The 110,418-nt window shown below is 71.0% G+C and carries 119 protein-coding genes, 4 tRNA genes and 1 pseudogene (2 of these 124 cut by a window edge); 92 read left to right on the top strand and 32 right to left on the bottom strand.

Annotated features, from left to right (window positions below):
• From QQX13_RS03820 to QQX13_RS03830, 3 genes are all read right to left on the bottom strand, one after another.
• Positions 1–262, bottom strand: partial view of a phosphoadenylyl-sulfate reductase gene (locus tag QQX13_RS03820; RefSeq protein ID WP_301119484.1) — the 5' end (the start) only. 473 nt of this gene lie to the left of the window's left edge; 262 of the gene's 735 nt are visible here — the first part of the coding sequence; its start codon is at positions 260–262; its stop codon lies beyond the left edge, outside the window.
• Positions 259–2,034, bottom strand: a complete 1,776-nt coding sequence (locus QQX13_RS03825) for a nitrite/sulfite reductase (protein ID WP_301119486.1) — start codon at positions 2,032–2,034, stop codon at positions 259–261. Before QQX13_RS03825 ends, QQX13_RS03820 begins: the two co-directional genes overlap by 4 nt.
• A gap of 276 nt (positions 2,035–2,310) precedes the next feature.
• Positions 2,311–3,372 carry a phospholipase D-like domain-containing protein gene (locus QQX13_RS03830; protein ID WP_301119488.1) on the bottom strand — a complete coding sequence of 354 codons (1,062 nt, stop codon included), beginning with the start codon at positions 3,370–3,372 and terminating at the stop codon, positions 2,311–2,313.
• 174 nt (positions 3,373–3,546) lie between these two features.
• On the opposite strand from QQX13_RS03830, the gene QQX13_RS03835 reads away from it, so the two are divergent.
• The 5 genes from QQX13_RS03835 to QQX13_RS03855 all read left to right on the top strand — a co-directional run bounded on the left by QQX13_RS03835 (position 3,547) and on the right by QQX13_RS03855 (position 9,372).
• Positions 3,547–5,484, top strand: coding sequence for a DUF4037 domain-containing protein (locus tag QQX13_RS03835; RefSeq protein ID WP_301119490.1), 1,938 nt, complete (start codon positions 3,547–3,549; stop codon positions 5,482–5,484).
• Between the two features lie 12 nt (positions 5,485–5,496).
• Complete coding sequence (locus tag QQX13_RS03840; protein ID WP_301119492.1) at positions 5,497–6,141, top strand: DUF4125 family protein; 645 nt, start codon at positions 5,497–5,499, stop codon at positions 6,139–6,141.
• A 208-nt stretch (positions 6,142–6,349) separates the two neighbouring features.
• The gene (locus QQX13_RS03845) at positions 6,350–7,765 is read left to right on the top strand and encodes an FAD-dependent oxidoreductase (RefSeq protein ID WP_301119494.1); all 1,416 of its coding nucleotides are present in this window, start codon (positions 6,350–6,352) and stop codon (positions 7,763–7,765) included.
• 116 nt (positions 7,766–7,881) lie between these two features.
• A complete protein-coding gene (htpX, locus tag QQX13_RS03850) occupies positions 7,882–8,757 on the top strand; it encodes a zinc metalloprotease HtpX (RefSeq protein WP_301119496.1) in 876 nt (291 codons plus the stop codon).
• Positions 8,758–8,820: 63 nt separating this feature from the next.
• Positions 8,821–9,372, top strand: a complete 552-nt coding sequence (locus QQX13_RS03855; protein WP_301152568.1) for a cysteine hydrolase family protein — start codon at positions 8,821–8,823, stop codon at positions 9,370–9,372.
• Between the two features lie 22 nt (positions 9,373–9,394).
• On the opposite strand, the gene QQX13_RS03860 is transcribed toward QQX13_RS03855, so the two are convergent.
• Positions 9,395–10,042, bottom strand: a complete 648-nt coding sequence (locus QQX13_RS03860) for a dihydrofolate reductase family protein (RefSeq protein WP_301152569.1) — start codon at positions 10,040–10,042, stop codon at positions 9,395–9,397.
• Between the two features lie 95 nt (positions 10,043–10,137).
• Here QQX13_RS03860 and QQX13_RS03865 point away from each other — a divergent pair, with 95 nt between their 5' ends.
• Both QQX13_RS03865 and QQX13_RS03870 read left to right on the top strand, forming a co-directional pair.
• The gene (locus tag QQX13_RS03865; RefSeq protein ID WP_301152570.1) at positions 10,138–11,025 is read left to right on the top strand and encodes an oxygenase MpaB family protein; all 888 of its coding nucleotides are present in this window, start codon (positions 10,138–10,140) and stop codon (positions 11,023–11,025) included.
• Positions 11,026–11,075: 50 nt separating this feature from the next.
• Positions 11,076–12,449 carry an HNH endonuclease signature motif containing protein gene (locus tag QQX13_RS03870; RefSeq protein ID WP_301152571.1) on the top strand — a complete coding sequence of 458 codons (1,374 nt, stop codon included), beginning with the start codon at positions 11,076–11,078 and terminating at the stop codon, positions 12,447–12,449.
• Here QQX13_RS03870 and QQX13_RS03875 read toward each other — a convergent pair whose 3' ends face one another.
• Positions 12,450–12,941 carry a YajQ family cyclic di-GMP-binding protein gene (locus QQX13_RS03875; protein ID WP_301119506.1) on the bottom strand — a complete coding sequence of 164 codons (492 nt, stop codon included), beginning with the start codon at positions 12,939–12,941 and terminating at the stop codon, positions 12,450–12,452. It lies immediately after the preceding gene.
• A 116-nt stretch (positions 12,942–13,057) separates the two neighbouring features.
• Here QQX13_RS03875 and QQX13_RS03880 point away from each other — a divergent pair.
• A tRNA-Tyr gene (locus QQX13_RS03880) sits at positions 13,058–13,138 on the top strand.
• Positions 13,139–13,208: 70 nt separating this feature from the next.
• Here the strand turns inward: QQX13_RS03880 and QQX13_RS03885 are convergent.
• The 3 genes and pseudogenes from QQX13_RS03885 to QQX13_RS03895 form a co-directional block, all read right to left on the bottom strand.
• The gene (locus QQX13_RS03885) at positions 13,209–14,651 is read right to left on the bottom strand and encodes a sugar porter family MFS transporter (protein WP_301119508.1); all 1,443 of its coding nucleotides are present in this window, start codon (positions 14,649–14,651) and stop codon (positions 13,209–13,211) included.
• A 79-nt stretch (positions 14,652–14,730) separates the two neighbouring features.
• Positions 14,731–15,348 carry an NAD(P)/FAD-dependent oxidoreductase gene (locus QQX13_RS03890; protein ID WP_301152572.1) on the bottom strand — a complete coding sequence of 206 codons (618 nt, stop codon included), beginning with the start codon at positions 15,346–15,348 and terminating at the stop codon, positions 14,731–14,733.
• A 77-nt stretch (positions 15,349–15,425) separates the two neighbouring features.
• Positions 15,426–16,199 (bottom strand): annotated as a pseudogene (locus QQX13_RS03895) (NAD(P)/FAD-dependent oxidoreductase); the annotation flags it as partial.
• Positions 16,200–16,337: 138 nt separating this feature from the next.
• Between QQX13_RS03895 and QQX13_RS03900 the strand changes: the two are divergent.
• The 4 genes from QQX13_RS03900 to QQX13_RS03915 are packed head-to-tail and all read left to right on the top strand — an operon-like array spanning position 16,338 to position 20,346.
• On the top strand, positions 16,338–17,522 hold the full coding sequence (locus QQX13_RS03900; RefSeq protein WP_301152573.1) for a polyamine ABC transporter substrate-binding protein: 1,185 nt from the start codon (positions 16,338–16,340) through the stop codon (positions 17,520–17,522).
• The gene (locus tag QQX13_RS03905) at positions 17,509–18,657 is read left to right on the top strand and encodes an ABC transporter ATP-binding protein (RefSeq protein WP_301119511.1); all 1,149 of its coding nucleotides are present in this window, start codon (positions 17,509–17,511) and stop codon (positions 18,655–18,657) included. Before QQX13_RS03900 ends, QQX13_RS03905 begins: the two co-directional genes overlap by 14 nt.
• A gap of 1 nt (position 18,658) precedes the next feature.
• On the top strand, positions 18,659–19,522 hold the full coding sequence (locus QQX13_RS03910) for an ABC transporter permease (RefSeq protein WP_301119512.1): 864 nt from the start codon (positions 18,659–18,661) through the stop codon (positions 19,520–19,522).
• The gene (locus QQX13_RS03915; RefSeq protein WP_301119513.1) at positions 19,522–20,346 is read left to right on the top strand and encodes an ABC transporter permease; all 825 of its coding nucleotides are present in this window, start codon (positions 19,522–19,524) and stop codon (positions 20,344–20,346) included. Before QQX13_RS03910 ends, QQX13_RS03915 begins: the two co-directional genes overlap by 1 nt.
• A 79-nt stretch (positions 20,347–20,425) precedes the next feature.
• Here QQX13_RS03915 and QQX13_RS03920 read toward each other — a convergent pair whose 3' ends face one another.
• Together QQX13_RS03920 and QQX13_RS03925 are read right to left on the bottom strand one after the other, a co-directional pair.
• Entirely contained in the window at positions 20,426–21,817 is a 1,392-nt protein-coding gene (locus QQX13_RS03920; protein ID WP_301152575.1) for an aspartate aminotransferase family protein, read from the bottom strand.
• An 80-nt stretch (positions 21,818–21,897) separates the two neighbouring features.
• Complete coding sequence (locus QQX13_RS03925; RefSeq protein ID WP_301152577.1) at positions 21,898–23,157, bottom strand: winged helix-turn-helix domain-containing protein; 1,260 nt, start codon at positions 23,155–23,157, stop codon at positions 21,898–21,900.
• Positions 23,158–23,274: 117 nt separating this feature from the next.
• Between QQX13_RS03925 and QQX13_RS03930 the strand changes: the two genes are divergently transcribed.
• The 6 genes from QQX13_RS03930 to QQX13_RS03955 all read left to right on the top strand — a co-directional run bounded on the left by QQX13_RS03930 (position 23,275) and on the right by QQX13_RS03955 (position 25,317).
• Positions 23,275–23,350: transfer RNA gene (locus QQX13_RS03930), tRNA-Thr, on the top strand.
• Between the two features lie 32 nt (positions 23,351–23,382).
• Positions 23,383–23,456: transfer RNA gene (locus tag QQX13_RS03935), tRNA-Met, on the top strand.
• Between the two features lie 67 nt (positions 23,457–23,523).
• Positions 23,524–23,688: a 50S ribosomal protein L33 gene (gene rpmG, locus QQX13_RS03940; protein ID WP_301119518.1), complete on the top strand. Its 165-nt coding sequence runs from the start codon at positions 23,524–23,526 to the stop codon at positions 23,686–23,688.
• A 131-nt stretch (positions 23,689–23,819) separates the two neighbouring features.
• Positions 23,820–24,389, top strand: a complete 570-nt coding sequence (locus QQX13_RS03945) for a hypothetical protein (protein WP_301152578.1) — start codon at positions 23,820–23,822, stop codon at positions 24,387–24,389.
• Between the two features lie 50 nt (positions 24,390–24,439).
• Positions 24,440–24,886, top strand: coding sequence for an FAS1-like dehydratase domain-containing protein (locus tag QQX13_RS03950; protein ID WP_301119522.1), 447 nt, complete (start codon positions 24,440–24,442; stop codon positions 24,884–24,886).
• Positions 24,886–25,317: a MaoC/PaaZ C-terminal domain-containing protein gene (locus QQX13_RS03955; RefSeq protein WP_301119524.1), complete on the top strand. Its 432-nt coding sequence runs from the start codon at positions 24,886–24,888 to the stop codon at positions 25,315–25,317. The genes QQX13_RS03950 and QQX13_RS03955 overlap by 1 nt, the downstream gene beginning before the upstream one ends.
• A gap of 37 nt (positions 25,318–25,354) precedes the next feature.
• Here the strand turns inward: QQX13_RS03955 and QQX13_RS03960 are convergent, their stop codons facing one another.
• Positions 25,355–26,419, bottom strand: a complete 1,065-nt coding sequence (locus QQX13_RS03960) for a LacI family DNA-binding transcriptional regulator (protein WP_301152579.1) — start codon at positions 26,417–26,419, stop codon at positions 25,355–25,357.
• Between the two features lie 109 nt (positions 26,420–26,528).
• Between QQX13_RS03960 and QQX13_RS03965 the strand changes: the two genes are divergently transcribed.
• Both QQX13_RS03965 and QQX13_RS03970 read left to right on the top strand, forming a co-directional pair.
• Positions 26,529–27,776: an MFS transporter gene (locus tag QQX13_RS03965; protein WP_301152580.1), complete on the top strand. Its 1,248-nt coding sequence runs from the start codon at positions 26,529–26,531 to the stop codon at positions 27,774–27,776.
• A complete protein-coding gene (locus QQX13_RS03970; RefSeq protein WP_301152581.1) occupies positions 27,773–28,822 on the top strand; it encodes a UDP-N-acetylmuramate dehydrogenase in 1,050 nt (349 codons plus the stop codon). Before QQX13_RS03965 ends, QQX13_RS03970 begins: the two co-directional genes overlap by 4 nt.
• A gap of 23 nt (positions 28,823–28,845) precedes the next feature.
• Here QQX13_RS03970 and QQX13_RS03975 read toward each other — a convergent pair whose 3' ends face one another.
• From QQX13_RS03975 to QQX13_RS04025, 11 genes are all read right to left on the bottom strand, one after another.
• Positions 28,846–31,380 (bottom strand): ABC transporter permease, encoded by a 2,535-nt coding sequence (locus QQX13_RS03975; RefSeq protein ID WP_301152583.1) that lies wholly within the window; start codon positions 31,378–31,380, stop codon positions 28,846–28,848.
• Entirely contained in the window at positions 31,380–32,114 is a 735-nt protein-coding gene (locus tag QQX13_RS03980) for an ABC transporter ATP-binding protein (RefSeq protein ID WP_301119534.1), read from the bottom strand. Before QQX13_RS03980 ends, QQX13_RS03975 begins: the two co-directional genes overlap by 1 nt.
• Before the next feature lie 133 nt (positions 32,115–32,247).
• The gene (locus tag QQX13_RS03985; RefSeq protein ID WP_301119536.1) at positions 32,248–32,919 is read right to left on the bottom strand and encodes a response regulator; all 672 of its coding nucleotides are present in this window, start codon (positions 32,917–32,919) and stop codon (positions 32,248–32,250) included.
• Positions 32,916–34,169 (bottom strand): sensor histidine kinase, encoded by a 1,254-nt coding sequence (locus QQX13_RS03990; RefSeq protein WP_301119538.1) that lies wholly within the window; start codon positions 34,167–34,169, stop codon positions 32,916–32,918. The genes QQX13_RS03985 and QQX13_RS03990 overlap by 4 nt, the downstream gene beginning before the upstream one ends.
• A 68-nt stretch (positions 34,170–34,237) precedes the next feature.
• On the bottom strand, positions 34,238–34,891 hold the full coding sequence (locus QQX13_RS03995; RefSeq protein WP_301119539.1) for a response regulator transcription factor: 654 nt from the start codon (positions 34,889–34,891) through the stop codon (positions 34,238–34,240).
• Between the two features lie 2 nt (positions 34,892–34,893).
• Positions 34,894–36,297 (bottom strand): sensor histidine kinase, encoded by a 1,404-nt coding sequence (locus QQX13_RS04000; RefSeq protein WP_301152585.1) that lies wholly within the window; start codon positions 36,295–36,297, stop codon positions 34,894–34,896.
• A 29-nt stretch (positions 36,298–36,326) separates the two neighbouring features.
• Complete coding sequence (locus QQX13_RS04005; protein ID WP_301119541.1) at positions 36,327–36,818, bottom strand: hypothetical protein; 492 nt, start codon at positions 36,816–36,818, stop codon at positions 36,327–36,329.
• Between the two features lie 46 nt (positions 36,819–36,864).
• Positions 36,865–37,284: a hypothetical protein gene (locus tag QQX13_RS04010; protein WP_301119542.1), complete on the bottom strand. Its 420-nt coding sequence runs from the start codon at positions 37,282–37,284 to the stop codon at positions 36,865–36,867.
• A gap of 57 nt (positions 37,285–37,341) precedes the next feature.
• A complete protein-coding gene (locus QQX13_RS04015) occupies positions 37,342–38,172 on the bottom strand; it encodes an ABC transporter permease (RefSeq protein ID WP_301119543.1) in 831 nt (276 codons plus the stop codon).
• Positions 38,169–39,044 (bottom strand): ABC transporter ATP-binding protein, encoded by an 876-nt coding sequence (locus QQX13_RS04020; protein ID WP_301119545.1) that lies wholly within the window; start codon positions 39,042–39,044, stop codon positions 38,169–38,171. Before QQX13_RS04020 ends, QQX13_RS04015 begins: the two co-directional genes overlap by 4 nt.
• Before the next feature lie 115 nt (positions 39,045–39,159).
• Positions 39,160–40,362 carry a pyridoxal phosphate-dependent aminotransferase gene (locus tag QQX13_RS04025; RefSeq protein ID WP_301119546.1) on the bottom strand — a complete coding sequence of 401 codons (1,203 nt, stop codon included), beginning with the start codon at positions 40,360–40,362 and terminating at the stop codon, positions 39,160–39,162.
• Positions 40,363–40,556: 194 nt separating this feature from the next.
• Between QQX13_RS04025 and QQX13_RS04030 the strand changes: the two genes are divergently transcribed.
• From QQX13_RS04030 to QQX13_RS04100, 15 genes are all read left to right on the top strand, one after another.
• Positions 40,557–40,629 (top strand) — tRNA-Trp (locus QQX13_RS04030).
• 67 nt (positions 40,630–40,696) lie between these two features.
• Positions 40,697–40,939 (top strand): preprotein translocase subunit SecE, encoded by a 243-nt coding sequence (secE, locus tag QQX13_RS04035; RefSeq protein WP_436968561.1) that lies wholly within the window; start codon positions 40,697–40,699, stop codon positions 40,937–40,939.
• Positions 40,936–41,673 (top strand): transcription termination/antitermination protein NusG, encoded by a 738-nt coding sequence (gene nusG / locus QQX13_RS04040; protein ID WP_436968562.1) that lies wholly within the window; start codon positions 40,936–40,938, stop codon positions 41,671–41,673. Before secE ends, nusG begins: the two co-directional genes overlap by 4 nt.
• Positions 41,674–41,733: 60 nt before the next feature.
• On the top strand, positions 41,734–42,162 hold the full coding sequence (rplK, locus tag QQX13_RS04045) for a 50S ribosomal protein L11 (protein WP_301119548.1): 429 nt from the start codon (positions 41,734–41,736) through the stop codon (positions 42,160–42,162).
• Between the two features lie 67 nt (positions 42,163–42,229).
• The gene (gene rplA / locus QQX13_RS04050; protein ID WP_301119549.1) at positions 42,230–42,928 is read left to right on the top strand and encodes a 50S ribosomal protein L1; all 699 of its coding nucleotides are present in this window, start codon (positions 42,230–42,232) and stop codon (positions 42,926–42,928) included.
• A 541-nt stretch (positions 42,929–43,469) separates the two neighbouring features.
• Entirely contained in the window at positions 43,470–43,991 is a 522-nt protein-coding gene (gene rplJ, locus QQX13_RS04055; RefSeq protein ID WP_301119551.1) for a 50S ribosomal protein L10, read from the top strand.
• A gap of 57 nt (positions 43,992–44,048) precedes the next feature.
• Positions 44,049–44,435, top strand: a complete 387-nt coding sequence (gene rplL, locus QQX13_RS04060; protein ID WP_301119553.1) for a 50S ribosomal protein L7/L12 — start codon at positions 44,049–44,051, stop codon at positions 44,433–44,435.
• Positions 44,436–44,568: 133 nt separating this feature from the next.
• Positions 44,569–46,653 carry an acyltransferase family protein gene (locus QQX13_RS04065; protein ID WP_301119555.1) on the top strand — a complete coding sequence of 695 codons (2,085 nt, stop codon included), beginning with the start codon at positions 44,569–44,571 and terminating at the stop codon, positions 46,651–46,653.
• A gap of 230 nt (positions 46,654–46,883) precedes the next feature.
• Entirely contained in the window at positions 46,884–50,354 is a 3,471-nt protein-coding gene (gene rpoB, locus QQX13_RS04070) for a DNA-directed RNA polymerase subunit beta (protein ID WP_301119557.1), read from the top strand.
• 72 nt (positions 50,355–50,426) lie between these two features.
• On the top strand, positions 50,427–54,299 hold the full coding sequence (locus tag QQX13_RS04075) for a DNA-directed RNA polymerase subunit beta' (protein WP_301119559.1): 3,873 nt from the start codon (positions 50,427–50,429) through the stop codon (positions 54,297–54,299).
• A 208-nt stretch (positions 54,300–54,507) separates the two neighbouring features.
• Positions 54,508–54,885, top strand: coding sequence for a 30S ribosomal protein S12 (gene rpsL, locus QQX13_RS04080; RefSeq protein WP_301119561.1), 378 nt, complete (start codon positions 54,508–54,510; stop codon positions 54,883–54,885).
• Positions 54,885–55,355 (top strand): 30S ribosomal protein S7, encoded by a 471-nt coding sequence (rpsG, locus tag QQX13_RS04085; protein ID WP_301119563.1) that lies wholly within the window; start codon positions 54,885–54,887, stop codon positions 55,353–55,355. The genes rpsL and rpsG overlap by 1 nt, the downstream gene beginning before the upstream one ends.
• A gap of 47 nt (positions 55,356–55,402) precedes the next feature.
• The gene (gene fusA / locus QQX13_RS04090) at positions 55,403–57,517 is read left to right on the top strand and encodes an elongation factor G (protein ID WP_301119564.1); all 2,115 of its coding nucleotides are present in this window, start codon (positions 55,403–55,405) and stop codon (positions 57,515–57,517) included.
• Between the two features lie 118 nt (positions 57,518–57,635).
• On the top strand, positions 57,636–58,826 hold the full coding sequence (tuf, locus tag QQX13_RS04095; RefSeq protein ID WP_301119566.1) for an elongation factor Tu: 1,191 nt from the start codon (positions 57,636–57,638) through the stop codon (positions 58,824–58,826).
• Positions 58,827–58,941: 115 nt separating this feature from the next.
• Positions 58,942–59,889, top strand: a complete 948-nt coding sequence (locus QQX13_RS04100) for a hypothetical protein (RefSeq protein WP_301119568.1) — start codon at positions 58,942–58,944, stop codon at positions 59,887–59,889.
• 10 nt (positions 59,890–59,899) lie between these two features.
• Here the strand turns inward: QQX13_RS04100 and QQX13_RS04105 are convergent, their stop codons facing one another.
• Positions 59,900–60,454, bottom strand: a complete 555-nt coding sequence (locus QQX13_RS04105) for a hypothetical protein (protein ID WP_301119571.1) — start codon at positions 60,452–60,454, stop codon at positions 59,900–59,902.
• A 200-nt stretch (positions 60,455–60,654) separates the two neighbouring features.
• On the opposite strand from QQX13_RS04105, the gene QQX13_RS04110 reads away from it, so the two are divergent.
• The 41 genes from QQX13_RS04110 (at position 60,655) to QQX13_RS04310 (ending at position 86,024) form a co-directional block, all read left to right on the top strand.
• Entirely contained in the window at positions 60,655–61,959 is a 1,305-nt protein-coding gene (locus QQX13_RS04110; RefSeq protein ID WP_301119573.1) for a DUF3500 domain-containing protein, read from the top strand.
• Positions 61,956–63,329, top strand: coding sequence for a HupE/UreJ family protein (locus QQX13_RS04115; RefSeq protein ID WP_301119575.1), 1,374 nt, complete (start codon positions 61,956–61,958; stop codon positions 63,327–63,329). The genes QQX13_RS04110 and QQX13_RS04115 overlap by 4 nt, the downstream gene beginning before the upstream one ends.
• A 209-nt stretch (positions 63,330–63,538) precedes the next feature.
• Positions 63,539–63,847 (top strand): 30S ribosomal protein S10, encoded by a 309-nt coding sequence (gene rpsJ, locus QQX13_RS04120; protein ID WP_042213186.1) that lies wholly within the window; start codon positions 63,539–63,541, stop codon positions 63,845–63,847.
• A gap of 32 nt (positions 63,848–63,879) precedes the next feature.
• On the top strand, positions 63,880–64,542 hold the full coding sequence (rplC, locus tag QQX13_RS04125) for a 50S ribosomal protein L3 (RefSeq protein ID WP_301119581.1): 663 nt from the start codon (positions 63,880–63,882) through the stop codon (positions 64,540–64,542).
• Positions 64,543–64,547: 5 nt separating this feature from the next.
• Positions 64,548–65,195 carry a 50S ribosomal protein L4 gene (rplD, locus tag QQX13_RS04130; RefSeq protein ID WP_301119584.1) on the top strand — a complete coding sequence of 216 codons (648 nt, stop codon included), beginning with the start codon at positions 64,548–64,550 and terminating at the stop codon, positions 65,193–65,195.
• Between the two features lies 1 nt (position 65,196).
• Complete coding sequence (gene rplW / locus QQX13_RS04135) at positions 65,197–65,502, top strand: 50S ribosomal protein L23 (protein ID WP_301119586.1); 306 nt, start codon at positions 65,197–65,199, stop codon at positions 65,500–65,502.
• Positions 65,503–65,520: 18 nt separating this feature from the next.
• The gene (gene rplB, locus QQX13_RS04140; RefSeq protein WP_301119587.1) at positions 65,521–66,360 is read left to right on the top strand and encodes a 50S ribosomal protein L2; all 840 of its coding nucleotides are present in this window, start codon (positions 65,521–65,523) and stop codon (positions 66,358–66,360) included.
• Positions 66,361–66,372: 12 nt separating this feature from the next.
• Complete coding sequence (gene rpsS, locus QQX13_RS04145) at positions 66,373–66,651, top strand: 30S ribosomal protein S19 (protein ID WP_301119589.1); 279 nt, start codon at positions 66,373–66,375, stop codon at positions 66,649–66,651.
• A 32-nt stretch (positions 66,652–66,683) separates the two neighbouring features.
• Positions 66,684–67,055, top strand: coding sequence for a 50S ribosomal protein L22 (gene rplV / locus QQX13_RS04150; protein WP_301144548.1), 372 nt, complete (start codon positions 66,684–66,686; stop codon positions 67,053–67,055).
• Complete coding sequence (gene rpsC / locus QQX13_RS04155) at positions 67,055–67,855, top strand: 30S ribosomal protein S3 (protein ID WP_301119592.1); 801 nt, start codon at positions 67,055–67,057, stop codon at positions 67,853–67,855. The genes rplV and rpsC overlap by 1 nt, the downstream gene beginning before the upstream one ends.
• A 2-nt stretch (positions 67,856–67,857) precedes the next feature.
• The gene (gene rplP, locus QQX13_RS04160) at positions 67,858–68,277 is read left to right on the top strand and encodes a 50S ribosomal protein L16 (protein ID WP_062293962.1); all 420 of its coding nucleotides are present in this window, start codon (positions 67,858–67,860) and stop codon (positions 68,275–68,277) included.
• Entirely contained in the window at positions 68,277–68,516 is a 240-nt protein-coding gene (rpmC, locus tag QQX13_RS04165; protein ID WP_062293959.1) for a 50S ribosomal protein L29, read from the top strand. Before rplP ends, rpmC begins: the two co-directional genes overlap by 1 nt.
• 11 nt (positions 68,517–68,527) lie before the next feature.
• On the top strand, positions 68,528–68,815 hold the full coding sequence (gene rpsQ, locus QQX13_RS04170) for a 30S ribosomal protein S17 (RefSeq protein ID WP_062293957.1): 288 nt from the start codon (positions 68,528–68,530) through the stop codon (positions 68,813–68,815).
• 58 nt (positions 68,816–68,873) lie between these two features.
• Positions 68,874–69,245 (top strand): 50S ribosomal protein L14, encoded by a 372-nt coding sequence (gene rplN, locus QQX13_RS04175; RefSeq protein ID WP_301119597.1) that lies wholly within the window; start codon positions 68,874–68,876, stop codon positions 69,243–69,245.
• Positions 69,245–69,583 carry a 50S ribosomal protein L24 gene (gene rplX / locus QQX13_RS04180; RefSeq protein ID WP_301119598.1) on the top strand — a complete coding sequence of 113 codons (339 nt, stop codon included), beginning with the start codon at positions 69,245–69,247 and terminating at the stop codon, positions 69,581–69,583. The genes rplN and rplX overlap by 1 nt, the downstream gene beginning before the upstream one ends.
• Positions 69,583–70,146 carry a 50S ribosomal protein L5 gene (rplE, locus tag QQX13_RS04185; RefSeq protein ID WP_301119600.1) on the top strand — a complete coding sequence of 188 codons (564 nt, stop codon included), beginning with the start codon at positions 69,583–69,585 and terminating at the stop codon, positions 70,144–70,146. The genes rplX and rplE overlap by 1 nt, the downstream gene beginning before the upstream one ends.
• Before the next feature lie 3 nt (positions 70,147–70,149).
• Complete coding sequence (locus QQX13_RS04190; protein WP_042213145.1) at positions 70,150–70,335, top strand: type Z 30S ribosomal protein S14; 186 nt, start codon at positions 70,150–70,152, stop codon at positions 70,333–70,335.
• A gap of 57 nt (positions 70,336–70,392) precedes the next feature.
• On the top strand, positions 70,393–70,791 hold the full coding sequence (rpsH, locus tag QQX13_RS04195; RefSeq protein ID WP_301119603.1) for a 30S ribosomal protein S8: 399 nt from the start codon (positions 70,393–70,395) through the stop codon (positions 70,789–70,791).
• 21 nt (positions 70,792–70,812) lie between these two features.
• The gene (gene rplF, locus QQX13_RS04200; protein ID WP_301119610.1) at positions 70,813–71,349 is read left to right on the top strand and encodes a 50S ribosomal protein L6; all 537 of its coding nucleotides are present in this window, start codon (positions 70,813–70,815) and stop codon (positions 71,347–71,349) included.
• Between the two features lie 3 nt (positions 71,350–71,352).
• A complete protein-coding gene (gene rplR, locus QQX13_RS04205) occupies positions 71,353–71,724 on the top strand; it encodes a 50S ribosomal protein L18 (RefSeq protein ID WP_301119612.1) in 372 nt (123 codons plus the stop codon).
• A 26-nt stretch (positions 71,725–71,750) separates the two neighbouring features.
• Positions 71,751–72,320: a 30S ribosomal protein S5 gene (rpsE, locus tag QQX13_RS04210; protein ID WP_042213137.1), complete on the top strand. Its 570-nt coding sequence runs from the start codon at positions 71,751–71,753 to the stop codon at positions 72,318–72,320.
• Between the two features lie 2 nt (positions 72,321–72,322).
• Entirely contained in the window at positions 72,323–72,505 is a 183-nt protein-coding gene (gene rpmD / locus QQX13_RS04215; RefSeq protein ID WP_301119615.1) for a 50S ribosomal protein L30, read from the top strand.
• Positions 72,505–73,188, top strand: coding sequence for a 50S ribosomal protein L15 (gene rplO, locus QQX13_RS04220; protein ID WP_301119617.1), 684 nt, complete (start codon positions 72,505–72,507; stop codon positions 73,186–73,188). The genes rpmD and rplO overlap by 1 nt, the downstream gene beginning before the upstream one ends.
• A 76-nt stretch (positions 73,189–73,264) precedes the next feature.
• Positions 73,265–74,563: a preprotein translocase subunit SecY gene (secY, locus tag QQX13_RS04225; RefSeq protein ID WP_301119619.1), complete on the top strand. Its 1,299-nt coding sequence runs from the start codon at positions 73,265–73,267 to the stop codon at positions 74,561–74,563.
• A complete protein-coding gene (locus tag QQX13_RS04230; protein WP_301119621.1) occupies positions 74,563–75,126 on the top strand; it encodes an adenylate kinase in 564 nt (187 codons plus the stop codon). The genes secY and QQX13_RS04230 overlap by 1 nt, the downstream gene beginning before the upstream one ends.
• Positions 75,127–75,129: 3 nt before the next feature.
• Positions 75,130–75,939 carry a type I methionyl aminopeptidase gene (gene map / locus QQX13_RS04235; RefSeq protein WP_301119623.1) on the top strand — a complete coding sequence of 270 codons (810 nt, stop codon included), beginning with the start codon at positions 75,130–75,132 and terminating at the stop codon, positions 75,937–75,939.
• A gap of 135 nt (positions 75,940–76,074) precedes the next feature.
• Entirely contained in the window at positions 76,075–76,680 is a 606-nt protein-coding gene (locus tag QQX13_RS04240; protein WP_301119625.1) for a hypothetical protein, read from the top strand.
• A gap of 103 nt (positions 76,681–76,783) precedes the next feature.
• Positions 76,784–77,386 (top strand): hypothetical protein, encoded by a 603-nt coding sequence (locus QQX13_RS04245; protein ID WP_301119627.1) that lies wholly within the window; start codon positions 76,784–76,786, stop codon positions 77,384–77,386.
• A 126-nt stretch (positions 77,387–77,512) separates the two neighbouring features.
• Complete coding sequence (locus tag QQX13_RS04250) at positions 77,513–77,818, top strand: hypothetical protein (RefSeq protein ID WP_301119629.1); 306 nt, start codon at positions 77,513–77,515, stop codon at positions 77,816–77,818.
• Between the two features lie 144 nt (positions 77,819–77,962).
• A complete protein-coding gene (gene infA / locus QQX13_RS04255; protein ID WP_042213122.1) occupies positions 77,963–78,184 on the top strand; it encodes a translation initiation factor IF-1 in 222 nt (73 codons plus the stop codon).
• A 48-nt stretch (positions 78,185–78,232) separates the two neighbouring features.
• Entirely contained in the window at positions 78,233–78,346 is a 114-nt protein-coding gene (gene rpmJ, locus QQX13_RS04260) for a 50S ribosomal protein L36 (RefSeq protein WP_062069916.1), read from the top strand.
• Positions 78,347–78,472: 126 nt separating this feature from the next.
• On the top strand, positions 78,473–78,841 hold the full coding sequence (gene rpsM / locus QQX13_RS04265) for a 30S ribosomal protein S13 (RefSeq protein ID WP_301119633.1): 369 nt from the start codon (positions 78,473–78,475) through the stop codon (positions 78,839–78,841).
• 3 nt (positions 78,842–78,844) lie between these two features.
• Positions 78,845–79,234: a 30S ribosomal protein S11 gene (gene rpsK, locus QQX13_RS04270; RefSeq protein ID WP_062303331.1), complete on the top strand. Its 390-nt coding sequence runs from the start codon at positions 78,845–78,847 to the stop codon at positions 79,232–79,234.
• A gap of 161 nt (positions 79,235–79,395) precedes the next feature.
• On the top strand, positions 79,396–80,382 hold the full coding sequence (locus QQX13_RS04275) for a DNA-directed RNA polymerase subunit alpha (RefSeq protein ID WP_301119637.1): 987 nt from the start codon (positions 79,396–79,398) through the stop codon (positions 80,380–80,382).
• Positions 80,383–80,400: 18 nt separating this feature from the next.
• Entirely contained in the window at positions 80,401–80,916 is a 516-nt protein-coding gene (rplQ, locus tag QQX13_RS04280) for a 50S ribosomal protein L17 (protein ID WP_301119638.1), read from the top strand.
• A gap of 41 nt (positions 80,917–80,957) precedes the next feature.
• A complete protein-coding gene (gene truA, locus QQX13_RS04285; RefSeq protein WP_301152587.1) occupies positions 80,958–81,812 on the top strand; it encodes a tRNA pseudouridine(38-40) synthase TruA in 855 nt (284 codons plus the stop codon).
• A gap of 183 nt (positions 81,813–81,995) precedes the next feature.
• The gene (gene rplM, locus QQX13_RS04290) at positions 81,996–82,439 is read left to right on the top strand and encodes a 50S ribosomal protein L13 (RefSeq protein WP_301119640.1); all 444 of its coding nucleotides are present in this window, start codon (positions 81,996–81,998) and stop codon (positions 82,437–82,439) included.
• Positions 82,440–82,461: 22 nt separating this feature from the next.
• Complete coding sequence (gene rpsI / locus QQX13_RS04295; RefSeq protein WP_301119641.1) at positions 82,462–82,947, top strand: 30S ribosomal protein S9; 486 nt, start codon at positions 82,462–82,464, stop codon at positions 82,945–82,947.
• Between the two features lie 10 nt (positions 82,948–82,957).
• The gene (glmM, locus tag QQX13_RS04300; protein WP_301119646.1) at positions 82,958–84,319 is read left to right on the top strand and encodes a phosphoglucosamine mutase; all 1,362 of its coding nucleotides are present in this window, start codon (positions 82,958–82,960) and stop codon (positions 84,317–84,319) included.
• 74 nt (positions 84,320–84,393) lie between these two features.
• Entirely contained in the window at positions 84,394–85,140 is a 747-nt protein-coding gene (locus QQX13_RS04305) for a DedA family protein (RefSeq protein ID WP_301119648.1), read from the top strand.
• Positions 85,137–86,024 carry a class I SAM-dependent methyltransferase gene (locus tag QQX13_RS04310; protein WP_301152588.1) on the top strand — a complete coding sequence of 296 codons (888 nt, stop codon included), beginning with the start codon at positions 85,137–85,139 and terminating at the stop codon, positions 86,022–86,024. The genes QQX13_RS04305 and QQX13_RS04310 overlap by 4 nt, the downstream gene beginning before the upstream one ends.
• A 6-nt stretch (positions 86,025–86,030) precedes the next feature.
• Here the strand turns inward: QQX13_RS04310 and coaA are convergent, their stop codons facing one another.
• Entirely contained in the window at positions 86,031–87,005 is a 975-nt protein-coding gene (gene coaA / locus QQX13_RS04315; protein WP_301119652.1) for a type I pantothenate kinase, read from the bottom strand.
• Between the two features lie 47 nt (positions 87,006–87,052).
• Here coaA and glmS point away from each other — a divergent pair, with 47 nt between their 5' ends.
• The 6 genes from glmS to rimI are packed head-to-tail and all read left to right on the top strand — an operon-like array spanning position 87,053 to position 91,954.
• On the top strand, positions 87,053–88,918 hold the full coding sequence (gene glmS, locus QQX13_RS04320) for a glutamine--fructose-6-phosphate transaminase (isomerizing) (protein WP_301119654.1): 1,866 nt from the start codon (positions 87,053–87,055) through the stop codon (positions 88,916–88,918).
• A gap of 5 nt (positions 88,919–88,923) precedes the next feature.
• The gene (locus QQX13_RS04325) at positions 88,924–89,277 is read left to right on the top strand and encodes a holo-ACP synthase (RefSeq protein WP_301119656.1); all 354 of its coding nucleotides are present in this window, start codon (positions 88,924–88,926) and stop codon (positions 89,275–89,277) included.
• Positions 89,277–90,383 carry an alanine racemase gene (alr, locus tag QQX13_RS04330; protein ID WP_301119658.1) on the top strand — a complete coding sequence of 369 codons (1,107 nt, stop codon included), beginning with the start codon at positions 89,277–89,279 and terminating at the stop codon, positions 90,381–90,383. Before QQX13_RS04325 ends, alr begins: the two co-directional genes overlap by 1 nt.
• Entirely contained in the window at positions 90,380–90,883 is a 504-nt protein-coding gene (gene tsaE / locus QQX13_RS04335) for a tRNA (adenosine(37)-N6)-threonylcarbamoyltransferase complex ATPase subunit type 1 TsaE (RefSeq protein WP_301119660.1), read from the top strand. Before alr ends, tsaE begins: the two co-directional genes overlap by 4 nt.
• 4 nt (positions 90,884–90,887) lie before the next feature.
• Positions 90,888–91,493 carry a tRNA (adenosine(37)-N6)-threonylcarbamoyltransferase complex dimerization subunit type 1 TsaB gene (gene tsaB / locus QQX13_RS04340; RefSeq protein ID WP_301152590.1) on the top strand — a complete coding sequence of 202 codons (606 nt, stop codon included), beginning with the start codon at positions 90,888–90,890 and terminating at the stop codon, positions 91,491–91,493.
• On the top strand, positions 91,490–91,954 hold the full coding sequence (rimI, locus tag QQX13_RS04345; protein ID WP_301152591.1) for a ribosomal protein S18-alanine N-acetyltransferase: 465 nt from the start codon (positions 91,490–91,492) through the stop codon (positions 91,952–91,954). Before tsaB ends, rimI begins: the two co-directional genes overlap by 4 nt.
• A 243-nt stretch (positions 91,955–92,197) precedes the next feature.
• Here rimI and QQX13_RS04350 read toward each other — a convergent pair whose 3' ends face one another.
• Complete coding sequence (locus QQX13_RS04350; protein WP_301119666.1) at positions 92,198–92,824, bottom strand: malonic semialdehyde reductase; 627 nt, start codon at positions 92,822–92,824, stop codon at positions 92,198–92,200.
• A 59-nt stretch (positions 92,825–92,883) separates the two neighbouring features.
• On the opposite strand from QQX13_RS04350, the gene tsaD reads away from it, so the two are divergent.
• From tsaD to QQX13_RS04365, 3 genes are read left to right on the top strand one after another with little or no spacing between them, the layout of a single operon-like run.
• Positions 92,884–93,921 carry a tRNA (adenosine(37)-N6)-threonylcarbamoyltransferase complex transferase subunit TsaD gene (gene tsaD, locus QQX13_RS04355; RefSeq protein ID WP_301119667.1) on the top strand — a complete coding sequence of 346 codons (1,038 nt, stop codon included), beginning with the start codon at positions 92,884–92,886 and terminating at the stop codon, positions 93,919–93,921.
• On the top strand, positions 93,921–95,534 hold the full coding sequence (locus QQX13_RS04360; RefSeq protein ID WP_301152593.1) for a glycoside hydrolase family 3 N-terminal domain-containing protein: 1,614 nt from the start codon (positions 93,921–93,923) through the stop codon (positions 95,532–95,534). The genes tsaD and QQX13_RS04360 overlap by 1 nt, the downstream gene beginning before the upstream one ends.
• Complete coding sequence (locus QQX13_RS04365) at positions 95,531–96,178, top strand: LysE/ArgO family amino acid transporter (RefSeq protein WP_301152594.1); 648 nt, start codon at positions 95,531–95,533, stop codon at positions 96,176–96,178. The genes QQX13_RS04360 and QQX13_RS04365 overlap by 4 nt, the downstream gene beginning before the upstream one ends.
• A 5-nt stretch (positions 96,179–96,183) precedes the next feature.
• Here the strand turns inward: QQX13_RS04365 and QQX13_RS04370 are convergent, their stop codons facing one another.
• Positions 96,184–97,362 carry a THUMP-like domain-containing protein gene (locus tag QQX13_RS04370; RefSeq protein WP_301152595.1) on the bottom strand — a complete coding sequence of 393 codons (1,179 nt, stop codon included), beginning with the start codon at positions 97,360–97,362 and terminating at the stop codon, positions 96,184–96,186.
• A gap of 168 nt (positions 97,363–97,530) precedes the next feature.
• On the opposite strand from QQX13_RS04370, the gene groES reads away from it, so the two are divergent.
• Complete coding sequence (gene groES, locus QQX13_RS04375; RefSeq protein ID WP_301119977.1) at positions 97,531–97,824, top strand: co-chaperone GroES; 294 nt, start codon at positions 97,531–97,533, stop codon at positions 97,822–97,824.
• Between the two features lie 60 nt (positions 97,825–97,884).
• On the opposite strand, the gene QQX13_RS04380 is transcribed toward groES, so the two are convergent.
• Entirely contained in the window at positions 97,885–98,175 is a 291-nt protein-coding gene (locus QQX13_RS04380; RefSeq protein WP_301119672.1) for a WhiB family transcriptional regulator, read from the bottom strand.
• Between the two features lie 212 nt (positions 98,176–98,387).
• Here QQX13_RS04380 and guaB point away from each other — a divergent pair, with 212 nt between their 5' ends.
• Both guaB and QQX13_RS04390 read left to right on the top strand, forming a co-directional pair.
• Positions 98,388–99,899, top strand: coding sequence for an IMP dehydrogenase (gene guaB, locus QQX13_RS04385; protein ID WP_301152597.1), 1,512 nt, complete (start codon positions 98,388–98,390; stop codon positions 99,897–99,899).
• Positions 99,900–100,649, top strand: coding sequence for a TSUP family transporter (locus QQX13_RS04390; RefSeq protein WP_301119675.1), 750 nt, complete (start codon positions 99,900–99,902; stop codon positions 100,647–100,649).
• 47 nt (positions 100,650–100,696) lie between these two features.
• On the opposite strand, the gene QQX13_RS04395 is transcribed toward QQX13_RS04390, so the two are convergent.
• Together QQX13_RS04395 and QQX13_RS04400 are read right to left on the bottom strand one after the other, a co-directional pair.
• Positions 100,697–101,974 carry a Glu/Leu/Phe/Val family dehydrogenase gene (locus tag QQX13_RS04395; protein ID WP_301119676.1) on the bottom strand — a complete coding sequence of 426 codons (1,278 nt, stop codon included), beginning with the start codon at positions 101,972–101,974 and terminating at the stop codon, positions 100,697–100,699.
• A 147-nt stretch (positions 101,975–102,121) separates the two neighbouring features.
• Positions 102,122–102,874 (bottom strand): exonuclease domain-containing protein, encoded by a 753-nt coding sequence (locus QQX13_RS04400; protein ID WP_301152599.1) that lies wholly within the window; start codon positions 102,872–102,874, stop codon positions 102,122–102,124.
• Between the two features lie 106 nt (positions 102,875–102,980).
• Between QQX13_RS04400 and QQX13_RS04405 the strand changes: the two genes are divergently transcribed.
• The 3 genes from QQX13_RS04405 to QQX13_RS04415 all read left to right on the top strand — a co-directional run bounded on the left by QQX13_RS04405 (position 102,981) and on the right by QQX13_RS04415 (position 106,690).
• Entirely contained in the window at positions 102,981–104,111 is a 1,131-nt protein-coding gene (locus tag QQX13_RS04405; protein ID WP_301152601.1) for a GuaB3 family IMP dehydrogenase-related protein, read from the top strand.
• 214 nt (positions 104,112–104,325) lie between these two features.
• A complete protein-coding gene (locus QQX13_RS04410) occupies positions 104,326–105,426 on the top strand; it encodes an NAD(P)-dependent alcohol dehydrogenase (RefSeq protein ID WP_301152602.1) in 1,101 nt (366 codons plus the stop codon).
• A 163-nt stretch (positions 105,427–105,589) separates the two neighbouring features.
• Positions 105,590–106,690, top strand: a complete 1,101-nt coding sequence (locus tag QQX13_RS04415; protein WP_301119683.1) for an NAD(P)-dependent alcohol dehydrogenase — start codon at positions 105,590–105,592, stop codon at positions 106,688–106,690.
• 57 nt (positions 106,691–106,747) lie between these two features.
• Here QQX13_RS04415 and QQX13_RS04420 read toward each other — a convergent pair whose 3' ends face one another.
• From QQX13_RS04420 to QQX13_RS04430, 3 genes are read right to left on the bottom strand one after another with little or no spacing between them, the layout of a single operon-like run.
• A complete protein-coding gene (locus QQX13_RS04420) occupies positions 106,748–107,203 on the bottom strand; it encodes an ACT domain-containing protein (RefSeq protein WP_301152604.1) in 456 nt (151 codons plus the stop codon).
• On the bottom strand, positions 107,200–108,270 hold the full coding sequence (locus QQX13_RS04425; protein WP_301152605.1) for a lactate/malate family dehydrogenase: 1,071 nt from the start codon (positions 108,268–108,270) through the stop codon (positions 107,200–107,202). The genes QQX13_RS04420 and QQX13_RS04425 overlap by 4 nt, the downstream gene beginning before the upstream one ends.
• Before the next feature lie 42 nt (positions 108,271–108,312).
• Positions 108,313–110,112 carry an ABC-F family ATP-binding cassette domain-containing protein gene (locus QQX13_RS04430; protein ID WP_301119687.1) on the bottom strand — a complete coding sequence of 600 codons (1,800 nt, stop codon included), beginning with the start codon at positions 110,110–110,112 and terminating at the stop codon, positions 108,313–108,315.
• Between the two features lie 108 nt (positions 110,113–110,220).
• On the opposite strand from QQX13_RS04430, the gene QQX13_RS04435 reads away from it, so the two are divergent.
• A protein-coding gene (locus tag QQX13_RS04435; protein WP_301152606.1) for a DUF3054 domain-containing protein crosses the window boundary here: on the top strand, positions 110,221–110,418 show its 5' portion. It continues 189 nt past the right edge of the window; the window shows 198 of its 387 coding nt (coding positions 1–198); its start codon is at positions 110,221–110,223; the stop codon falls past the right edge of the window.

Here is a 110,418-nt window from a genome sequence, read left to right on the forward strand (position 1 = left end):
GCGTCTCGGGGAAGTGGTAGCCGGTCTCGAGGAAGAGGACGTCCACCCCGGGGATCCGGGTCCCGAACAGGTGGGGGAGGATCGTGTCCTGCATGGACGCCGCGACGGCCAGGCGCCGCCCGAAGGTGGCGGCGGCCCAGTCGGCGATGTGCGCGGCCGAGGCGCTCAGCAGGCGCTCGTTGACCTGCGCGCAGGTCTCGGCGTTCCACTCGCTCGGGTTGAGCAACGTGAGCGACGATGCGCCGAGCGGCGGCGCGTTCATCGGATCAGCTCCTCGTCGACCCGGAAGGCCCAGTCCGCGAAGGGCTCGCCGTCGGCGCGGGTCTCCAGGTAGTTGCGGGTCACGCGCTCGACGTAGTCGGGCATGCCGTCCGCCTTCACCTTGTGGGCACGGATCTTGCGGCCGAAGTCGTTGTCCTCGCCCCGGCCGAGGCGGCCACCCAGGTGGACCTGGAAGCCGGGCACCTGCTCGCCGGTCTCGTCGTCCAGCACCAGCTGGCCCTTGAAGCCGATGTCGGCGACCTGGATGCGAGCGCAGGAGTTCGGGCAGCCGTTGACGTGCACGGAGATCGGGGTGTCGAGCGTCGGGAACGTCTCATCGAGCCGCAGCACCACCTCGCGAGCGGTGGCCTTGGTCTCGACGATCGCGAGCTTGCAGTACTCGATGCCGGTGCAGGCCATCACGTTGCGGTGGAACTCGCCGGGCTCGGCCTCGAGCTCGAGCGCGCGGAGGCCGTTGACCACGTCGTTGACGCGGTCCTCCGGGATGTCGAGCAGCACGATCTTCTGCAGCGGCGTGAGCCGGATGCGGTCCGAGCCCGCCGCCTCGGCGATGTCCGCGATCGCTGCCAGCTTGGTGCCCGAGATGCGACCCGCGACCGGGGCGACGCCGACGTACCAGCGGCCGTCCCGCTGACGGTGGATGCCGACGTGGTCGCCTCGATCGCCGGGACCCGCCTCCTGCGGCGCGGGGCCGTCGGGGAGCCTCCAACCGAGGTAGTCGTTCTCGAGCACCTCGCGGAACTTCTCGGCGCCCCACGCCTTCACCACGAACTTCAGGCGGGCGCGGGTCCTGAGCCGGCGGTAGCCATGGTCCCGGAAGATCCCGATCACCCCGGCCCAGACGTCGGCGACCTTGTCCGGCTCCACGAAGGCGCCCAGGCGCACGCCCAGGTGCGGGTTGATGGACAGCCCGCCGCCCACCCAGAGGTCGTAGCCGACGCCGAGCTCGGGGTGCTCGACGGCGACGAACGCGATGTCGTTGATCTCGTGGACGATGTCCGGGATCCGCATGCCGGAGATCGCGGACTTGAACTTGCGCGGCAGGTTGGAGAACTCGGGGTTGCCGATGCCGCGCTCGATGATCGCCTGGATCTGCGGCGTCGGATCGATCAGCTCGTCCTGGGCGACGCCCGCGAGCGGCGAGCCGAGGATGACGCGCGGGGAGTCGCCGCAGGCCTCGGTGGTGAACAGGCCGACCGACTCGACGCGGCGGAAGATCTCGGGTGCGTCCTCGATGCGGATCCAGTGGAGCTGGATGTTCTGGCGATCGGAGACGTCGGCGGTGTCGCGGCCCATCTCCGTCGAGATCGCCGCGATCTCGCGGGCCTGCGCGACGCTCAGCTGGCCGCCGTCGGAGCGGATGCGGAGCATGAAGTACTCGTCGTCGAGCTGATGGGGCTCGAGCACCGCGGTGCGACCGCCGTCGATCCCCGGGCGGCGCTGCGTGTACAGGCCCCACCACCGGAACCGCCCACGCAGGTCGCTCGGGGGGATCGACCAGAAGCCCCACTTCGAGTAGAGGGTCTCGATGCGGTGGCGCACTTCGAGCGGGTCCGCGGTCGCCTTGAACTCCTCGTTCGGGTTGAGCGGCGTGCGGTCGCCGGCGGCCCACTGGCCGTCCTTGGACGCGGTGTTCTTGCGGGCGGCGGCCTCGCGGGTGCGGATGAGGCGTGCCTCCTCGCGGTGGCGTCGGCGCTCCTCGGCCTCGGTCAGCGCCTGCGGGGTGCGGGTCGTGTCGTCGGTGGTGCTCACCGGTTCTCCAGTGTGTCGGGGGAGCTGCGGCGTGGCGAGATCGCGCTCGTCAGGCCGAGCGCCCAGGAAGGGGGACAGGTTCCGTGGGCGATCAGGCCGACAGACACATGGCGCAGCGAACGCAGCACATGTGTGCACGCAGGTTCGCGGGGATGGCCATGGCGGGAATGATGACACATCCACGTGACCCTTGGGAACCCCCGGGGCGACGATGCGGGGCGTTCCTGGGAGGACGACTACCAGGGCATATGCCCCCGGGGGTGTGCGATCAGAGTGTCACGCGGTGTCGCCGCGCCGGTGCACCTCGGTGTCGATGAAGCCGGCGATCGCGTCCACGCTGTCCTGGTGCCGCGTCAGCAGCGCGATCTCCCGCGTGCCGTACTCGACGCCGCGCCACACGAAGTTGTGCGATCCCGTGATCGCGGTCCGCGACCCGTCCGGCATGTGCGCGAGGATCACCTTCGCGTGCAGGTAGTCCGGGTGGGCGTACGACGTCGAGGTGCGCGTCGCGAGCATGGACGAGGCGATGAGCGCCCGGTTGAGCAGGGAGGCCTGACCGGGGCGGTTGAAGAAGATCCGGTGGGGACGCTCCTTGATCGCGCGCCCCAGCTCGCCCGTCGGGCAGTACTGCGAGACCAGGGTCACCTCGACCGCGTCCTCGACCACCTCGAGCGCCCGGCGGTAGATGATCGAGTCGCCGGCGCCGCCCCCGTCGATCAGCACCTCGCCGTGCTCGTGCGGCAGCGCGACGGATGCGGGCCGGGTCGACCGGTTCACCGTGCGGATCTCCGCGTGCACGTCGGCGAGCGCGTCGGCCAGGGCAGGGTCGTCGAACCGCAGCATGAAGTCCACGTTGGTCACGCCCCGGTCGTCGAGGTTGACCCCGCCGAACGCGTAGACGGAGTCGTCGACCACGGTGAGCTTGGTGTGCGTGCGCCCCTTGAACAGGGGGCCGCGCTCGTGGCCGAGCCAGGTGAACGTGCCGCCCGCGGAGCGGATGCGCCAGGCGAGGGTGCGGGCGTCGCTCCGTGCGCGCGTCGGGACCCGTCCCGGCAGCAGCGAGGCCGCGGTGTCGCGGAAGGTGAAGGTGTCCGCCTGCACGCACACCTCGACACCGCGCCGCGCGGCGTCGACGAGCGCGTCGACGAGCGCGCCCGTGAGGAAGCCGTCCGAGAGCGTCAGGGTCGTGAGGCGGACGCGACGGCGCGCGCGGTGCACGCGGCCGACGAGGTCGGCGAGGTAGTCCAGCGCGGGCAGCAGCGTAGGAGTCGCGAGCGCGACGTCGACCGGCGCGGGCTCCAGGGCGCGCACGGGGGCGGACGAACCGACGGGGTGCATACCCCCTAGGGTTCCAGAGTTATGTCAGGTTGGGAAGGGGGTCGCCGCGATCCGCAGCAAACTCCGAGCAACGGCCACGTCTCTCCCGCGGGGTCCCGGGTCGTTCGCCCTAGACTCGAGGCGCGGCGTGGTCCCCGTCCTCGCGCCGCCCGACGAAGGGTCGAGAGCGACGCGATGACCTCTGGCGCAGATGGGTCCGCCCGGTACGACGTCGCGGGCTTCCTCCGCGAGCTCGACGCCGCCTTCGCGGCGCAGGCGGGTCCGGACGCGGCGGAGCGGCTGGTCGCCGACGCCGTGGAGGGCTCCCGCGCCGCGGGGGACCTGGCGGCGGAGCTCACGGTGCTCAACGAGGCGATGGGCCTCCACCGGTCGATCGGCAGGCACCGGGAGGCGGTGTCCGAGGCGCGCGAGGCGCTCGCCCTCGTCGGCCGGCTCGGGCTCGAGGGGACCGAGGCGCACGCGACCACGCTCATCAACGCCGCGACCGCGATGCGCGCGGCCGGGCGGAGGGACGATGCGCGGTCCGCCTACGCGGAGGCGCTCGCCGTCGCCGCGCCGCTGTTCGGGTCGCGCGACCGCCGGCTCGCGGCGCTCCACAACAACCTCTCGATCCTCGACAGCGACAGCGGCGACCACGCCTCCGCCCACGCCCACCTCGAGCAGGCGCTGGCGATCCTGGCGTCCTCTTCGGCCGACCCCGCGACCGACATCGACGTCGCCGCGACCCGCACGAACCTCGCGCTCGTGTCCTTCGCGCTCGGGCGCGAGGACCAGGCGCAGGACCATGCTGCTGCCGCGATGGAGATCTTCCGCCGCGGGGGGAGCGAAGGGGACGCGCACTACGCCGCGGCGCTCGCCGGGCATGCGGAGGCGAGCTTCCGGCTCGGTCGGCTCGCGGATGCCGTCGACGGGTACGAGAGGGCGCTCGCGATCATCGCGCGGGCGTACGGCGAGGGCTCCGACGCCCACGCCGTGACCTCCGAGAACCTCCGCGCCGCCCGGGCCGCGCTCGCGGCCGCTCCCGACCGGTCGCCGGCCGTGGACCCGCCGCCCGCGGAGAGCGCCGCATCGTCCCCCGACCCCGACCCCGCGCCATCGCCGGACCCGCTGACCGGCCTCGCGCTGGCGCGCTCCTACTGGGAGGAGGTGGGCCGGCCGATGATGCGCGAGCGTCACGCGGACCTGCTGCGGCGGGCGGCCGTCGGCCTCGTGGGGCACGGCTCGGACGCCCTCGGGTTCGACGACGCGCTGTCGCGCGACCACGACTTCGGCCCCGGATTCTGCGTCTGGCTGTCCGCCGAGGATTTCGCGGCGCACGGCGCCGCGCTCCAGGCCGACTACGAGGCGCTCCCGCCGACCCATCGCGGTCACGGTCCGCGCGTGGCCACCCCGCGCGCGACCGGCGGCGCGCGGCGCGTCGGCGTGTTCGAGATCGGCGACTTCTTCGAGGGCCTGACCGGGTATGCCGCCGCGCCCGCAGCGGACCGCCCCCACGAGTGGCTCGGGCTCGATGAGGCGACGCTGGCGGCGGCGACCGGCGGGCAGGTGTTCCAGGATCCGCACGGCGCGTTCTCGGCGGCGCGGAACGGGTTCCGCCGCATGCCGGAGGACGTCCGGCTGGCGCTGGTCTCGCGGCGGCTCGGGATGATGGCGCAGGCGGGCCAGTACAACGTGCCGAGGATGCTCGACCGCGGAGACGGTGAGGCGGCGTGGCTGGCTGTCGGCGAGTTCGTGAACGCGGCGGCCTCCGCGGTGTTCCTGCTCAACGGCCCCGCCTCGGCCGGCTACCTGCCGTACTACAAGTGGCGCTTCGCAGCGCTGCGCGCGCTCGCGGATCGGATGGGCTCGCGGCTGCCGGGCGTCCATCCGCGGCTGTCCGACGCGCTGAGGCTGGCCTCGGCGGCCTGCTTCGGGGGAGCGGGCTTCGGCGAGGGGGGCAAGGGTGCGGGCCCCGCGCGCGCCGGCCTCGAGGCCGCGATCGAGGACGTGTGCGCGCAGGTGGCGGCCGAGCTGCGCGCGCAGGGGCTCTCGGGCTCTGACGCGGGCTTCCTCGAGCATCACCGCGGCGAGCTCGCCGCGCGCATCGGCGACGACTGGCTCAAGGGTCTGTGAGAGGGGTCCGGCATGCGGGAGACCATGGAGCAGCGGCTGGCGCGCATGGAGCGCGCGCGGGAGATCGTCGCGCATGAGTGGGAGCAGTTCCAGCAGGTGCGCGGCGAGGGCGGGCGGGCGTCCTGCCAGGACAACCCCGAGGAGTTCGAGGTCCAGCGGCTGGGTCAGTTCCTCACGTGGCCCATGGACCTGCTCGACTCCTACGCATCCGACCTCGACGCCGCCGACGCGGCCGGACGCAACCTCCTGACCGAGAAGTACGCGCGCATGATGGAGTCCACCGAGCCGGAGAGGTACGCCCGCGAGCTCGCGCCGCACCTGCCCGCGCTCTCGCCCGACCGGGTCGAGGAGCAGGAGCAGATCATCGCGATCCAGGTGGTCTGGGCGCGCGAGTTCCACGCCGGGTACCCGGCGCTCGGCGCCGGCATGCGGGTGCTCACCACCGCCGAGGACACGCTCGAGGCGACGTCCTTCGAGACCTATCTGCGCGGCGAGCTCGGCACCTACTCCGACCGCACGCTGGCGCTGTACCGCGCCCTGGTCGACGACCTGATCGCGGCGGGCGAGAACCTCACCTGGCGCACCGTCGCGTACACGGTGATCCTCGCCGGATACGAGGACCTGGACGCCGCCGAGGAGGCGCACGCGGTCGGCTGACGCGCGCCGCGCATCGTCGCACCGCCCGCCGGCCGGATACCCCGCCGGGCATCTACCAGGGCGGATGCCCCCCGGGGTGTCGACGGCCCCGAGTTGGCGGGTGGCCCGTTCGCCGTGTCTATACTCTGGTGCCATTCGCCCGGTGCGGCGCGTCCGCAGCCGCAGCATCGGGCCGGACGCCGCCCAGCCCCCACCCCGAGGACTCACCGTGACCACCGAACGCCCGCTCCGGGTCGCCATCATCGGCGCCGGACCCGCCGGCACGTACGCCGCCGACATCCTGTCCAAGTCCGACCTGTCCGTGTCGATCGACATCATCGAGCGCCTGCCCGCGCCCTTCGGCCTGGTCCGTTACGGCGTCGCGCCCGATCACCCGCGCATCAAGCAGATCATCGTCGCGCTGGCGAACGTTCTCGGCCGCGGCGACATCCGCCTGCTCGCGAACGTGAACGTGGGCACCGACCTCACGCTGCAGGAGCTGCGCGAGCACTACGACGCCGTGATCTTCGCGACCGGATCCTTCAAGGACGCGGACCTCGACATCCCTGGCATCGACCTCGACGGCTCCTTCGGCGCGGCCGACTTCGTGTCCTGGTACGACGGTCATCCGGACGTGCCCCGCACGTGGCCGCTCGACGCCAAGGAGGTCGCGGTGCTGGGGGTCGGCAACGTCGCGCTCGACGTCGCCCGCGTGCTGAGCAAGCACGTGCCCGACCTCATGCCGACCGAGGTGCCCGCGAACGTGGTCGAGGCGCTCCAGGACTCGCCCGTCACCGACGTGCACGTGTTCGGCCGGCGCGGCCCCGCGCAGGTCAAGTTCTCGCCGCTCGAGCTCCGCGAGCTCGGTCATGTCCCCGACGTCGACATCGTCGTCTACCCGGAGACCGACTACGAGTTCGACGAGGCCTCGATGGAGGTGGCCGAGAACAACAAGCAGCAGAAGCAGGTGGTCAAGACCCTCACCGACTACGCGCTCAAGGAGCCCGGCAACGCGTCCCGACGCATCCACCTGCACTTCCTCCAGTCGCCGCACGAGGTCCTGGGCGAGGACGGCAAGGTGGTCGGCATCCGGATGGAGCGCACCGCCCTCCAGGGCGACGGGTCGGTCAAGGGCACCGGAGAGTTCATCGACTACCCGGTTCAGGCCGTGTACCGCGCGGTCGGCTACTGGGGCACCGAGATCGAGGGCGTCCCGTTCGACGACCGCAAGGGCGTCATCCGCAACGTCGCCGGCCGCGTGGTCGACGAGTCGGGCGAGCCCGTCCCCGGGCTGTACACCACCGGTTGGATCAAGCGGGGGCCGGTCGGCCTGATCGGCCACACCAAGTCCGACGCCTCGGAGACCATAGCGAACCTGGTCGAGGACGCGGATGGGCTGTACGCCGGCACCCAGGCGACGCCGCAGCAGCTCAGCCCCGACAACGTCCTCCGGCTCCTCAGGGAGCGCGAGGTCCCCGTGGTGCTCTGGAAGGACTGGGAGGTGCTCGACGCCCACGAGCGTGCGCTCGGCGAGGCGCAGGGGCGCGAGCGCATCAAGGTGGTCCCCCGCGACGAGATGACGGACATCGCGCTCGGTCGGGTCGCCTCCGCGGCCGACGAGGACGGGCACGCCTACTCGATCTGACCTCGCGCCTCCGTCGCGTCCGCGGTCGCGGGCGTGCTCGCGGGCGTGCGACGATGCGCGGGGAACCGGCATAGGGTGACATCCGTTCTTCCTGGCGAGGGAACTACGGAGGACCGGTGGGAAAGAAGCACTTCAACGGGCTCAAGACGACGGGCCTGTTCGTGGCCCTGTGGGCCGTCATGCTCACGCTCGGCGTGTTCGTCGGCAACGGCAGCTACCTGTGGCTGTTCGCGCTGCTCTCGGTGATCGGCACGTTCGTCGGCTACTGGAACTCGGACACCCTGGCGATCCGCGCGATGCATGCGCGGCCCGTCACCGAGGTCGAGCAGCCTGCCATGTACCGGATCGTCCGCGAGCTGAGCCGCGAGGCCGCCCAGCCCATGCCGCGCCTGTACATCTCACCCACGGCGGCGCCCAACGCCTTCGCCACCGGGCGGAACCCGCAGAACGCGGCCGTCTGCTGCACCGAGGGGATCCTCGAGCTGCTCGACGAGCGCGAGCTGCGCGGAGTGCTCGGTCACGAGCTCATGCACGTCTACAACCGCGACATCCTCATCGGCTCGGTGGCGGCGGCGTTCGCCGGCATGATCACCGCGGTCGCGCAGATGATGTTCTTCTTCGGCGGCGGCGGCAACAACCGCGACAACCCGTTCGGCGCGATCGGGATGCTCGCCATGCTGCTGCTCGCGCCGCTCGCCGCGACCCTGATCCGCATGTCGATCTCCCGCACCCGCGAGTACGACGCCGACGAGGACGGTGCGGCCCTCACGGGCGATCCGCTCGCGCTGGCGTCCGCGCTGCGCAAGCTCGAGGCCGGGGTGAAGGCACGGCCCCTGCGCGACGACCCGAAGCTCGAGAACGTGTCGCACATGATGATCGCCAACCCCTTCCGCGGGGCCGGCCTGTCGAACCTGTTCGCGACGCACCCGCCGATGGACCAGCGCATCGCGCGTCTCGAGCAGATGGCGCAGGGCCGCGGCTTCCTGCGCTGAGCCTCGGGGCTCGCAAGTGTCGGACCCGGCGCGTAGCGTGGCCGGAGACACGGAGGAGGTCCCATGACGACTCTCGAGGGACGGCCGGCTACGGCGCTGCTGGTGATCGACATGCAGCACGACGTCGTGGTCGCGGCTCACGACCGCGACGGTGTGATCGCACGCATCGCCGCCATGGTGAAGCGCGCGCGCAAGGCGGGTGCACCCGTGATCTGGGTGCAGCACTCGGACGCGGGCATGCCTGAGGGCTCCGAGGGGTGGCGCTACGTGCCCGAGCTCACCATGAAGGCGGGCGAGCCCGTGATCCACAAGCGGTACGGGGACGCCTTCGAGGGCACCGGGCTGGAGGCCGAGCTGGCGAACGCCGCGGTCGGGCACCTCGTGGTCTGCGGCGCGCAGACCGACATGTGCATCCGGTCGACCATCCACGGCGCGTTCACGCGGGGCTACGACGTCACGCTGGTCGGGGACTCGCACACGACCGAGGACCTGACGGAGCTGGGCGCCCCGCCCATGGCGGACGTGATCGCGCACACCAACCTCTACTGGGAGTCCCAGCGGGCACCGGGCCGGACCGCGGCGGTCGTGCCGGCCGCCGAGGTGTTCGCCTCGTAGGTCGTCGGAACCGGCGCCGCCGCTACTCGCGGGGACGCCGCGTGAACGTCACGTGCGTGACACCGCTCGGCGTGGTGACGGACTCGCTCACGAAGCGGTCCTCGATCCCGTCCAGACCGGTCCACGGGCTGGTCCCGCGCCCCAGCACCACCGGCACCACCGCGACGTGGAGCAGGTCGATCAGGTCGGCGGCGAGGAACTCGCGCACCGTGGTCGGCCCGCCGCCGATGCGCACATCGAGGCCGTCCGCCATCGTGCGGGCGGCCTCGAGCGCGTCCCGGGGGAGCGTGTCGAGGAAGTGGAAGGTGGTCCCGCCGAGCGTCAGCGCCGGCCGCGGGCGATGCGTGAGCACCACCACGGGCGAGTGGAACGGGGGCTCCTCGCCCCACCACCCCTGCCACGACGCATCGTCCTCCCAGCCTGGCGGGCCGAACTTGCCCGCCCCCATGATCTCGGCGCCGATGCCCTGGTCCCAGCGCGCGGCGAAGGCGTCGTCAGGAGTCGGGTCGCCGGGGTCCTCGCCGACGTTCCGTCGGAAGGTGGCGGTGTCGTGGAACCACTGCATGAGGCGCATGCCCGCATGGCCGAACGGCGACTCGAGGCTCTGGTCGACGCCGGTCGCGAAGCCGTCGAGGGAGACGGCGAGGTTGTGGACGCGCACCAGGGACATGGGTGCAGTCTCGCACCACGGAGGCTCGCCCGCACGGCGTCCGAGAAAGTGACTCGCCATTCACTTCGGCGCCCGGATGGCGTAGTTTGCGTGGCATGAGACGCGACCACTGGCGGCGGGTCAACGCGGCGCTCGACCCCGAGCGCGACTTCGTCGAGATCTACCGCAACGTCGTCATGCACGAGTTCCCGTGGGACATGAACCAGTCGCTGAGCTTCGCGCTGTTCCGCACCTACGCGGTGCCCGGGATCGGCGGGCTGCTCGACCGCACGGGCGAGTTCACGGCGCGCACCCAGAAGCGCTACGACGACACGGCGCTGCTGCTCGAGGTCCCCACCCGTGCCGGCTTCGCGGCGCCGGAGGCGCGCAGCGCGATCCGCCGCATCAACCAGATGCATCGTGCCTACGACATCCCCGACCACGAGTTCCGCTACGTGCTGTCGACCTTCGTCGTCGTGCCCAAGCGGTGGCTCGACGCGTACGGCAAGCGTGCCCTCACGGACGCCGAGCTCGACGCCTCCGTGCGGTACTACCGGGAGCTCGGGCGGCACATGAACATCACGGACTTGCCCGAGACCTACGAGGGCTTCGCCGAGCTCATGGACGGCTACGAGGCCGAGCATTTCGCGTTCGACGAGGGCGCCCGTCGCGTCGCGGACGCGACCCTCGCGCTGCTGCTGACGTTCCGCCCGTACGTGCCCAAGCGCGCCATGGAGGCGGTGAGCCGGGCCCTGATGGACGATGCGCTGCTGGACGCGCTCGGCTACGCGCACCCGCCGCGCGTGGTGGTGATCGGGTCGCGAGTCGCGGTGCGGTTGCGAGGGGTGATCGCGGGGCTGCTGCCTGCGCGTGCCAAGCCGACCCGGGTCGAGGATCTGCCGTGGATCCGGAGCTACCCGGACGGGTTCCGCGTCGAGGAGCTCGGGACGTTCCCCGGCGGGTGCCCGGTCCCGCACGCGCCCACGGGAGGCGGGGATCCCTGAGCGTCCTTTTTGTCCGTTTCGATGTCGGACCCCTCCTGTTGACTTGAGGCATGACCTCGACCGCCGCATCCGCAGGGCCCGACCCGCTGGACGCGCTGCGCGCCCGCGTCGAGACCGCCGGCGCCCTCACGGACTGGGATCTGGTGGCGCTCATCTCGGACAGCGTGGCAAGGCGCCGCGAATCCGACCTGATCCTGGCAGCAGCGGTCGCCGAGGCCGGCCGGAGGTCGGGCCCGGGAGCGGGTGGGCTCGCGCGGCGGCGAGGGTTCAGCGGCGTCGATCAGCTCGTCGCCGGGATCACCGGTGGCACGGTCGCCGAGGCTGAGCGTCTGCGCATCCTCGGTTCCTCCCTCGATGGACGCGCGGACGACTCGCCGTCGGGCGCCTCGGTCCTGCCGTACCTGGCGGTGACGGCGCGCGAGGGCCGGATCAGTCCCGATGCCTTCGTGCTGATCCGCGGGGTGCTGATGCAGCACCCCGACGCCCGCGACGCGGACGGGCTCCCGGTGGACGCGGCCGTGCGGGAGACCCCGCTGGGGTCGCTGCCGCTGGAGCGGGTCGAGCGGATGGTCGTGGACAAGGCCGTGACCATCCCGCTGCGGTCGGTTCGCTCGCTGGTCAGGCGGATCGAGGCGGGGCTCACGCCGCCGCGGGTGGCGGAGGACCGGTACGACGAGCTGCACGCGCTGCGGCAGGCGTCGATCCGCGAGGAGTCGAACGGCATGATCCGCCTCAGCGCTCTGCTCGACCCGCTGACCGCCGCACCCCTGATGGCAGCGGTCGACGGGTACATGAAGCACGCCTACCGCGCCGCGGTCGAGCATGACGCGGTGGACGGGCGCACCCCCGGGCAGCTGCGCGCCGACGCGCTGGGCTGGCTCGGCCGGCATGCCAACGGCTGCGAGCGTCCGCACGATGCGGTGAAGACCACCGTCGTGGTCCGGCTGAGCCTCACGGACCTCGAGTCGGGCCAGGGCTACGGCGCGATCGACGGGATCGACCGTCCGATCCCGATCGGCGTGCTCCGGAGGCAGGCCGCCGACGCGGAGATCATCCCGACCGTGCTGGGCACCCGCTCCGAGGTGCTCGACCAGGGTGCCGCGAAGCGGTTCTTCACCCCGGGACAGCGCCGCGCGATCGCGGAGCGCGACCGAGGCTGCGCGAAGTGCGGGCTCCCGCCCGCGTACTGCGACACCCACCACGTGCGCGAATGGCAGCACGGGGGCAGGACCGATGTCGATGACGGCATCATGCTGTGCGTCCGCCATCACCACATGATTCACCGCGAACGCTGGAGGATCCGGCGCCGGGGCAAGGGCTGGCAGTTCATCCCGCCGGCATCGGTCGACCCCCGACAGGAGCCGATCCCCGGCCACCTCGAGCGGACCACGATCGATCCGGGGGAGCTCCGCGAGACCGGGTGACTACCGGAAGTTCACGAACTGCAGCGCGGCGTCGACGTCCGCGCCCTTCAGCAGGGCGATGGTCGCCTGCAGGTCGTCGCGGGACTTCGAGGTGACGCGGAGCTCGTCGCCCTGGATGAGGGCCTTGACGGACTTCGGACCCTCGTCGCGCACCAGCTTCGTCAACTTCTTGGCGACGTCCTGGGCGATGCCCTCCTTGACCTTCGCGACCAGGCGGAACTCCTTGCCCGACGGCACCGGCTCGCCCCACTCGAGCGCCTTCATCTCGATCTGGCGCTTGGCGAGCTTCGAGATGAACACGTCCAGGATCGCCTTGACGCGCTCGGGGCTGTTGGCCTTCATGAGGACGTCCTCGCCGGCGAACTCGATCGAGGCGCCCACGCCCTTGAAGTCGTAGCGCTGCGCGATCTCCTTCGCGGCCTGGTTGAGAGCATTGTCCACCTCCTGGCGGTCGACCTTGCTCACCACGTCGAAGCTGTTGTCCCCGGCCATCCGGCACCTCCTCGCGCGGCCTCCCGCGCATCGTTCCCTGCCGACCGGGACCATGCGAGTAACAAGCCCGGCGGATTCCTTGCTATCCTTCCATGCGCGCCGGTTGACGGCGCACCGGCAGGTTGCCCGAGCGGCCAAAGGGAGCTGACTGTAAATCAGCCGCGCAAGCTTCGGGGGTTCGAATCCCTCACCTGCCACCCACGGGAAGCGCCCCGCCTGATCTCAGGCGGGGCGCTTCCCCGTTCGCGGGAGGGACGATGCGCGGGTTCAGATCCCCGCGGCGGCGTCCTCCTTCGTGTGGGCGTCCGCGTCGTCGCGCATGTCCTCCAGCTCGACGCCGCGCGTCTCCGGCACGCGGGTCATGACGAAGAAGAAGGACAGCAGCGCCATGGTCGCGTAGAAGCCGTACGCGACGGCGAGCGACATGTTCGCGAGCGACGGGAACGTCACGGTGATGAGGAAGTTCGCGATCCACTGCGCAGCGGCGGCGACCGCGAGCGCGGTCGCGCGGAAGCGGTTGGGGAACATCTCTCCCAGGAGGACCCAGACCACGGGTCCCCACGAGGCGCCGAAGAAGACCACGAACGCGTTCGCCGCGATCAGCGCCGCCATCGCCCAGCCGCCCGTCAGGGACGCGTCCCCGCCCGCGTCGACCGTCGCGGTGGAGAACGCGACCGCCATGATCCCGAGCGACACGGTCATGCCCGCGGAGCCGATGAGCAGCAGCAGCCGGCGCCCGATCTTGTCCACGAGCGCGATCGCGATGATGGTGACGACGATGTTGGTGACGGAGGTGATGGTCGAGGTGAGGAAGGCGTCGTCCTCGGTGAACCCGACGGACTTCCACAAGGTGGTCGAGTAGTAGAAGATCACGTTGATGCCGACGAACTGCTGGAACACCGAGAGCAGGATGCCGGTCCACACGATCGGATGGAGACCGAACGCCCGCCCCTTGAGGTCGCGCAGCGACCTCTTGTCGTCCTTGCCGAGCGAGAACCGGATCTGGGCGACCTTGTGCGCGGGCTCCTCCTCGCCGGTGAAGTCGACCAGGACCCGTGAGGCCTCGTCGTCACGGTGCTGCGCCACCAGGAACCGCGGCGACTCCGGCAGCCGCAGCGCGGCGATGCCGTAGACGAGCGCCGGGATGATCGCCATCAGGAACATCCAGCGCCAGGCCTCGAGGCCGAACCACAGCTCCTGATCCGCGCCGCCGGCGGACGTGGCGAGCACCTGATCGCTGAGCAGCGCCGCGAAGATTCCGAGCACGATCGCCATCTGCTGGAGCGAACCGAGCCGTCCTCGGAACGTCGCGGGCGCGACCTCGGCGATGTACGCGGGCGCGATCACGGAGGCCGCGCCGATCGCGAGGCCGCCCGCGACCCGCCAGCCGATGAGGTCCCAGATGCCGAAGGCGAAGCCCGAGCCGATCGCGGAGGCGAGGAACACGATCGCCGAGATGACCATCACGCGGATCCGCCCGTAGCGGTTGCCGAGCGAGCCCGCGAACCACGCTCCCACCGCGCAGCCCAGCAGCGCCGAGGCGACGGCGAAGCCGGTGAAGGTCTCGGTGAGCTCGAACTGCCCCTGGATGGAGTCCACGGCGCCGTTGATGACCGACGAGTCGAAGCCGAACAGGAAGCCGCCGAGCGCGGCTCCGATGCTGATCGCCACGACGCGCCCGTGCAGTCGCGGCTTGTGCTGGTCCGTCACGGCGTCGCCTCCGTTCGCACCCCGATGGTGCCCCTGGGTCCGACGCTAGCCCCTGAGGGGCCGATCCGCCCGGCGGCGCTCAGTGCCCGCCCATCAGCGGTGACATCGCTCGTGCGACAAGGCTCTCGCGGCCCGTGATCCGCTCCTCACGGTCGGCGATCGCCATGGCCCGGAGCCCCGCGTTGGCCCCCGCCCAGCGCAGCGGCTCCGGCTCCCAGCGACGCGACCGGTGCCCCACCCACGGCAGCGTCGTGAGCGCGGTGTCCTCGCCCAGGATGAGGTCCCTGAGGGTGCGTCCGGCCAGGTTCGTGGTGGTGACGCCGTCGCCGACGTACCCGCCGGCCCAGCCGATCCCGGTCCGAGCGTCGAACCCGACCGACGCATGCCAGTCGCGGGCGATCCCCAGCGCGCCGCCCCACGCGTACGGGAACGGCACCCCCTCGAGGGCCGGCAGCATCTCGGCGACCGTCGCGCGCAGCGCCGCGTGCACGCGGTCGGCCGCGCGCTGCCGGAGCGCCGTCGACGAGCCCCAGCGGTACGGGGCGCCCCGGCCGCCGAAGACCAGGCGGTCGTCGGCGGTGCGCTGCCCGTAGACGATGAGGTGGCGATGGTCGGAGAAGGTCTCGCGTCCGGCGAGGCCGATGCGCTCCCACACCTCCGCGGGGAGCGGCTCGGTGGCGAGCACCAGCGACTGCACGGGATCACCGCGCGACGCGAGCCCGGCAGGCCCGGCGTGTAGCCCTCGGTCGCGCGGACGATGTGCCGCGCGCGGACCGTCCCACGCGGGGTCGTCACGCGGCGCGGGGCGATCGCGGTGACCGCGGTCGCCTCGTGAACCCGGACCCCGCGGCGACGCACCGCGGCGAGGAGGCCGCGCACCAGGCGGCCGGGGTGGATGGCGGCGCAGTCCGGCGTGTACGTCGCGCCGAGCGTGCCGGCGCCGTCCAGCCGGGCCCGCGCATCGTCCTCGCCCAGCAGGACGAGGTCGTCCTCGGCTCGGCCCCACCGCCGCGCCTCCTCGACCTCCGCGCGTGCCCGCGCGAGCTGCACGGGCGTACGCGCCAGGACGATGGTGCCGCCCTTGGCGGCGCCCGCGTCGATGCCCTCCTCGGCGGCGACGCGGAGGAGCTCGTCGACGGAGGCGCGCATGGCGGCGTGCTGGCGCATCGCGGCCTCGGGCCCGTGCTCCCGCGCCAGCGTCGAGAAGGAGCTCGGGAACAGGGCGGACGCCCAGCCGCCGTTGCGTCCCGAGGCTCCGAATCCGGCGTGGTAGCGCTCGAGCACGACGATGCGCAGGTCGGGTCGTGCGCGGGCCAGGTACAAGGCGGTCCACAGCCCGGTGAAGCCCGCCCCGACGATCGCGACGTCGGCCTCGGTGTCCCCCGTCAGCGGATCCGAGGGAGCGAGGGGCTCGTCGAGCGTGGCCAGCCAGAGCGAGCGGCGAGGGTGCGAGGGCGCGAGCGTACCCGCGGCGTCCGAGGGCGTCACCGAAACAGTCTCGGTTCCTCGAAATCGGGCGGCAATATTGCGGGGATATTGTCCGGACATCTCGTTTCGTGCGCCGCGCACAGCCGGGCAGAACGCCCGGGGGCATACGAGTTTCGTTGTGCGGGCACGTGGCGTGATGCAACCATCTGCTCACTCCCTGTTGGTCGACCGGGTGCGCCCGGAGTGAAGGAGGTCGACGTGTCTGAGGTCACGCCGCCGGAGGAAGGCAACAAGAAGGGCATCTCCCGCCGAGGTCTGATGATCGGCGGCGCCGCCGGCGCAGCGGGCATCGCGGCGGTCTACTTCATGGGTCGTGGAGGCGGCGGTGGCAGCAGCGCCACGGACTGCATCACGACCGACCTCTCCGACACCGAGGCGAAGCTGAACGTCTCGAACTGGCCGGAGTACATCGACGAGGACGACGGCGACTACCTCTCGACTCTCACCGAGTTCCAGCAGACCTCGGGCATCGAGGTGGCGTACACGCCCGACGTGAACGACAACGTCGAGTTCTTCGCCAAGGTGCGCAACCAGCTGGGCGCGTGCCAGCCGACCGGGCGCGACCTGTTCGTGCTCACCGACTGGATGGCCGCGCGCATGATCGACGCCGGCTGGATCCAGCAGCTGGACAAGGCCAACGTGCCGAACCTCGACAAGAACCTCATCTCCTCCCTGCAGGGTCCCGGCTGGGACCCCAACCGCGACTACTCGGCGCCGTGGCAGTCCGGCTTCACCGGCATCGCCTACAACAAGTCGCTCGTCGGCGAGGTCGGCTCGGTCAGCGAGCTGCTCACGCGGTCGGACCTCAAGGGCAAGGTGACCATGCTCACCGAGATGCGCGACACCATGGGCCTGCTCCTGCTGGCCGAGGGCGCCGACCCGTCGAACTTCACCGACGACCAGTGGGGGAACGCCCTCGACAAGCTCGCGAAGGCGCGCACCGACGGTCAGATCCGTGCCTTCACCGGCAACGAGTACATCAACGACCTCGCGGCGGGCAACATCGCCGCGTGCGTCGCGTGGTCGGGCGACGTCGCCGCCGCCGAGGACGAGAACCTCGTCTTCCTGCCGCCGGAGGAGGGCCTGATGATCTGGTCCGACAACATGCTCGTGCCGGTCCAGGGCACCCACAAGGCCAACGCGGAGAAGTGGATCGACTACTACTACGACCCCGCGGTCGCCGCGAAGCTCGCCGCCTACGTGTGGTACGTCTGCCCCGTCGAGGGCGCCCGCGAGGAGATGGAGAAGATCGATCCGTCGCTCGTCGACAACCCGCTCATCTTCCCGACTGCGGACTACCTCGCCCAGACGCACGGCTTCATGGCGCTGGACGAGGCGAAGGCCTCGCAGTACGAGAAGGACTTCGCGGATGTCACCGGCTGAGCAGGCTCACGGCGATCTGAAGCTGTCGGGTCTCCACAAGCGGTACCCGAACGGCTTCACCGCGGTGAAGTCGCTCGACCTGGTCATCCCCCAGGGCTCCTTCTTCGCCTTGCTCGGTCCCTCGGGGTGCGGCAAGACCACCACCCTGCGCATGGTCGCCGGCCTCGAGACGCCCACCGCGGGCACCATCGAGATCGGCGCCAACGACATCACCCACGAGAAGCCGTACAAGCGTCCCGTGAACACGGTGTTCCAGAACTACGCGCTGTTCCCGCACCTCACGATCGCGGAGAACGTCGAGTTCGGGCCCAAGCGTCGGGGCGTCAAGGACACGCGGTCTCAGGTCAAGGAGATCCTCGAGCTCACCGAGCTCACCGAGCAGGCGGCCAAGAAGCCGGCGCAGCTCTCGGGCGGCCAGCAGCAGCGTGTCGCCCTCGCTCGTGCGCTGATCAACCGGCCCGAGGTGCTCCTGCTCGACGAGCCGCTCGGCGCGCTCGACCTCAAGCTGCGCCGCGCCATGCAGATGGAGCTCAAGCGCATCCAGGAGGAGGTCGGGCTCACGTTCGTCCACGTCACCCACGACCAGGAGGAGGCCATGACCATGGCCGACACGGTCGCGGTCATGAACGAGGGTCGGATCGAGCAGCTCGGCACCCCCTACGACCTGTACACGAACCCGCGCACGACGTTCGTCGCGAACTTCCTCGGGCGCTCGAACCTGGTCAAGGGCACCGTCCTGGGCCGTGAGGGCTCGGGGGACGACGAGGTGGTGAAGGTCGACATGCACGGCACGGTGGTGTCGATCAAGGCCGGCCGGGTCCACACGGACTCGTCCGAGGGGTGGATCGGCATCCGTCCCGAGAAGGTCCTGATCCAGCCGGCGGGCACGCCCGTCGACGCGCCGGGCGGGTACTTCGCCGGCGCGGTGGTCACCGAGGCGAGCTACATGGGCACCTCGACCGAGTACCGGCTGCGGATGCCCTGGGGCCAGGAGCTGATCTGCTTCGAGCAGAACACCGGCCGCCGCGGCGGCCTGGTGCCGGTCGGCACGCAGGTCGACGTCTCCTGGCGGCCCGAGTTCGCGTTCCTCCTGGACTCCTCGCAGGATGCCGAGGCCGGGCTCGAGGAGGACTGACGTGGCCTCGCTGCAACGGGTGTTCGGCAAGAACGCCGCCTACCTGCTCATCGGGCCCGCGGCCATCTGGCTCGCGCTGTTCTTCCTGTTCCCGATGCTGTCGCTGCTCACCACGTCGCTGTCGGACCCCGCGGGCAACCCGATCACCGGCTACGACCTGACCTGGCGGATCCAGAACTACCTCGAGGCGCTGGGCGACTACTGGCCCTACCTGCTGCGGTCGCTGCTCTACGCGGGCATCGCCACCGTGCTGTGCCTGGTGCTCGGCTACGTCCTGGCCTACGCGATCGCGTTCAAGGCGGGGAGGTGGAAGACCGTCATGCTGGTGCTGGTGATCGCGCCGTTCTTCACGTCGTTCCTGGTCCGGACCCTGTCGTGGAAGCTGATCCTCGCGGACAACGGCTGGCTGGTGGAGACGCTCAAGGCGCTGTGGATCCTGCCCGAGGACGGTCGCCTGCTCGCGACGCCGATCGCGGTGGTCGCGGGTCTGACGTACAACTTCCTGCCGTTCATGATCCTGCCGCTGTACACGAGCCTCGAGAAGATCGACCCGAAGCTCAACGAGGCGGCGGCGGACCTGTACGCCAGCCCGTTCCAGCGCTTCGCCAAGGTGATCTGGCCGCTGTCGCTGCCGGGAGTCGTCGGCGGCACGCTGCTCACGTTCATCCCGGCGACCGGCGACTACATCAACGCGGAGCTGCTGGGCAGCCCGAACACGCAGATGGTCGGCAACAAGATCCAGGCGCTGTTCACGACGGCGAGCGACTACCCGCACGCCTCGGCGCTGTCGGTGATCCTCATGGTGATGATCGTGGCGATGGTCCTGTACTACGTGCGGAAGGCCGGAACGGAGGACCTGCTGTGATGACGCGCCTCGGCCGCTGGGTCGGCAAGCACCTGATGATCACGCTGGGCCTGCTGGTCCTGCTGTACATGTACATCCCCAACTTCATCGTCGCGCTCATGTCGTTCAACGACGCGTCGCAGTCGCGGAACCTGTACCAGTTCCAGGGGTTCACCTGGGACAACTGGCTGAACCCGTGCGACCCGCTCGGCATGTGCGAGTCGCTGCGTGTGTCGATCAGCATCGGCCTCGCGGCCACGCTGGTCTCCACCATCATCGGCACGCTCGCGGCGTTCGCCCTCGTCCGGCATCGCTTCGAGGGCCGGTCGACCATGAACCTGGTGCTGTTCCTGCCGATGGCGACCCCTGAGATCGTGATGGGCTCGTCGCTGCTCGCGCTGTTCGTCGCGGCGGGCTTCGGCGGCCAGCTGGGCTTCTGGACCATCCTCATCGCGCACATCATGTTCTGCATCTCGTTCGTGGTGGTGACCGTCCGGTCGCGCCTCGGCGGTCTGGACTCGAACCTCGAGAAGGCCGCCATGGACCTCTACGCGGACGAGTGGCAGACCTTCTGGCGCATCACGTTCCCGCTGGTCTTCCCGGGAATCCTGGCGGCGGCGCTGCTGGCGTTCTCGCTGTCCTTCGACGACTTCATCATCACGAACTTCACGTCGGGCCAGACGGTGACGTTCCCGATGTTCGTGTGGGGAGCCGCGCAGCGCGGCGTCCCGATGCAGGTCAACGTGATCGGCACGCTCATGTTCCTGGTGGCGCTCGGCGCCGTCATCGGCGGCGAGGTCATGTCGCGCCGCCGGGCACGGGGCCGGGTGCGCGCCGCGTCCTGAGCGAGGCGCACGACGACGGGGGACGATGCGGTGACCACCGCATCGTCCCCCGTCCGCGTCTCCCCCGTGCCGCGGGAGGTCAGAGCATCGCGGATGCGCGCGTCAGGACGTCGCGCAGGATCGACTCCATCTCGTCGAACTCCGCCTGGCCGATGATCAGCGGCGGGGAGAGCTGGATGACCGGGTCCCCACGGTCGTCGGCGCGGCAGTAGAGGCCGGCCTCCCACAGCGCGGGGGAGAGGAAGCCGTAGAGGATGCGCTCGCACTGCTCGTCGGTGAGGGTGGCCCGCGTCGCCTGGTCCGTCACCAGCTCGATCCCGTAGAAGTAGCCGTCGCCGCGCACATCGCCCACGATCGGGATGTCGAGCAGGCGCTCGAGCGTCGCGCGGAACGCGTCCCGGTTGTCGCGCACGTGCTCCAGCACCCCCTCGGTCTCGAACAGCTCGAGGTTCTTGAGCGCGACGGCGGCGCCCATCGGGTGGCCGCCCCAGGTGTACCCGTGCGCGAACATCGCGCCCGGCTCCTGGAACGGCTCCATCAGCCGTGCGGACGCGATCATCGCGCCCATGGGGGCGTAGCCCGACGTGAGCCCCTTCGCCGACGTGATGATGTCGGGCTGGTAGCCGAAGCGCGTCGAGCCGTACATCTCACCCAGGCGGCCGTAGGCGCAGATCACCTCGTCCGACACCAGCAGCACGTCGTACCGGTCGCAGATCTCCCTGACCCGCTGCCAGTAGCCGGGCGGTGGCGGGAAGCACCCGCCCGCGTTCTGGACGGGCTCGAGGAAGACCGCGGCGACGGTGTCCGGACCCTCGTTCTCGATCGCGATCGCGATCTGGTCGGCCGCCCAGATGCCGAAGGCCTCCGGGTCGGAGCCGTCGAGGTAGCCGCTGGTGATCTCCGATGCGCGGTAGAGGTTCGTGTTCGGCACCCGGAAGGTGGACGGCACGAGCGGCTCGAACTGCTGCTTGAGGCCGGGCAGGCCGGTGATGGACAGGGCGCCCTGGGTGGTGCCGTGGTAGGCGACGGCGCGGCTGATGACCTTGTGCTTCATCGGTCGGCCCGTGAGCTTGAAGTAGTTCTTCGCGAGCTTCCACGCCGACTCGACGGCCTCGCCTCCGCCCGACGTGAAGAACACGCGGTCGAGGTCCCCCGGCGCGTACCCGGCCAGCTTCTCCGCGAGCTCGATCGCCGGGACGTTGGCGTACGACCACAGCGGGTGGAACGCGAGCTCGCGGGCCTGCGCGGCCGCCGCGTCGGCGAGCTCGGTGCGACCGTGGCCGAGCTGGTTCACGAACAGGCCGGCGAGCCCGTCGAGGTAGCGCTTGCCGTGCTGGTCGTAGAGGTACGCGCCCTCGCCCCTGACCACGATCGGCACCTCGGCGTCCGCGTAGCGCGCATGCTGCGTGAAGTGCATCCAGAGGTGGTCCTTGGCGGACTGCTGAAGACGTGCGTGATCCATGCGATCCATGCTCGCGCGGCCGCGTGTCCCGGGGCAAGCGACGGCCTGACGGGGATTCGGGCCGCGCGGCACGGTCTGTCCGGATCGGGTCAGCCTGCCCCGACGGCCCGGTCGAGCGCCGACGCGAGCGTGCCGCGCGGCGCGACCTCGATGTCCGGGAGGCCGAGCCACCCGGACATCAGCCGGAGCTCGGACGCCAACGCGGCGGCGACCTCCGCGTCCTCCCGCCTGCGCGCGCCCGGCGCGCGACCCGGCTCGCGCCACGCTGCCTCGACGCCGAGCACGCCGTCCTTGCGCCGCGCCTTGAGGTCGACGCGGGCCTCGAAGCGGTCGCCCAGGAGGAACAGGAGGCAGTAGTAGCCGAACTCCCGCTTGTCCGCGGGGGTGTAGATCTCGATGCGGTAGTCGACGCCGAACATCCGCAGCAGCCGCGGCCGGAACCAGCACACCGGGTCGAACGGGCTCAGCAGCGCGCTCGCGGTCGCGCGGCCGGGATCCCCTGCACCTGTCGCCAGCAGCGCCGGCTCGCGCCAGCCGTCCACGTCGACCCAGGAGGCCAGCCCGCGCTCGACCGCAGACGTCGCCCATGCGGCGCCGCGCGGCCCGGAGCCGGAGGTCGCGGGCGACGTGAGCCGGAAGTGGTCCGCGAGGTCGCGCACCGTGCCGACGCCGGTCGCGGCGAGGGCGCGGTCGAACAGCGCCTGCTGCGCGGCGTCGGGGTCCATGGCCCACGCGTCGCCATCGTGCGCGCCCACATGCCCCCAGGCGCGCTCGGGGGCGTCGTAGGTGCGCCGGAAGTGGTCCGCGCGGCTCGCGGCGACCTCGCCCGTCATGAACAGGTACTCGAGCGCCGTCTTCACGTGGCTCTCGTCCCACCAGGGGCCGCGCCGGCTCTCGCGCGGCGCGAGGTGCTCGAGGTCGGCTGCCGTCACCGGACCGTGCACCTGGACCGCCGCGCGGACCTGGTCGAGCAGCCCCGGACGCTCGGCCTCGAGGCGGTCCAGGGTGCGGGCCTTCCACGAGCTCGAGCGGCGCATGCGGTGGTGCAGCTCCGGCAGCAGGTCGCGGGGCATCACCGACGCCTCGTGCCCCCAGTGCTCGAAGTTCTCGCCCGAACCCCAGAGCCACCGGTCGAAGCGGTCGCGGTCGTACGGTCCGTACCGCGAGTAGATGGGCAGATGGTGGGCGCGCGCGAGCACGTTGACCGAGTCGAGCTGCAGCACGCCCTGGCGCTCGACGTAGTCGCGGAAACGCGCGGGTCCGGGGCGTCCGGCGGGGCGTCGGCGCGCGAGCGACTGCGCCGCGAGGTGGATCCGCCGCGCCTCGGCGGGGCTCAGGGAGGCCGTCACGCCTGCCACTCTAGGGGCGGCCTCCGACATCCCGACGGGGCGCCCGACGGACCCCGGGAACGGAGCCGGCGGCCGATTTCACTTTTGGGTCGCGCGGCGTGTAACCTATTCCGGCTGGCCCCGATAGCTCAGTCGGCAGAGCGTTTCCATGGTAAGGAAAAGGTCCAGGGTTCGATTCCCTGTCGGGGCTCCAAGTCCGCCGTCACTCACGTGGCGTCGGCACGCGGCGGGGTAGCTCAGCTGGTTAGAGCGCACGACTCATAATCGTGAGGTCGCGGGTTCGAGCCCCGCCCTCGCTACGGAACAGGCGATCCGCCTGACCATGCGCCTTCGCGAGGCGCGTCCCTACAAGGCTGGGAGAGAACCATGGCCAAGAACGACGTCCGTCCGAAGATCACGCTCGCGTGCACCGAGTGCAAGGACCGCAACTACATCACGCGCAAGAACCGCCGCAACAACCCTGACCGTGTCGAGCTCTCCAAGTTCTGCCGGAGGTGCGGCAAGCACACCGCGCACCGCGAGACGCGCTGATCGCAGCAGATCGATCCGAACCCCCGTCGCCCCTCAGGGCGGCGGGGGTTCGTCGTCTCTGCGCGCCTCCCGCGGCGCGCGTCGGACGACGGCCATACTGGCCCCGAGGGAACGCTTGAGGGAGCGCCGCCATGTCCGAGGGGCAGCATCTGCTGCTCCGGATCCGTCCGGAGCGCATCGAGAGGGACGATCGCCTGGAGGCGTATCGCTTCCTCCACTACTGCGTGTCCGCGCTGGTCGAGGTCTACGTCGGAGCGGTCGGGCCCGAGCGGGTCGGCGTGCTGTCGGCGGCCGGCGTCGAGGGCGACGTCGACACCCTCGAGGAGGCGCTCCGCGAGCTCCACCACCGGCGCACCAGCATCGTCACCCCCGCGCCGCTCCTGGTCGTGGTGCCGACCCTGCTCCACCTGCTCCACGAGGAGGGCGACGCCATCGCCGCGCAGCGGCGCCGGCGGGTGGCGGTCGACCTGGTCTCGCGCGGGCCGCAGCATCGGATGCACCTGGTCACGGGGCTGACCGTCGAGCCGCCGGGGCTCGAGCAGCGCGCGCGGGCCGCCGCGCCCGCATCGATCCTCTCCGCGGTCGAGACCATCGACCTCGAGGGCGGCGCCGATCTGCGACCGGTCTTCGCGCTGCTCGCGGCCTTCACCGGGCTCGCCCCTCGGCCGGAGGAGATCTCACGCGCCCTCGCGCTCCTGTGATGCGAGGGCGCCGCCCTCCCCGTGCATCGTCCCTTCGCTAGGGTGGGAGCGTGCCAGTGAACACCGAAGCCGTGGGCCGCGCGTACGGCCCCCATGAGCCGTACGAGGTCACGCGCGTCAAGATCCGCGAGTTCGCCGACGCCGTCGACGCGTACTCCTTCGCGCACCGCAGCGAGGAGGCGGCCCGCGCCGAGGGCTACGCCGACGTGGTCGCGCCGACCACCTTCGCCGTCGTGATCGCGCAGCAGGCCGAGTTCCACGTGGTGACCGACCCCGAGGTGGGCGTCGACTTCTCGCGCGTGGTCCACGCGGACGAGCGCTTCACCCACCACCGTCCGATCGTCGCGGGCGACCTGATCACCACCACCGTCCATGTCGACGCCATCAGCCAGCGCGGCGGCATCTCGATGGTCACCACGCGCACCGAGCTGGTCGACGCCGACGGCGCGCCGGTCTCGACGGTCCGCAGCACCCTCGCGGTGCGAGAGGAGGCGTGATGACCGCGGAGAACCGGCCGTCCTTCGAGGGGCTCGAGGTGGGCGAGGTGGTCGCCTCGCGCACCGTCGAACTCAACCGCGACACCCTGGTCCGCTACGCCGGCGCGTCGGGCGACTTCAACCCGATCCACTACAACGACGTCGTGGCGGAGTCCGTCGGCCTCCCCGGCGTGATCGCTCACGGCATGCTCACCATGGGCACCGCCGCCTCGGTGGTCGAGGAGTGGTCCGGGCCGGGCAACGTCGTCGACTACCAGACGCGCTTCTCGCGGCCGATCCCGGTGCCGAACCCCGGCGCCGCGACAGTCGCGATCACCGCGAAGGTGGGCGCGCTCGATGCCGAGGCGCGCACGGCGCGCATCGACATCGCGGTGGAGTTCGACGGCCAGAAGGTGCTGGGCAAGGCGCAGGCCGTGGTGGTCTGCGCGTAGCGCGGGACGATGCGCGGGCGGGCCGGACCCGGCCGCGTCAGCCGCGCGGCGGCGCGGTCGAGGTGCCCGGTCGGAACGTCAGCGGCAGGGTCACCGGCTCGGGGGTCTCGCCCGCGAGCAGGGCCTTCACGAGCGCGGCGAGCGCGTGCCCCTTGGCCTCCCCGTCCTGCAGCTGCGTGGTGATCTCGAGCGGTGCGATCCAGGGGAGGTCGAGGCCGTCGAAGCCCGTGACCGAGAGGTCCGCGGGAACCTCCAGCCCGCGCTCCCGCGCGGCCAGCACGGCGCCTCCCGCGAGCAGGTCCGACTGGCACACCAGCGCGGTGGGGCGGGGCTCGTGCCCGAGGGCGATCTGCGCCGCCGCGAGGCCTTCACCCACGGTCGAGGCGCGGGCCTCGACCACGACGCAGGGCGCGACGCCGGCGTCCTCGAAGGCGCGCAGACGATGGTGGACCGGGGTCCAGGCGGTCTGCGCGAACGCCTCGTCGAGGGTGAGCTCGCGCGTGGTGCCGTCGACCCCGGCCGGCAGGGTGATGGTGCCGATCCGCTCGTGACCCAGGTCGCGCAGGTGCCGGATCAGCTCGGCGGTCGCCGTGCGGTCGTCGATCAGGACCACGCCGGCGCCGGCTGGGGGCTCACCCTCGACCACCACCGTCGGAAGGCCGCGCCGGCGCAGGATGTCGAGCGCCGGCTCGTCGTCGTGATCGCGCACCCTCAGCAGCACCACCGCGTCCATGGCGGCGGTGTCCAGCAGCGACCGCTCGCCCGGCTCGCCCGTCGGCGTGGGGATCAGCAGCACGCCGAGGCCCATCTGGCCGAGGTCACCCACCAGGCCGTCCATGATCCGCAGCATCAGAGGGTCGCGGAAGGACAGCTGGAGGCGCTCGTGGATGACCACGCCCACCACGCCGGTCCGGCCGGACCGGAGCGCGCGCGCGTGCGGGGACGGTCCCGCGTAGTCCAGCTCGGCCGCCGCGCGCTCGACCTTGGCGCGGGTCTCCGCGGTGAGCGGACCCGCACCCGAGTAGGTCAGCGACACCGTCGACAGGGACACCCCCGCGCGCGCGGCGACGTCGGCCATGGTGGGGCGGCGGGTGCGAGCCATCGGGGCCCTCTCTGTCGGGTGCCCCCAGCGTAGCCGTGCGGGACGCGGTGGCCGCCGCTACCGTGGAGAGGGTCGCGGACGCCGTAGTGGCGACGTCGGGGGGAGTCGCATGGACGCAGCTGAGCCCGACGCGCGCCGGGTGCGCGCCGCACGCGCGGGCATCCTCGTGCTCTTCGTCGGCATGGGCCTCATGCTGGGCACCCACGTGTCCCGGGTGCCGAGCGTGCGCGACGCCCTGGGGGTCACGCTCGCGCAGCTGGGTGCGCTGTTCATCGCCGGATCGATCGGCGGGCTGATCGCGTTCTCGCTGCTCGGCGGGCTGGTCGCCCGGCTCGGCTCCCTGCTCCTGCTGAGGCTCGCCTCGGTCGCCGTCGTCGTCGGGTTCGGCGGGATGGCGCTCGCCGCGCACCTCGGGTCGCCGGCGGTCTTCGGCGCCGCGATGTTCGTCACGCTGGGCTCCTTCGAGACCGTCAACGCGCTGGCGAACGCCGAGGCCGCCACCGTCGAGCGCATGGCGGGGCGCTCGATCATGTCGCAGTTCCACGCCGCCTTCGCGCTCGCCCTGCTGGCGGGCGTGGGCATCGGCGCGCTGTACTCGGGTGCGGGGGTCGCCGTCCCGGTCCACTACCTCGTCAACGTCGGAGTCGTCGGCCTGGCGTTCCTCGCGTGCGCGCGCCTCGCCATCCTCGACGGCGCGCCGGCCGCGGCCGACAGCGAGGAGAGGGCGGGCGGGATCTTCGTCACGCTGCGCGTGGCGGCGCGCGAGCGTCGGACCCTCGCGCTGGGGCTGATCATCTTCTGCGCCTTCACCATCGAGATGAGCGCCAACAACTGGCTCCCGCTCACGCTGGTCGACGACTTCGGACGCACCGAGGCGCTCGCGGCCCTCCTCTACGCGGCGCTGGTCGTGGCGCAGAGCGCCGTCAGGGTCGTCGGCGGGCGGCTGATCGACCGGCTCGGGCGCGTCCGGATCCTGCGGGGCAGCGCCGTGCTGGTCGCGGCGGGTGTGCTCCTCATCGCCCTCGCCCCCGGGTTCTGGGCCGTGCCGCTCGCGCTGCTCCTGTGGGGCGCCGGTGCCGCGCTGGGGTACCCGCTCGCGATCTCGGCCGCGGCGGACGAGCGGACCAACGCGACGGCGCGGGTCGCGGCGGTGGCGGCGTTCGGCACCATCGCGGGTCTGACGATGCCGCAGGCGATCGGGCTGCTCGCCGAGGGCCTCGGGCTGCGGCTCTCGCTCCTGCTCGTCGTGGCCGTCGCCGGCGCGATGCTGCTGCTCGCGCCCGCCGCTCGCCCCCTCCCCGCGCCCGCCACGGGTGTGGAGGAGGGCGAGGGCGCCGCCGATACGCTGGAGGCATGAACCTCGCCTCCCTCACCACGCTGCGCGTGGGCGGTCCGATCGGCTCGCTGGTCGAGGCGGGCACCGAGGCCGAGCTCCTCGACGCGGTGCGCGCGGCGGACGCGGACGGCACGCCGCTCCTGGTGCTCGGCGGGGGGTCGAACCTGCTGGTCGGGGACCGCGGCTTCGACGGCGTCGTGGTGCGCGACACCCGCGCGGAGGTGTCGCTCGCCAACCACGGCTCATGCGGGGGGCTCGAGATCACCGCGACCGCCGGCACCCCGTGGGACGCGCTCGTCGCCCAGGCCGTCGGCTCCCAGTGGAGCGGCTTCGAGGCGCTGTCGGGGATCCCCGGCTCGACCGGCGCGACCCCGATCCAGAACGTGGGCGCCTACGGAGCGGAGGTCGCCGACATCATCGCGCTCATCCGCACCTGGGACCGGGAGGACGGCGCGCTGCGCTCCCTGCCGCTGGTGAAGGCGCAGTTCGGCTACCGCGACTCGATGCTGAAGCGGACGATGACCGACGGCCCCTGGGGCCCGACCCCGCGCTACGTGGTCCTCGACGTCACCTTCCACACGCGCATGGCGAGCCTGTCCGCGCCCGTCCGATACCAGCAGCTCGCGACCGCGCTCGGCGTGGAGCTCGGCGCGCGCGTGCCGATCGTCGACGTCCGCGCGGCCGTGCTCGAGCTCAGGTCGTCGAAGGGCATGGTGCTCGACCCCGCCGATCACGACACCTGGAGCGCCGGCTCGTTCTTCACCAACCCGATCGTCCCCGCGGGCTCGCTTCCCGAGGGCGCGCCGGCGTACCCGGCGGCGGGGGAGGGCATGGTCAAGACGTCGGCCGCCTGGCTGATCGAGCGTGCCGGGTTCTCCCGGGGCTTCGCCGCCGCACCGGACGCGGCCGCGTCGCTCAGCACCAAGCACACCCTCGCGCTCACCAACCGCGGGGGAGCGAGCGCCGCCGACATCGTCGCCCTCGCCCGCGCCGTGCGCGACGGGGTGCGCGAGCGCTTCGGCATCACCCTGGTGCCCGAGCCGGTGACCGTCGGCGTCGAGATCTAGCGGCGGCCGCCCCCTCCCCGTCGCTACCCGTCGGTGGCGATCGCCTGCAGGATGTCCATCCGCGACGCGCGCCATGCCGGCCAGATCGCGGCGACCACGCCCGCGATCGCGGCGGCCACCGTGTAGAAGGCGAGCCAGCCCCACGGCACCGTGACCGTGCTGAAGCCGAACTCCTCCAGGGCGAGGACGAGCGCCGCGCCCAGGCCGACGCCCAGGATCATGCCGAGGATGGTGCCGAAGACGGACATCACCATCGACTCGATCGTGATCATGCGCCAGACCGACGAGCGCCTGACACCGACTGCCCGCAGGAGCCCGATCTCGCGGGTCCGCTCGGTGACCGAGAGGAGCAGGGTGTTGGCGACGCCCAGGATCGCGACGATCAGCGCGGCGCCGAGCAGCGCGGAGATCACGCCGAGCAGCAGGTCGATGAACTGGTTCGCGAGCTGTTGGAAGGCGTCCGGGGTCTGGAGCGCGACCAGCGGGAAGTCGTCGGCGAGCGCCGCGAGCAGGGTCTCGCGCATCTCCGTCGCGTCCACGCCGTCGTCCAGCACCACCATCGACTGGAAGACCTCGACCTCGCCCAGAAGGGCGGCCCCGGTCTCCTCGTCGACCCACAGCTGCGCGTCGCCGGCGTTGAGGTACTCGCCGGTCACCGTGAGCGTCGCGGAGCCCTCGGAGCCCTCCAGCGTCAGCTCGTCGCCGACCTCGACGCCCGTCTCGGCCACCGTGGGGTCGATGAAGACGCCGCCGTCGAGCCGGTCGAAGTCGGGCTCGTTGTTGTAGTCGAACGCCTGCTCCGCCGTGTCGGGGTCGATCACGGCGAGGCTCATGGCCGTCCCGTCGACCGTGACGGTGCCGAGGCCCGTGCTCGTGACGAACGCGACGCCGTCCTCGGCCTCGATGGCCTCGAGCGCGCCGGGCGGGATGGGCCCCTGCGGGTTGACCACGAAGAAGTCGGCGTTGCTGCCCGCGAACTGCTCCGACACCACCGACTTGAGCGACTCCGTGAAGGTGGCGACCAGCGCGAGCAGCATGACGCCGATCATCAGCGCGGCGGCCGTGTTGGCGCTGCGCCGGGGCTCGCGGCGGATGTTGTTCGCCGCGAGCTTGCCGTCGACGCGGAACACGCGGGTGAGCGCCGCCTTGAGCGCGTAGGCCAGCGGGACGAGCACCTGAGCAGCGAGCAGCGTCACCCCCAGCACCAGCAGGACGGCGCCGACGCCCACGTAGATGTACGGGCGTTCCAAGCCCATGTAGAGGCCGACCGTGATGGCGACCACACCGAGCAGAGCCATGGCGGCGCCGACGATGTTCCGGCGTGCGAGCGGCTTCTTCGACTCGGTCGCGGCCTCCCGGAGCGCCTCCATCGGGGAGATGGTGGACGCGTGGATGGCGGGCAGCAGCGCGGAGGCGATGGTGACGATGGCTCCCAGCACGTAGCTCGCGAGCACCGCATCGAGCGGCAGGGTGACGGTGCCGAACAGGTCGCCCGTGAACCGCTCCACGAGCGCGGAGAGCCCGAGCGCGCCCAGGTAGCCCACCACGAGGCCCACGGTGGAGGCGACGATCGCGATCACCACCGCCTCGAGCAGGATCATGCTGCGCAGCTGCCTGCCCGTCACGCCGATGGCCCGCATCAGGCCGAACTCGCGGGTGCGCTGGGTGACGATGATCCGGAACGTGTTGACGATGATGTAGGAGCCGACGAACAGCGCGATGAGCGCGAACGCGATCGCGAAGATGTCGATGTACTGGAACACCTCGTCGAGCGCCTCGGTCTGCTCGGCGGCCTTGTCCTCGCCGGTGATCGCGCGCGTCCCGTCGGGCAGCACCTCGCCGATCGAGTCCGCCACCGCGGCGGCGTCCGCCCCCTCGGCGACGATCACGCTGATCTGCTGGTAGCCGTCGGCCCCGGCCAGCTCTGCCGCGGCGTCCTCGGTGAGGTAGGCGAGAGTCGCCCCCTGGAGCGAGTTGGACTCGCCGAAGCGGACCAGTCCGACCAGCGTCAGCTCGGAGACCCCCGACTCGGTCGCGACCATGACGGTGTCGCCGATCTCGTACCCCAGGCGCGGCGCGGCGTCGAGGTCGAGCACGATCTCGTCGTCCGCCGCGGGGCCGGCGCCCTCGACCAGCGTCGCCTGGTCGATGCGGGGGTCGCCCGCCCAGTTGAAGATCTGGCTCGGGGCCCCGCCGGCGCCCATGAGGTCGCCGGTGGGCTCGAAGTCGGCGGCGAGCACGGAGCCCATCACCTGGATCCCGCCCTCGGCGCGCTCCACGCCGTCGATCGCGCGGATCGCCTCGAGGCTCTCGGCGGTGAAGACGTCGTCGCCGGCCGCGAAGGGATCCTCGTCGTCGGCGACCGCGGCGGGGTCCTGCTCGACGATCACGTCGGTGCCCGCGTAGATCTCCTCGAACAGCTGGGAGAAGCCGCTGGACAGGGCGTTCGTGAGGGTCAGCGTCGCGGCGACGAGCGTGACGCCCAGCGCGACCGCGATCGCGGTGAGGACCAGCCGCTTCGGGTTGTGCCGGACGGACTTGACTGCGAGGCGGAACATCAGTGGCCCATCTGCTTCATGCGGTCGAGGACGCGGTCCGCCGTGGGCTCGCGCATCTCGTCCACGATCTGGCCGTCCTCGAGGAACAGGATCCGGTCGGCGTAGGACGCGGCGGTGGGGTCGTGGGTGACCATCACGATGGTCTGGCCGAACTCCTTGACCGCACGGCGCATGAAGCCGAGCAGCTCGGCGCCGGAACGCGAGTCGAGGTTGCCGGACGGCTCGTCGGCGAAGATGATCTCGGGACGCGCGACCAGCGCGCGCGCCACGGCGACGCGCTGCTGCTGGCCGCCCGACAGCTCCGCGGGCAGGTGCGTGAGGCGGTCGCCGAGCCCCAGGATGCCGATGATCTCGTCGAACCACGCCGGGTCGACGGGCTTGCCCGAGATGTCGAGCGGCAGCGTGATGTTCTCGCGACCGGTCAGCGACGGGATCAGGTTGAAGGACTGGAACACGAATCCGATGTGCTCGCGGCGCACCTCGGTGACCTTCGCCTCCGGCAGCGAGGTGATCACGATGTCCGCGATCGAGGACTCGCCGGCGGTGAGCCGGTCGAGCCCCGCCAGGGTGTGGAGCAGGGTCGACTTGCCGGAGCCCGACGGACCCATGATCGCGGTGAACTCGTGGCGCGCGATGTCGACGTTGACGCCGTCGAGCGCGCGTACCGCGGTGTCTCCCGAGCCGTAGTCCTTGGTGCCGCCGCGCATCGACGCGGCGAGGGTGACGGTGGTCATGGTGGGGCCTTCCTGACAGGGATCTCGACGGCCCCAGTCTGGTGCGGCCCCGGCGCCCGGGGCATCGTCCAGAAGGACGGTTTCTCGCGGTCCGCCTCAGGGATGACCCCCGATCGCCACCTCGGAGCGATGGCTAGGGGCGGGGCACCACCAGGCCGGAGTCGTACGCCTCCACGACCGCCTGCACCCTGTCGCGCACCCCGAGCTTGGTGAGGATGTGGCTCACGTGCGTCTTCACCGTGGTGTTCGACACGTACAGGTCCGCCGCGATCTCCTGGTTGGACATGCCCCGTGCCATGAGCGTGAGCACCTCGACCTCGCGATCGGAGAGGTCGCCCACGGCCGCGGCGCTCGGCTCGTGCGGATCCGCCGGCGCGGGGGCGCCGCCGCGCGCGAACTGCGCGATGACGCGGCGGGTCACCTCGGGGGCGAGGAGAGCCTCGCCCCCCGCCACCACGCGGACCGCGCTCACCAGAGCGTCGCCCTCGACGCTCTTGAGGAGGAAGCCGGACGCGCCCGCGCGCAGGGACTCGTAGAGGTACTCGTCGTCGTCGAAGGTGGTGAGGATCACCACGCGGGCGTCCGGGTCCCGCGCGAGGATCTCGCGGGTCGCGGCGAGCCCGTCCATGCCGGGCATCCGGACGTCCATCAGCAGCACGTCCGGCGCCTCGGAGGCCAGACGCGCCAGCGCATCGTCCCCCGAGGTCGCCTCCCAGGCGACCTCGATGTCCTCCTCGGACTCGAGGATCATGCGCAGCCCCACGCGGACCATCGCCTGGTCGTCGACCAGCGCCACCCGGATCATCGCGTCTCCTCCTTCGCCCGCGGCACGGCCACCTGGTCGTCCCCGGACGGCAGCTCGGCCATCACGCGGAACCCGCCGCCCCGCCTCGGACCGTACTCCAGCGCGCCGCCGAGGGCCTGCACCCGCTCGCGCATGCCGCGCAGCCCGTGCCCGCCGCTCAGCCGGGCGGCGTCGGAGATCGCGCCGCGCCCGTCGTCGTCCACGGTGATCCGCACCAGCCTGCGCCGACGCTCCACGGCGACGGTGGCGCGCGCTCCGGGACCCGCATGCTTCATCGCGTTGGTGAGGGCCTCCTGGACGATCCGGTATGCGCTCAGCTCCACGCCGGCCGGCACATGGGAGGTGCCCGAGATGGTCAGGTCGACCGGGAGTCCCGCGTCCTCGACCTGCTGGGCGAGCTGGGGGATCGCGGCGAGGGAGGGCATGGGAGCGAGGTCCGCATCCGAGAGAGGCACCCCCGCCACGACGCGGTCGTGCTCCGCCGCCTCCGCCGCCTCCTGCTCGGACGCCCGCAGCACGCCGATCATCCGCTGCATCTCCGCGAGCCCGGTGCGGCCCGACTCCGAGATGGTCCCGAGCGCCTGGACCACCCGCTCGTCCGAGTCCTTCGCGAGCCGCCGCGCTCCCTCCGCCTGCAGGGTCATCACGGTGATCTCGTGCGCGACCACGTCGTGGAGCTCCCGCGCGATGCGGGCGCGCTCGGCGCGGACCGCGTCCGCGGCCACCGTGCGCTGCGCCTGCTCGCGACGGGCGTGCGCGACCTCGAGCTCGGTCAGGCGCTCGCGGCGGCGGAAGTCGACGAAGCCGACCATCATCGGCACGATCACCGCGAGCGTGACCGCCACGAGAGCCGTCCACGGCACGAAGTCGGTGACCAGGACGCCGACGGTGGTCCATGCGATCATCACGGCGAGCACGGCGGCGCCGTGGAGGAGCGCCTCGCGTCGCGCGACGTACGCCGCGACGCCGTAGAGCGCGACGTAGATCGCGAACATCGCGGCGGTGTCCGGGTAGCCGAAGCCCACCGCGATCAGCCATGGCACGAGCACCGCCCAGAGCACCAGGCGCGGGTAGTGCTGGCGCCACGCGAGCGGCACCACCTGAGCGACCACGAGCGCCACCCCGATCGCGTCGTACGGGTGGCCGCGGCTGACGCCGATGTCGACGGTCTGGGAGACGCCGATCAGGCCGAGCACGAGGAGCGCGGCGGCGATGGCGATGTCGCCCCAGCGGGGCGTCTTGAGGTCCACCCCGCCAGGGTAGGGGGAGCGGGCGCGCCCGGCATCGTGCGCGCGGACGATGCCGGGGGACGATGCGGTCAGCCGACGAAGCGGTAGCCGACCCCGCGCACGGTCTCGATCGCCTCCGAACCGAGCCGGCTGCGGAGGTAGCCGACGTAGACGTCGAGCACGTTGTCGCGCGATGCGGCGCCCCAGACCTCGTCGAGGGCGCGGGCGCGCGAGACGACGTCCCCTCCCGCGGCCATCAGCAGGTGGGCGAGCTGGAGCTCGCGCGGGCTGAGCGCCACCGGCTCCCCGTCGCACGTGAGCGTGCGCGCGATGGGGTCGAGCTCGCACCTGCCGACGCGGAGCACCGGGTCGTCGTCGGGGCCCGGCGCCTTGCGTGCCCGGAGCCGGATGCGCGCGAGCAGCTCGTCGAGAGAGAACGGCTTGGCCATGTAGTCGTCGGCGCCCCGCTCGAGCCCGCGCACGGTGTCCTCAGCCGAGGTGCGGGCCGTCAGGATGATCACCGGCAGATCGGAGCCGGTCGCGCGCAGGCGGCGGAGCACGGTGAAGCCCTCCTGGTCCGGCAGGCCGATGTCGAGGATCATGAGGTCGAGCTCCTCGGTCTGCGCCAGCGCGAGCCCCTCGCGGCCGGTCCCCGCGTGGACCGTCTCGATCCCCGCGGTTCGCAGGCCGTCCCGCAGCGACGCGACCAGCCGTTCCTCGTCCTCCACCAGCAGCACCCGCATCGTCACCCCTCCCGCCACGGCAGCCGCAGCGCGAACGTGGAGCCGACGCCGGGCTCGGAGGCGATCTCGAGCCGGCCGCCGTGGGCCTCCACGATCGCCCTGACGATCGGCAGCCCCAGCCCGGCACCCTCGGTCTCGGGGTCGAGACGGACGAACCGCCCGGCGATACGCTCCAGGTCCTCCGGCGCGATCCCGCGGCCGTGATCCTCGATCCACAGCAGCACGTCCTCAGCGATCCGGGCGCTTCCCACGCGGATGGTGCTGCCCGGCTCGGAGAACTTCACCGCGTTCGCCGCGAGCTGGAGCCACGCCTGGGTGACGCGTTGGGCGTCGAGCACCGCGGGGCCGGTCGCGCTGCCGGCGAGCACCCACTCGCGGTCGCCCAGATGCTCCATCCGTGCGAACGCCGACTCCGTGAGCTCGTTCAGGTCGGTCGCGGCAAGGCGCAGGAACTCCGGCCGGTCCGCCTTCGCGAGCAGCACCAGGTCCTCGACCAGCCGTGACATGTCGGCGGCGACGGCGAGCAGCTCGTCCCGCGTGGCCTCGACCTGGTCCGGGTCCCGCGGCTCGAGCAGCTCGAGCCGCGTGCGCAGCACCGTCAGAGGGGTGCGGAGCTCGTGAGAGGCGTCGTCCAGCAGCTGACGCTGGTCGGCGAAGGCGCCCTCCAGGCGGTCGAGCATCGCGTTGACGGTGCGCGACAGCCGTGCGAGGTCGTCGTCGCCCACGATCGGGACCCGCTCGCCCAGGTCCGACTCGCCGATGCGTCGCGCCGTGCGGTCGAGGAGCCGGATCGGCTCCAGCAGCCGTCCGACCGTGAAGAAGCCGAACGCGCCGATCGCGACCAGGGCGGCGATCGCGACCAGGGCGTACACCGCGAACGTCTCGCGCAGCTCGTGCACGCGCTGTCCCTCGTCGATCGCGATTGCGAAGACCGCGATCCTGTCTCCCGCCGCATCGAGGAAGGGGATGGCGACGTAGGCGTACGACGCGCTCGCGGTCTCCGCTCGACGGACCTCCACCGCGGTCGAGGTCTGAGCCCACAGCAGGTCGATCAGCTGCTCGTCGTCCTCGAGCGCGAGCCGCGGGTCCGAGGCCGGGACGTAGCGGGCGGCGGCGTCGATGATGGCGACGGCGCCCTCGTCGGCCGTCCCGGTGAAGCGGGCGACGGCATCCCGCATGAGAGCGTCGACGCCCGTCACCTCGGTCTCGGCGACCCACCTCACATAGTCGTCGCCGCGAGCCGTCAGCTCGGCGGTGACCCCGTCCTCGAGGGAGTCACGCTCGATCAGGAAGGCCGTGGTGCCGGCCACGGCCAGGGCCACCGCGGTGAGCACGAGGAGGTAGACGAGGACGCGGGCACGCACGGAGATGCCGTGCGCGCCCGCGTGCCTGAAGCGTGAGGTCATGGCCACCTTCCGGTGCCCAAACTACCTGCTCAGTCGTCCTCCGGCTCGTCCTCGTCCTCGTGGTCGTCGTCGTCCTCGTCCTCGTGGTCGTCGTCGTCGTGCGAGTCGGCGCGATCGTGGTCCGAGTCGTCGTCCGACTCCACCTCGTCATGGTCGTCGGAGTCGTCGTCGCCGCCCACGGTGCTCGGCACCGACCCGAGCCGGGTGTCGTTCGGCGGGAGCGCGACCCGGTCGTCCGAGTCGCCGTCCGGGCGGTCGCCCCCGTGGTCGTCGTCGAGGTCGTCGACCTCAGGGCTGTGCTCGACCTCGGTGGGGTCATCGTCGTGGGAGGCCTCGGGCGAGGGAGAGTCGTCGGGGCTCGCGCCGGTCTCGGACTCGAGCAGGACCGCTTCGCCGACGGTCGGGTCGGGGTCCGGGTCGCCGGAGGCGCGGGAGAGGGCGGTGGCGCCGACGCCGACGCCGATCAGGATGGCGGAGGCCGCGGCGACGGTGACGGCGAACCTGGCGGTGGAGGTGTTCATGTCCTCAGGATGCCGCCGGCATTCTGAGAGCTCTCTTATATGAGCCTCAGTCGATCAGCGTCGGCGTGTCCGCGGAGTCGTCCTCGGACGCCTCCCCTCCCGCCGCGCCGCCGTCGGGGACCGAGTCGGACCCCTCGCCCTCCTCGCGCCAGCGCTGCTCCTCCGGCGGCACCGCGAGCGCGTCGCCCGACGGGGGGCCGGCGCGGTGGCCGCCGCGGCCGCCGTCGCCGTCCCGGTCGAAGCCGTCGGACGGCACCTCGCCGAGCTGCTCCGTACCCCCAGGGCCCGCATCGTCCGGGATCGCCGCATCGTCCTGCAGCAGCGTGCCGTCCTCGGCCGTGGCGACGGTGTCGGGATCGGCCGGATCGGCGGAGCGCGCGACCGCGGTGGCGGCCACGCCCACGCCCAGCAGCAGGAGGGCGGCGGCGCCGGTGACGACGCCGAGGCGGAGGACGGTGCTGTTCATGTCTCCATTGGTACGCGCCGAGTCTCAGAGAACGCTCGGAGCGGGGGCAGGAAGCGCCTAGTTGTCGTCGTGCCGCGTCCAGCGGAAGGTGCGGACCGCGAGCACCAGCCCGACGACGACCCAGACCGCGAGGATCAGCGCGGTCAGCGGCAGCTGCCACGATCCCGCGGCCTCGGCGTACTTGAACTCGTCGGGGAGGAACACCGACCGCATGCCCTGGGCGAGCCACCGGAGCGGGAAGATCGACGCCACGGTCTGCAGGAACGCCGGCACCTGCGTGAAGATCAGGAACACGCCCGACGTGAACTGGAGGAAGAGGACGATCGGCGTGATGATCGCCGACCCCGCCTTCGCGTTGCGCAGGAGCGAGGACATCGCGATGCCCAGCGTGGTCGAGCCCGCGGTACCGAGCAGGAACACCCACGCGAACGTCCCCCAGTGCGCGGCGTCGGACGGCAGCGCGACGTCGTAGAGGGCCACGCCGATCGCGATGAGGATCACCACCTGGACCACCGTGACCGACAGCACCTGCAGGATCTTGGCGGCGAAGTACGACGTCGCGGGCAGCGGGGTCGCGTGGATGCGCTTGAGCACGTCCTCGTCGCGGTCGATCGCGATGGACATCGCCAGGGACTGGAACCCGGTGTTGAGGATGCCGGAGGCGACCATGCCGGCGAGGAAGTACTGCGCGAACGTCACGTCCGTCCCGTCGAGGACCGCGCCCCCGAACACGGAGCCGAACAGCACGAGCAGCATCATGGGGAAGGCGAAGATGAACACCATCTGCTCGCGGCTGCGGAGGAACTCCTTGAGCTCGACCACGTAGCGGTTGAGCGTCATCGACGTCCAGCTGGGCGGCGCGACGGGTGGCGATGCGGGTGCGGTCATGACGGCTCCTCCTCGGCTGCGGCGTCGACCTCGGCGACGTCGTCGACGAGCCGCAGGTACACGTCCTCGAGGGACGGATGGGTGACGCGGAGGCCCTCGACCTCGCCGGGGATCCGTCCGAGCAGGTCGCGCAGGAACGCGGCCGGGGTCGGCGTCTCCTCGGTGCGGGGCTCGCCGCCCTCCGTCCAGGTGATCCGCGCGTCGGTCGCGCGCGACCGCAGCCCGTCCGGGGTGTCGAGGGCGACCAGCCGGCCGGAGGCGATGATGCCGATGCGGTCGGCGAGGTGGTCGGCCTCGTCCAGGTAGTGGGTGGTGAGCACCACGGTGGTGCCGTCCCCGCTGAGGCCCTCGATCAGCCGCCAGAACCGGCGGCGCGCCTCCGGGTCGAAGCCGGTGGTGGGCTCGTCGAGGAACACGAGATCCGGGTTCCCGATCACGGCCAGCGCGACGTCGAGACGGCGCTGCTGGCCGCCGGAGAGGGTCTGCGGCTTGGCGTTCGCCTTCTCGGTGAGCCCCACCTCGTCGAGGGTGGCGTCGACGTCGCGAGGGTTCGGGTAGTAGCGGGACGTGTGGAGCAGCGCCTCGCGGGCCGTGAGCGACGAGCGCGCGCTGGTCGACTGCAGCATGACGCCCACGCGGGTCCGCCACTCCTTGGTCGCGTGGTGCGGGTCGATGCCGAGCACGCTGACCTCGCCCGCGGTGCGCTTGCGGAACCCCTCGAGGATCTCGACCGTGGTGGACTTGCCGGCGCCGTTGGGCCCCAGCAGCGCGAACACCTCGCCGCGCGGGATCTCGAGGTCGAGGCCGTCCACCGCGCGGAGGTCGCCGTAGTGCTTGTGCAGGCCGGCGATGCTGATCGCTGCGTCTGTCATGAGTGCGAGCCTAGCCAGCGGGGCGGGGCCGCGCCCCGTCAGCGCGGACGGCGGGGCCGCGTCGTCCGGGTGGACGATGCGACCCCGCGGCCGTGCGGAGGGCGCGCTCGCGGCGCTACTCGGCGAGCAGCGCCTGGATGCGGCCGACGCCCTCGGCGAGGTCCGCGTCGCCCAGCGCGTAGCTGAGGCGCAGGAAGCCCGACGGCCCGAAGGCCTCGCCGGGGACCACGGCGACCTCGACCTCGTCGAGGATCACGCCCGCGAGGTCCGCGGAGGAGGTGATCTCCCGCCCGCGCACCGTGCGGCCCATGAGGCCCTCGACGGAGGGGTACGCGTAGAACGCGCCCTTCGGCGTCGGGCAGACCACGCCGTCGATCTCGCGGAGCATGCCCACCATGGTCTGGCGGCGGCGGTCGAAGGCGGCGCGCATGGCGTGGACCTCCTCGAGGCCGCCCTCGAGCGCGGCGATCGCGGCGCGCTGGGACACGTTCGCGACGTTCGAGGTCAGGTGGCTCTGGAAGTTCGCCGCCGCCTTGGTGACGTCGGCGGGGGAGATCATCCACCCCACGCGCCAGCCGGTCATCGCGTAGGTCTTCGCGACGCCGTTGAGGACGATCGTCTGGTCCGCGAGCTCGGGAACCGCGCGCACGATCGGCGTGAACTCCGCGTCCTCGTACAGGAGGTGCTCGTAGATCTCGTCGGTGATGACCCAGATGCCGTGCTCGAGAGCCCACTCGCCGATCGCCTTGGTCTGCTCCGCGGAGTACACGGCGCCCGTCGGGTTCGAGGGCGAGCAGAACAGCAGCGCCTTGGTGCTCTCCGTGCGGGCCGCCTCGAGCTGCTCGACGGTGACCAGGTACTCCTGGTCCGCGCCGGCGAACACCTCGACCGCCGTGCCGCCGGCGAGCGAGATCGCCTCGGGGTAGGTGGTCCAGTAGGGGGCGGGCAGCAGCACCTCGTCGCCCGGGTCGACGATCGCGGCGAACGCCTGGAACACGGCCTGCTTGCCGCCGTTGGTGACGATCACCTGGGCCGGGTCGATCTCGTACCCGGAGTCGCGCAGCGTCTTGGCCGCGATCGCCTTCTTCAGCTCGGGGAGGCCCGCCGCCGGCGTGTACCGGTGGTTCCTCGGGTCCGTGGCGGCGGCGACGGCCGCCTCGACGATGAAGTCGGGCGTCGGGAAGTCGGGCTCGCCCGCGCCGAACCCGATGACGGGGCGGCCGGCGGCCCTGAGCGCCTTCGCTTTGGAGTCGACGGCGAGGGTGGCGGAGGGCGCGATGGCGCCCAGGCGTGCGGAGACGCGGCGTGCAGGCTTCATGCGCGCCATTCTTCCATCCCGCGTAGGCTCCGCATGGTCGACGATGCGCGCGACGGCGGCGGGAGCGGCCCGGTTCGCTTTTCCCGGGCCGGTGGCGTAGCATTGCACGTCGGCGATTGACAGACGTCATGATGGTTCGCGCCCTGGTGCGACCGAGGTCAAGGTCGAAAGCCTCCGGGAGGGTCACCTCCCGAAGGGCAGTGGCGCAATTGGTAGCGCACCGGTCTCCAAAACCGGCGGTTGTGGGTTCGAGTCCCGCCTGCCCTGCGGAACGCGGGAGTCTCCCGCGTGAGCCAATCCACGAGAGAAGGACTTTTCGGTGAGCGAATCTGCCGTGACGGATTCCGGGGAGAAGGACCCGCGGCACGAGTCGCGCGAGGGTCTGAACATCTTCGGACGAATCGCGCTGTTCGTGCGACAGGTCATCTCCGAGCTTCGCCGCGTGGTCACCCCCACGCGCGAGGAGCTGGTGCGCTACGTCGGCATCGTCCTCGGCTTCGTCGCCGTGATGATGCTGCTGGTGTGGGGCCTGGACATCCTGTTCGGCTGGCTCGCGGGACTCGTGTTCGGCAGCTGACGCTGCCCGACGACTGGAGTGTGATCACGATGAGCGACGAGATGACTGACGAGACCCCCGAGACGATCGACGCGCCCGCAGAGGCCGCCGTCGAGACCGACGCTGCCGACCTTCCCCCGGTCGAGGACGCGCCGGTCGACCCCGTCGCCGAGTTCAAGGCTCACCTGCGTACCCTCGAGGGCGACTGGTACGTGGTCCACAGCTACTCGGGCCACGAGAAGCGCGTGAAGCAGGCGATCGAGCACCGCATCGAGAGCCTCCACATGGAGGACTACATCTTCCAGGTCGAGGTCCCGATGGAGGAGGTCGCCGAGATCAAGGGCGGCCAGCGCAAGCTCGTCACCCGCGTCCGGATGCCCGGATACGTCCTGGTGCGCATGTACCTCACGGACGAGTCCTGGGGCGCCGTGCGCAACACCCCCGGCGTCACCGGCTTCGTGGGCCACGCCCACAACCCGGTCCCGCTCACCATGGACGAGGTCTACTCGATGCTCGCCCCCGCCGAGGTCGCTGCGGCGGTCGCCGAGGCCGAGGACGCGAAGGCGCCCGCCGCCGCCGTGGCCGTCGACTTCGAGGTCGGCGAGTCGGTCACCGTCATCGACGGCCCGTTCGCGACGCTGCCCGGCACCATCTCCGAGATCAACGTCGAGAGCCAGAAGCTCCACGTGCTCGTCTCCATCTTCGGCCGGGAGACCCCGGTCGAGCTGTCGTTCACCCAGGTCACCAAGCTCTAGGTCGCGACAGCGCAACCGCGGCCGCCACGCCGCACAGGCAACAAGATAAGGACCCACAACATGGCACCGAAGAAGAAGGTGACCGGCCTGATCAAGCTCCAGATCCAGGCCGGCGCTGCCAACCCTGCCCCGCCGGTCGGTCCGGCGCTGGGTCAGCATGGCGTCAACATCATGGAGTTCTGCAAGGCGTACAACGCGGCGACCGAGTCGCAGCGTGGCAACGTCGTGCCGGTCGAGATCACCGTCTACGAGGACCGTTCGTTCACGTTCGTCCTGAAGACGCCCCCGGCCGCCGAGCTCATCAAGAAGGCCGCTGGCGTCGCCAAGGGCTCCGGCACCCCGCACACCACCAAGGTCGGCAACCTGACCGAGGCCCAGGTGCGCGAGATCGCCGAGGCCAAGATGGCCGACCTCAACGCCAACGACATCGACGCCGCCGCGAAGATCATCGCCGGCACCGCCCGCTCCATGGGCATCACGGTCTCCTAAGGACCCTCAACCTCAGTGGCAGGGGCCGCGCTGGCCCGCACCACGACTGCAAAGGAAAGACACGCAGATGACCAAGCGCTCCAAGGCTTACCGCGACGCAGCCCAGCTCGTCGACCGCAGCCAGCTCTACACCCCGCTCGAGGCGCTCCGCCTTGCGCAGAAGACCGCCTCGAAGAACACCGACTCGACCATCGACGTCGTGTTCAAGCTCGGCGTCGACCCGCGTCACGCGGACCAGATGGTCCGCTCGACCTGCATCCTGCCTCACGGCACCGGCAAGACCGCCAGGGTCCTGGTCTTTGCCAACGGTGACAAGGCGGAGGCGGCCCGCGAGGCCGGCGCCGACATCGTCGGTGGCGACGAGCTCATCGCCGAGGTGGCCGACGGCCGCCAGGACTTCGACGCCGTCGTCGCCACGCCGGACCTCATGGGCAAGGTCGGCCGCCTCGGCCGCGTGCTCGGTCCCCGTGGCCTCATGCCCAACCCGAAGACCGGCACCGTGACCATGGACGTCACCAAGGCCGTCTCCGACATCAAGGGCGGAAAGATCGAGTTCCGCGTCGACAAGCACGCCAACCTGCACACCGTGCTGGGCAAGGCGTCGTTCGGCGACGAGAAGCTGCTCGAGAACTACCAGGCCGTCCTCGACGAGGTGCTCCGCGCCAAGCCGTCTGCCTCGAAGGGCCGGTACATCATCAAGGCCGCCATCTCGGCGACCCAGGGCCCGGGCATCCCGCTGGACGCCCAGGCCAAGGTCGAGGCGTAGAGCCAGGCACCACCCTTCTCTCGCGCACCGCTCGGCGACCCCGGGCGGCGTGAGGAGAGAGTGACGCCCACAGCGCCCACAGGCGCGACGCGCGTCACCAGGCCCGGCCCCTCCGCGAGGGGCCGGGCCTTCGTGCGCCCCGCGCGCGCATCGTCCGCCGCATGGCCCGCGCATCGTCCCCCCCGGCCATCCGCGCGACATGGACTCTGAGTGCTCGACACTCTGGGTGTGCGGGCACTCGATCTCCATTTCGCGGGACGCGGCGTGCACCGGGCCACCCGAGTTGCGGACGATGCGCGGTTCCCGTACGATGGTCAGGCCCAAGACCGCCGGTCGTCGGGCCCGGGACAACCGGGAACGGCCGAAGCTCCGCTCGAGCGGGGACCAGCGCAGGTGATGCTGACAGCGCCTCGTGCGCGGACGTCTGGGCGACCTTCGGGTCGCCCTTTCTGTTCCGCGGACCAGGACCTCCGGCCCCGCCTGCGCGGGGCCTTTCTCGTTCCCGGGGCAGGCGCGGCGGTCATCCGAAGGAAGGATAAACATGGCGACGCCAGACAAGGTGAACGCTGTTGCCGAGCTCGCGGAGGACTTCCGCAACTCGGCAGCCGTGCTGATCACCGAGTACCGCGGCCTCTCCGTCCCGCAGCTCGCGAAGCTGCGCGGTGAGATCCGCGGCGCCGCGACCTACAAGGTCGCGAAGAACACTCTGACGGCGCTCGCGGCCAAGGAGGCCGGTGTCGAGGGTCTTGACGACCTTCTGACCGGTCCCACGGCCATCGCATTCGTCACCGGTGACCCGGTGGAGGCTGCGAAGGGTCTCAAGGCTTTTGCCAAGGAGAACGACAAGCTCGTCATCAAGGGCGGCGTTCTCGAGGGCAAGGTGATCTCTGCTGATGAGGTCAAGAAGCTGGCCGACCTCGAGTCCCGCGAGGTTCTGCTCGCCAAGGCTGCCGGCGCCATGAAGGCGTCGCTCTTTGGTGCTGCATACCTGTTCCAGGCGCCGCTGGCTCAGGCCGCGCGTGCCGTCGACGCCCTGCGTGCGAAGCAGGAAGACGCGGCGTAGCTGCCGCACCCCACCTAGTAATTCTGCTTCACGCAGGCAAGAGAGAAGGAAGTCATCATGGCTAAGCTCACCACCGAGGAGCTCATCGAGCAGTTCAAGCAGCTCTCCCTCATCGAGCTGTCGGAGTTCGTCAAGGCGTTCGAGGAGACCTTCGAGGTCACCGCTGCCGCCCCGGCCGCCGTCGCCGTCGCCGCCCCCGCCGCTGGCGAGGCCGCTGCCGAGGTCGAGGAGAAGGACGAGTTCGACGTCATCCTCACCGCCGTCGGCGACAAGAAGATCCAGGTCATCAAGGAGGTGCGCGCGCTCACGTCGCTCGGCCTCGGCGAGGCCAAGGCTCTGGTCGACGAGGCCCCCAAGGCCGTCCTCGAGGGCGCCAAGAAGGACGACGCCGAGAAGGCCAAGGCTCAGCTCGAGGCCGCCGGCGCCACCGTCGAGCTCAAGTAAGCTCGCGCGGCGTCGCGCTCAGCGCGACGAAGCCGCCTGAGGAACGGGGTCGGGTCCGCATGGACCCGGCCCCGTTCTGCTGTCCCGGCGGACGATGCGCGGGGGACCGGGAGGGCCGGGCTACCATGCCTCGGTGACGATCGAAGAGCAGTCCGCGCCCGCGCGGACCGGGAGCCGGGAGGCCGCCGACTTCAGGCCGGACATCCAGGCGCTCAGGGCCATCGCGGTCGGGCTGGTGGTGGTCTACCACCTGTGGCCGCACCGGCTGACCGGCGGCTACATCGGCGTCGACGTCTTCTTCGTCATCAGCGGCTTCCTGATCACGTCGCACCTCTGGCGCGAGGCCGCCGCGACTGGGCGGATCCGGCTCGGCCGCTTCTGGGCTCGGCGCGCACGGCGGCTGCTGCCCTCGGCCCTGCTGGTGCTGCTGGCGACCGCGGTGGCGTCCTGGCTCCTCGCGCCGGTCACCGAGGTCCGCGGATTCCTGGCCGAGGTGGCGGCGGCCACCCTGTACGCGGAGAACTGGTTCCTCGCGATCGCCGCCGTCGACTACCAGGCGATCGGGCACGCCGCCTCTCCCGTCCAGCACTACTGGTCGCTGTCCGTCGAGGAGCAGTTCTACGTGCTCCTGCCGGTGCTGCTGGTCGCTGCGCTGTGGGCGGCGGCGCGGCTGTCGTTGCCGCGCCGCGGCGTGGTCGTCGGCGTGGTCGCCGTGGTCGGCGCCGGGTCCTTCGCCTACAGCTGGTGGCTCACCGCATGGTCCGCCGGCGCCTACTTCTCGACGTTCACCCGGCTGTGGGAGTTCGTCCTCGGCGCCGCGGTGGCGGTGGCGCTGCAGCGGTCCCGGTCGCATGGCGGGGCGGTCCTGGCGGGTCTGGCGCTGATGCTCGGCGCCGCCGTCGTGATGAACGATGCGACCCCCTTCCCCGGCTGGCAGGCCGCCATCCCGGTCGTCGGCACGGCGCTGGTGCTGGCCTGGGGAGACCGAACGTTGCTGTCACGTGTGGGGGCGTGGCGACCGGTCGCGCACGTCGGGCGCACCTCCTACGCGATCTACCTGTGGCACTGGCCGTTGATCGTGCTCGTGCCGTTCGCCCTCGGCCGCGAGCTGGGTCTGGTCGAGAAGCTCGGCATCGGCATCGCCACGTTGCTGCTCGCCGCGGCGAGCACCTCGCTCGTGGAGGACCCGGTGCGGTTCTCCCCACGGCTGCTCGGCGGCAGGGCGCCGTGGGTGGTCGCGGCCTGGTCGGCCGCGGGGATGGCCGTGGTGCTGGGCGCCGTGGTCGCCGGCACCGTGGCCACCGAGCACCGGGCCGAGCGTGAGCGCGAGCTCGCCGCCTCGCTCGAGGCGCAGCTCGGGGACTGCGTCGGCGCGGCCGCGGAGGACGCGGCCGAGGGCTGCGCGGATCCGGAACCGGCCGCCGACGGCGGCGAGGTCGAGACCGAGCCTGCGCACTTCATCCCTCCGCTCGCCGACCTCGAGGACGACGACGAGAATCGCGACGAGTGCTGGACCGGCCTCACCGGACGACGGCTCGACGTGTGCGCGCTCGGCGAGACCGACGCGCCCACCAAGCGCTTCCTGGTGCTCGGGGACTCGCACGCGAACGCGCTGATCCCGGCCTTCGATCAGGCGGGCTCCGACCGCGGCTGGGCGTTCGACCTCGCTGGCCATGCCGCGTGCCCGTTCACCACGGAGCCCGCCCACACGGCGGACGCCCAGGTGCGGGAGGCCTGCGACGCATGGCGAGCGGACGTGCGCGACCTCGCGGCGACGGCGGACGCGTACGACGGCGTGATCGTGACGCAGCAGGTCCGGATCCTCGACGAGGCGGAGCTGGAGCGGTCGGCCGACGGCCTGGTCGACGCGTGGTCGGTGGTGCCGGCCGGCGTGCCGATCCTGGCCGTGCGCGACAACCCGCGGCTGCCCGACGAGTTCGTCGCGTGCCTCGAGCAGGAGGGGCCCGCGGGGGCCGACGCGTGCGGCTGGCCGCAGGACTCGGCGCTGCGCGTCGACCCGCAGGGCATCGCGGCGATGCGCGACGACCGCGCCTCGCTGATCGACATGTCCGACGTGTACTGCGCGGACGGCACCTGCGACGCCGTGATCGGCTCCGTGGTCGCGTACCGGCCCGACGGTCACCACCTGACCGCGACCTTCGCCCGCACGCTCGCGCCGCGGCTCGCCGACGAGATCGAGGCCGCGCTCGGCTCCTGACGGGGTCGAGCGTCACGCTTCTGTCTCCGTCGGCGTGTCGGCTGGCATCGGGACGTACGGACTGGACAATCGCGCGCGCCGGCGGTAGTCTAGCGACTTGCGCTGTCTATTGCCCTGCCCTCATATGCCTACCTGGCGTGCCCCGCTCGTAGCGGGTTCAGCACCGGGATCCGGTGGAGCCGCGGCTGGACATCGTGGTGACTCACGATCATAAAGGGAAGGGACCACCCTTGGCTGCCTCGCGCACCGATTCCATCTCCAACCGCTCCGCATCGCGCCGCATCTCCTTCGCCCAGATCTCCGAGCCTCTCGAGGTTCCGAACCTCATCGGTCTGCAGACCGAGAGCTTCGACTGGCTCCTGGGCAACGAGGCGTGGAAGGCACGCGTCGACGCCGCGAAGGAGGCGGGACGCAACGACGTCCCGGAGGTCGCCGGCCTCGAGGAGATCTTCGAGGAGATCTCGCCCATCGAGGACTTCGGCCAGACCATGTCGCTGTCCTTCTCGGACCCGTACTTCGAGGAGCCGCGGTACACCCCCGAGGAGTGCAAGGAGAAGGACTTCACCTTCGCCGCGCAGCTGTTCGTCACCGCGGAGTTCATGAACAACACGACGGGCGAGATCAAGTCGCAGACCGTGTTCATGGGCGACTTCCCGCTCATGACCGACCGCGGAACGTTCATCGTCAACGGCACCGAGCGCGTGGTCGTCTCGCAGCTGGTCCGTTCGCCCGGCGTCTACTTCGAGCGCACCCCCGACAAGACGTCCGACAAGGACATCTTCACCGCGAAGGTCATCCCCTCGCGCGGCGCCTGGCTCGAGTTCGAGATCGACAAGCGTGACGCCGTCGGCGTGCGCGTCGACCGCAAGCGCAAGCAGCCCGTCACCCTGTTCCTCAAGGCGCTCGGCATGACCGACGACCAGATCGCCGAGGAGTTCGCCGACTTCCCGGCCGTCCTCGAGACGCTGGCGAAGGACACCGTCCACGGTCACGAGGAGGCGCTCGTCGACCTGTACCGCAAGCTGCGTCCGGGCGAGCCGCCGACCGTCGAGGCCGGCCAGAACCTGCTCGACAACTTCTACTTCAACCCCAAGCGCTACGACCTCGCCAAGGTGGGCCGCTTCAAGCTCAACAAGAAGCTGGGCCTGGGCAAGGCGCTGGGCGACTCGGTGCTGGGTCTCGACGACATCGTCGCGACCATCAAGTACATCGCCGCCGCGCACGCCGGTCACGAGACGATCGACGGCGCCGACGGCGACGTCCGCGTCGAGACCGACGACATCGACCACTTCGGCAACCGTCGCATCCGCGCGGTGGGCGAGCTGATCCAGAACCAGATCCGCACGGGCCTGTCCCGCATGGAGCGCGTCGTGCGCGAGCGCATGACCACCCAGGACGTCGAGGCGATCACGCCGCAGACCCTGATCAACACGCGCCCCGTGGTCGCCGCGATCCGCGAGTTCTTCGGCACGTCGCAGCTGTCGCAGTTCATGGACCAGAACAACCCGCTCGCCGGCCTGACCCACAAGCGCCGTCTCTCGGCGCTCGGCCCCGGCGGTCTCTCCCGTGACCGCGCGGGCATGGAGGTCCGCGACGTCCACACCTCGCACTACGGCCGCATGTGCCCGATCGAGACTCCTGAGGGTCCGAACATCGGTCTGATCGGCTCGCTCGCCTCGTTCGGCCGCATCAACCCGCTCGGCTTCGTCGAGACCCCCTACCGCAAGGTGGTCAAGGGTGTCGTCACCGACCAGGTCGACTACCTGACCGCGGACGACGAGGACCACTTCGTCATCGCGCAGGCGAACGCGGTGCTCGACGCCAAGGGCCGCTTCGCCGACGAGCGCGTGCTGGTCCGCTCGAAGGGCGGCGAGGTCGAGTTCGTCCCCGCCGAGGCCGTGGACTACATGGACGTCTCGCCGCGCCAGATGGTGTCGGTCGCGACCGCCCTGATCCCGTTCCTCGAGCACGACGACGCGAACCGCGCGCTCATGGGTGCGAACATGCAGCGCCAGGCGGTGCCGCTGGTCCGCTCGGAGGCGCCGCTGGTCGGCACCGGCATGGAGCGCCGCGCGGCGATCGACGCCGGTGACGTGGTGGTCGCCGGCAAGGCCGGCGTGGTCACCGAGGTCAGCTCGGACCTGGTCACCGTCGCCAACGACGACGGCACCACCGGCTCCTACCGCATCGCGAAGTTCGAGCGCTCGAACCAGGGCACCTCGTACAACCAGCGCGTCGTCGTCGACGAGGGCGACTCGGTGGTCCCGGGCTCCGTGCTCGCGGACGGCCCCGCCACGGACCAGGGCGACCTGGCGCTCGGCAAGAACCTGCTGGTCGCCTTCATGTGCTGGGAGGGCCACAACTACGAGGACGCGATCATCCTGTCGCAGCGCCTCGTGCAGGACGACGTCCTGTCCTCGATCCACATCGAGGAGCACGAGGTCGACGCCCGTGACACCAAGCTGGGCCCGGAGGAGATCACCCGCGACATCCCGAACGCCTCCGAGGAGGCGCTCGCGGACCTCGACGAGCGCGGCATCGTCCGCATCGGTGCCGAGGTGCGCGCCGGTGACATCCTGGTCGGCAAGGTCACCCCGAAGGGTGAGACCGAGCTGACCCCCGAGGAGCGCCTGCTCCGCGCGATCTTCGGTGAGAAGGCGCGCGAGGTCCGCGACACCTCGCTGAAGGTGCCCCACGGCGAGTCCGGCACGGTCATCGGCGTGCGCGTGTTCACCGAGGAGGACGGCGACGACCTCCCGGCCGGCGTCAACCAGCTGGTCCGCGTGTACATCGCGCAGCGCCGCAAGATCCAGGAGGGCGACAAGCTCGCCGGCCGCCACGGCAACAAGGGCGTCATCTCGACGATCCTGCCCGTGGAGGACATGCCGTTCCTCGCGGACGGCACGCCGGTCGACGTCATCCTCAACCCGCTGGGCGTGCCCGGTCGTATGAACGTCGGTCAGGTCCTCGAGACCCACACCGGCTGGCTGGCCAAGAACGGCTGGGACGCGACGGACGCCGACGGTCCGTGGACCGCGCACCTGCCCGAGGACGCCGTGGTGTCGGAGCCGGGCCGCCCGGTCGCGACCCCGGTGTTCGACGGTCTGCGCGAGGACGTCCTCGGCGGCCTGCGCGGCCACGTCAACCCGAACCGCGACGGCGTGCGCCTCGTGGACCAGGAGGGCAAGGCGACGCTGTTCGACGGTCGTACCGGCGAGCCGTTCCCCGAGCCGATCGCGGTGGGCTACAAGTACATCCTGAAGCTCCACCACCTGGTCGACGACAAGATCCACGCGCGCTCCACGGGTCCGTACTCGATGATCACGCAGCAGCCGCTGGGCGGTAAGGCCCAGTTCGGCGGCCAGCGCTTCGGCGAGATGGAGGTGTGGGCCCTCGAGGCCTACGGCGCCGCCTACGCCCTGCAGGAGCTGCTGACCATCAAGTCCGACGACGTCACCGGTCGTGTGAAGGTCTACGAGGCCATCGTCAAGGGTCAGAACATCCCGGAGCCGGGTCTTCCCGAGTCGTTCCGCGTCCTGATGAAGGAGATGCAGTCGCTCTGCCTCAACGTCGAGGTCCTCAACACCGAGGGCCACGTCATCGAGATGCGCGAGACCGACGACGACGCCTACCAGGCGGCCGAGTCGCTGGGCATCTCGCTGTCCAGCCGTCCCGATGCCTCGAGCGTCGACGAGATCTGACGAGCCTCGAGCTCTTTCCACCACAAGAATTTTTCGGTGCCGGCCCTGGGCCGGCGGTAAGGAAGTAGAACCTTGCTCGACGTGAACGAGTTCGGCGATCTGCGCATCGGCCTGGCCACGGCGGAGGACATCCGCACGTGGTCGCACGGTGAGGTGAAGAAGCCCGAGACGATCAACTACCGCACGCTCAAGCCGGAGAAGGACGGCCTGTTCTGCGAGAAGATCTTCGGCCCCACCCGCGACTGGGAGTGCGGCTGCGGCAAGTACAAGCGCGTGCGCTACCGCGGCATCGTCTGCGAGCGCTGCGGTGTCGAGGTGACCCGCTCCAAGGTGCGCCGCGAGCGCATGGGCCACATCGAGCTCGCCGCTCCGGTGACCCACATCTGGTACTTCAAGGGCGTCCCGTCGCGCCTCGGCTACCTGCTCGACCTGGCCCCGAAGGACCTGGAGAAGGTCATCTACTTCGCGGCCTACATGGTCACCGAGGTGGACGAGGACGGCCGTCACGAGGACCTTCCGCAGCTCCGCAACGAGCTGGAGAAGGAGAAGAAGGCGATCGCGAACGACCGCGACGTCCAGATCAACGCCCGTGCCGAGAAGCTCGAGAAGGACATCGCCGAGCTCGAGGCCGAGGGTGCCAAGGCCGACGTGAAGCGCAAGGTCAAGGACGGCGCGGAGCGCGAGATGGCGAACGTGCGCAAGCGCGCCGACGCCGAGATCGAGCGTCTCGACGCGGTGTTCGACCGCTTCGCGAACCTCAAGGTCCAGGACCTCGAGGGCGACGAGCTGCTGTACCGCGAGATGTCGCGCCGCTTCGGCTCGTACTTCAAGGGCTCGATGGGTGCCGAGGCCATCCAGAAGCGCCTCCAGACCTTCGACCTGGACGCCGAGGCCGAGAAGCTCCGCGAGATCATCGCGAACGGCAAGGGCCAGCGCAAGACCCGCGCCCTCAAGCGCCTCAAGGTGGTCAACGCGTTCCTGACGACCACCAACTCGCCCGAGGGCATGGTGCTCGACTGCGTGCCGGTGATCCCGCCGGATCTGCGCCCGATGGTCCAGCTCGACGGTGGCCGCTTCGCGACGTCCGACCTGAACGACCTGTACCGCCGCGTCATCAACCGCAACAACCGCCTCAAGCGCCTGCTCGACCTCGGTGCGCCCGAGATCATCGTGAACAACGAGAAGCGCATGCTGCAGGAGGCCGTCGACTCGCTGTTCGACAACGGCCGCCGCGGTCGCCCCGTCACGGGCCCCGGCAACCGCCCCCTCAAGTCCATCTCGGACATGCTCAAGGGCAAGCAGGGCCGCTTCCGCCAGAACCTGCTCGGCAAGCGCGTCGACTACTCGGGCCGTTCGGTCATCGTGGTCGGCCCGACCCTGAAGCTGCACCAGTGCGGTCTGCCCAAGCAGATGGCGCTCGAGCTCTTCAAGCCGTTCGTCATGAAGCGCCTGGTCGAGCTCAACCACGCGCAGAACATCAAGTCCGCCAAGCGCATGGTGGAGCGCAGCCGTCCCGAGGTGTGGGACGTGCTCGAGGAGGTCATCCGCGAGCACCCGGTGCTGCTCAACCGCGCGCCGACGCTGCACCGCCTGGGCATCCAGGCGTTCGAGCCCCAGCTGGTGGAGGGCAAGGCCATCCACCTGCACCCGCTCGTCTGCGGCGCGTTCAACGCGGACTTCGACGGCGACCAGATGGCCGTGCACCTGCCGCTCTCGGCGGAGGCCCAGGCCGAGGCCCGCATCCTGATGCTGTCCTCGAACAACATCCTCAAGCCGTCCGACGGCCGCCCCGTGACCATGCCCTCGCAGGACATGATCATCGGCCTCTACCACCTGTCGCTGCTCAAGTCCGGCCAGCCGGGCGAGGGCCTCGCCTTCGGCACGCAGTCCGAGGCGATCATGGCGCTCGATGCGGGCACCATCTCGCTCAACTCGGAGATCCAGCTCCGCGTCGACGGCGACACCGTGCCGCCGGTCGACCACGAGCTGCCCGAGGGCCACGTCGAGGGCGAGCCCTTCATGCTCACCACGACGCTCGGCCGGTCGCTCTTCAACGACCTGCTCCCGGTCTCGTACCCCTACGTCAACCGCAACGTCGACAAGAAGGTGCTCGGCGACATCGTCAACACCCTCGCCGAGCGGTACGAGAAGGTCGAGGTCGCCGCCTCGCTCGACGCCCTCAAGGCGGCGGGCTTCCACTGGGCGACGCGCTCCGGCGTGACCATCGCCATCGGCGACGTCGCGACCCCCGCGAACAAGCAGGAGATCCTCGAGCGCTACGAGGCCCAGGCGGCCAAGGTCCAGGACCAGTTCGACACCGGTCTGATCACCGACGACGAGCGCCGTCAGGAGCTCATCGAGATCTGGACCCAGGCGACCAACGAGGTCGACAAGGCGATGCGCGAGTCGTTCCCCGAGCACAACACCGTCCACACCATGGTCGGCTCCGGTGCGCGAGGCAACTGGATGCAGGTCCGTCAGATCGCGGGTATGCGCGGCCTGGTGGCCAACCCGAAGGGTGAGATCATCCCGCGTCCGATCAAGTCGAACTACCGCGAGGGCCTGTCCGTCCTCGAGTACTTCATCGCCACCCACGGTGCCCGCAAGGGCCTCGCGGACACGGCGCTGCGTACCGCGGACTCGGGCTACCTCACGCGTCGTCTGGTCGACGTCTCGCAGGACGTGATCGTGCGCGAGGAGGACTGCGGCACCGAGCGCGGCCTGAGCATGCCGATCGTGGAGCTCACCGCGGGCGGCGACAAGGTCCAGCACGAGCGCGTCGCGACCTCCGTCTTCGCGCGCACGCTGGCGACCGACGTCCTCGACACGGCCGGCGAGGTCGTGGCGAAGGCGGGCTCGGACGTGGGCGACCTGCAGATCGACACGCTGATCGGTCACGGCGTCACGGACGTCAAGGTCCGCTCGGTCCTGACCTGCGAGTCCGTCGTGGGCACGTGCGCGAAGTGCTACGGCCGTTCGCTCGCGACCCGCGAGCTCGTCGACATCGGCGAGGCGGTCGGCATCATCGCCGCCCAGTCGATCGGTGAGCCGGGCACCCAGCTGACGATGCGTACGTTCCACACCGGTGGTGTGGCCTCGGCGGACGACATCACGCAGGGTCTGCCGCGTGTCCAGGAGCTCTTCGAGGCCCGCACCCCCAAGGGTGAGGCCCCGATCTCCGAGGTCGCCGGCACGCTCAAGGTCGACGACTCGGAGGCGACGCGCCGCCTGGTCATCACCCCCGACAACGGCGACGAGGTCATCGAGTACCCCGTCACCAAGCGCTCGCGCCTGCTGGTGCAGGACGGCGAGCACGTCGAGGTCGGCCAGCAGCTGGTCGCCGGTGCGGTGGACCCGAAGAACGTCCTCCGCATCCTCGGCCCGCGCGCCACGCAGAAGCACCTGGTCGACGAGGTGCAGAACGTGTACCGCTCGCAGGGTGTGGAGATCCACGACAAGCACATCGAGGTCATCGTGCGTCAGATGCTGCGACGCGTGACCGTGCTCGACTCCGGCGAGACCAACCTGCTCCCGGGCGAGCTGGTCGAGCGGAGCCGCTTCGAGAACGCCAACCGTGAGACCGTGACCGCCGGCGGCAAGCCCGCCTCCGCGCGTCCCGAGCTCATGGGCATCACGAAGGCCTCGCTCGCCACGGAGTCCTGGCTCTCGGCGGCCTCCTTCCAGGAGACCACCCGGGTCCTGACCGAGGCGGCGATGTCGGGCAAGTCCGACCCGCTGATCGGCCTGAAGGAGAACGTGATCCTCGGAAAGCTCATCCCCGCTGGTACCGGCCTCGCGCAGTACCGCACGGCGACGGTCGAGCCCACCGAGGAGGCGAAGGCCAACCTGTTCCCGACCTTCGGGTACGAGGAGTGGGACGGCCAGTTCTTCGGCGAGGGGACCGGCGAGGCCGTGCCGCTCGAGGAGTTCGACATCCGCGACTAGCACAACCGACGGGGTCGGGGCGGGACCTTCCGCTTTGACGGCGGCGCGGCGCGCAGGTATCTTAGATGCTTGTGCCCGCGTCGCCGGGCCCCCGAACCGCGCCCATCGGCGCGGTACCCGATGGAACGACACGCCCGGGCGCGGGGGTCGGGCCGACACGACAAGACGATTTCTCATCACCGATGACAGACATGGACACGGAGAAGTAGTGCCTACGATTCAGCAGCTGGTCAGGAAGGGCCGTCACCCCAAGGCCTCCAAGACCAAGACCCCGGCTCTTCAGTCGAGCCCCCAGCGTCGCGGCGTGTGCACCCGCGTCTACACCACCACCCCCAAGAAGCCGAACTCGGCGCTTCGCAAGGTGGCGCGTGTCCGCCTGTCGACCGGCATCGAGGTCACCGCGTACATCCCCGGTGAGGGCCACAACCTCCAGGAGCACTCGATCGTGCTCGTCCGTGGCGGTCGTGTGAAGGACCTCCCGGGTGTCCGCTACAAGATCATCCGCGGCTCGCTCGACACCCAGGGTGTCAAGAACCGCCAGCAGGCTCGCAGCCGCTACGGCGCGAAGATGGAGAAGAAGAAGTAATGCCTCGCAAGGGACCGGCCCCCAAGCGGCCCATCATCAACGACCCCGTCTACGGCGCCCCGGTCGTCACCCAGCTCATCAACAAGGTGCTGCTCGACGGCAAGAAGTCGACCGCCGAGGCGATCGTCTACGGCGCCCTCGAGGGCGTCGCCGAGAAGTCCGGCCAGGACGCGGTCGTCGTGCTCAAGCGCGCGCTCGAGAACGTCCGCCCCGCCCTCGAGGTCCGCAGCCGCCGCGTCGGTGGCGCGACCTACCAGGTGCCGGTCGACGTGCGCCCGGTGCGCGCGAACACCCTCGCGCTGCGCTGGCTGGTCGACTTCTCGCGCCAGCGTCGTGAGAAGACCATGACCGAGCGCCTCATGAACGAGATCCTCGACGCCTCCAACGGCCTGGGTGCCGCTGTGAAGCGCCGCGAGGACATGCACAAGATGGCCGAGTCGAACAAGGCGTTCGCGCACTACCGCTGGTAGTCGCGACCCCGTTCGCTCACTTCGACGATTTCTAGGGAGAACCTCTCGTGGCACAGGACGTGCTGACGGACCTCACCAAGGTCCGCAACTTCGGCATCATGGCTCACATCGACGCCGGCAAGACCACCACCACCGAGCGCATCCTGTTCTACACGGGCATCACCTACAAGATCGGCGAGGTGCACGACGGCGCCGCGACGATGGACTGGATGGCCCAGGAGCAGGAGCGTGGCATCACCATCACCTCCGCGGCGACGACGTGCTTCTGGGACAAGACCCAGCTGAACATCATCGACACCCCGGGCCACGTGGACTTCACCGTCGAGGTGGAGCGCAACCTGCGCGTGCTCGACGGCGCGGTCGCGGTGTTCGACGGCAAGGAGGGCGTGGAGCCCCAGTCGGAGACCGTGTGGCGCCAGGCCGACAAGTACAACGTCCCCCGCATCTGCTTCGTCAACAAGATGGACAAGCTCGGCGCGGACTTCTACTTCACGGTCGACACCATCAAGTCGCGCCTCGGTGCCCGTCCGCTGGTCATCCAGCTCCCGATCGGTGCGGAGTCCGACTTCCTCGGCGTCGTGGACCTGGTCCAGATGAAGGCCCTCGTGTGGCCCGGCGACGCCAAGGGCGACGTGACCATGGGCGCCTCGTACGAGACCCAGGAGATCCCGGCCGACCTCGTCGACAAGGCGGAGACCTACCGCGCCGAGCTCCTCGAGACGGTCGCCGAGACCGACGAGGACCTCATGGAGAAGTACCTCGAGGGCGGCGAGCTGACGGTCGACGAGATCAAGGGCGCCATCCGCAAGATGGTCATCGCCTCCGAGATCTACCCCGTCCTGTGCGGTTCCGCGTTCAAGAACCGCGGCGTGCAGCCCATGCTCGACGCGGTCGTGGACTACCTGCCGTCGCCGCTCGACATGCCGGCGATCGAGGGTCACGAGCCGGGTGACGAGGAGGTCGTCATCGAGCGTCACGCCGACGCCGAGGAGCCCTTCTCCGCGCTCGCGTTCAAGATCATGACGCACCCGTTCTTCGGCCGTCTGACCTACATCCGCGTGTACTCCGGTCACGTCGACTCCGGCGCCCAGGTCATCAACGCGACCAAGGGCAAGAAGGAGCGCATCGGGAAGATCTTCCAGATGCACGCCAACAAGGAGAACCCGGTCGACGCGGTCACCGCGGGTCACATCTACGCCGTCATCGGCCTCAAGGACACCACCACCGGTGACACCCTGTGCGACCCGGCCAAGCCGGTCGTGCTCGAGTCGATGACCTTCCCCGAGCCCGTGATCCACGTGGCGGTCGAGCCCAAGACCAAGGGCGACCAGGAGAAGATGTCGGTCGCGATCCAGAAGCTGGCCGAGGAGGACCCGACCTTCCGCGTCAAGCTCGACGAGGACACCGGCCAGACCGTCATCTCCGGCATGGGCGAGCTGCACCTCGACATCATCGTCGACCGCATGAAGCGCGAGTTCAAGGTCGACGCGAACGTCGGCAAGCCGCAGGTCGCGTACCGCGAGACCATCCGCGGCACCGTCGAGAAGCACGACTACACGCACAAGAAGCAGACCGGTGGCTCCGGCCAGTTCGCGAAGGTCCAGATCTCGATCGCGCCTCTCGAGGCCGACGCCGAGGTCCAGTACGAGTTCTCGAACGCCGTCACCGGCGGTCGCGTGCCGCGTGAGTACATCCCGTCGGTGGACGCGGGCATCCAGGACGCCATGAACATCGGCATCCTCGCCGGCTACCCCATGGTGGGAATCAAGGCCACCCTGCTCGACGGCCAGTACCACGACGTCGACTCCTCGGAGATGGCGTTCAAGATCGCCGGCTCGATGGCCTTCAAGGAGGCCGCGCGCAAGGCCCAGCCCGTGCTGCTCGAGCCCGTCATGGCCGTCGAGGTGCGTACGCCCGAGGACTACATGGGCGACGTCATCGGCGACCTCAACTCCCGCCGTGGCCAGATCCGTCAGATGTCCGACGCCGCCGGTGTCAAGGTCATCGACTCTCTGGTCCCGCTGTCGGAGATGTTCGGCTACGTCGGCGACCTGCGTTCGAAGACGCAGGGCCGCGCGGTGTACTCGATGACCTTCGACAGCTACGCAGAGGTTCCTCGCAACGTTGCCGAGGAGATCATCGCTAAGACCCGGGGCGAGTAGTCCCACCGGTTGAAGTAGGAAATAATACGACCAGTAGGGATGCGCCCCACGATGGTTGACCCCATCAGCAGTCGGATCCTCTACCCGAGTCTCACCACCAATTCAGGAGGAAGCCACCATGGCTAAGGCCAAGTTCGAGCGGACCAAGCCGCACGTGAACATCGGCACCATCGGTCACGTCGACCACGGTAAGACGACGCTGACCGCCGCCATCTCGAAGGTGCTGCACGACCAGTACCCCGAGCTCAACCCGTTCACGCCGTTCGAGGACATCGACAAGGCTCCCGAGGAGCGCGAGCGCGGTATCACCATCAACATCGCGCACATCGAGTACCAGACGGAGAAGCGTCACTACGCTCACGTCGACGCTCCGGGTCACGCCGACTACATCAAGAACATGATCACCGGTGCCGCCCAGATGGACGGCGCGATCCTGGTGGTCGCCGCGACCGACGGTCCGATGGCCCAGACCCGTGAGCACGTGCTGCTCGCGAAGCAGGTCGGCGTCCCCTACCTGCTCGTGGCGCTGAACAAGTCGGACATGGTCGACGACGAGGAGATCCTCGAGCTCGTCGAGGTCGAGGTGCGCGAGCTCCTCTCCTCGCAGGGCTTCGACGGCGACAACGCGCCTGTCATCCGCGTCTCCGCGCTGAAGGCGCTCGAGGGCGACGCCGAGTGGGTCAAGACCGTTCAGGACCTCATGGAGGCCGTGGACGAGAACGTCCCGGAGCCCGAGCGTGACATGGACAAGCCGTTCCTGATGCCGATCGAGGACGTCTTCACGATCACCGGTCGTGGCACCGTCGTCACCGGCAAGGTCGAGCGCGGCAAGCTCAAGATCAACTCGGAGGTCGAGATCCTCGGCATCCGCGAGCCGCAGAAGACCACCGTCACCGGCATCGAGATGTTCCACAAGTCGATGGACGAGGCGTGGGCCGGCGAGAACTGCGGTCTGCTGCTCCGCGGCACCAAGCGTGAGGACGTCGAGCGCGGCCAGGTCGTGGTCGCCCCCGGCACCACCACCCCGCACACCTCGTTCGAGGGCCGCTGCTACATCCTCGACAAGTCCGAGGGTGGCCGCCACAACCCCTTCTACACGAACTACCGCCCGCAGTTCTACATCCGCACCACGGATGTGACCGGCGTCATCACGCTGCCCGAGGGCACCGAGATGGTCATGCCGGGCGACACCACCGAGATGACGGTCGAGCTCATCCAGCCGATCGCCCTCGAGGAGGGTCAGGGCTTCGCGATCCGCGAGGGTGGCCGTACCGTGGGTTCCGGCACCGTCACCAAGATCCTCAAGTAAGTCCCCCGCGACTTCGCTCGAAGGCCCCCCGCCGCATGGCGGGGGGCCTTCGTGCTCCCCGGGCGGGACGATGCGGGTGGTCGGAGGGCTCCCGCCCTCCTGTTACGGTGGCCGCGTGGCAGCCATCCTGACCCGCGCCGAGCGGCTCGCACGGTCCGTCGCCGTGTGGGACCCTCACCGCGACACCGCGCATGCGTCCCTCCTGAGCGGCAGCGGCCGCTCGGGCACCACGTGGCTCCTGGAGGCGTACTCGCGTGCGGGCCGGCTGCGGCCCATCTTCGAGCCGGTCCGGCCGGACCTCGACGCGCGGTTCAGCGACCTCCGCCCGGGCCGCTACGTCCCTGTCGACGCGGAGCGCCTCCCCTCCCAGGAGGCGGTCGAGGACCTGCTGGTCGGCCGGTACCGCCACCCGTGGGCGGATCAGGAGGCGTCGCTCAACCCGTTCCTGCGCTACCGCGGCCGCCTGATCAAGGAGATCCGGTTCCCGATGTGGGCGGGGTGGGTCGCCCACCGTCACCCCGATGTGCGGATCGTCCACGTGATCCGTCATCCGCTGGCCACGCTCAGCAGCCAGAGCGTGCTCGGCTGGGTCCCCGAGCGGATGCACTACATGATGGCGCAGCCGGAGCTGGTGGACGGGCTGCTGGGCGACCGTCCGCTGCGGGAGCTCGCGAGCGGGGACGACGCCACCGCGCTCATCACGCGCTGGGCGATCGAGAACCTGACGGCCGCGCGCACCTACGGCGGCGCCCGCTCCGCGCTCGTCTCCTACGACGCCGCCGTCGAGGACCGGTCCGAGCTGGATCGCGGCGCGCGGTGGCTCGGGATCGACCCGGCGCGCCTGACCAACCTGGAGAAGCCGTCGAAGATGTCGCACGCCAAGGGTGCGAACGCGCACGCGGGCAAGGACCCGCGTGCGTGGATGAAGCGGATCGACGCCTCGCAGCAGGCCGCCGCGGCCCGTGTCCTCGACGCCGTGGGCCTCGCGGAGGCCTTCCCGGTGGACGGGACCGTCGACCGCGAGGCGCTTCAGCGCTGGTGGGAGCGCGGCGGGCGCGACTGACGCGCGGGGCTCAGGTCCAGCCCTCGCCGGCCTCCCGCAGCCCGATCGTGAGCTCCACGGAGCCCGGTCCCGTCTGATCGACGGCCACCGACTCCGCCTCCAGGCCCGCGGCGAGCACGTCGCGATGCGCGGCCATCGCGGCGACGGCGGCCTCGTCGTCGACGCGGCAGGCGGCGATCACGGCGCCGTCGCGCTGCGCGACGGAGGTGAGGACGGGACCGCGGTAGGAGCCGTCCGTACCCACCTCGGCCAGGCCCGCCAGCTCCATGCCGTGCTCCCAGCGCCAGCGCAGGTCCCGGGCGTACGCCCGCAGGCTCGGGTCGGTGGCCGTGTTCGGGAACCGGTCGGGACGGTGAGGCCGCCAGGGCTCCATGCCCGAGCCGTGGAGCCGCCAGGCCACCGCCGCCGCCGGCACCAGGACGATCAGCGACGCGGCCGGATGCAGCAGCGCGAGCGCGCCGGCGGGCACGGCGACGGCCGCGATCGTCAGGGCGGGACGCGCCCACGCGCGCCAGGCGTCGGCGGACACGCGGGGGCCGGGATCGACGGCGGGGGAGAGGGTCATGTCGGGTCCGATCGGTCGGCGGCTGTCGGCAGGGCCGGCATGCGGCTCCCGCTCCTGGGCACCCTACCCCGGCGGTCGGTGCGCCACCGCAGGCGGATCCCGTCGAGTGCCCGGCATCTCGCGGCAGGCTCCCAGCATCCTGCCAGGGTCGGCCCTCTACCTTCGGGGTGCACCGTCCCCGACCGAGAGGCACTCCTCCCATGATCACCATCCGTCCCGCCGTGCGGCGCGCGCTCGCCCTGGGCGTCGCCGTCGGGCTCGCGACGACCCTGGCCGCCTGCAGCGCCACCGATGACTCGTCGACCACCGAGTCGACGACGTCGACGGCCTCCACCTCCTCGACCGCGGTGACCGCGGCCTCCGAGGACTCCAACACCGCCGAGGTGGTCGCCGCGGCCGAGGCCTTCCTCGCGACGCTCGACGAGGACCAGCTCGCGCTCGTGCAGCTCTCCTACGACGACCTCGAGGACAAGGCCAACTGGTCGAACCTGCCCAACGGGCAGGTGGACCGGCCCGGTCTCGCGCGCGGCGACATGACCGACGAGCAGCTCGCCGCGCTCGACGTCCTGCTCCAGGCGATGCTCTCGGACGAGGGCTACGAGGAGGTGCAGGAGGTGATGACGGCCGACGACGTGCTCGCGGGCAACGTCGAGACCTCCTACCGGTACGGCGAGGACTCCGACGACGCGCTGAACTCGAGCTCGAGCGGCGCCGCCGCGGCGGGCGGGCCGGGGGACGGCGGCACGCCGCCGGACATGGGCGACGGCACCGCCCCGACCGACGTCCCGACCGACGGCGCGATGCCGACCGGCGACGTCGCGACCGCCCCGGGCGACATGGGTGGCGGCCTCGAGTACGGCTCGGACCTCTACTTCATCGCCTTCTACGGCGACGTCTCCGCCGACTCGACCTTCGAGATCCAGTTCGGCGGCCATCACCTCGCGCTCATGGCGGCGTACTCCGGCGACACCGTGACCATCGCGCCGTACTTCGCGGGCATCGAGCCCCAGTCGTGGACCACGACCGACGGCGAGAGCTCCGAGCCGCTCGGTGAGAAGAAGGCGGCGGCACAGGCGCTCATGGCGTCGCTCACGGACGACCAGGCCGCGGCGGCCGAGCTGTCCATGGTCTACAACGCGGTGGTCATGGGCCCCGGTGAGGACTCGGGTGACTACCCCGATGACGAGGGCATCCTGGTCTCCGACCTGACGGAGGAGCAGCAGGAGCTCGTCACCGCGCTGATCACCGAGTACGTCGGCGTCCTCGACGAGGACGAGGCGCAGGAGATCATCGACACCTACGTGTCGCAGTACGGCGAGACGTACCTCTCGTGGTCGGGCGCCCTCGACACCGACGACGGCTCCACGTACCTCCGCCTCTCCGGGCCTCAGGTGTGGATCGAGTTCGACATGGAGAACGGCATCGTCTACGACGCCCTCCACATCCACTCGGTCTACCGCGACAAGCTGTACGACTACGGCGACGCGTCGCAGTACGCGTCGTGACGGCGTCGACCACCGGTGCCGCGCATCGTCCCCTCCGGGGGACGATGCGCGGCCTGGCTGCGCTGGTGCTCGCGGCCGCCGCGGTGGTGGGCCTGGGCGCCGGCGCGGCCGAGGCTCACCCCGCCGAGACCACGGCGGTGCTCGTCAGCATCGACGAGGGCAGCGTCGAGCTCGAGCTCCAGGTGCCCGTGCGCCAGTACAACGCGGCGACCTCCTCGGACCTCGACGTCGACGGCGCCGACGTCGAGGCGCGCGCCGACGAGCTCGCCGCCTATGTCCTCGACCGGCTCGAGGTGGCCGACGCGGACGGCGCGCTCGACCTGTCCGTGTCCGCGGTCGCGGAGACCACCGTGAACGATCTCCCGACGGCCGACATCGTGGTGATCGCCACCGCGGCGGACGGATCCGTCGACGGCGACGTCGCGATCGAGTACGGGGTGCTGATCGACACCCTCGCCACCCACGAGGTGTACGTGTCGCTGGTCTCCGACTGGGAGGGCGGCACCCTCACCGACGAGGAGCCGGAGCTGGTCACGGTGCTCGACTGGGAGCACACCACGGCGCAGGTCTCCCGCGACGACGGCGGCTGGGCCGAGGGTCTGTGGGCCACCGTGAGGCTCGGCGCCTCGCACATCGCCGCCGGCCCCGACCATGTGCTCTTCCTCGTCCTGCTCCTGCTCCCGGCACCGCTCGTCGCGGTCGGGCGCCGGTGGGTCCCGCGTCAGGGCACCCTGCGGGAGACGGCCGGTGCGGCCGCCCGGCGAGCGGCGACGCTGGTGACCAGCTTCACGGCCGGCCACACGATCTCGCTCGCGCTCGTGTCGCTCGGGCTGATCAGCCTGCCGACCGTCGTCACCGAATCGCTGGTCGCCCTGTCGGTGGTGGCCGCCGCGGCGCACGCCATGGTGCCCGCACTCCGCCGCGGCGAGGCGTGGACCGCCGGTCTGTTCGGGATCGTCCACGGCACCGCGTTCGCCACCACCCTGGTCGCGCTCGACCTTCCGTTGGGCCGGTTGGTCGCCGCGATCGTCGGCTTCAACGTCGGCGTCGAGCTGGCTCAGCTGGTGGTGGTCGCCGCGCTCCTGCCCGCGCTCGTGTGGGCCGCGCGCAGCCGCTGGTTCGCGGGGCTCCGGTGGGCCGCGGCGGCGGCCGGCGCCGTCGCGGGCGCCGCGTGGCTGGTCGGCGTGGTGCGCGGGGAGGCCTCCGTGCTGGGAGCGGCGTTCGACGCGATCATCGCCCACCCCTGGCAGGCCTACGCCGTCGCCCTGGCGACCCTCGCCGTGGTCTCGGTGGGCCCCCGCGTGAGACAATCGTCGTCGCCGGTCCGTGAGGCTTCGAGACCCACGGCCGAGACCGTCGTCGCCCGCTGAGGGCGTATGGCCGGTCGGGGGTGACCGTGTTGCACGGGAACCCCCGATCTGGCACAATGTTCAGGTTGCCTATTGCGGGCAGCCACACCTTCACCCACGGATCACCGAGGAATCGGGTGGCGGACGCGCGTCCTGGATGTGCGACACGCCCGAGCGCGGGGGTCGGGGTGATGACCATAGTTGTACGAGAGAAAAGGCAGAACCACGCCATGGCGGGACAGAAGATCCGCATCCGGCTGAAGAGCTATGACCACGAGGTCATCGACTCCTCGGCCCGCAAGATCGTCGAGACGGTCACGCGTGCTGGCGCGTCCGTGGTGGGCCCCGTCCCGCTGCCGACCGAGAAGAACGTGTTCTGTGTGATCCGTTCTCCCCACAAGTACAAGGACTCCCGCGAGCACTTCGAGATGCGCACCCACAAGCGCCTCATCGACATCGTGGACCCGACGCCCAAGGCCGTCGACTCGCTCATGCGTCTCGACCTCCCCGCGGACGTCAACATCGAGATCAAGCTCTAAGCACCGCTCAAGCCCATAAGGACTGAATCACCATGACTACGACTTCCAATGCCCAGCGCGCGGTCTCCGCGCTGCTCGGTACGAAGCTGGGCATGACGCAGGTCTGGGACGCCGAGGGACGCATCGTCCCCGTCACCGTCCTCCAGGTCGACACCAACGTCGTGACCCAGGTGCGCAACGCAGACAAGGACGGCTACGAGGCCATCCAGCTCGCGTTCGGCACCGTCGACCCGCGCCGCGTCACCAACCCGCTCAAGGGCCACTTCGAGGCCGCCGGCGTCACGCCGCGCCGCCACGTCGCCGAGGTCCGCACCGCGAACGCGTCCGAGTACGCGCTCGGCCAGGAGATCACCGCCGAGGTGTTCGAGGCCGGCCAGCTCGTCGACGTGACCGGCACCACCAAGGGCAAGGGCACCGCCGGTGTCATGAAGCGCCACGGCTTCAAGGGTGTCGGCGCCTCGCACGGTGCGCACCGCAACCACCGCAAGCCGGGCTCCATCGGTGGCGCGTCGACGCCTTCGCGCGTCTTCCGCGGCCTCAAGATGGCCGGCCGCATGGGCAACGCCCGCAAGACCGTCCAGAACCTCCTCGTCCACTCGGTGGACGTCGAGAAGGGTCTGGTGCTCGTCAAGGGCGCCGTTCCCGGCAACAAGGGCGGCGTCGTTCTCATCCGCTCCGCTGTGAAGGGTGCGTGATCCGCATGGCTCCCACCAAGAATGTCGTGCTCCCCGCGGAGATCTTCGACGTCGACACCAACGTGCCGCTGATCCACCAGGTCGTGGTCGCGCAGCTCGCCGCCGCTCGTCAGGGCACCCACGCCACCAAGACCCGCGGCGACGTCCGCGGCGGTGGCCGCAAGCCCTACAAGCAGAAGGGCACCGGCCGCGCCCGTCAGGGCTCGACCCGTGCGCCGCAGTTCGCCGGCGGTGGCACCGTCCACGGGCCGCAGCCGCGTGACTACGCGCAGCGGACCCCCAAGAAGATGAAGGCCGCCGCTCTTCGTGGCGCGCTCTCCGACCGCGCCCGCGCCGGCCGCGTGCACGTCGCCGACTCCCTCGTGAAGGGTGACGCGCCGTCGACCAAGGCCGCCATCGAGGCTCTCGCCGCGCTGACCGCCGGGCGCTCCGCGCTCGTCGTCATCGAGCGCTCCGACGAGCTCACGGCGCTCTCGCTGCGCAATGCGGCCGACGTCCACGTGCTCTTCGTGGACCAGCTCAACACCTACGACGTGCTCGTCGCCGACGACACGGTCTTCCTCAAGGGCGCGTTCGACGCGTTCGTCGCGGGCCCTGCCACCGGCAAGTCCGTGAAGGCCGTCGCGACCGAGGCCGAGGCGGAGGAGAAGTAACGTGACCGCTCTGAACAAGGACCCGCGCGACATCATCGTGCGCCCGATCGTCTCCGAGAAGACCTACGGCCTGATGGACGAGGGCAAGTACACCTTCGAGGTGGACCCGCGCTCGAACAAGACCGAGATCAAGATCGCGATCGAGCAGATCTTCGGTGTGAAGGTCGCGTCGGTCAACACGATCAACCGCAAGGGCAAGACGCGCCGCACGCGCTTCGGCCTGGGCAAGCGCAAGGACGTCAAGCGCGCCATCGTCACCCTCGCCGGTGACGAGGCCCTCGACATCTTCTCCGGCCAGGTCGGCTAGAAGGACAGGTAAGCACTCATGGCTATTCGCAAGTACAAGCCGACGACGCCGGGCCGCCGTGGCTCGTCCGTCGCCGACTTCGTCGAGGTCACCCGCTCGGAGCCCGAGAAGTCGCTCGTCCGCCCGCTGCACAAGAAGGGCGGCCGCAACAACACCGGTCGCATCACCACCCGTCACCAGGGTGGCGGTCACAAGCGCGCCTACCGCGTGATCGACTTCCGTCGTCACGACAAGGACGGCGTGCCCGCGACCGTCGCGCACATCGAGTACGACCCCAACCGCACCGCCCGCATCGCGCTCCTGCACTACGCGGACGGCGAGAAGCGCTACATCATCGCCCCCGAGAAGCTCGGTCAGGGCGACCGCGTGGAGGCCGGCGCCGGCGCTGACATCAAGCCCGGCAACAACCTCCCGCTGCGCAACATCCCGGTCGGTACCGTCATCCACGCGATCGAGCTCAAGCCCGGTGGCGGCGCCAAGATCGCCCGCTCCGCGGGTGCCTCGGTGCAGCTCGTCGCGAAGGACGGCCCCTACGCCCAGCTGCGCATGCCGTCCGGCGAGATCCGCAACGTCGACGCGCGCTGCCGCGCGACGATCGGCGAGGTCGGCAACGCCGAGCAGTCGAACATCAACTGGGGCAAGGCCGGCCGCATGCGCTGGAAGGGCAAGCGCCCGACCGTCCGTGGTGTCGTCATGAACCCGGTCGACCACCCGCACGGTGGTGGTGAGGGCAAGACCTCCGGTGGTCGCCACCCGGTCTCGCCGTGGGGCAAGCCCGAGGGCCGCACCCGCCGTCCCAACAAGGAAAGCGACAAGCTCATCGTGCGTCGCCGCAAGACCGGCAAGAACAAGCGATAAGGAGCCTGAGAAATGCCGCGTAGCCTCAAGAAGGGCCCCTTCATCGACGACCACCTGCAGAAGAAGGTGGACGCCCAGAACGAAGCCGGTTCGAAGAACGTCATCAAGACCTGGTCCCGTCGGTCGGTCATCACCCCCGACTTCCTGGGTCACACCTTTGCCGTGCACGACGGCCGCAAGCACGTCCCGGTGTTCGTCACCGAGTCGATGGTCGGCCACAAGCTGGGCGAGTTCGCCCCCACGCGCACGTTCAAGGGCCACGTCAAGGACGACCGCAAGGGCCGCCGCTAAGGCGCCTGAGCGAAGGTAAGAGGAGTTAGAACATGGAAGCCAAGGCGCAGACGCGGTACATCCGCGTGACCGCCCAGAAGGCTCGCCGCGTCGTGAACCTGGTCCGTGGTCAGAACGCCGTGGAGGCCGCCGCCTCGCTGAAGTTCCAGCCGCAGGCCGTCGCGACCGATGTGCGCAAGCTCATCGAGTCCGCGATCGCGAACGCCCGCGTGAAGGCCGACAAGGCCGGCGAGCGCTTCGACGAGCGCGAGCTCGTCATCAAGGAGATCTTCGTGGACGAGGGTCCGACCATGAAGCGCATTCAGCCGCGCGCTCAGGGTCGGGCGAACCGCATCCTCAAGCGCTCCAGCCACATCACCGTGGTCGTCGCGACCCCGGTCGCTGCCAAGGAAGGGGCCAAGTAATGGGTCAGAAGGTCAACCCCCACGGCTACCGCCTGGGCATCACGACCGACCACCGTTCGCGCTGGTTCGCCGACTCGACCAAGAAGGGCGAGCGCTACCGCGACTACGTGGACGAGGACGTCAAGATCCGCAAGATGATGTCGGAGGGCCTCGAGCGCGCCGGCGTGTCGAAGGTCGAGATCGAGCGCACGCGTGAGCGTGTCCGCGTCGACCTGCACACCGCGCGTCCGGGCATCGTCATCGGCCGTCGTGGCGCCGAGGCCGACAAGCTTCGCGCCAACCTCGAGAAGCTCACGGGCAAGCAGGTCCAGCTGAACATCCTCGAGGTCAAGAACGCCGAGGTCGACGCTCAGCTGGTGGCTCAGGGCATCGCCGAGCAGCTCGCCTCGCGCGTCTCGTTCCGTCGTGCCATGCGCAAGGGCATCCAGTCCGCGCTGCGCGCCGGCGCCAAGGGCATCCGTGTCCAGTGCTCCGGCCGTCTGGGCGGCGCGGAGATGTCGCGCTCGGAGTTCTACCGCGAGGGTCGCGTGCCGCTGCACACCCTCCGCGCGAACATCGACTACGGCTTCTTCGAGGCCCGCACCACCTTCGGCCAGATCGGCGTGAAGGTGTGGATCTACAAGGGCGACATGACGGAGAAGGAGTGGGCCGCCGAGCAGGCGAAGGCCCCCCGTCCGCAGCGCGGTCGTGGCGACCGCCGTGGCCCGCGTCGTGACTCCGCCCCCCGTTCGGCCGAGGCCCCCGCGGCCGAGGCCCCGGCTGCCGAGGCCCCCGCGGCCGAGGCCGGTAAGGAGAGCTGAGAATGCTTATCCCCCGTCGAGTGAAGCACCGCAAGCAGCACCACCCGAAGCGTTCGGGCGCTGCCACCGGTGGCACCTCAATCGCGTTCGGCGACTTCGGCATCCAGGCTCTCGAGCCCGCCTACGTCACGAACCGCCAGATCGAGGCCGCGCGTATCGCGATGACCCGTCACATCAAGCGTGGTGGAAAGGTGTGGATCAACATCTACCCCGACCGTCCGCTGACGAAGAAGCCCGCCGAGGTCCGCATGGGCTCCGGTAAGGGCTCGCCCGAGTGGTGGGTCGCGAACGTCAAGCCCGGTCGCGTCATGTTCGAGCTCGCGGGTGTCCCCGAGGAGCTGGCGCGCGAGGCCATGCGCCGCGCGCAGCACAAGCTCCCCATGAAGACCCGCTTTGTGACCCGTGAGGGTGGTGACATCTGATGGCCATCGGTACCAAGGACCTCATGCCCTCCGAGCTGGACGGCATGGAGAACGAGCGCCTGGTGGAGGAGCTGAAGAAGGCCAAGGAGGAGCTGTTCAACCTGCGCTTCCAGTCGGCCACCGGTCAGCTCGAGAACCACGGCCGCCTGAAGGCGGTCAAGCGCGACATCGCCCGCATCTACACGATCCTGCGCGAGCGCGAGCTGGGTATCCGCACCGCGCCCTCCGCGAAGGCATAAGGAAGCAGCACATGTCGACTAAGAAGCACACGACGGCGACCGAGGAGCACCGCGCGTACCGCAAGACGCGCCGTGGCTACGTCACGTCGGACAAGATGGACAAGACCATCACCGTCGAGATCGAGGACCGCGTCAAGCACCCGCTCTACGGCAAGGTCATGCGCCGCACGAGCAAGATCAAGGCTCACGACGAGCTCAACACCGCCGGCATCGGCGACCTCGTCGTCGTGATGGAGACCCGCCCGCTGTCCGCTTCCAAGCGGTGGCGCCTGGTCGAGATCGTCGAGAAGGCCAAGTAACTACTAGTTCGACCAGGCTCGCTCCGCGTGAGCGAGAACCAGACGACAGGAGACAGACATGATTCAGCAGGAGTCGCGACTTCGGGTCGCCGACAACACGGGTGCGAAGGAAGTCCTCTGCATCCGCGTGCTCGGTGGCTCGCACCGTCGCTACGCCGGCATCGGCGACGTCATCGTCGCCACCGTCAAGGACGCGATCCCCGGCGGCAACGTCAAGAAGGGCGACGTCGTCAAGGCGGTCGTCGTGCGCACCACCAAGGAGCGCCGCCGTCCCGACGGTTCCTACATCCGTTTCGATGAGAACGCCGCGGTGATCCTCAAGAACCTCGAGGGTGACCCCCGCGGCACCCGCATCTTCGGCCCCGTGGGCCGCGAGCTGCGCGACAAGAAGTTCATGAAGATCATCTCGCTGGCACCGGAGGTCATCTGATGGCGAAGATCAAGAAGGGCGACCTCGTCGTCGTCATCGCCGGCCGTGACCGCGGTCAGCAGGGCCGCGTGCTCACCGTCGACACCGAGCGCGAGCGCGTCGTGGTCGAGGGCATCCAGCGCGTGACCAAGCACATCAAGCCGGGCACCCGCCGCGACAACGCGGAGGGTGGCCTCGTCACCGTCGAGGCCCCGATCCACATCTCGAACGTGATGCTGGTGGACCCGGAGACCAAGAAGGGCACCCGTGTGGGCTACCGCACGGAGCAGGTCGAGCAGGACGGCCGCACCCGCACCAAGCGCGTGCGTGTCGCCAAGCGCTCGGGTAAGGACGTCTGATGGCCACCGCTACCACCGCGCAGCCGCGTCTCAAGGAGAAGTACCGCAACGAGATCGTCGCGGCCCTCCGTGAGGAGTTCGGCCACGAGAACATCAACCAGGTCGCCGGTCTCACCAAGATCGTCGTGAACATGGGTGTGGGCGACGCCGCCAAGGACTCGAAGCTCATCGAGGGCGCCATCGCCGACCTCACCGCGATCACGGGTCAGAAGCCGCAGGTCACCAAGGCCCGCAAGTCCATCGCGCAGTTCAAGCTGCGCGAGGGCCAGCCGATCGGCGCGCACGTCACGCTGCGCGGCGACCGCATGTGGGAGTTCCTGGACCGCCTGCTGTCCATCGCGCTTCCCCGTATCCGCGACTTCCGCGGCCTCAGCCCGAAGCAGTTCGACGGCAACGGCAACTACACCTTCGGTCTCACCGAGCAGTCGATGTTCCACGAGATCAACCAGGACAAGATCGACCGCGTGCGCGGCATGGACATCACGGTCGTGACGTCCGCCACCACCGACGACGAGGGCCGCTCGCTGCTGAAGCAGCTGGGCTTCCCGTTCAAGGAGAAGTAGGACATGGCCAAGACTGCGCTGAAGAACAAGGCCGCCGGCAAGCAGAAGTTCGCCGTCCGCGCCTACACCCGGTGCCAGAAGTGCGGCCGTCCGCACTCGGTGTACCGCAAGTTCGGCCTCTGCCGCGTGTGCTTCCGCGAGATGGCTCACCGCGGTGAGCTTCCCGGCATCACCAAGAGCAGCTGGTAAACCACTACGCCACAGGTCCCCTGCGGGGAAACCACGGCGAGGAAGAGTTCAACACTCATGACGATGACTGACCCCATCGCAGACATGCTGACGCGTCTGCGCAACGCCAACGCGGCGTACCACGAGACCGTGGCCATGCCGCACTCCAAGCTCAAGGCGAACATCGCCAAGATCCTGGAGGCCGAGGGCTACATCTCCGGCTCCGCGACCACCGACGCGGAGGTCGGCAAGACCCTCACCCTCACGCTGAAGTACGGCCCGAACCGCGAGCGCTCGCTCGCCGGCGTCCGCCGTGTGTCGAAGCCCGGCCTTCGCGTGTACGCCAAGTCGACGAACCTGCCCAAGGTGCTCGGCGGCCTCGGCGTGGCCATCCTGTCCACCTCCTCCGGTCTCCTGACCGACCGCGAGGCCGAGAAGAAGGGCGTCGGCGGCGAGGTCGTCGCGTTCGTCTGGTAACCGGAAAGGAGAACGTAAGCAATGTCCCGCATTGGCAAGATCCCCGTTCCGGTTCCCTCCGGAGTGGACATCACCATCAACGGCGCCGACGTCACGGTGAAGGGCCCCAAGGGCACCCTGACCCACACCGTCGCCGCACCCATCACCGTGGAGAAGGGCGACGAGGGCCTCGCGGTCAACCGCCCCAACGACGAGCGTCTGTCGAAGTCGCTGCACGGCCTCACGCGCACGCTGATCGCCAACATGGTGACCGGCGTGACCAGCGGTTACGAGAAGAAGCTCGAGATCGTCGGCACGGGCTACCGCGTCGCGCTCAAGGGCTCGGACCTCGAGTTCGCGCTCGGCTTCTCGCACCCGGTCGTCGTGACGCCCCCGCAGGGCATCACCTTCTCGGTCGAGAGCCCCACCAAGTTCACCGTTGCCGGCATCAGCAAGCAGCAGGTGGGCGAGGTCGCGGCGAACATCCGCAAGATTCGCAAGCCCGAGCCCTACAAGGGCAAGGGTGTCCGCTACGCCGGCGAGAACGTGCGCCGCAAGGCTGGAAAGACGGGTAAGTAAGACATGGGTATCGCAATCAAGGGCAAGGGCAAGGCGATCCAGCGCAAGCGTCGCCACTTCCGCCTGCGCAAGAAGATCTCCGGCACCGGTGCTCGTCCCCGCCTCGTGGTCACCCGCTCGGCGCGCCACATGGTCGCGCAGATCGTGGACGACACGGTCGGCAAGACCCTCGCCTCGGCGTCGACCCTCGAGGCCGACGTCCGTGCGCTCGAGGGCGACAAGACGGCCAAGGCCTCGAAGGTCGGCCAGCTGGTCGCCGAGCGCGCCAAGGCCGCGGGCATCGACGCCGTCGTGTTCGACCGTGGCGGCAACAAGTACCACGGCCGTGTGGCTGCCGTGGCCGACGGCGCCCGAGAGGCGGGCCTCGCCCTGTAGGGCGCGGCCAGGAGTGAGGAAGACATATGGCTGACAACAACAGCGGCCGTCGCGGCGGCAACCGTCGCGACAACGAGCCGGAGAACAAGTTCGTCGAGCGCGTCGTCACCATCAACCGCGTCGCCAAGGTCGTGAAGGGTGGTCGTCGCTTCAGCTTCACCGCGCTCGTGGTCGTCGGCGACGGCGAGGGCAACGTGGGCATCGGCTACGGCAAGGCGAAGGAGGTGCCGGCCGCGATCTCGAAGGGTGTCGAGGAGGCCAAGCGCAACTTCTTCCGCGTCCCGCGCATCCAGGGCACCATCCCGCACGCCGTGCAGGGTGAGGCCGCCGCGGGTGTCGTGTTCCTGCGTCCCGCGTCGCCCGGTACCGGTGTGATCGCCGGTGGCCCGGTGCGCGCGGTGCTCGAGTGCGCCGGCATCCACGACGTGCTGAGCAAGTCGCTCGGCTCGTCCAACGCGATCAACATCGTGCACGCGACCGTCGACGCCCTCAAGCGCCTCGAGCGCCCCGAGGCCGTCGCCGCCCGCCGTGGCAAGGCCGTGGAGGACGTGGCCCCGGCCGCGATGCTCCGCGCGCAGGCAGCGGGGGTGAAGTAGTCATGGCACGTCTGAAGGTCGTTCAGAAGAGGTCGGCGATCGGCACCAAGCCGCAGCACCGCGAGACCCTGCGGTCGCTCGGTCTGAAGCGCATCGGCGACATCGTCGTGAAGGAGGACCGTCCCGAGATCCGCGGGATGGTCAAGGCGGTGGACCACCTGGTCGCCGTTGAGGAGGTTGACTGATGGCTGAGGCCAAGAAGCCGGCGGAGGACGCCGTCGAGGAGAAGCCCGCCAAGAAGCCGGCCGCGAAGAAGGCTCCGGCCAAGGCTGCTGCCGCGGACAAGCCCGCCGCCAAGAAGCCGGCCGCCAAGAAGGCGCCGGCGAAGGCGGAGGCCGCTGCCGACGCCGCGGAGAAGCCCGCTGCCAAGAAGGCTCCGGCCAAGAAGGCCGCCCCGAAGGCCGAGGAGCCGGCGGAGAAGGTGAGCACCCTCAAGGTGCACCACCTCCGCCCGGCTGCCGGTGCCCACACCAAGAAGACCCGCGTGGGTCGTGGTGAGGGCTCGAAGGGCAAGACCGCCGGTCGTGGCACCAAGGGCACGGGTGCCCGCTACCAGGTGCCGGAGCGCTTCGAGGGCGGTCAGACGCCCATCCACATGCGCATCCCGAAGCTGCGCGGCTTCAAGAGCCCGTTCAAGGTCTACTACCAGGTCGTCAACGTGGGCCAGCTCTCCGAGCTGTTCCCCGACGGCGGCGACGTGACCAAGGCGGAGCTCGTCGCGAAGGGCGCCGTGCGCAAGAACCAGCCCGTCAAGGTGCTGGGCGACGGCGACATCTCGGTCAAGGTCACGCTGGTCGACGCCGACAAGGTGTCGCAGTCCGCGAAGACCAAGATCGAGGCCGCGGGCGGCTCGGTCAACGAGGGCTAACATGTAGGCCGGGCCCGTCCTGTGGGACGGGCCCGGCCTGCGTGCTTCCGCCCGCCTTTTTCTTTCTGGAGGATCAATGCTGAATGGGTTCCTGAGCGCTTTCCGGACCCCCGACCTGCGTCGGAAGCTGCTCTTCACCATCGGCATCATCGCCATCTACCGCCTGGGCGTCTCGATCCCCACCCCGGGCGTCAGCTACGAGAACGTGCAGCTCTGCCTCGCGCAGACGAGCACCAACACGGGTTTCGAGATCCTCAACCTGTTCTCCGGTGGCGCGCTGCTGCAGCTGTCGATCTTCGCGCTGGGCATCATGCCGTACATCACGGCGTCGATCATGGTCCAGCTGCTGCGCGTGCTCATCCCGCGCTTCGAGACCCTCTACAAGGAGGGCGCCGAGGGCCAGGCCAAGCTGACCCAGTACACGCGCTACATCACGCTCGGCTTCGCGGCGATCCAGTCGGCCTCGTACATCACGATGGCGCGCAACGGCGTGTTCTTCCCCGGCTGCGCGTACGACATCATCCCCAACGACTCGTGGACCATGATCGCCGGCATGGTGCTCGTGATGACCGCCGGCACCATCTTCATCATGTGGCTCGGCGAGCGCATCACCGAGCGCGGCGTCGGCAACGGCATGTCGCTGCTGATCTTCACCTCGATCGCGGCGTCGTTCCCCGGCGCGGTCTCCACGATCTGGAACTCGACCAACGGCCCGACCAACACGGTCCTGCTGGCGCTCGCGCTGCTCGTGGTGGTCGCGGCGATCGTGTTCGTCGAGCAGTCGCAGCGCCGCATCCCGGTCCAGTACGCCAAGCGCATGGTGGGCCGCAAGATGCTCGGCGGCTCGTCGACGTACATCCCGCTGAAGATCAACATGGCGGGCGTGATCCCCGTGATCTTCGCCTCCTCGCTGCTGATGATCCCTCAGGTGATCCGGCAGTTCCAGGGCGACGACCCGTCGGGCTTCATGGTGTGGCTCGAGAACAACGTCGCGAGCCCGAGCGCCCCGCTGCACATCGCGCTGTACATCCTGCTGATCGTCTTCTTCGCGTACTTCTACACCGCGATCACGTTCAACCCGACCGAGGTCGCGGACAACATGAAGAAGTACGGCGGCTTCATCCCGGGCATCCGTCCCGGCACCCCGACGGCCGACTTCCTCGACTACGTGCTGTCGCGCATCACGGCGGCGGGCGCGGTCTACCTCGCGATCGTGGCGCTCATCCCGACGCTGCTGTTCGTCGCGATGGGCGTGGCCACGAACATCCCGTTCGGCGGCACGTCGCTCATCATCCTCGTCGGCGTCGGCCTCGACACCGTCAAGCGCATCCAGTCGCAGCTGGAGCAGCGCAACTACGAAGGGTTCCTCAAGTAATGCGTGCAGTCCTCCTCGGTCCCCCCGGAGCCGGCAAGGGCACCCAGGCCGCCCGCCTCGCGGAGCGCTACGGCGTCCCCGCCATCTCGACCGGCGACATCTTCCGCGCCAACGTCAAGGGCGGCACCCCGCTCGGGCTCAAGGCGCAGGAGTACATGTCGGCCGGCCAGCTGGTGCCGGACGAGGTGACCAACGCCATGGTGCGCGACCGCCTCGCGCAGGACGATGCGGCCGGCGGCTTCCTGCTCGACGGCTACCCGCGCAACCCGGAGCAGGCGGTCGAGCTCGACTCGATGCTCGCCGACCTGGGCGTCTCGCTGGAGTCGGCCATCGAGATCACCGCGGACTTCGACGTGGTCACCGAGCGGCTCCTCAAGCGCGCCGAGCTCGAGGGCCGTGCCGACGACACCGAGCCGGTGATCCGCAAGCGCCTCGAGGTCTACGCGAGCAGCACTGCGCCGCTCACCGCGTTCTACGCGGGCCGCGGCGTGCTGGTGCAGGTCGACGGCATCGGCGAGATGGATGAGGTCACCGACCGCCTGGTCGCCGCGATCGGCCGCTGAGCCATGGCTCGCGGCATCGAGCTGAAGACCCGCGAGCAGATGCGGGTCATGGCCCGCGCCGGCGTGATCGTCGAGCGGGCGCTGGCGGCGGCGCGCGCCGCCGCCGTCCCCGGCGCGACCACCGCGCAGGTGGACGCCGCCGCGGCCGCGACCATCGCGGATGCGGGTGCGACGTCCAACTTCCTCGGCTACCACGGCTTCCCCGCCACCACCTGCATCTCGGTGAACGAGGAGGTGGTTCACGGGATCCCCGGCGACCGCGTGCTCGCGGCGGGCGACCTGGTCTCCATCGACTGCGGCGCCATCGTGGACGGCTGGCACGGCGACAGCGCGATCAGCCTGATCGTGGGAGGCGAGGGCTCGGCTCAGGACCGTGCCCTCATGGACGCGACCGAGAAGGCCCTGTGGGCCGGCATCGCCGCGCTCGCCTCCGCGCGTCGCGTCTCCGACGTCTCCGCCGCGATCGAGCAGGTCGCGGACCGGGCCGGGCTCCATCCCATCGAGGGCTACGTGGGGCACGGCATCGGTACCGCGATGCATCAGGGTCCCGACGTGCCCAACTACCGGGTGCGGGGCCGCAGCCCTCGGGTGGAGCCCGGGATGTGCCTCGCGATCGAGCCCATGTTCGTGATCGGCACGGACGAGTCGGCGACGCTCGCCGACGAATGGACGGTCGTCTCCCTCGACGGCTCGCGCGCGGCCCACTGGGAGCACTCGATCGCCGTGCACGAGGACGGCATCTGGGTCCTGACCGCCGGCGACGGCGGCGCCCGCGGGCTCTCTACCCACGGCATCGTCCCGGTCTCGCCCTGACACGCCGGGTGTGAGGGATCTCACACCTCGACACCCGTTCGTTACGCGCACGCCACGCCGACGCAAAGCCGCCGTCCTACCCTGGGCTGCGACGGGAGGCGTCCCCTGAGCCCCCCGGGGGCTGAGGGAGCGATCATGGCACGAGGGTTCAACTACGCACCGATCAACGATCCGTTGGTGGACGAGGCGGCGTCGCCCGGGCTGGCGAAGGACCGGATCCTGGCGCTCGCCGACTCGCGCAACGCCCTGGTGCGCTCGACCATCGCGGCGCGGGAGGACTGCCCGTTCGGCCTGATGGCGTCGATGGCGCACGACTTCAGCTCCGACGTGAGGGCGGCGCTCGCGAGGAACCCGCGCCTGCTGCATTCGGTGATGGAGCATCTGTCGCGCGACAAGAGCGTCGACGTGCTGGTCGCCCTCACCGAGAACCCCTCGGTCACCTCCGAGATCCTCGATGCGCTGGTCGGCCACCGCAAGCGCGACGTCCAGCAGGCCGCCGCGTCGGCGATGGACGCGCTGCGGACCCGTCAGGCGTCCGAGGACGCGCACACCCCCGAGCTTCGCGACCGCGTGTTCGAGCAGGCCGCGGCCCGCCGCGCCGAGGCCCTCGCCGCCGCTTCGACCGAGGGTGCCCTCGAGGGCGCCATCGCCGCCGTGGCGGCGGACCCGCCGGAGGCCGAGCCCGAGGTCCGGGTCCGCACCGCGCCCGTGCGCGGCTTCAAGCCGCCGATCGAGGCCTGACACCGGCACCAGGAGTTCGCGCCCCCGCTACCTGGCGTACACCTGACCGACAGCGCACGGTCATCTCGCCTCCGTAGCGTCCTCCTCACAGCGAGGGGAGGGCGTGATGGCGGACCAGGGCTGGTCGAGCGCGCTCATGGCGGCGTCGGGGGTCGCCGTGCATGGGGCGGCGCAGGACGATGCGATCCGCGCCCTGGTCATGGAGGCCCGCACGGCGACCCTCGCCCGGGCACGAGCGATCGAGCTGTCGCGCCGGCGCGAGCCGGAGATCCGCGAGGCGATCGCGGCGCGCCACGACTGCCCGCTCGGCGTGCAGGCGAACCTGCTCCACGACCGCCGCGCCTCGGTGCGCATCGCGCTCGCCTCGAACAAGGAGCTGTTCGCCGCCGTCGCCGAGGAGCTAGCCCGGGACCGTGACGTCGCCGTGCTCAAGGCGCTCGCCCGCTCGGAGGGCGCGCCGCGGCGGGTGCTCGAGACGCTCGCCGGGCACCGGCGGGACGAGGTCGCGCGGCTCGCGCGTCGGGCCCTCGACGGCACGGTCGTCACCGCCCGCAGCCTGGTGCCCGAGCTCGAGGAGGGGGCGCGCGAGGCGCGGCCGACGCCGGACTCGCCCGCGCAGTCCCCGGTCGGACAGCGCACCGCCCGCACCTACGCACCCCGCCCCGCCGTGCGTCGCGACGCGGCCCCGACCACCCGCTGGGCGTGACCGGTGCCCCGGTGGGGGATTGGTGCCAACCCTCCGTTTTCGTCGGATTTCTCACATCGCCTGGCGCCGGGACCGCGCACGCGTCACCATGAGGGGAGGAACCCTCGGCATGGATGGAGACGCACCGTGGAGACGCCAGCCACCGATCTTGCGACCGACCTCCTGCGTGCCCGCGATCCTGAGGCCATGCCCTCGGACCTGCTGCCGCTGGCCGCGCACCGCGAGTCCTCGGTGCGCGCGATCGTCGCGTCGCGCGCGGACTGCCCCGTCGCCGCGCTCACCTCGCTCGGTCACGACCGCCACCCGGACGTGCTGCGCGCGCTCCTGGCCAACCCCCGCACGCCGTCCTCGGTGGTCCGCAGGCTCGCCGACCACCGCGACGCCGCCATCTCCGAGCTCGCCGTTCAGCGCCTGCGGAACTCCTTCCGCTGACAACGGCGGCCCCGGACGCTACTCTGAAGTCCTCCGCTCGGCGGGCGCTGACGCCCGCCTTGAGTCGCGCGCTCACTTCGCGTATAGTTTTCTGTTGGGCGTTTTTGCGCGCCCACATCCCTGTCAATCAACGTTAGCGGAGTAATGGCCAAGAAAGACGGAGTCATCGAGGTCGAGGGCGTGGTGGTCGAAGCCCTGCCCAACGCATCGTTCCGAGTGGAGCTGACGAACGGGCACCTGGTGCTCGCTCACATCTCCGGGAAGATGCGCCAGCACTACATCCGGATCCTCCCCGAGGACCGCGTGGTGGTGGAGCTCAGCCCCTATGACCTGTCCCGCGGCCGGATCGTCTACCGCTACAAGTGAGTCGTCGCCCGAGCGCATCCGTGCGCGAGAGCGACGCAGGAAAGAACCATGAAGGTTAAGCCCAGCGTCAAGCCGATCTGCGACAAGTGCAAGGTCATCCGACGCAATGGCCGCGTGATGGTCATCTGCGAGAACCTGCGCCACAAGCAGCGTCAGGGCTAGACACAACAGCACATCCTCGTTCGGCCATATGCATCAAACCCCCGGCTCGGAGGCCGGGGCCCGCACAGAACACAGCGGGGCGGTCGAGCGTCAGACCTCCGACTACTGATGGAGTAGAACTTCACCATGGCACGCATCGTTGGTGTCGACATCCCGCGCGACAAGCGCATGGAGATCGCACTCACCTACATCTACGGCATCGGCCGTACCCGTTCCCAGGAGATCCTCGCCGCCACCGGCATCAGCGCGGACCTGCGCGTCAAGGACGCGACCGACGACCAGCTCGTCGCGATCCGTGACTACATCGAGGCCAACTTCACCGTCGAGGGCGACCTGCGCCGCGAGGTGACCGCCGACATCCGCCGCAAGGTCGAGATCGGCAACTACCAGGGTCTGCGTCACCGCCGCGGCATGCCGGTCCGTGGTCAGCGCACCAAGACCAACGCCCGCACGCGCAAGGGCCCCAAGAAGACCGTCGCCGGAAAGAAGAAGTAAGACATGGCCGCTCCTACTCGCAAGCCGCGCAAGAAGATCAAGAAGACCGTCGCGCACGGTCAGGCGCACATCAAGTCCACCTTCAACAACACGATCATCTCGATCACGGACCCCTCGGGCGCCGTCGTGTCGTGGTCGTCCTCCGGCCAGGTGGGCTTCAAGGGTTCGCGCAAGTCGACCCCCTACGCCGCCCAGATGGCCGCCGAGGCCGCCGCTCGCCGTGCCACCGAGGCCGGCATGAGCAAGGTCGACGTGTTCGTCAAGGGCCCGGGCTCGGGTCGCGACACCGCGATCCGCTCGCTGACCGCCGCCGGCCTCGAGGTGACCTCCATCAAGGACGTCACCCCGCAGGCGCACAACGGCTGCCGTCCGCCCAAGCGCCGCCGCAACTAGCACGTCAGCGCGCAGGTCCTGCTTGCGCGCGCCCGGTCGCGGGCCGATGCCTCGCATCGGCCCGCCGACCGCCCTTCCATCTCAGCTTCTGGCCCTGACCGGACCGATACCGGACAGGATTCGCGAGCATCAAATAGCGGATGCTCGGAAAGGAAACAACCGTGCTGATCGCACAGCGTCCCACGCTGACCGAGAAGGTCATCTCGGAGAACCGTTCGCAGTTCTCGCTCAAGCCGCTGGAGCCGGGCTTCGGCTACACGCTGGGCAACTCGCTGCGCCGCACCCTGCTCTCGTCCATCCCGGGCGCGGCCATCACGTCGGTGCGCTTCGAGGGCGTCCTCCACGAGTTCACCACCATCGACGGCGTGAAGGAGGATGTCACCGAGATCCTCCTGAACCTCAAGAACCTGGTGGTCTCCTCGGAGCACGACGAGCCCGTGGTCATGTACCTGCGCAAGTCGGGCGCCGGCGCCGTCACCGGTGCCGACATCGCGCCGCCGGCCGGCGTCGAGATCCACAACCCCGACCTCCACATCGCCACGCTCAACGCGAAGGCGAAGTTCGAGGTGGAGCTCACCGTCGAGCGCGGCCGCGGCTACGTGCCCGCCGCCCTCAACAAGAGCTACGACGCGGAGATCGGCCAGATCCCGGTCGACTCGATCTACTCGCCGGTGCTCAAGGTGACCTACAAGGTCGAGGCCACCCGTGTCGCGCAGCGCACGGACTTCGACGAGCTGGTCATCGACGTCGAGACCAAGTCCTCCATCTCCCCGCGCGACGCGCTGGCCTCGGCCGGCTCGACGCTGGTGGAGCTGTTCTCCCTCGCTCGCGGCCTCAACGAGGCCGCCGAGGGCATCGAGATCGGCCCGTCGGACACCGACGAGTCCCTCGAGGAGGACTACAACCAGCCGATCGAGGAGCTGAACCTCACCCAGCGGTCCTACAACTGCCTCAAGCGCGAGGGCATCCACACCGTGGGTGAGCTCACCGCTCGCTCGGAGGCGGACCTCATGGACATCCGCAACTTCGGCCAGAAGTCGATCACCGAGGTCAAGGAGAAGCTCGCCGAGCTGGGCTTCTCCCTGAAGGACGGTGCCGTCGAGTACGACAGCGCGTCGTCCGTGTACTTCTCGGGCAGCGACGAGTAACAAGGAGAATTCTCAATCATGCCTACCCCCACCAAGGGTGCCCGCCTGGGCGGCGGCCCCGCGCACGAGCGTCAGATGCTCGCGAACCTCTCGCAGAGCCTGTTCGAGCACGGCCGCATCACCACCACCGTGACCAAGGCCAAGCGCCTGCGCCCCTACGCCGAGCGTCTGGTCACCTTCGCCAAGCGCGGCGACCTCGCCTCGCGCCGCAAGGTGCTCGGGATCCTCTCGGACAAGGGCGTCGTCCACAAGCTCTTCACGGAGATCGGCCCCGGCTTCGCCGAGCGTGACGGCGGCTACACCCGCATCACCAAGGTCGGCTTCCGCAAGGGCGACAACGCGCCCCTCGCGGTGATCGAGCTGGTCGAGTTCGGCGCCCCCGCGAAGAAGGCCGTCGCCAAGGAGGCCGAGAAGGCCACCAAGAAGGCCGCGCCCAAGAAGGCCGAGAAGGTCGAGGAGGCCCCCGCGGCCGAGGAGACCGTCGAGGCTGTCGAGACCGAGGCCCCCGCGGCCGAGGCCGACGAGGCCAAGTAACCTCCGTCTTCGCCTGAAGACCACCCGAGGCGGGTCCGCACATGCTCCCTGAGACTGTGCGGGCCCGCCTCGATCTTTCCTATGACGGGACCGACTTCTCCGGCTGGGCGACGCAGCCGGGCCTGCGGACCGTCCAGGGCGTCCTCGAGGACGCCCTCGCGCGGGTGGTCCGCCAGGAGGCGCACCCTCGCGTGACCGTCGCGGGGCGCACGGATGCGGGCGTGCACGCCCGCGGCCAGGTCGCGCATGTCGACATCGACGCGGGGGCCTGGGCCCGGATGCCGGGCCGTGCCGAGCGCACCCCGGCCGAGGGCCTGCTGACCCGCCTCAACGGCGTGCTGCCGGACGATGCGGTGGTCCGGTCGGTCGCGGTGGCGTCGGCGGGATTCGACGCCCGGTTCTCGGCCACCGAGCGGCGCTACGCCTACCGCGTCACCGACGCGGTGCCCGACGTGCTGCTGCGCCGCCACGTCCTCGCGGTGGGACGCCCTCTCGACGTCGACGCCCTCAACGCCGCATCGTCCATCCTGAGGGGTCTGCGCGACTTCGCGCCCTTCTGCAAGGCCCGCGAGGGGGCGACCACCATCCGGGAGCTCAAGGAGCTGTCGTGGGTGCGCGAGACGGACGGGCCGGACACCGGGCTGGTGGTCGCGACCGTGCGCGCGGACGCGTTCTGCCACTCCATGGTGCGCTCCCTCGTGGGCGCGCTGCTGGCCGTGGGGGAGGGTCGCCGGGACCTCGACTGGTTCGCCGCGATCGCCTCGGGGTCCGAGCGCTCGCAGGCCGTCGCGGTCGCGCCGCCGCACGGGCTCACGCTCGAGGAGGTGGGCTACCCGGAGGACGCGGAGCTCGCGGCGCGCGCCGAGGCTACCCGAGGGCGGCGCACCCTGCCGTGATCGACGCGCCCGAGCGCGGGGGTCGGATTGAAATCATGGCGAGACCCGCGTATGATGGTGCGTCGTTGTGCGTTCCCTCGTGGACGGTGCCTCCCACTCGCCTCCGCAGGACCCGCCGACCGAATTGCTTCGCGATGCCCGTCCGGCATCGTCCACCAGAACGAGTAGAAGTAAGGCTTCACAGTGCGTACGTATTCTCCCAAGCCGGGTGACGTCACCAAGAACTGGTACGTCATCGACGCTACTGACGTGGTCCTCGGTCGTCTGGCCTCCCAGGCCGCTTCGCTGCTTCGCGGCAAGCACAAGGCGACGTTCGCGCCCCACGTCGACGGCGGTGACTTCGTCATCGTCATCAACGCCGAGAAGGTGGCCCTCTCGGGCGCCAAGCTCACCGACAAGATGGTGTACCGCCACTCGGGCTTCCCGGGCGGTCTCTCGGCCGTCCCGATCGGCGAGCTCCTCGAGAAGAACCCCCGCAAGGTGATCGAGAACGCCGTCAAGGGCATGCTCCCCAAGACCAAGCTGGGCGCCGCGCAGCTCAAGCACCTCAAGGTGTACGCGGGTGCCGAGCACCCGCACGCCGCGCAGCAGCCCGAGGTCTTCGAGATCTCCCAGGTCGCGCAGTAAGCGCCGCAGAGTTTAAGGATCGATGAAAGTGGCAGATGTGACGACCGAGGTCGACAACGAGACCCCCACCGAGTACACCTCCGAGTCCGCGCCCGAGCGCGGCAAGGGTGTCACCAACCTCGCCCCCGGCGCCGGCCTCGGCCGTCGCAAGGAGGCGGTGGCCCGCGTCCGCCTGGTGCCCGGCACCGGCAACTGGACCATCAACGGCCGCACCCTCGAGGACTACTTCCCGAACAAGGTGCACCAGCAGCTGGTGAACTCGCCGTTCGCGCTCCTCGACATCGAGGGCAAGTTCGACGTTCACGCCCGCATCCACGGCGGCGGCCCCTCGGGCCAGGCCGGTGCGCTGCGCCTCGGCGTGGCCCGCGCCCTCAACGAGATCGACGAGGAGAACAACCGCGGCGAGCTCAAGAAGGCGGGCTTCCTGACCCGTGACGCCCGCGTGGTGGAGCGCAAGAAGGCCGGTCTCAAGAAGGCCCGCCGCGCGCCTCAGTACTCGAAGCGCTAACCTCTCGCGCATGGCGCGACTTTTCGGCACGGACGGTGTCCGGGGCCTCGCGAACCGCGACCTCACAGCGGAGCTCGCCGTCGACCTCTCGGTCGCGGCGGCTCACATCCTGGGGGAGCGGGGCGAGTTCTCCGGGCACCGTCCTGTTGCTGTCCTGGGGCGGGACACCCGTCTGTCGGGCGAGTTCCTCGGGGCCGCCGTGGCGGCCGGGCTCGCCTCCGCCGGTGTCGACGTCCTCGACGCCGGCGTGCTGCCGACTCCCGCGGTCGCGTACCTGACCGCGGCGACCGGCGCGGACCTGGGCGTGGTGATCTCCGCCTCGCACAACCCGATGCCGGACAACGGCATCAAGTTCTTCGCGCGCGGCGGCCACAAGCTCGACGACTCCGTCGAGGAGGCCATCGAGCGCCGCCTGGGTGAGCCCTGGGAGCGGCCCACGGGTGATGCCGTGGGGCGCATCGTCGCCTCGCCGCAGCTGGCCGCGCAGTACGTCGAGCACGTGGACGCCGCCGTCCGCGCGTTCGCCGGGACCGACGCTCCGCTCGCCGGCGTGCATCTCGTGGTCGACGCGGCGCACGGCGCCGCGAGCGCGGTGGGACCGCTCGCGCTCGCCAACGCGGGCGCGCGGGTGACCACCATCAACGCCTCGCCAGACGGCCTCAACATCAACGACGGCGTGGGGTCGACCCACCTGGAGCAGCTGCAGGCCGCCGTGGTCGAGGCCGGCGCCGACCTGGGCGTCGCGTTCGACGGCGACGCCGACCGGTGCCTCGCCGTGGATCACACGGGTGCGGTGGTGAACGGCGACCAGATCATGGGTCTGCTCGCGATCGCGATGAAGGAGGCCGGCGCGCTGTACCGGTCGACGCTGGTCGCCACTGTGATGAGCAACCTGGGCCTGCATCAGGCGATGCGCCGGGCGGGCGTCGACATCGTCGAGACCGCCGTGGGCGACCGCTACGTGCTGGAGGCGATGCGCGAGGGCGGCTACTCGCTGGGCGGCGAGCAGTCCGGGCACGTGATCGTGGCCGAGCACGCCACCACGGGCGACGGCATCCTGACCGCGCTGCTGCTGGGCGCGCGCGTGGCGGCCGCCGGGCCCCTGCGCGACCAGTGCGCCGGGATCGAGACGCTGCCTCAGGTCCTCATCAACGTGCCCAACGCCGACCGCTCGCGGGTCCATACCGACGTCGAGCTGCAGGCCGCCGTCGCCGCGTCGCGCAAGGCGCTGGGCGACGCCGGGCGCGTGCTGCTGCGGCCGTCGGGGACGGAGCCGCTGGTGCGGGTGATGGTGGAGGCCGCGACGGCGGAGGACGCGCAGCGTCATGCCTCGTCCCTGGCCACGGTGGTCGCCGCCCGTCTGGGCCTCTGAACCCTCCCCCCGACGGAGCCCCCTCGGGGGATCACCCCATCGCGTCGGCGCGTCAGCCCTGACAGACTGAGCGGGTGAACGAGCTCTGGCACGTCCTGTTCGACTGGATCGACGCGATGGAGGAGTGGATCCTCACGCTCACCGAGTCGCTGTGGATCTACCCGAGCGTCTTCCTGCTGTCGCTGATCGACGGCATCTTCCCGCTGGTGCCCAGCGAGTCGGTGGTCATCGCCACGGCGACGGCGTGGTCGCAGAACGGCACCCCGCTGATCTACCTGACGTGGCTGTTCGCGGCGGCCGGCGCCTGGTGCGGCGACCAGATCGCGTACTGGGTCGGGTCGCGCTTCGACGTCCGCAAGCATCCGTTCTTCGCCCGCGCACGCGCTCGGAAGACCCTCGACTGGGCCGAGACCACGCTCGAGAAGCGCGGCACCACGTTCATCATCGCGGCCCGGTTCATCCCCATGGGTCGCGTCGCGGTCAACCTCACGGCCGGTGCGCTCGGGTATCCCCGCAAGTGGTTCATGACGGTCGACGCGATCGCCGCCGCCATCTGGGCGACCTACGGCTCCATCCTGGGCATCTTCGCCGGGTCGATCTCCGACAACATCGTGGTGTCGATCGTGATCGGCGTCGTCGGCGGGGTGGTGCTGGGCTTCCTCATCGACAAGATCCTCGCGCGCCTGGGCTTCGCCGAGCCCGAGATGCCCGACCTCGCCGGGGAGATCGAGCAGCGCGTCGAGACCGGCCAGCTCCAGGTCCGCCCGCCGCGCCGGGAGCGCCGCGGCGCCGGCCCGCGCGACGGGGAGGACGAGTCGTGACCGAGCCCGCGCCGGTCGACGGTGTCGCGATCGGATGGGACGATGCGCGGGCCGCCAACCGCGCGAACTGGGACGAGCGCGTCGCCCTCCACGTCGAGGCCTACGGCCTCGACCGCTACCGTGAGGACCCGGCGCACCTGTCGACGGTGGTGCGCAAGGACCTCGCGACCCTGAGCCGGTTCCTGCCAGGCGGCAGCATCGGCGGGCACGACGTGTGCCATCTCCAGTGCCACATCGGCACCGACACGATCTCCCTGGCGAGGGCCGGCGCCGCGGTGGTGGGCGTCGACTTCTCCGCCCCGGCGCTCGCGGCGGCGGCGGGCCTCGCGACGTCCCTCGGGATCGAGGCGTCCTGGGTCGAGGGGGACGTCCTGGACGCGCGGGCGCTGGTCTCCGGCGCCCTCGGCGCGGACCGTGACTTCGACGTGGTCTACACCAGCATCGGCACCATCGGCTGGCTGCGGGACCTGGACGCGTGGGCGCGGCAGGTCGCGGCGCTGCTGCGCCCCGGCGGCGTGTTCTACATCCGCGACGGGCACCCCGTGCTGTTCACCCTCGACGAGGCGCGGGACGAGCTGGTCGCCCGCTACCGCTACTTCCACGACGGCCTCGCGCTGCAGTGGGACGAGGCCGCGACCTACGTCGGGGACGGCACCGTGTCCTCGACGCGCACCTACGAGTGGGTCCACCCGATCTCCGAGGTGGTCACCGCGCTGATCGGAGCCGGCCTGACCATCGAGGCGATGGAGGAGGGTCGCGACCTGCCGTGGCGCTTCGCCGAGCGGATGGTCGAGCTCCCCGACGGCGACTTCGCGTGGCCGGGTTCCGAGCGCGACCTGCTGCCGTCCACCTTCACGCTGGTGGCGCGACGCCCCGGAGGCTGAGCCCGATCAGAGCTTCCGCAGCCTGACCTCCTGGACCGTGTGGTCCGGCCCCTTGCGCAGGATGATGGTCGCGCGCGAGCGCGTCGGGATGATGTTGCGCGCCAGGTTCGGCGCGTTCACCGCGTCCCAGATCTGACCCGCGACCGCGCGCGCCTGCTCGTCGTTCAGGGTCGAGTACGAGTGGAAGTAGGAGTCCGGCTCGGCGAACGCGGACTCGCGGAAGGCCAGGAAGCGGTCCACGTACCAGCGGCGGATGTCCTCGGAGTCCGCGTCGACGTAGATCGACACGTCGAAGAAGTCGCTGACGTGCAGCTGAGGCTGTCCCGGCTCGCGGGTGGCCGTGGTCTGGAGCACGTTGAGGCCCTCGACGATCAGCACGTCCGGCTGGCGCACCACGACCCGCTCGCCGGGGACGATGTTGTAGATCTGGTGGGAGTACACCGGGGCGGCGACCTCGGGGGCGCCCGACTTCACCTGGAGGATGAAGTCGCGCAGGGCGCGGCGGTCGTAGGACTCGGGGAAGCCCTTGCGCGCGAGCAGGCCGCGCTCCTCGAGCACCTCGTTCGGGTAGAGGAAGCCGTCGGTGGTGACCAGCTCGACGTGCGGCGATCGGGGCCAACGCGCCATCAGCTCGCGCAGCAGACGGGCGGTCGTGGACTTGCCGACCGCGACCGACCCCGCGACGCCGATGACGAACGGGGTGCGCCCCGAGCGCTCGCCCAGGAACTGGCTGGTCGCACGATGCAGGGCGCCGGTGGCGCCCGAGTAGAGGTCGAGCAGCCGCGACAGCGGGCGGTAGATCTGGTCCACCTCGGTGAGGTCGACGGGATCGCGCAGACCCCGGACCTTGGCGATGTCGTCCTCGGTCAGCGGCAACGGCGTCGAGTCCGCGAGGGCGGCCCACTCCTCGCGGCCCAGCGTCACGTACGGCGTGCTGACGTCGGGGATCCGCGGTGCTGTCACCCGCCCATTGTGGCGCATCGTCCCCACTGCGTCGGCGACGCCGGGGCGGCATCTAGACTCGGACCATGTGCGGAATCGTCGGATATGTGGGAGCCGGTGCGCCTGACGCGAGGCCCCAGGGCGTGGTCATGGGCGGGCTCGCGCGGCTCGAGTACCGGGGGTACGACTCCGCGGGGCTCGCGGTCGTGACCTCCGACCGCGATCGCGTCGGGATGCGCAAGAAGGCCGGCAAGCTGGTCAACCTCGAGAAGGAGCTCGCCGGGCGTCCCCTCGAGCCCGCGACGGCCGCGATCGGCCACACGCGCTGGGCGACCCACGGCGCGCCCACGGACGCCAACGCGCACCCGCACCTCGCGGCGCACGGGCGTCTCGCGATCATCCACAACGGCATCATCGAGAACTTCTCCGCGCTGCGCGCCGAGCTGCAGTCCGAGGGTGTCGAGTTCCTCTCGGAGACCGACACGGAGGTCGCCGGCCACCTGCTCGCACGCGAGGTGGACCGGGGCGAGAGCCTCGCGGACGCGATGCGCATCATCACCCGCCGCCTCGAGGGCGCGTTCACGCTGCTGGCCGTCGACGCCAGCGAGCCGCGCACGGTCGTGGGCGCGCGCCGCAACAGCCCGCTGGTGATCGGCCTGGGCGAGGGCGAGAACTTCCTCGGCTCCGACGTCGTGGCGTTCATCGAGCACACGCGCACCGCGCTCGAGCTGCACCAGGACGAGGTCGTGGAGATCACGCCGGAGGGCGTGACCATCACGGACATCGCCGGACACACCGTCGAGCGCGAGCCGTACCACGTCGACTGGGACGCCACCGCGGCGCAGAAGGGCGGCTTCCCGACCTTCATGGAGAAGGAGATCCACGACCAGCCGACGGCGGTCGCGGACACGCTTCGCGGGCGCATCGACGAGCACGGCCGGCTCCAGCTCGACGGCGGCATGATCCACGAGAACGTGCTCAACTCGATCGACAAGATCATCGTGGTCGCCTGCGGCACCGCCGCGTACGCCGGCCTCGTGGGACGCAACGCGATCGAGCACTGGTGCCGCATCCCGGTCGAGGTGGAGCTCGCCCACGAGTTCCGCTACCGGGACCCGGTGGTGGGCGTGAAGACGCTGGTGGTCGCGATCTCGCAGTCGGGCGAGACCATGGACACGATCATGGCGGTCCGCCACGCGCAGCAGCAGGGCGCCCCCGTCATCGCGATCGTGAACTCTCAGGGCTCGACCATCGCGCGCGAGGCCGACGCGGTGCTCTACACGCGCGCCGGGCCCGAGATCGCCGTGGCGTCGACCAAGGCGTTCCTCGCGCAGATCACCGCCATGTTCCTGCTGGGCATCTACCTCGCGGAGCTGCGCGGCAACAAGTTCCCCGACGAGATCGAGTCGCTCCTCGACCAGCTCGAGGAGATCCCCGCCAAGATCCAGCGGGTGCTCGACGCCTCGGAGCCGGTGCGCGCCCTGGCCCGGACCATGGCGGACGAGCGCACCGTGCTGTTCCTGGGCCGGCACGTGGGCTATCCCGTCGCGATGGAGGGTGCGCTCAAGCTCAAGGAGCTCGCGTACATCCACGCCGAGGGCTTCCCCGCGGGCGAGCTCAAGCACGGCCCGATCGCGCTGATCGAGGAGGGCCAGCCGGTCTTCATCGTGCTGCCGAGCCCCCGCGGCCGCGAGTCCCTGCACTCCAAGGTGATCTCGAACGTCCAGGAGGTCCGCGCGCGCGGCGCCCGCACGTTCGTGATCGCGGAGGAGGGGGACACCGAGGCGGCCAACCACGCGGAGCAGGTGTTCTACGTCCCCGCCGCGCCGGTGCTCATGACGCCGCTGCTGTCGGTGGTGCCGCTGCAGCTGTTCGCCCTCGAGCTCGCGACGGCCAAGGGCTACGACGTGGACCAGCCGCGGAACCTCGCCAAGTCCGTCACGGTCGAGTAGCGCCCGTGGCGATCCTGGGCCTGGGCATCGACGTCGTCGAGATCTCGCGATTCGAGGACGCCCTCGAGCGCTCCCCGGGATTCCTCGAGCGCGTCTTCACGCCCGCCGAGCGGGAGCTCGGTCACGCGAGCCTGGCGGCCCGGTGGGCGGCCAAGGAGGCCGTGGCGAAGGCGCTCGGCGCGCCGGGCGGCATGAGCTGGCAGGACTGCGAGATCGCCCGCATCGAGGGCGGCGCCCCCGTCCTGACGGTGCGGGGGTCGGTCGCGGCCCGAGCCGCGGAGCTGGGGATCACCAGCTTCCATGTATCGCTGTCGCACGATGCGGGGATCGCCTCCGCCGTGGTGATCGGGGAGGGTTGATGAGCAGGCTGCAGGTGACCGTGGACCACGGCGCGATCACGCGCAACGTCGAGCGGCTGCGCGCCGCAACGACCGCGCAGGTGATGGCGGTGGTGAAGGCGGACGCGTACGGGCACGGCCTGGTCCCCTCGGGTCGCGCCGCGCGCGCGGGGGGAGCCACCTGGCTCGGCGTCGCGCAGCCGGACGAGGCGCTCGCGCTCCGGGCCGCGGGGGACACCGGTCGGGTCCTCACGTGGCTCTACGGTCCCGAGGTGCCGGCGCGTGCGCTGATCGAGGCGGACGTCGACCTGTCCGTGTCGTCGCTCCCGGTGCTCGCGAGCATCGTCGCCGGTGCGCGCGAGGCGGGCGGCACGGCCCGCCTGCACCTGTGCCTCGACACGGGGCTCAGCCGGGAGGGCGTGCGCCCGGCGGAGCTGGCGGCGCTGCTGGACGCCGTGCTGGAGGCGCAGGCCGACGGCCTGGTCACCGTGGTCGGCGCGTGGTCGCACCTGGCCTGGGCGGACCAGCCGGGCCATCCCACCATCGACGCGCAGGCCGGGGTGTTCCGCGGCGCGCTCGAGGAGATCGAGGCCCGCGGGATCGCGCTCGAGGTGCGCCACCTGGCGAACTCCGCCGCGACGCTCACCCGGCCCGACCTCCACTTCGACCTGGTGCGCCCCGGCATCGCCGTGTACGGGCTGCCGCCCGTGGAGGACCCGTCGGGGGAGGGCTTCGGGCTCGAGCCCGCGATGCGCGTCTCGGCGACCCTCGCGCTTGTGAAGGACGTCGAGGCCGGCCGCGGCGTGAGCTACGGCCACGACTACGTCACCCCGGCGCGGACCCGGCTCGGGCTCGTGACGGCGGGCTACGCCGACGGCGTGTTCCGCTCGGCTGGCAACCGCGCGGAGGTCGCGGTGGCGGGGCGGCGCTTCCGCATCGCCGGCCGCGTCTGCATGGACCAGGTGGTGCTCGACCTGGGCGCGCGCTCCGAGGCCCAGGCCGGCGACGAGGTGGTGCTGATCGGCCCGGACGGCCCGAGCGCCACCGAGTGGGCCGACGCGATCGGCACCATCGACTACGAGATCGTCTGCCGCTTCGGCTGCCTGAGGGAGAAGACCTCCGTATGACCGCATCGTCCCTCACCACGCTGATCGCCGCGGACGGCGACGCCATGCGCAGGATCGCCGGCGAGGTGCTCGCGCCGCACCTGCGGGCGGGCGACGTGGTGATCCTCACCGGAGACCTGGGCGCCGGCAAGACCACCTTCACGCAGGGCCTCGGTGCCGCGATCGGCGTGCGCGGGCCCGTGGCCAGCCCGACGTTCATCATCGCCCGCACCCATCCGTCCCTCGTGGGCGGACCGGCGCTCATCCACGTCGACGCGTACCGTCTGAACTCCCTGGCGGAGCTCGACGACCTCGACCTCGACACCACGGTCGAGGACTCGATCACGGTGGTCGAATGGGGCGAGGACAAGGCGGAGCAGCTCGCCGCGGACCGCGTCCACGTCACCATCGCCCGCGAGGTGGGGGGCGAGGTCGACATGGAGCGCCCCGACGAGGGGCTGCGCACCGTCACCATCCGGCTGGTCGGCGAGCGCTGGGCCGGCGTCTCGCTCGTAGGCTAGAGCCGTGATCCTCGCGCTCGACACCTCCTCCGCCATCGCCGTCGCGGTGGTCTCCGACGCCGGCGACGTGCTCGCCTCCCGGTCCGTCTTCGACCCGCGCGGCCACGCCGAGCACCTCTCGGCCCTCGTCGCCGAGGCCCTCGAGGAGGCGGGCGCCACCGGCGCGGTCTCCCGGATCGTGGTGGGCACGGGGCCCGCACCGTTCACCGGGCTGCGCGTGGGCCTGATGACCGCGCGCACCCTCGCGACGGTGTGGGGCGTCCCCGTCGAGGGCGTGTGCTCGCTCGACGCGGTAGGCGCGGCCGCGCCCGGCGAGGTGACGGTCGTCGCCGACGCGCGTCGCAAGGAGGTCTACTGGGCGACCTACCGGGACGGCGTGCGCGTGTCGGGGCCCGCCGTGTCCGCGCCCGGGGACGTGCCCGTCCTGGGGTCGGTCCTGGGCCGAGGCGCGCTCCTGTACCCGGAGGCCTTCCCCGGTGCCGTCGGAGCCGACCCCGATCCCGCCCGGCTCGTCGAGGTCGCCGCGTGGCTGCGTGCCGCGGGCGAGCCGATGCCCACCGAACCGCTGTACCTGCGCCGGCCCGACGTGCACGGCGTGCCCGGGGCGTGACCGCGATCCGCGATCTGACCGAGGCCGACCTCCCGTGGATGGCCGAGGTCGAGCGGGAGCTGTTCGGCGCCTCCGCGTGGTCGCGCGACCTCATCACGGAGGACTTCCGCTACGGCCTCACGCGCTACCGCGGCCTCGAGGTCGACGGCGCACTGGCCGGGTACGCCGTCTATGGCTTCGACGGCGACGCGTTCCACCTGATGAACCTCGCGGTGGTGCCGGCGATGCGCGGGCGCGGCCTCGGGCGCGCGCTGATGGAGGACTTCATGGCCGAGGCGCGCCGGCTCGGCGCGCCCGACGCGTGGCTCGAGGTGGCGGTGACCAACCAGGTCGCGCTCGCCCTGTACCGGTCCTACGGCTTCGAGGACGTGCGGGTCCGCAGGAAGTACTACCAGCCGGAGGGTGTCGACGCGCTGGTGATGAGGGCGCAGCTGACCGGCTACCGACCGGCTCAGGCCTGAGCGCCGCCCTTACACCCCTCCAACCCCTGTCGGGACAGTGGTTCCTCTTCTCGGGGCGTCGGCGGCGATGCCGGGACACTGAGTCCTCATCGGCGACCCTCACGCGTGGCGAGGGTTGGTAACGCAGGAGGACTCAGTGTCCCGGAGAGCGCGGAGCAGGCTCAGAATGAGGACTGAGTGTCCCGGCCGGGGGTAGGGGGGATGGGGGTGGAGCGGTCGAGGTGGCGGCCCGGGTGCGGGGGGTCAGAGGACCCGCACCGCCGTGTCCGCCGGGATGCGGCCCTTACGGTCGCCCGCGCCGTGATCCTCCGCGGGGTAGCCGATGCCGAGCAGCACCTCGGCACGCCAGTGCTCGGGCATCAGCGTCCGGTCGAGCGCGGCGCGGTCGAAGCCCCCGTAGGGGCGGACCGCGAGGCCCTCGCCGCGCAGGCCGACGATCACGTAGCCGAGCTGGAGCATCGAGCCCGATCGGGCGATCCAGCTCCGTCCGGCCGGGTCGGCCTCGAAGCGGTCGAACACGGCCGGGTTGCCGCCGGCCCACACGTCGTGGTGATCGTGGAAGCGGTCGTCGTGGGCGGCGACGGCGATGAGCGGGGCCTGCTCGAGCTTGGGCCGGTTGCCGGGTGCCGCGGCGGCCAGCACGGCCTCGCGAGCCTCGCCTGAGGAGGCGATCACCAGGCGCAGCGGCTGCGTGTTGTTGCTGGTGGGCCCCCACTTCGCGAGGTCCCAGACCCGACGCACGACCGTCGGGTCCACGGCGGCGTCCGCGAACGCCACATTGGAGCGCGCCTCGAGGAACAGCGCACGGCGGGCCGCGTCGGACAGCAGGAACGGCGCGGCCGCGGACTCGGGAAGGTTCGTGTTCTCCATACCTTCATGATGACCCATGCGGCGGCCCGCCCCGCACCGCCGCCGACTACAGTTGTCGCGTGGCATTGGTACTGGGACTCGAGTCCACCTGTGATGAGACGGGCATCGCGCTCGTGCGCGGCAACGAGCTGCTCGCGGACGTGGTGGCGTCGTCGATGGACGAGCACGCGCGCTTCGGCGGGATCGTGCCCGAGGTCGCCTCGCGTGCGCATCTCGAGGCCGTGATCCCGACCATGGAGGAGGCGCTGTCGCGGGCCGGCCACACGCTCGGGGACGTCGACGCGATCGCCGTGGCCTCGGGACCGGGCCTGGTGGGGTCGCTCACGGTCGGCGTCTCCGCCGCGAAGGCGCTCGCGCTCGGCCTGGGCAAGCCGCTGTACGGGGTGAACCACGTCATCGGTCACGCGGCGGTCGACCAGCTCGTCCACGGCGAGTTCCCGGACCGCACCATGGCGCTGGTGGTGTCCGGCGGCCACACGTCGTTGCTGCTGGTCGACGACATCGCGACGCAGGTCACGGAGCTCGGGCACACGCTCGACGACGCCGCCGGCGAGGCCTTCGACAAGGTGGGCCGCCTGCTCGGTCTGCCGTACCCCGGCGGTCCCCACGTGGACCGGCTCGCCCGCGAGGGCGACCCGGAGGCGATCCCGTTCCCGCGCGGGCTGTCCAAGCCCAAGGACATGGCGAAGCACGCCTACGACTTCTCCTTCTCCGGGCTCAAGACCGCGGTCGCGCGCTGGGTCGAGGCGCGCCGAGCGTCGGGCCAGGAGATCCCCGTCGAGGACGTCTGCGCGTCCTTCGCCGCCGCGGTGTCGGACGTCCTGGTCACGAAGACGCTCAACGCCTGCCGCGAGCACGGCGTCGAGACGCTCGTGATCGGCGGCGGCTTCTCCGCGAACAGCCAGCTCCGCGAGCTCGCGCAGGCGCGCGGCGAGGCGGCGGGCATCGACGTCCGCATCCCGCCGCTGCGCTACTGCACCGACAACGGCGCGATGATCGCGGCGCTCGGGTCGGCGGTGGTCGACCGCGGCGTCGCCCCGAGCTCGCTCGGGATCGGGGTCGACTCCTCCATGCCACTGTCGACCATCACGGTCTGATGGCCTCCCGGGCGCTGCCGGCGGTGCTGGTGGCGGCGGTCGGGGCGCTCGCCGCCTGCACCTCCGCCGCGGACCCGGCGGCGCCCTCGCCCTCCGCCTCCAGCCCCGCGGCGCCGGTGGCTGCGGTGGCCGCCGCGGTCGCCTCGCCGCCTCCCGAGCCGACCCTGGCGTGGGGCCCGACCGAGGCGATGATGCACGATGCGCTGGCGCGGGCCGCCGCGCTGCCGCTGGAGGACGCCGCGGGCCAGGTGGTGGTCGCCGCGGTGGGCTCGCCCGATCCCGCCGCCGCCGCGGACCTGGTGGCCCGTCACGGGCTGGGCGGCGTCATCCTCATGGGCGAAGCGATCACCGATGCCGACGGCGTGAAGGCGCTGACGGCCGCGGTGAGCGCCGCCGACGACCGCGAGCGGCCGGTCTGGATCAGCGTCGACGAGGAGGGCGGGCTGGTGTCGCGCCTGCGCGAGGTGATCACGCCGATGCCTTCGTTCATGGCCGCGGGGGCGGCCACCGACAAGGCCGTGGTCGAGCGCGTCTACGCCTCGCAGGCCGCGCAGATCCGCGACCTCGGCATCGGCATCGACTTCGCCCCGGTCGCGGACATGACGGTCGGCCCGTCCGATCCGATCATCCGCACCCGGAGCGCCGGTGACCGGGCGGAGGACGTCGCGGCAACCGTGGCGGCGGCAGTCGCCGGCTTCGCGGACGCCGCGGTCGTGCCGGTCCTCAAGCACTTCCCCGGCCACGGCTCGGTGACCGCGGACTCGCATCGGGAGCTGCCCGTCCAGGAGGCGTCCGTGGCCGAGCTCGCGGCCCGGGACCTCATCCCGTTCGCGCGCGCGATCGACGCCGGCGCCCCCGCCGTCATGGTCGCCCACATCGCCGTTCCGGAATGGGGTGACGAGCCTGCGACCCTCCAGCCCGAGGCCTACGCCTACCTGCGAGAGGAGCTCGGGTTCACCGGCGTCGCGGTGACGGACGCGCTCAACATGGGGGCGATCGTGAACCACCACGGGCCGGGCGAGGCCGCGGCGCTGGCGCTCGCGGCCGGCGCCGACGTGCTGCTCATGCCCGCCTCGGTGGACGATGCGGTCGCCGGGATCGTCGCCGCGGTCCAGGAGGGCGGCCTGTCGCGGGAACGCCTCGATCAGGCCGTCGCCCGCATGACCCTCATGCTCGAGTGGAGCGCGGGGGTCGAGCCCGAGGCCGTCCCGCTCGCGGACCCCGCGTACGCGCTCGGCGTCGCGGGCACGACCCTCGCGACCGCGGACTGCGACGCCCCGCTGGTGACGGAGGCCGCCACGGTGGTCGCCGCCGCGCCCCGGCCCCGCGCCGCGCTCGAGGACGCGCTGCGCAAGCGCGGCATCGACGTCGGGGACGACGGTCCGCGGATCGTCCTGATGGGATCGGGCCGCGACGCCGTCACGGCGGACGTGGTCGTCTCGACGGGCGCCCCGTTCGGGCTGGAGAGGTCGGACGCGGACGCCTACATCGCCACGTACGGCTCGACCGACGCGTCGATGCGGGCGCTCGCGGACGTGCTCACCGGCGCGGCCGCTCCGGGCGGCACGTGGCCCGTCGCCATGCCCGGCATGCCGTTCCCGGCGTGCGCATGACGTTCCTGGCGGGCCTCGGGCTCGGGCTCTCGCTGATCGTCGCGATCGGGGCGCAGAACGTGTTCGTGCTGCGCCAGGGCCTGCGGCGGGAGCATGTGGGCGCGGTGGTGCTGATCTGCGCGGTCTCGGACGCTCTGCTGATCGCGCTCGGCGTGTCCGGGATGGGCGCCGCCATCGCCTCGCGCCCGTGGCTCGAGACGGGCGCGCGGTGGGCGGGCGCCGCCTTCCTGCTCGGCTACGCGCTGCTCGCGGCGAGGCGCGCGTGGAAGGGCGGCGAGACCCTGCATCCGGACGATGCGGGTGGCGCCGCCGCCGGCCACGCCGGCACCGGCGGTCGCACGGTCGCGACGGGTGCGGGCCTGCGGGCGGTCGCGGCGACCGCGCTCGCGCTCACGTGGCTCAACCCCCACGTCTACCTCGACACCGTGCTGCTGCTGGGGTCCGTGGCGGGCTCCTACGGCGAGGCGCGGTGGATCTTCGCCGCGGGCGCGGTGACCGGCAGCGTGGTGTGGTTCACCGGCCTGGGCTACGGCGCGCGGCTGCTGAGCGGCGTGCTCGACCGGCCGGGGGCGTGGAGGATCCTCGACGGCGTCATCGCGACGGTGATGCTGGTGCTCGCGGTCTCGCTCGCGTGGGGCGCCTGAACGGGTCAGACGGGCTCGACGATCAGCGCGGTGTGCCTCCCGGCGACGCGGGTGAGGACCAGGGTCTCGCGACGGGTCCCCTTCAGCTTGAGGCGCGGCCGGAGCTGCTCGGGGGTGAGGTCGACCCCGCGCTTCTTGATGTCGACCGCGCCCACGTCGCGGGCCCGGAGCGCCGCCGCGAGCCGCTTCACGTCCAGCGGCAGCGTCTCGATCACCCGGTAGGCGCGGGCGAAGGGCGTCGCCTCGACGTGCGCCGCGGTCAGATAGGCGATGGTCGGGTCGACCAGGTGCGCGCCGATCCGTGCGGCGAGCTCTCCGACCAGGCCCGCGCGGATCACGGCGCCGTCGGGCTCGAGCAGGTAGGCGTCCAGCGGTCCCGCCTCGCCGCGGTCGGTCGGACCCGCGAGCTCGTGCGCGTCCCCGTCGGAGATCACGAGCGCGGAGTGACCCGCGCCGCGCGACGCGTCGCCCGCCCACAGGCCGGCCTCGACGACGTCCCCGTCCACGCTGACCCACTGCGCCTCCATGTCGGCCGGGATCGCCGCGTGGGGGATCCCGGGTCCGACCTTGACGCCGAGCGCGCGCACGGAGCCCCGCAGCTCGATCACCGCGTCGAGGCGCGGCGAGTAGTCGGCGGGGTCGTGGTGGCGTCCCCGTGCGCTGCGCCTGGCCGGGTCGGCGAACACCCCGTCCACCGCATCGTCCGCCAGGGCCGCGAGGCCCTCGAGGGAGTCGCCGTGGAGCACCCGCGACTCCGGCCATGGCGCAAGGTTGCGGCGCGCGAGCACGGCGGTGGCCTCGTCGGCCTCGAACGCCGTCACGGCGATGCCTCGCGCGGCGATGGCGCGCGCGTCGAGCCCCAGGCCGCAGGTGAGGTCGGCGACGCGGGCGCAGCCCGCCTCCGCGAAGCGCTCCGCGTGGAGCCCGGCCACCACGGCGCGCGTCGCCTGCTCGAGCCCCGCGCGATGCAGCACCAGCGCGTCGGCCTGCTCCCCGAGACGTGCGCGCGCCTCGCGGCGGAGCCCGGCGAGGGTCATCGCCGCCGCGACCAGCGCGCCGTCGTGGCCCTCGCGACGCAGGCGCTCGCCCACGCGGAGCTCGTCGGCGGGGGCGACCTCGCGCAGCTGCTCCGCGAGCGACAGGCAGGCGGGGCTCACCGTGAGGCGGGCGGTCGCGGCGTCCATGCGCCGATCTTTTCACGCGGGGCGAACAGCCGCGCCCGCGTTAGCACTCGCGCTCCCAGAGTGCTAAATTGGCGTTGCTCACCACGAGCGCGGAGCCACGTCTGACCCCCGCGACGGCAGACAGGGTCCGCACCACACACACTTCGACAAGGGAAGGTGAGGTCCGCAGTGTCGGTCTCCATCAAGCCTCTGGAGGACAAGGTCGTCGTCAAGGCGGCTGCCGCCGAGACGACCACCGCGTCCGGACTCGTGATCCCTGACACGGCCAAGGAGAAGCCCCAGGAGGGCGAGGTCGTGGCCGTGGGTCCGGGTCGCATCGACGACAACGGCAACCGCGTTCCGCTCGACGTCAACGTCGGCGACCGCGTGATCTACAGCAAGTACGGCGGCACCGAGGTCAAGTACGCCGGCGAGGAGTTCCTGATCCTCTCCGCGCGCGACCTGCTCGCCATCGTCGGCTGACCAGCCGCGCACGTCAGAAGGCTCCCGGGCATCCGCCCGGGAGCCTTCTGCGTCGTCGGGTCAGCTGGCCGCGCGCAGCCTGTTGCTCAGCATCGCGTGGCGCTCGTCCTCGCTGAGGCCGCCCCACACGCCGAACGGCTCGCGCGCCATGAGCGAGCGCTCGCGGCAGAGGTCCAGCACGGGGCAGCGGGCGCAGAACTCCTTGGCGTTCTCGGCCCGCCGGCGCCTCGCCGCGCCGCGTTCGCCCTCGGGGTGGAAGAACAGATCGGGATCGGCGCCCCGGCAGGCGCCCTCGTATTGCCATTCCCATTGGTCCTGCGTCGGTGCCGGCAGCTTCGCCACGGCTTCCATGAGGTGCCCCCTATGGATGTCTCGGGCGGATCGCTCGGCCCCATTGCCGCCCGATCCGGTAGGTGTCTTCCTTGGTATCCAAGCGGTCACCGACATCTCACCGTCGGGCACCACCCGCCCTCACTGCCATTCATAACACCTGTTCCCGGGGCTTGTGAACCCCCGATTTCGGACGGTGCCGCACGGCGTCCTCCGCGGCCTAGAATGGCCCAATGACGCCGCCCGAGAACGACCCGTTCGGGTTCACCGGACTGACCTACGACGACGTCCTCCTCCTGCCGGGGGAGTCCGACGTCATCCCGTCCGAGGTGGACACCTCGACCCGCCTGACCCGCGAGATCACCGTCGCCGTCCCGCTGCTCTCCGCCGCGATGGACACCGTCACCGAGGCACGCCTCGCCATCGCCCTGGCCCGCCTGGGCGGCATGGGCGTGCTGCACCGCAACCTGTCGATCGAGGACCAGGCCCACCAGGTCGAGATCGTCAAGCGCTCCGAGTCCGGGATGATCACCGACCCGGTCACCGTGGGCCCGGACGCGACGCTCGCGGAGCTCGACGCCCTGTGCGCGAAGTACCGCGTCTCGGGGCTTCCCGTCGTCGACGCGGACCGCCGCCTGCTGGGCATCATCACCAACCGCGACCTGCGGTTCGTGAACACGGCCGACTTCGCGCGCCTGCGGGTCGCGGACCAGATGACCGCGATGCCGCTGGTGACCGCCCGTGAGGGCGTGTCGAACCAGGAGGCGTCGGAGCTGCTCGCCAAGCACCGGGTGGAGAAGCTCCCGCTGGTCGACGCCGACGGGCGCCTCACGGGGCTCATCACCGTCAAGGACTTCGTCAAGACCGAGAAGTACCCCCTGGCGTCGAAGGACGCGGAGGGCCGCCTGCGGGTGGCCGCCGCCGTGGGCTTCTACGGCGACGCCTGGGAGCGCGCGACCGCCCTGGTCGAGGCCGAGGTCGATGCGCTGGTGGTCGACACCGCGCACGGCCACGCGCGCAAGATGATCGAGATGATCCAGCGCCTCAAGTCCGACCCCGCCACGCGGCACGTCCAGGTGATCGGCGGCAACGTCGCGACCCGCGACGGCGCCCGGGCCCTGGTCGAGGCCGGCGTGGACGCGGTCAAGGTGGGCGTCGGTCCGGGCTCGATCTGCACCACCCGCGTCGTGGCCGGCGTCGGAGTGCCGCAGGTCACCGCCGTCTACGAGGCCGCGCAGGCCGCGAAGGACGCGGGCGTGCCCGTGATCGCGGACGGCGGGCTCCAGTACTCGGGAGACATCGCCAAGGCGCTGGTCGCCGGCGCCTCGTCCGTGATGCTCGGCTCGCTGTTCGCGGGCTGCGCGGAGACGCCCGGCGACCTGGTCCTGGTCAACGGCAAGCAGTTCAAGAGCTACCGCGGCATGGGCTCGATGGGCGCCATGGCGTCCCGCGGGCGCACGTCCTACTCGAAGGACCGCTACTTCCAGGCGGACGCCCCGAGCGACGACGACCTGATCCCCGAGGGCATCGAGGGCCGCGTGCCCTACAAGGGCCCCCTGAGCTCGGTGGTCCGCCAGCTGGTCGGCGGCCTGGGCCAGTCGATGTTCTACGTCGGCGCCCGCACCATCCCCGAGCTGCAGGCGAAGGGCAAGTTCGTGCGGATCACGCCGGCGGGGCTCAAGGAGTCGCACCCGCACGACGTGCAGATCACCGTCGAGGCGCCGAACTACGCCGGCCGCAACTAGGTGGACATCACCTGGCAGGTGCTGCTGGTCCTCGGGCTGGTCGCGCTCCTCGCCGGGTTCCTCGACACCCTCGCGGGAGGAGGCGGGCTGCTGACGCTGCCCGCGCTCCTGCTCGCCGGCGTGCCGCCGCTGCAGGCGCTCGGCACGAACAAGCTGCAGGGCTCGTTCGGCACGGGCATGGCGACGCTGCAGATGCTGCGGCACCGGCGCGTGCGGTGGGACGATGCGCGCTGGCCGATGCTGTGGGCCTTCCTGGGATCGGCGGCCGGCTCCGTAGCGATTCAGTTCGCTGACTCAGACGCGTTGCGGGTCGTGATCCCGGTCGTGCTGGGGGCGATCGCCGCCTACTTCGCCTTCGTGCCGAAGGCGCATCGCCCTCCCGAGCGCGAGCGGATGTCCGCGGCGCCCTACGAGGCCACCGTGGTGCCGGCGATCGGCGCCTACGACGGCGCCTTCGGGCCGGGGACGGGCTCGCTGTTCGCCCTCGCGGGCGTCACGCTCCGGGCGTACGAGCTGCCGCGGTCGACCGCCGTCGCCAAGACCCTCAACTTCGCCACCAACGTCGCGTCGCTGCTGGTGTTCGCCGTCGCGGGGAAGATGGTGTGGCTCGTGGGCGGCGTGATGATCGTGGGTCAGCTCGTCGGCGCCTACGTCGCGTCGCACGTGCTCTTCAAGGTGTCGCCGGTGGTGCTGCGCGTGCTGATCGTGGTGATGAGCGCGGGCATGCTCGTGCGCGTGCTGCTCGGCTGATCCGGGCTCCGCGCGACGGCCCGAAGGGTCGCGCGGAGCCGCGTCGATCAGGGGTAGAGGCCGCGCAGCCGGTGGGCCTCGGTCACGCGCTGCACCGCGAGCGCGGTGGCGGCCTGACGGTACGTGAGCCGGTGGGCTCCCGCGTAGTCGACCACGTCGTGCCACGCGCGGGTCATCCGCTCCTCGAGCCGGTCGTTCACGTCCCGCTCGCTCCACTGGTAGGCCTGGTTCGCCTGCACCCACTCGAAGTACGAGACGACCACGCCGCCCGCGTTGGCAAGGATGTCCGGCACGACCAGCACGTCCCGCTCGCGCAGGATCCTGTCGGCCGCCTTGGTGGTGGGGCCGTTGGCCCCCTCGACGACGATCGAGGCCTGCACGCGGTCGGCGTTGGCCTCGGTAAGGACGCCCTCGACCGCCGCCGGCACCAGCACGTCGACGTCGAGGGTCAGGAGGTATCCCGGGTCGATCGCCTCCGCTCCGTCGAAGCCCATCACCGATCCCGAGCGGTCGACGTGCTCGCCCAGGCGCGCGATGTCGAGGCCTTCGTGCATGTAGATCGCGCCGTCGATGTCGCTCACGGCCCGGATCTTCACGCCCGCCTCCGCGAGCAGCCGTGCGGCCCCGCGACCCACCTTGCCGAAGCCCTGCACGGCGGCGGTGGCGTGCTCCGGCCGCATGCCGCGCGACGCCATCGCCATCAGCGCGATGTGCGCGACTCCGCGGGACGTGGCCAGCGCGCGGCCCAGCGAGCCGCCGAGGCTGATCGGCTTGCCCGTGACCACGCCGGGCACCGTGTGGCCCTTGGCGACGGAGTACGTGTCCATGATCCACGCCATGGTCGACTCGTCGGTGCCGATGTCCGGAGCGGGGATGTCGACCTCGGGCCCGATGATCGGCAGGATCTCCGTGGTGTACCTGCGCGTGACGCGCTCGAGCTCGGCGTGCGAGTGGTCCCGCGGGTCGATCGCGACGCCGCCCTTGGCGCCGCCGTACGGCACGTCGACGAGCGCGCACTTCCAGGTCATCCACATCGCCAGCGCGCGGACCTCGTCGAGGTCGACCGAGGGCGCGTACCGGAGGCCGCCCTTCGCGGGGCCGCGGGTGAGGGAGTGCTGGACGCGGTAGCCGGTGTAGACGGCGGTCGAGCCGTCATCGCGCCGCAGCGGGATCGAGACCATCATCTCCCGCCGCGAGGTCGCGAGCATGCGTCGCGTCCCCTCGCTGAGGCCGAGGTGTCCGACCGCCTCGGCGAGCTGCGCGTGAGCATCGGCGAGGGGGTTGGCAGGCAGCACGGCCGTGGCCGTGGCACCGGAATGCTCCATTGCATCCTCCAGTTCAGGGGTGACTCGACTGTAACCCCGCCCCGGTGACGCTCAGGAGACCGCCCGCCCCAAGTCGCGACACGACGTCGCGCGGCCGTGCCGCGCCGGTCTGTTCGTCCGGCGACGCCCGGCCGCACCGCGCCGCGCTCAGGCGAACAGCGTGCCCTCGGGCGCCTCGTCGACCGCCTCGAGGCGCGGCACCAGCGGCCACCGCGGGTCCGGCAGGTCCTCGGTCCGGCCTCGCGACCTCAGCCACGCCGCGAACCCCGTCGCCCAGTCCTTGTATGCGGAGATCTGCTGGTCGTGCAGGGCGTCGAGCTCGACCGAGGCGAGAGTCGGGTACGCGGCCGCGAGGGCCCGGACCAGCTCGAGCGTGGCGAGCACGTCGGCGTCCGCCGCATGCAGCGAATCCGCCTCGACCCTGACCGCGTACAGCGTGCAGAGGTCGATGAGCTTGCGTGAGCCCTTGCGGTAGCGGTCGAGGTGGCGGTCGAGCACGTAGGGGTCCACGACGGGGCGGATCTCGCCGCGGTCGAGGCGCGAGACCAGCGACGGCAGGCCGTGCCGCGCGAGCTCGTGCTCGAGGATGGTGAGGTCGAACTGCGCGTTGTAGGCGACCACCGGCTGACCCGCGTTGAGCGCGTGGGCGAGCGCTGCGGCGATCTGCTCGAGCGCCTCTGCGGGCGCCTGACCCTCCGCGCGTGCGCGCTCGGTGCTGATGCCGTGCACCGCGGTGGCGGCCGCCGGGATCTCGACGCCCGGGTCGATGAGCCAGGTGCGCGCGGAGACGTCCTGTCCCGTGCGGGTGATGAGGGCGGCGGTGACGATGCGGTCGCGCGCCGTCGCGACGCCCGTGGTCTCGGTGTCGAAGCCCACCATGGTCTGATCGATCCAGCTCATGGTCCCAGCCTGGCACGGACCACCGACGCCGGGTGACGTTCCGTCCCCAGGCGGTCCCGCATCGTCCCACGTGCCGGGGCGTGCGCGGACGATAGGCTAGTGACCCGTGAGCAACGAGATCGAGATCGGCCGCGGCAAGCGCGGCCGCCGGGCCTACTCCTTCGACGACATCGCGGTGGTGCCCTCGCGGCGCACGCGTGACCCGAAGGTGGTCAGCCTCGGGTGGCAGATCGACGCGTTCCAGTTCCAGATCCCCGTCATCGGCGCACCCATGGACTCGGTGATGAGCCCCGCCACCGCGATCGCGCTCGGCCACGCGGGTGGTCTGGGCGTCCTCGACCTCGAGGGCCTGTGGACGCGGTACGAGGACCCCACGGACCAGCTCGCCGAGATCGCCGCGATGGGTCCCGAGCACGCCACCGCGCGCATGCAGGAGCTCTACTGCGAGCCCATCAAGGACCACCTCATCACGCAGCGCCTGCAGGAGATCCGCGCCGCCGGCGTGGTCGTCGCGGGCGCGCTGAGCCCGCAGCGGACGCAGGAGCACTACGAGACGGTGCTCCAGGCGGGCGTCGACCTGTTCGTGATCCGCGGCACCACCGTGAGCGCGGAGCACGTGTCGGGCGAGGCCGAGCCGCTCAACCTCAAGAAGTTCATCTACGACCTCGACGTCCCCGTGATCGTCGGCGGCGCCTCCACGTACCAGGCGGCGCTCCACCTCATGCGGACGGGCGCGGCCGGCGTCCTGGTCGGCTTCGGCGGCGGCGCGGCGCAGACCACGCGCACCACGCTCGGCATCCACGCGCCGATGGCGACCGCGGTGTCCGACGTCGCCGCGGCGCGCCGCGACTACCTCGACGAGTCGGGCGGTCGGTACGTCCACGTGATCGCGGACGGTGGTCTGGGCCGGTCGGGCGACATCGTCAAGGCGATCGCCTGCGGCGCGGACGCCATCATGCTCGGCGCCGCCCTCGCGCGCGCCGAGGAGGCGCCCGGCTCCGGCTTCCACTGGGGCCAGGAGGCGCACCACCACGAGCTTCCCCGCGGCGAGCGCGTCCACGTCGGCACCGTGGCGCCGCTGCAGGAGATCCTTTTCGGGCCGGGGTCGCACGCCGACGGCACCTCCAACCTCATGGGTGCGCTGCGGCGGTCGATGGCGACCACCGGCTACTCCGACCTCAAGGAGTTCCAGCGGGTCGACCTGGTGGTCAGCCCGTACCAGGGCCAGCACGGCTGAGCGTCCCTCGCGTGGGGGCTCGGACCCCGCGATGTTGATGACCGCGCGCATCGGGGCGCGCCCCGACGCCTCGGCATGAGCACGCCAGACGGGCATATGTGAATCGGGACTCACATTCCGCGCGAAGTTGTGCCATGCTCGGGAGTGCACGCGGCGAGCAACGGCGCCCGCTCCGCGTGGACCCCGCGACAGGGTGCCGGTCAGGAGTCCCCACATGAAGGCTGTGCGATTCGACGCGTGGAAGACGCGGCCCACCCTGGTCGACGTGGAGCGACCTGTCCCCGGCCCGGGTGAGGTGCTGCTCAAGGTCGCCGGCTCGGGCGCCTGCCACTCGGATGTCGCGCTCTACGCGATCTTCGAGGAGGCGATCGCGATGCCGCAGCTCCGGCCCGCCTATGTCCTCGGTCACGAGGTCACGGGGTGGGTCGAGGAGGCCGGGCCGGGCGTCGTCGGCATGGAGAAGGGCGACGCCTACATGGTCTACGCGGCGCGCGGCTGCGGGCACTGCTCGTCGTGCTCCCGCGGCGAGGACACGCTGTGCGTGAACGTGGCCTCGATGACCCACCTCGGCAGCGGCCTCGGGCTGGACGGCGGGATGGCCGAGTACATGACCGTGCCGGTGCGGAACCTGGTCCCGCTCGAGGGTGCGGACCCGATCGCGGCGGCACCGCTCGTCGATGCCGGCCTCACCGCCTATCACGCGGTCAAGCTCGCGCTCCCGAAGCTCGCGGCGGGCGGGCGCACCGCGCTCGTGATCGGCCTCGGCGGGGTGGGCCAGCTGGCGGTGCAGCTCCTGCGCGAGATGTCCGCCGCCACCGTGCTGGCCACGGACCTCAAGCCCGAGGCGCGCGACCTGGCCTCGCGCCGCGGCGCCGTGATCGTCGACGGCGGCGAGGACCAGGCGGCCCGCATCCGCGAGCTGACGGGCGGTCGCGGCGTCGACGCGGTGTTCGACCTGGTGGGGACCGCCGAGACCATGCAGCTCGCCCAGGCGGTGGTCGCGGTCCGCGGGCGCATCACCGTGGTGGGGCTCGCGGGCGGCCGGACCGACTGGGGCTTCTACACGACGCCCTTCGAGGCCGAGATCATGGGCACGTACATGGGCACCCTCGAGGAGCTCCACGAGCTCTCCGCGCTGTACCGCGCCGGACGGCTCGAGGTCGACGTCACGCCGTACCCGCTGGAGGATGCGCTGGAGGCGTACGGCCGCCTCGAAGCAGGGACGATGCTGGGGAGGGCGGTGGTGGTCCCTCACCCGGACGCCGCCGGGGTCGCGGTGGAGGGGGCCTCGCAGGCCGAGCCCGCGACCGTCTGAGGGTGCGCGGCGCCGCGCCGCCCCTCAGCGCGGGGCGGCGCCGCGCGTCAGCCGTCGGGAATACCCCGCGGGGCTTCTGTGTCATGATCTGTATGACACGTGTACAGCAACGGCGCCCGCACAGTGTCCTCCCGTCCCTTGGGCGCCACGAAGGAGCTCCCTGATGAAGGCGCTGCGTTTCACCGCGTGGAAGACCAAGCCGTCGCTGCAGGAGGTCGAGCGTCCCTCGCCCGCCCCGGGCGAGGTGCTGCTCAAGGTCGCGGGAGCGGGTGCGTGCCACTCCGACGTCGCGGTCTACGACCAGTTCGACGAGTCGACGGTGGGCCCGCAGCTCGCTCCGGCCTACACCCTCGGACACGAGACCGCGGGCTGGATCGAGGAGGTCGGCGAGGGTGTGCTCGGCCTCACCAAGGGCGACGCCTACCTGGTCTACGGGCCCATCGGCTGCGGCCACTGCGCCGCCTGCTCTCGCGGCCAGGACACGTACTGCGAGAACGCCGCGCAGACCCCGTTCCTCGCATCCGGGCTGGGCAAGGACGGCGGCATGGCCGAGTACATGACGGTCCCCGCCCGCAACCTGATCCCGCTGGGCGACGCCGACCCGGTCGCCGCGGCGCCCCTCGCGGACGCCGGTCTGACGCCGTATCACGCGATCAAGCTCGCGCTCGACAAGCTCCAGGGCGGCGGCAAGACGGCCCTGGTCATCGGCCTGGGCGGTCTGGGTCAGATCGCGGTCCAGGTGCTCAAGGCCACCACCGCGGCCACGGTCATCGCCACGGACATGAAGCCCGAGGCGATGGAGCTCGCGGGCCGCCGCGGCGCCGTGACGGTGTCGGGCGGCGATGCCCAGGCCGAACGCATCCGGGAGCTCACAGGCGGGCGCGGCGTCGACGCCGTCTTCGACTTCGTGGGCCTCACCCCGACCATCCAGCTCGCGCAGAAGGTGGTCGCGAAGCAGGGCCGGATCACCGTGGTCGGCATCGCGGGCGGACCCGTGCAGTGGGACTTCTACTCCAACCCCTACGAGGCGGAGCTGACGAACACCTACTGGGGCACCATCGAGGAGCTGCACGAGCTCGCGGCGCTCTACCGCGACGGTCACATCGAGGTCGACGTCACCCGGTTCTCCCTCGACCATGCGCTCGAGGCCTACGAGCATCTCGAGAAGGGGACGCTGCTCGGCCGTGCGGTCGTCGTACCCCATCCCGACGCGCCGGCCGCGGCGACCGACGCCGTGAGGGAGCAAGTCGCCATGGGCGTCTGATCCCGCCCGTCTCCGTGGCGGGGACGATGCGCCTCCTGGACGAGCGCGTCGTCCCCGTCAGCGTGGGGGCAGCACCGTGAGGGCCTCGACGACGGCGCCCCGCCCGCGAAGATCCGCCATCGTGGCGCGCACGTCGGTCAGGGGCCCGGCGAGCATCGTGATCGGGGCGCCTCCCTCGGCGTGCGAGTGCACCGTCACCCCGGGCCCCGCCTCGACATCTCCGACGACGCCCGTGAGCACGGCCACCGCCCCGACCCCCGCATCGTCCGCCCGGATCAGCACGACCGCGCGCACCACGGCGAGCCGCTCGAGAGTCCTCACCAGGACGTGGGCGAGCCGCTCGGACGCGGTGAACTCGACGCAGACCGTGCCGCGGCCGTCGTGGACGTCGAGCGTCGAGATCGAGGCGAAGCTCACGCCCCGCTCGGAGAAGACGCCGGTGAGGGCGCTCGACGCGCCCGCCCGGTCGTCGACCTCGACGAACGCGAACCAGCGCGTGCTGACGGCGGTCACGGGGCGCCCCCGCCCCAGGCGACGAGCGACTCGTTGATCGCCTGCCCGACCTCCCACAGCATGCGGCGCTCGTCGGCGGCGAGGTCGTCGAGCATGACCCGTGTCCACCCGTCAGGTCCGACCGCGACGGGCACGCCGAGCACGCCCCGCCATGGCATGCCGCCGAGCTCGATCTCGCCGTCGAGGAGCACCTGACCCGCGACCACGATGTCGCGGCCGTCCAGGATGGTACGGATGAGGTCGACGGTCGCATTGGCGGTGCCGTGCGCCGTCTTCGCGCCGCTCTGGTGCGTCAGGTACGGCCGCACCACGGCCTGAACGTCCGGCGGCAGCGTGTCGACGGCGGCGAAGGCCTCCGCGATGTCCGCCATGCCCGTGATCCGCTGCTTCGCGGCGGCGATCTCGGACGCGAAGGAGGTCAGCGTGCGGTCCCCGCGCAGGCGCGTCACGATCTCGGCTCGCTCGTCCGCGTCGAGGCCTCGCAGCCGCACGGCGGACCACAGGGGCACCATGCGGTCACCGTGCTGACCGGCCACGAAGCCCCCGACGCGATGGCGCCGGATGCCCAGCGTGGCGGCGATCTCGCGCCGGAACCGGAGCGTGTCGAGCCAGGCGCCCATGCCGATGACGCGGTGGCGGCCGAGCGCATGGGAGAAGACCTCGACCGCGAGCTCGACCGGGTTCGCGACCACGATCACGATCTCGTGACCGCTGCCGTGCTCCGCCAGCGCGTCGGCGTACTCCTCGAAGGTGCGGCGGTTGTCGCGCGCGAGGGCGTCCCGGTCGATCGTGACTCCGGTGCCGGTGGGAAGCGTGCGGCCCGCGGCCATCACCACCACGTCGGCGACCACGTCCTCGGGCCGGTCGGCGACGTCGATGTGGGGAGCGTGCTCGTCGTGCGCGTCGATCAGGTCGACGCGCAGCCCGTGGACCGCCTGGCCGCTCGCGCCCCCGGGCCTGCCCACCAGCTGCAGCCGCGACGTCGGCCCGAGCTCTCCGCGTTCGATGAGCTGGCCGCAGATGGCCCGGCCCACGTCACCCGTGGCGCCGACGATCGACACGTCCATGCCCGCGACAGTACGCGCGGCGTGTGTCGCCGGTGTTGCGCGTCAGCCGAGGCGCTCGGACAGGTCGAGCCAGCGGTCCTCCAGCTCGGCCGTCTCCTCCTCGTACTCCTTGAGCGTCCTCATGAACGTCGCCAGCGCCGCGAAGTCCGACTGGTCGTGCATGACCATCTCGTGGTGCGTGCCCTCCGTGAGCTCGCCGAGCTTCGCCATGCGGCGCTCGACCGCCTTCAGCTCCTTCTCGACCTCGCGACGCTCCGCGCCGCTCACGGCGACCGGCGCATCGTCCCTCGCCGCCGCATCGTCCGGTCCGAACGTGCCGATGCCGGACCGGGCCGCGCGGCGCCGCCGCGACAGCTCGACGTACTCGTCGACGCCGCCGGGCAGGTGACGGAGGCCGCCGTCGACCACCGCGAACTGCGTGTCGGTGATCCGCTCCATGAGGTAGCGATCGTGGCTGACGACGATCAGCGTGCCCGGCCACGCGTCGAGCAGGTCCTCGAGCGCGGCGAGCATGTCCGTGTCGAGGTCGTTGGTCGGTTCGTCGAGGACCAGCACGTTGGGCTCGGACAGGAGCACCACCAGCAGCTGGAGGCGGCGTCGCTGGCCGCCGGACAGCCGTCCGACGGGGGTCTTGAGCTGGGCCGACGTGAAGCCCATGCGCTCGAGCAGCTGGCCCGGGGTCATCTCCTGGCCGTCGGACAGGGTGATCGAGGAGAACTGCTTGACCACGGCGGAGACGCGCTCGTCGGCGTGCTCCTCGAGCTCGGCGAGCTGCTGGCTGAGCTGGGCGACGCGGACGGTGACGCCGGTCTTGACCCGGCCGGTCGTGGGCTCCTGCTCGCCCGTGACCAGGCGCAGCAGGGTGGACTTGCCGGCGCCGTTCTCCCCGAGGAGGCCGATCCGGTCGCCGGGGCCGATGTTCCAGTCGAGGTCGTGGAGCACCTCGTGGTCGCCGTACGCGACCCCGACCCGGATGAGCTCGACCACGTCCTTGCCCAGGCGCGCGGCGGCCATGCGGTGGAGCCTGACCGAGTCGCGGATCGGCGGGACGTCCTCGATGAGGGCGTTGGCGGCGTCGATCCGGAACTTGGGCTTGGAGGTGCGCGCGGGGGCGCCGCGACGCAGCCACGCGAGCTCCTTGCGCATGAGGTTCTGGCGGCGCTGCTCGGTGACGGCGGCGATGCGGTCGCGCTCGACCCGCTGGAGCACGTAGGCCGCGTAGCCGCCCTCGTACATGTCGACCTCGCCGTCGTGGACCTCCCAGGTGCGGGTGGTGACCTCGTCGAGGAACCAGCGGTCGTGGGTGACCACCAGCAGGGCGCCCTTGTTCGCCGCCCACCGGCGCTTGAGGTGCTCCGCGAGCCACGTGACGCCCTCGACGTCGAGGTGGTTGGTGGGCTCGTCGAGGAAGACGGCGTCGTGATCGCCGACCAGCACGTGCGCGAGGGCCACCCTCCTCTGCTGGCCTCCGGAGAGGTCGCCGACCACGGCGTCGGCGGGCAGGTCGGGGACCAGGCCGGACATGATGTCGCGCACCCGCGGGTCGGCGGCCCACTCGTGCTCGTCCATGTCGCCGACGATCGCCTGGGCGACGGTCAGCGCGGTGTCCACGTGGTCCGACTGGTCGAGGACGCCGATGCGGGTGCCGCGCGCGACCGTGACGCGGCCGTCGTGAGGGGCGAGGCGGCCCGCGAGGATCTTCATGAGGCTGGACTTGCCCGCGCCGTTGGCGCCGACGATGCCGATGCGGTCGCCGTCGTCGAGGCCCACGGAGATGGAGCCGAGGACCGTGCCGGTGCCGAAGTCGAGGTGGAGCGCCTCCGCGCCCAGGAGATGAGCCACCCGACGATTTTAGTCGGGACGGTGAGTCCTCCGATCTCGGCGGATCTGCGCCCGTCGGGACGCTGAGTCCTCATCCGTGGTGGCGGCGGTGGTGACTAGGCTCGCCGCATGAACATCAGGCAGGCGGCGTGCGGCGCCGCGGCACTGGACGCCGGCGCGATCGCGGTGTTCGCCGCCATCGGGCGTGCGAGCCATGACGAGGGGATCCTCGGCGACGACGGCCTCGGACTGCTCACCACGTACTGGCCGTTCGCGGCGGGAGCGGCCGCCGGCTGGCTGCTGTCGCGCGGCTGGAACGCGCCATGC

This window comes from Demequina lignilytica, assembly GCF_030418375.1.
GTDB lineage: Bacteria > Actinomycetota > Actinomycetes > Actinomycetales > Demequinaceae > Demequina > Demequina lignilytica.

What these genes read in the sequence shown, in the direction of transcription:
- QQX13_RS03830 (WP_301119488.1), bottom strand. Translation starts at nt 3,372, where the DNA reads ATGCACCCCGTCGGTTCGTCCGCCCCCGTGCGCGCCCTGGAGCCCGCG.
- QQX13_RS03835 (WP_301119490.1), top strand. Translation starts at nt 3,547, where the DNA reads ATGACCTCTGGCGCAGATGGGTCCGCCCGGTACGACGTCGCGGGCTTC.
- QQX13_RS03840 (WP_301119492.1), top strand. Translation starts at nt 5,497, where the DNA reads ATGCGGGAGACCATGGAGCAGCGGCTGGCGCGCATGGAGCGCGCGCGG.
- QQX13_RS03855 (WP_301152568.1), top strand. Translation starts at nt 8,821, where the DNA reads ATGACGACTCTCGAGGGACGGCCGGCTACGGCGCTGCTGGTGATCGAC.
- QQX13_RS03860 (WP_301152569.1), bottom strand. Translation starts at nt 10,042, where the DNA reads ATGTCCCTGGTGCGCGTCCACAACCTCGCCGTCTCCCTCGACGGCTTC.
- QQX13_RS03865 (WP_301152570.1), top strand. Translation starts at nt 10,138, where the DNA reads ATGAGACGCGACCACTGGCGGCGGGTCAACGCGGCGCTCGACCCCGAG.
- QQX13_RS03870 (WP_301152571.1), top strand. Translation starts at nt 11,076, where the DNA reads ATGACCTCGACCGCCGCATCCGCAGGGCCCGACCCGCTGGACGCGCTG.
- QQX13_RS03875 (WP_301119506.1), bottom strand. Translation starts at nt 12,941, where the DNA reads ATGGCCGGGGACAACAGCTTCGACGTGGTGAGCAAGGTCGACCGCCAG.
- QQX13_RS03905 (WP_301119511.1), top strand. Translation starts at nt 17,509, where the DNA reads ATGTCACCGGCTGAGCAGGCTCACGGCGATCTGAAGCTGTCGGGTCTC.
- QQX13_RS03915 (WP_301119513.1), top strand. Translation starts at nt 19,522, where the DNA reads ATGACGCGCCTCGGCCGCTGGGTCGGCAAGCACCTGATGATCACGCTG.
- QQX13_RS03920 (WP_301152575.1), bottom strand. Translation starts at nt 21,817, where the DNA reads ATGGATCGCATGGATCACGCACGTCTTCAGCAGTCCGCCAAGGACCAC.
- rpmG (WP_301119518.1), top strand. Translation starts at nt 23,524, where the DNA reads ATGGCCAAGAACGACGTCCGTCCGAAGATCACGCTCGCGTGCACCGAG.
- QQX13_RS03945 (WP_301152578.1), top strand. Translation starts at nt 23,820, where the DNA reads ATGTCCGAGGGGCAGCATCTGCTGCTCCGGATCCGTCCGGAGCGCATC.
- QQX13_RS03955 (WP_301119524.1), top strand. Translation starts at nt 24,886, where the DNA reads ATGACCGCGGAGAACCGGCCGTCCTTCGAGGGGCTCGAGGTGGGCGAG.
- QQX13_RS03960 (WP_301152579.1), bottom strand. Translation starts at nt 26,419, where the DNA reads ATGGCTCGCACCCGCCGCCCCACCATGGCCGACGTCGCCGCGCGCGCG.
- QQX13_RS03965 (WP_301152580.1), top strand. Translation starts at nt 26,529, where the DNA reads ATGGACGCAGCTGAGCCCGACGCGCGCCGGGTGCGCGCCGCACGCGCG.
- QQX13_RS03970 (WP_301152581.1), top strand. Translation starts at nt 27,773, where the DNA reads ATGAACCTCGCCTCCCTCACCACGCTGCGCGTGGGCGGTCCGATCGGC.
- QQX13_RS03975 (WP_301152583.1), bottom strand. Translation starts at nt 31,380, where the DNA reads ATGTTCCGCCTCGCAGTCAAGTCCGTCCGGCACAACCCGAAGCGGCTG.
- QQX13_RS03980 (WP_301119534.1), bottom strand. Translation starts at nt 32,114, where the DNA reads ATGACCACCGTCACCCTCGCCGCGTCGATGCGCGGCGGCACCAAGGAC.
- QQX13_RS03985 (WP_301119536.1), bottom strand. Translation starts at nt 32,919, where the DNA reads ATGATCCGGGTGGCGCTGGTCGACGACCAGGCGATGGTCCGCGTGGGG.
- QQX13_RS03995 (WP_301119539.1), bottom strand. Translation starts at nt 34,891, where the DNA reads ATGCGGGTGCTGCTGGTGGAGGACGAGGAACGGCTGGTCGCGTCGCTG.
- QQX13_RS04000 (WP_301152585.1), bottom strand. Translation starts at nt 36,297, where the DNA reads ATGACCTCACGCTTCAGGCACGCGGGCGCGCACGGCATCTCCGTGCGT.
- QQX13_RS04005 (WP_301119541.1), bottom strand. Translation starts at nt 36,818, where the DNA reads ATGAACACCTCCACCGCCAGGTTCGCCGTCACCGTCGCCGCGGCCTCC.
- QQX13_RS04010 (WP_301119542.1), bottom strand. Translation starts at nt 37,284, where the DNA reads ATGAACAGCACCGTCCTCCGCCTCGGCGTCGTCACCGGCGCCGCCGCC.
- QQX13_RS04015 (WP_301119543.1), bottom strand. Translation starts at nt 38,172, where the DNA reads ATGACCGCACCCGCATCGCCACCCGTCGCGCCGCCCAGCTGGACGTCG.
- QQX13_RS04020 (WP_301119545.1), bottom strand. Translation starts at nt 39,044, where the DNA reads ATGACAGACGCAGCGATCAGCATCGCCGGCCTGCACAAGCACTACGGC.
- QQX13_RS04025 (WP_301119546.1), bottom strand. Translation starts at nt 40,362, where the DNA reads ATGAAGCCTGCACGCCGCGTCTCCGCACGCCTGGGCGCCATCGCGCCC.
- rplK (WP_301119548.1), top strand. Translation starts at nt 41,734, where the DNA reads ATGGCACCGAAGAAGAAGGTGACCGGCCTGATCAAGCTCCAGATCCAG.
- rplA (WP_301119549.1), top strand. Translation starts at nt 42,230, where the DNA reads ATGACCAAGCGCTCCAAGGCTTACCGCGACGCAGCCCAGCTCGTCGAC.
- rplJ (WP_301119551.1), top strand. Translation starts at nt 43,470, where the DNA reads ATGGCGACGCCAGACAAGGTGAACGCTGTTGCCGAGCTCGCGGAGGAC.
- rplL (WP_301119553.1), top strand. Translation starts at nt 44,049, where the DNA reads ATGGCTAAGCTCACCACCGAGGAGCTCATCGAGCAGTTCAAGCAGCTC.
- rpsG (WP_301119563.1), top strand. Translation starts at nt 54,885, where the DNA reads ATGCCTCGCAAGGGACCGGCCCCCAAGCGGCCCATCATCAACGACCCC.
- tuf (WP_301119566.1), top strand. Translation starts at nt 57,636, where the DNA reads ATGGCTAAGGCCAAGTTCGAGCGGACCAAGCCGCACGTGAACATCGGC.
- QQX13_RS04105 (WP_301119571.1), bottom strand. Translation starts at nt 60,454, where the DNA reads ATGACCCTCTCCCCCGCCGTCGATCCCGGCCCCCGCGTGTCCGCCGAC.
- QQX13_RS04110 (WP_301119573.1), top strand. Translation starts at nt 60,655, where the DNA reads ATGATCACCATCCGTCCCGCCGTGCGGCGCGCGCTCGCCCTGGGCGTC.
- rpsJ (WP_042213186.1), top strand. Translation starts at nt 63,539, where the DNA reads ATGGCGGGACAGAAGATCCGCATCCGGCTGAAGAGCTATGACCACGAG.
- rplC (WP_301119581.1), top strand. Translation starts at nt 63,880, where the DNA reads ATGACTACGACTTCCAATGCCCAGCGCGCGGTCTCCGCGCTGCTCGGT.
- rplD (WP_301119584.1), top strand. Translation starts at nt 64,548, where the DNA reads ATGGCTCCCACCAAGAATGTCGTGCTCCCCGCGGAGATCTTCGACGTC.
- rplB (WP_301119587.1), top strand. Translation starts at nt 65,521, where the DNA reads ATGGCTATTCGCAAGTACAAGCCGACGACGCCGGGCCGCCGTGGCTCG.
- rpsS (WP_301119589.1), top strand. Translation starts at nt 66,373, where the DNA reads ATGCCGCGTAGCCTCAAGAAGGGCCCCTTCATCGACGACCACCTGCAG.
- rplV (WP_301144548.1), top strand. Translation starts at nt 66,684, where the DNA reads ATGGAAGCCAAGGCGCAGACGCGGTACATCCGCGTGACCGCCCAGAAG.
- rpsC (WP_301119592.1), top strand. Translation starts at nt 67,055, where the DNA reads ATGGGTCAGAAGGTCAACCCCCACGGCTACCGCCTGGGCATCACGACC.
- rplP (WP_062293962.1), top strand. Translation starts at nt 67,858, where the DNA reads ATGCTTATCCCCCGTCGAGTGAAGCACCGCAAGCAGCACCACCCGAAG.
- rpmC (WP_062293959.1), top strand. Translation starts at nt 68,277, where the DNA reads ATGGCCATCGGTACCAAGGACCTCATGCCCTCCGAGCTGGACGGCATG.
- rpsQ (WP_062293957.1), top strand. Translation starts at nt 68,528, where the DNA reads ATGTCGACTAAGAAGCACACGACGGCGACCGAGGAGCACCGCGCGTAC.
- rplN (WP_301119597.1), top strand. Translation starts at nt 68,874, where the DNA reads ATGATTCAGCAGGAGTCGCGACTTCGGGTCGCCGACAACACGGGTGCG.
- rplX (WP_301119598.1), top strand. Translation starts at nt 69,245, where the DNA reads ATGGCGAAGATCAAGAAGGGCGACCTCGTCGTCGTCATCGCCGGCCGT.
- rplE (WP_301119600.1), top strand. Translation starts at nt 69,583, where the DNA reads ATGGCCACCGCTACCACCGCGCAGCCGCGTCTCAAGGAGAAGTACCGC.
- QQX13_RS04190 (WP_042213145.1), top strand. Translation starts at nt 70,150, where the DNA reads ATGGCCAAGACTGCGCTGAAGAACAAGGCCGCCGGCAAGCAGAAGTTC.
- rpsH (WP_301119603.1), top strand. Translation starts at nt 70,393, where the DNA reads ATGACGATGACTGACCCCATCGCAGACATGCTGACGCGTCTGCGCAAC.
- rplF (WP_301119610.1), top strand. Translation starts at nt 70,813, where the DNA reads ATGTCCCGCATTGGCAAGATCCCCGTTCCGGTTCCCTCCGGAGTGGAC.
- rplR (WP_301119612.1), top strand. Translation starts at nt 71,353, where the DNA reads ATGGGTATCGCAATCAAGGGCAAGGGCAAGGCGATCCAGCGCAAGCGT.
- rpsE (WP_042213137.1), top strand. Translation starts at nt 71,751, where the DNA reads ATGGCTGACAACAACAGCGGCCGTCGCGGCGGCAACCGTCGCGACAAC.
- rpmD (WP_301119615.1), top strand. Translation starts at nt 72,323, where the DNA reads ATGGCACGTCTGAAGGTCGTTCAGAAGAGGTCGGCGATCGGCACCAAG.
- rplO (WP_301119617.1), top strand. Translation starts at nt 72,505, where the DNA reads ATGGCTGAGGCCAAGAAGCCGGCGGAGGACGCCGTCGAGGAGAAGCCC.
- secY (WP_301119619.1), top strand. Translation starts at nt 73,265, where the DNA reads ATGCTGAATGGGTTCCTGAGCGCTTTCCGGACCCCCGACCTGCGTCGG.
- QQX13_RS04230 (WP_301119621.1), top strand. Translation starts at nt 74,563, where the DNA reads ATGCGTGCAGTCCTCCTCGGTCCCCCCGGAGCCGGCAAGGGCACCCAG.
- map (WP_301119623.1), top strand. Translation starts at nt 75,130, where the DNA reads ATGGCTCGCGGCATCGAGCTGAAGACCCGCGAGCAGATGCGGGTCATG.
- QQX13_RS04240 (WP_301119625.1), top strand. Translation starts at nt 76,075, where the DNA reads ATGGCACGAGGGTTCAACTACGCACCGATCAACGATCCGTTGGTGGAC.
- infA (WP_042213122.1), top strand. Translation starts at nt 77,963, where the DNA reads ATGGCCAAGAAAGACGGAGTCATCGAGGTCGAGGGCGTGGTGGTCGAA.
- rpmJ (WP_062069916.1), top strand. Translation starts at nt 78,233, where the DNA reads ATGAAGGTTAAGCCCAGCGTCAAGCCGATCTGCGACAAGTGCAAGGTC.
- rpsM (WP_301119633.1), top strand. Translation starts at nt 78,473, where the DNA reads ATGGCACGCATCGTTGGTGTCGACATCCCGCGCGACAAGCGCATGGAG.
- rpsK (WP_062303331.1), top strand. Translation starts at nt 78,845, where the DNA reads ATGGCCGCTCCTACTCGCAAGCCGCGCAAGAAGATCAAGAAGACCGTC.
- rplQ (WP_301119638.1), top strand. Translation starts at nt 80,401, where the DNA reads ATGCCTACCCCCACCAAGGGTGCCCGCCTGGGCGGCGGCCCCGCGCAC.
- truA (WP_301152587.1), top strand. Translation starts at nt 80,958, where the DNA reads ATGCTCCCTGAGACTGTGCGGGCCCGCCTCGATCTTTCCTATGACGGG.
- rpsI (WP_301119641.1), top strand. Translation starts at nt 82,462, where the DNA reads ATGAAAGTGGCAGATGTGACGACCGAGGTCGACAACGAGACCCCCACC.
- glmM (WP_301119646.1), top strand. Translation starts at nt 82,958, where the DNA reads ATGGCGCGACTTTTCGGCACGGACGGTGTCCGGGGCCTCGCGAACCGC.
- coaA (WP_301119652.1), bottom strand. Translation starts at nt 87,005, where the DNA reads ATGCGCCACAATGGGCGGGTGACAGCACCGCGGATCCCCGACGTCAGC.
- glmS (WP_301119654.1), top strand. Translation starts at nt 87,053, where the DNA reads ATGTGCGGAATCGTCGGATATGTGGGAGCCGGTGCGCCTGACGCGAGG.
- alr (WP_301119658.1), top strand. Translation starts at nt 89,277, where the DNA reads ATGAGCAGGCTGCAGGTGACCGTGGACCACGGCGCGATCACGCGCAAC.
- tsaE (WP_301119660.1), top strand. Translation starts at nt 90,380, where the DNA reads ATGACCGCATCGTCCCTCACCACGCTGATCGCCGCGGACGGCGACGCC.
- QQX13_RS04350 (WP_301119666.1), bottom strand. Translation starts at nt 92,824, where the DNA reads ATGGAGAACACGAACCTTCCCGAGTCCGCGGCCGCGCCGTTCCTGCTG.
- QQX13_RS04360 (WP_301152593.1), top strand. Translation starts at nt 93,921, where the DNA reads ATGGCCTCCCGGGCGCTGCCGGCGGTGCTGGTGGCGGCGGTCGGGGCG.
- QQX13_RS04365 (WP_301152594.1), top strand. Translation starts at nt 95,531, where the DNA reads ATGACGTTCCTGGCGGGCCTCGGGCTCGGGCTCTCGCTGATCGTCGCG.
- QQX13_RS04370 (WP_301152595.1), bottom strand. Translation starts at nt 97,362, where the DNA reads ATGGACGCCGCGACCGCCCGCCTCACGGTGAGCCCCGCCTGCCTGTCG.
- QQX13_RS04380 (WP_301119672.1), bottom strand. Translation starts at nt 98,175, where the DNA reads ATGGAAGCCGTGGCGAAGCTGCCGGCACCGACGCAGGACCAATGGGAA.
- guaB (WP_301152597.1), top strand. Translation starts at nt 98,388, where the DNA reads ATGACGCCGCCCGAGAACGACCCGTTCGGGTTCACCGGACTGACCTAC.
- QQX13_RS04395 (WP_301119676.1), bottom strand. Translation starts at nt 101,974, where the DNA reads ATGGAGCATTCCGGTGCCACGGCCACGGCCGTGCTGCCTGCCAACCCC.
- QQX13_RS04400 (WP_301152599.1), bottom strand. Translation starts at nt 102,874, where the DNA reads ATGAGCTGGATCGATCAGACCATGGTGGGCTTCGACACCGAGACCACG.
- QQX13_RS04410 (WP_301152602.1), top strand. Translation starts at nt 104,326, where the DNA reads ATGAAGGCTGTGCGATTCGACGCGTGGAAGACGCGGCCCACCCTGGTC.
- QQX13_RS04415 (WP_301119683.1), top strand. Translation starts at nt 105,590, where the DNA reads ATGAAGGCGCTGCGTTTCACCGCGTGGAAGACCAAGCCGTCGCTGCAG.
- QQX13_RS04425 (WP_301152605.1), bottom strand. Translation starts at nt 108,270, where the DNA reads ATGGACGTGTCGATCGTCGGCGCCACGGGTGACGTGGGCCGGGCCATC.